Source organism: Streptomyces lacrimifluminis (assembly GCF_014646095.1).
Taxonomy (GTDB): Bacteria; Actinomycetota; Actinomycetes; order Streptomycetales; family Streptomycetaceae; genus Streptomyces; species Streptomyces lacrimifluminis.
This window is the reverse complement of record NZ_BMMU01000007.1, coordinates 186,965-301,056: the sequence shown is the minus strand read 5'-3', so window position 1 is coordinate 301,056 and position 114,092 is coordinate 186,965. Positions and strand designations below refer to the sequence as shown.

The 114,092-nt window shown below is 70.6% G+C and carries 97 protein-coding genes and 1 pseudogene (2 of these 98 running past the window's edge); 46 read left to right on the top strand and 52 right to left on the bottom strand.

What is annotated here, in order from left to right; translation table 11 throughout:
* The 7 genes from IEY89_RS14050 to IEY89_RS14020 all read left to right on the top strand — a co-directional run.
* On the top strand, positions 1-472 hold the 3' portion of the coding sequence (locus IEY89_RS14050) for an aminoacyl-tRNA hydrolase (protein ID WP_189147711.1). It extends 269 nt beyond the left edge of the window; 472 of the gene's 741 nt are visible here — the last part of the coding sequence; its start codon lies off the left edge, out of view; its stop codon occupies positions 470-472.
* Positions 473-557: 85 nt separating this feature from the next.
* Entirely contained in the window at positions 558-1,169 is a 612-nt protein-coding gene (locus IEY89_RS14045) for a DUF4142 domain-containing protein (RefSeq protein WP_189147710.1), read from the top strand.
* A 134-nt stretch (positions 1,170-1,303) separates the two neighbouring features.
* A complete protein-coding gene (locus IEY89_RS14040) occupies positions 1,304-2,101 on the top strand; it encodes a DUF4142 domain-containing protein (RefSeq protein WP_189147709.1) in 798 nt (265 codons plus the stop codon).
* 196 nt (positions 2,102-2,297) lie between these two features.
* Positions 2,298-3,638: an MbnB/TglH/ChrH family RiPP precursor modification enzyme gene (locus IEY89_RS14035; RefSeq protein ID WP_189147708.1), complete on the top strand. Its 1,341-nt coding sequence runs from the start codon at positions 2,298-2,300 to the stop codon at positions 3,636-3,638.
* A gap of 315 nt (positions 3,639-3,953) precedes the next feature.
* Positions 3,954-4,748, top strand: a complete 795-nt coding sequence (locus IEY89_RS14030; protein ID WP_189147707.1) for a DUF4142 domain-containing protein — start codon at positions 3,954-3,956, stop codon at positions 4,746-4,748.
* Positions 4,749-4,842: 94 nt separating this feature from the next.
* Positions 4,843-5,658 carry a TIGR04222 domain-containing membrane protein gene (locus IEY89_RS14025; protein WP_189147706.1) on the top strand — a complete coding sequence of 272 codons (816 nt, stop codon included), beginning with the start codon at positions 4,843-4,845 and terminating at the stop codon, positions 5,656-5,658.
* A 139-nt stretch (positions 5,659-5,797) separates the two neighbouring features.
* Positions 5,798-7,435 (top strand): alpha/beta hydrolase, encoded by a 1,638-nt coding sequence (locus IEY89_RS14020; RefSeq protein ID WP_189147705.1) that lies wholly within the window; start codon positions 5,798-5,800, stop codon positions 7,433-7,435.
* Positions 7,436-7,450: 15 nt separating this feature from the next.
* Here the strand turns inward: IEY89_RS14020 and hemQ are convergent, their stop codons facing one another.
* Both hemQ and hemG read right to left on the bottom strand, forming a co-directional pair.
* A complete protein-coding gene (gene hemQ, locus IEY89_RS14015) occupies positions 7,451-8,182 on the bottom strand; it encodes a hydrogen peroxide-dependent heme synthase (protein WP_189147704.1) in 732 nt (243 codons plus the stop codon).
* 4 nt (positions 8,183-8,186) lie between these two features.
* Positions 8,187-9,653 (bottom strand): protoporphyrinogen oxidase, encoded by a 1,467-nt coding sequence (gene hemG / locus IEY89_RS14010; protein WP_189147703.1) that lies wholly within the window; start codon positions 9,651-9,653, stop codon positions 8,187-8,189.
* Between the two features lie 196 nt (positions 9,654-9,849).
* Between hemG and IEY89_RS14005 the strand changes: the two genes are divergently transcribed.
* Together IEY89_RS14005 and IEY89_RS14000 are read left to right on the top strand one after the other, a co-directional pair.
* Positions 9,850-10,848 (top strand): DUF4349 domain-containing protein, encoded by a 999-nt coding sequence (locus tag IEY89_RS14005; protein ID WP_189147702.1) that lies wholly within the window; start codon positions 9,850-9,852, stop codon positions 10,846-10,848.
* Between the two features lie 57 nt (positions 10,849-10,905).
* Positions 10,906-12,324, top strand: coding sequence for an FAD-dependent oxidoreductase (locus IEY89_RS14000; RefSeq protein ID WP_189147701.1), 1,419 nt, complete (start codon positions 10,906-10,908; stop codon positions 12,322-12,324).
* 111 nt (positions 12,325-12,435) lie between these two features.
* Here IEY89_RS14000 and IEY89_RS13995 read toward each other — a convergent pair whose 3' ends face one another.
* A complete protein-coding gene (locus IEY89_RS13995) occupies positions 12,436-12,768 on the bottom strand; it encodes a hypothetical protein (protein WP_189147700.1) in 333 nt (110 codons plus the stop codon).
* Between the two features lie 123 nt (positions 12,769-12,891).
* Here IEY89_RS13995 and IEY89_RS13990 point away from each other — a divergent pair, with 123 nt between their 5' ends.
* A complete protein-coding gene (locus IEY89_RS13990) occupies positions 12,892-13,710 on the top strand; it encodes a rhomboid family intramembrane serine protease (RefSeq protein ID WP_189147699.1) in 819 nt (272 codons plus the stop codon).
* 18 nt (positions 13,711-13,728) lie between these two features.
* Here the strand turns inward: IEY89_RS13990 and hemE are convergent, their stop codons facing one another.
* Complete coding sequence (gene hemE, locus IEY89_RS13985; protein ID WP_189147698.1) at positions 13,729-14,823, bottom strand: uroporphyrinogen decarboxylase; 1,095 nt, start codon at positions 14,821-14,823, stop codon at positions 13,729-13,731.
* Between the two features lie 171 nt (positions 14,824-14,994).
* Between hemE and IEY89_RS13980 the strand changes: the two genes are divergently transcribed.
* From IEY89_RS13980 to IEY89_RS13970, 3 genes are all read left to right on the top strand, one after another.
* Complete coding sequence (locus IEY89_RS13980) at positions 14,995-15,621, top strand: DUF3000 domain-containing protein (RefSeq protein ID WP_189147736.1); 627 nt, start codon at positions 14,995-14,997, stop codon at positions 15,619-15,621.
* A gap of 364 nt (positions 15,622-15,985) precedes the next feature.
* Positions 15,986-16,645, top strand: coding sequence for a response regulator transcription factor (locus IEY89_RS13975; RefSeq protein WP_189147697.1), 660 nt, complete (start codon positions 15,986-15,988; stop codon positions 16,643-16,645).
* Between the two features lie 208 nt (positions 16,646-16,853).
* Positions 16,854-18,143, top strand: coding sequence for a ribonuclease D (locus tag IEY89_RS13970; RefSeq protein ID WP_189147696.1), 1,290 nt, complete (start codon positions 16,854-16,856; stop codon positions 18,141-18,143).
* 180 nt (positions 18,144-18,323) lie between these two features.
* On the opposite strand, the pseudogene IEY89_RS41910 reads toward IEY89_RS13970, so the two are convergent.
* Positions 18,324-18,407, bottom strand: a pseudogene (locus tag IEY89_RS41910) (carbohydrate ABC transporter permease); the annotation flags it as partial.
* 365 nt (positions 18,408-18,772) lie between these two features.
* On the opposite strand from IEY89_RS41910, the gene IEY89_RS13965 reads away from it, so the two are divergent.
* Complete coding sequence (locus tag IEY89_RS13965; RefSeq protein WP_189147695.1) at positions 18,773-19,999, top strand: thiolase family protein; 1,227 nt, start codon at positions 18,773-18,775, stop codon at positions 19,997-19,999.
* Positions 19,996-22,122 (top strand): 3-hydroxyacyl-CoA dehydrogenase NAD-binding domain-containing protein, encoded by a 2,127-nt coding sequence (locus IEY89_RS13960; RefSeq protein WP_189147694.1) that lies wholly within the window; start codon positions 19,996-19,998, stop codon positions 22,120-22,122. Before IEY89_RS13965 ends, IEY89_RS13960 begins: the two co-directional genes overlap by 4 nt.
* A 212-nt stretch (positions 22,123-22,334) precedes the next feature.
* On the opposite strand, the gene IEY89_RS13955 is transcribed toward IEY89_RS13960, so the two are convergent.
* Positions 22,335-23,384 carry a PLL family lectin gene (locus IEY89_RS13955; protein ID WP_229695214.1) on the bottom strand — a complete coding sequence of 350 codons (1,050 nt, stop codon included), beginning with the start codon at positions 23,382-23,384 and terminating at the stop codon, positions 22,335-22,337.
* Between the two features lie 114 nt (positions 23,385-23,498).
* Between IEY89_RS13955 and IEY89_RS13950 the strand changes: the two genes are divergently transcribed.
* Positions 23,499-23,876: an NTP pyrophosphohydrolase gene (locus IEY89_RS13950; protein ID WP_189147692.1), complete on the top strand. Its 378-nt coding sequence runs from the start codon at positions 23,499-23,501 to the stop codon at positions 23,874-23,876.
* A 49-nt stretch (positions 23,877-23,925) separates the two neighbouring features.
* Here IEY89_RS13950 and IEY89_RS13945 read toward each other — a convergent pair whose 3' ends face one another.
* The 9 genes from IEY89_RS13945 to ngcE all read right to left on the bottom strand — a co-directional run bounded on the left by IEY89_RS13945 (position 23,926) and on the right by ngcE (position 36,177).
* The gene (locus IEY89_RS13945) at positions 23,926-25,422 is read right to left on the bottom strand and encodes an amino acid permease (RefSeq protein ID WP_189147691.1); all 1,497 of its coding nucleotides are present in this window, start codon (positions 25,420-25,422) and stop codon (positions 23,926-23,928) included.
* Positions 25,423-25,602: 180 nt separating this feature from the next.
* Positions 25,603-27,528 carry a 1-deoxy-D-xylulose-5-phosphate synthase gene (gene dxs / locus IEY89_RS13940; protein ID WP_189147690.1) on the bottom strand — a complete coding sequence of 642 codons (1,926 nt, stop codon included), beginning with the start codon at positions 27,526-27,528 and terminating at the stop codon, positions 25,603-25,605.
* A gap of 261 nt (positions 27,529-27,789) precedes the next feature.
* A complete protein-coding gene (locus IEY89_RS13935; protein ID WP_189147689.1) occupies positions 27,790-29,112 on the bottom strand; it encodes a sugar ABC transporter permease in 1,323 nt (440 codons plus the stop codon).
* Positions 29,109-29,900: an ATP-binding cassette domain-containing protein gene (locus IEY89_RS13930; RefSeq protein ID WP_078507121.1), complete on the bottom strand. Its 792-nt coding sequence runs from the start codon at positions 29,898-29,900 to the stop codon at positions 29,109-29,111. The genes IEY89_RS13935 and IEY89_RS13930 overlap by 4 nt, the downstream gene beginning before the upstream one ends.
* A gap of 258 nt (positions 29,901-30,158) precedes the next feature.
* On the bottom strand, positions 30,159-31,247 hold the full coding sequence (locus tag IEY89_RS13925; protein ID WP_229695213.1) for a sugar ABC transporter substrate-binding protein: 1,089 nt from the start codon (positions 31,245-31,247) through the stop codon (positions 30,159-30,161).
* Positions 31,248-31,369: 122 nt separating this feature from the next.
* Positions 31,370-32,569: an ROK family transcriptional regulator gene (locus IEY89_RS13920; protein ID WP_189147688.1), complete on the bottom strand. Its 1,200-nt coding sequence runs from the start codon at positions 32,567-32,569 to the stop codon at positions 31,370-31,372.
* A 192-nt stretch (positions 32,570-32,761) separates the two neighbouring features.
* On the bottom strand, positions 32,762-33,688 hold the full coding sequence (locus IEY89_RS13915) for a carbohydrate ABC transporter permease (protein WP_189147687.1): 927 nt from the start codon (positions 33,686-33,688) through the stop codon (positions 32,762-32,764).
* Positions 33,689-33,693: 5 nt separating this feature from the next.
* Positions 33,694-34,620 (bottom strand): carbohydrate ABC transporter permease, encoded by a 927-nt coding sequence (locus tag IEY89_RS13910; protein ID WP_189147686.1) that lies wholly within the window; start codon positions 34,618-34,620, stop codon positions 33,694-33,696.
* Positions 34,621-34,680: 60 nt separating this feature from the next.
* Positions 34,681-36,177 (bottom strand): N-acetylglucosamine/diacetylchitobiose ABC transporter substrate-binding protein, encoded by a 1,497-nt coding sequence (ngcE, locus tag IEY89_RS13905; protein WP_189147685.1) that lies wholly within the window; start codon positions 36,175-36,177, stop codon positions 34,681-34,683.
* Positions 36,178-36,637: 460 nt separating this feature from the next.
* Here ngcE and IEY89_RS13900 point away from each other — a divergent pair, with 460 nt between their 5' ends.
* Complete coding sequence (locus IEY89_RS13900; RefSeq protein ID WP_229695212.1) at positions 36,638-40,480, top strand: GH92 family glycosyl hydrolase; 3,843 nt, start codon at positions 36,638-36,640, stop codon at positions 40,478-40,480.
* A gap of 814 nt (positions 40,481-41,294) precedes the next feature.
* Here the strand turns inward: IEY89_RS13900 and IEY89_RS13895 are convergent.
* The 4 genes from IEY89_RS13895 to acnA all read right to left on the bottom strand — a co-directional run bounded on the left by IEY89_RS13895 (position 41,295) and on the right by acnA (position 47,952).
* On the bottom strand, positions 41,295-42,395 hold the full coding sequence (locus tag IEY89_RS13895; protein ID WP_189147684.1) for a lytic polysaccharide monooxygenase auxiliary activity family 9 protein: 1,101 nt from the start codon (positions 42,393-42,395) through the stop codon (positions 41,295-41,297).
* A gap of 401 nt (positions 42,396-42,796) precedes the next feature.
* On the bottom strand, positions 42,797-44,302 hold the full coding sequence (locus tag IEY89_RS13890) for a sensor histidine kinase (protein WP_189147683.1): 1,506 nt from the start codon (positions 44,300-44,302) through the stop codon (positions 42,797-42,799).
* Positions 44,299-45,024, bottom strand: a complete 726-nt coding sequence (locus tag IEY89_RS13885) for a response regulator transcription factor (protein WP_189147682.1) — start codon at positions 45,022-45,024, stop codon at positions 44,299-44,301. The genes IEY89_RS13890 and IEY89_RS13885 overlap by 4 nt, the downstream gene beginning before the upstream one ends.
* A gap of 210 nt (positions 45,025-45,234) precedes the next feature.
* Positions 45,235-47,952 (bottom strand): aconitate hydratase AcnA, encoded by a 2,718-nt coding sequence (acnA, locus tag IEY89_RS13880; protein WP_308437434.1) that lies wholly within the window; start codon positions 47,950-47,952, stop codon positions 45,235-45,237.
* A gap of 244 nt (positions 47,953-48,196) precedes the next feature.
* Here acnA and IEY89_RS13875 point away from each other — a divergent pair, with 244 nt between their 5' ends.
* Together IEY89_RS13875 and IEY89_RS13870 are read left to right on the top strand one after the other, a co-directional pair.
* Entirely contained in the window at positions 48,197-48,394 is a 198-nt protein-coding gene (locus tag IEY89_RS13875) for a DUF4236 domain-containing protein (RefSeq protein WP_189147680.1), read from the top strand.
* 64 nt (positions 48,395-48,458) lie between these two features.
* Complete coding sequence (locus IEY89_RS13870; RefSeq protein WP_189147679.1) at positions 48,459-49,988, top strand: helix-turn-helix domain-containing protein; 1,530 nt, start codon at positions 48,459-48,461, stop codon at positions 49,986-49,988.
* Positions 49,989-50,000: 12 nt separating this feature from the next.
* Here the strand turns inward: IEY89_RS13870 and IEY89_RS13865 are convergent, their stop codons facing one another.
* Genes IEY89_RS13865 through IEY89_RS13835 form a run of 7 tightly spaced genes read right to left on the bottom strand, consistent with a single transcriptional unit; the run spans position 50,001 to position 57,320 of the window.
* Positions 50,001-51,218 (bottom strand): beta-ketoacyl-[acyl-carrier-protein] synthase family protein, encoded by a 1,218-nt coding sequence (locus IEY89_RS13865; protein ID WP_189147678.1) that lies wholly within the window; start codon positions 51,216-51,218, stop codon positions 50,001-50,003.
* Positions 51,218-51,484: an acyl carrier protein gene (locus IEY89_RS13860; RefSeq protein ID WP_189147677.1), complete on the bottom strand. Its 267-nt coding sequence runs from the start codon at positions 51,482-51,484 to the stop codon at positions 51,218-51,220. The genes IEY89_RS13865 and IEY89_RS13860 overlap by 1 nt, the downstream gene beginning before the upstream one ends.
* Positions 51,445-52,584 (bottom strand): beta-ketoacyl-ACP synthase III, encoded by a 1,140-nt coding sequence (locus IEY89_RS13855; protein WP_189147676.1) that lies wholly within the window; start codon positions 52,582-52,584, stop codon positions 51,445-51,447. Before IEY89_RS13855 ends, IEY89_RS13860 begins: the two co-directional genes overlap by 40 nt.
* A 13-nt stretch (positions 52,585-52,597) precedes the next feature.
* On the bottom strand, positions 52,598-53,440 hold the full coding sequence (locus tag IEY89_RS13850; RefSeq protein ID WP_189147675.1) for an SDR family NAD(P)-dependent oxidoreductase: 843 nt from the start codon (positions 53,438-53,440) through the stop codon (positions 52,598-52,600).
* Complete coding sequence (locus IEY89_RS13845; RefSeq protein ID WP_189147674.1) at positions 53,427-54,509, bottom strand: 3-oxoacyl-ACP synthase III family protein; 1,083 nt, start codon at positions 54,507-54,509, stop codon at positions 53,427-53,429. Before IEY89_RS13845 ends, IEY89_RS13850 begins: the two co-directional genes overlap by 14 nt.
* Positions 54,506-56,359, bottom strand: coding sequence for an acyl-CoA dehydrogenase (locus tag IEY89_RS13840; protein WP_189147673.1), 1,854 nt, complete (start codon positions 56,357-56,359; stop codon positions 54,506-54,508). Before IEY89_RS13840 ends, IEY89_RS13845 begins: the two co-directional genes overlap by 4 nt.
* A gap of 31 nt (positions 56,360-56,390) precedes the next feature.
* Complete coding sequence (locus tag IEY89_RS13835) at positions 56,391-57,320, bottom strand: acyltransferase domain-containing protein (RefSeq protein ID WP_229695211.1); 930 nt, start codon at positions 57,318-57,320, stop codon at positions 56,391-56,393.
* A 328-nt stretch (positions 57,321-57,648) separates the two neighbouring features.
* Here IEY89_RS13835 and IEY89_RS13830 point away from each other — a divergent pair, with 328 nt between their 5' ends.
* The 5 genes from IEY89_RS13830 (at position 57,649) to IEY89_RS13810 (ending at position 63,113) form a co-directional block, all read left to right on the top strand.
* Positions 57,649-59,031 (top strand): tetratricopeptide repeat protein, encoded by a 1,383-nt coding sequence (locus IEY89_RS13830; RefSeq protein WP_189147671.1) that lies wholly within the window; start codon positions 57,649-57,651, stop codon positions 59,029-59,031.
* Positions 59,032-59,197: 166 nt separating this feature from the next.
* Positions 59,198-60,349 (top strand): 4-hydroxy-3-methylbut-2-enyl diphosphate reductase, encoded by a 1,152-nt coding sequence (locus IEY89_RS13825; protein ID WP_189147670.1) that lies wholly within the window; start codon positions 59,198-59,200, stop codon positions 60,347-60,349.
* Positions 60,350-60,562: 213 nt separating this feature from the next.
* Positions 60,563-61,294 carry a hypothetical protein gene (locus IEY89_RS13820; protein ID WP_189147669.1) on the top strand — a complete coding sequence of 244 codons (732 nt, stop codon included), beginning with the start codon at positions 60,563-60,565 and terminating at the stop codon, positions 61,292-61,294.
* 212 nt (positions 61,295-61,506) lie between these two features.
* A complete protein-coding gene (locus tag IEY89_RS13815) occupies positions 61,507-62,145 on the top strand; it encodes a sigma-70 family RNA polymerase sigma factor (RefSeq protein ID WP_189147668.1) in 639 nt (212 codons plus the stop codon).
* 215 nt (positions 62,146-62,360) lie between these two features.
* Positions 62,361-63,113 carry an aspartyl/asparaginyl beta-hydroxylase domain-containing protein gene (locus IEY89_RS13810; RefSeq protein WP_189147667.1) on the top strand — a complete coding sequence of 251 codons (753 nt, stop codon included), beginning with the start codon at positions 62,361-62,363 and terminating at the stop codon, positions 63,111-63,113.
* Positions 63,114-63,130: 17 nt separating this feature from the next.
* On the opposite strand, the gene IEY89_RS13805 is transcribed toward IEY89_RS13810, so the two are convergent.
* Positions 63,131-63,661: a copper chaperone PCu(A)C gene (locus IEY89_RS13805; RefSeq protein ID WP_189147666.1), complete on the bottom strand. Its 531-nt coding sequence runs from the start codon at positions 63,659-63,661 to the stop codon at positions 63,131-63,133.
* A complete protein-coding gene (locus tag IEY89_RS13800) occupies positions 63,633-65,978 on the bottom strand; it encodes a heavy metal translocating P-type ATPase (protein ID WP_229695210.1) in 2,346 nt (781 codons plus the stop codon). The genes IEY89_RS13805 and IEY89_RS13800 overlap by 29 nt, the downstream gene beginning before the upstream one ends.
* A gap of 695 nt (positions 65,979-66,673) precedes the next feature.
* On the opposite strand from IEY89_RS13800, the gene IEY89_RS13795 reads away from it, so the two are divergent.
* The 11 genes from IEY89_RS13795 (at position 66,674) to IEY89_RS13745 (ending at position 80,193) form a co-directional block, all read left to right on the top strand.
* Positions 66,674-68,077: an MFS transporter gene (locus tag IEY89_RS13795; protein ID WP_189147665.1), complete on the top strand. Its 1,404-nt coding sequence runs from the start codon at positions 66,674-66,676 to the stop codon at positions 68,075-68,077.
* Between the two features lie 190 nt (positions 68,078-68,267).
* The gene (locus IEY89_RS13790; protein ID WP_268240732.1) at positions 68,268-69,287 is read left to right on the top strand and encodes a beta-ketoacyl-ACP synthase III; all 1,020 of its coding nucleotides are present in this window, start codon (positions 68,268-68,270) and stop codon (positions 69,285-69,287) included.
* Positions 69,284-69,520: an acyl carrier protein gene (locus IEY89_RS13785; RefSeq protein ID WP_189147663.1), complete on the top strand. Its 237-nt coding sequence runs from the start codon at positions 69,284-69,286 to the stop codon at positions 69,518-69,520. The genes IEY89_RS13790 and IEY89_RS13785 overlap by 4 nt, the downstream gene beginning before the upstream one ends.
* 26 nt (positions 69,521-69,546) lie before the next feature.
* Entirely contained in the window at positions 69,547-70,434 is an 888-nt protein-coding gene (gene scoE, locus IEY89_RS13780; protein WP_189147732.1) for a (3R)-3-[(carboxymethyl)amino]fatty acid oxygenase/decarboxylase, read from the top strand.
* The gene (scoD, locus tag IEY89_RS13775; protein WP_189147662.1) at positions 70,431-70,973 is read left to right on the top strand and encodes a (2E)-enoyl-ACP glycyltransferase; all 543 of its coding nucleotides are present in this window, start codon (positions 70,431-70,433) and stop codon (positions 70,971-70,973) included. The genes scoE and scoD overlap by 4 nt, the downstream gene beginning before the upstream one ends.
* 79 nt (positions 70,974-71,052) lie before the next feature.
* Complete coding sequence (gene scoC, locus IEY89_RS13770) at positions 71,053-72,645, top strand: fatty acid-ACP ligase ScoC (protein ID WP_189147661.1); 1,593 nt, start codon at positions 71,053-71,055, stop codon at positions 72,643-72,645.
* 63 nt (positions 72,646-72,708) lie between these two features.
* The gene (locus IEY89_RS13765; protein ID WP_189147660.1) at positions 72,709-72,966 is read left to right on the top strand and encodes a phosphopantetheine-binding protein; all 258 of its coding nucleotides are present in this window, start codon (positions 72,709-72,711) and stop codon (positions 72,964-72,966) included.
* Positions 72,953-77,263, top strand: a complete 4,311-nt coding sequence (locus IEY89_RS13760) for a non-ribosomal peptide synthetase (RefSeq protein ID WP_189147659.1) — start codon at positions 72,953-72,955, stop codon at positions 77,261-77,263. The genes IEY89_RS13765 and IEY89_RS13760 overlap by 14 nt, the downstream gene beginning before the upstream one ends.
* A 70-nt stretch (positions 77,264-77,333) precedes the next feature.
* Positions 77,334-78,359: an ABC transporter substrate-binding protein gene (locus tag IEY89_RS13755; RefSeq protein ID WP_189147658.1), complete on the top strand. Its 1,026-nt coding sequence runs from the start codon at positions 77,334-77,336 to the stop codon at positions 78,357-78,359.
* A 65-nt stretch (positions 78,360-78,424) separates the two neighbouring features.
* A complete protein-coding gene (locus IEY89_RS13750; protein ID WP_189147731.1) occupies positions 78,425-79,393 on the top strand; it encodes a FecCD family ABC transporter permease in 969 nt (322 codons plus the stop codon).
* Positions 79,390-80,193, top strand: a complete 804-nt coding sequence (locus IEY89_RS13745) for an ABC transporter ATP-binding protein (protein ID WP_189147657.1) — start codon at positions 79,390-79,392, stop codon at positions 80,191-80,193. The genes IEY89_RS13750 and IEY89_RS13745 overlap by 4 nt, the downstream gene beginning before the upstream one ends.
* Here the strand turns inward: IEY89_RS13745 and IEY89_RS13740 are convergent.
* The 8 genes from IEY89_RS13740 to IEY89_RS13705 form a co-directional block, all read right to left on the bottom strand.
* Complete coding sequence (locus tag IEY89_RS13740; RefSeq protein ID WP_189147656.1) at positions 80,135-80,779, bottom strand: DJ-1/PfpI family protein; 645 nt, start codon at positions 80,777-80,779, stop codon at positions 80,135-80,137. The two genes, IEY89_RS13745 and IEY89_RS13740, sit on opposite strands and share 59 nt — an antisense overlap.
* 117 nt (positions 80,780-80,896) lie before the next feature.
* Positions 80,897-81,559, bottom strand: a complete 663-nt coding sequence (locus IEY89_RS13735) for a sigma-70 family RNA polymerase sigma factor (protein ID WP_189147655.1) — start codon at positions 81,557-81,559, stop codon at positions 80,897-80,899.
* A 139-nt stretch (positions 81,560-81,698) separates the two neighbouring features.
* Positions 81,699-82,403 carry a hypothetical protein gene (locus IEY89_RS13730; protein ID WP_189147654.1) on the bottom strand — a complete coding sequence of 235 codons (705 nt, stop codon included), beginning with the start codon at positions 82,401-82,403 and terminating at the stop codon, positions 81,699-81,701.
* Positions 82,404-82,567: 164 nt separating this feature from the next.
* Complete coding sequence (locus tag IEY89_RS13725; protein ID WP_189147653.1) at positions 82,568-83,128, bottom strand: copper chaperone PCu(A)C; 561 nt, start codon at positions 83,126-83,128, stop codon at positions 82,568-82,570.
* A 296-nt stretch (positions 83,129-83,424) separates the two neighbouring features.
* Entirely contained in the window at positions 83,425-83,841 is a 417-nt protein-coding gene (locus IEY89_RS13720) for a nuclear transport factor 2 family protein (protein WP_229695207.1), read from the bottom strand.
* A 2-nt stretch (positions 83,842-83,843) separates the two neighbouring features.
* Positions 83,844-84,650: an MBL fold metallo-hydrolase gene (locus tag IEY89_RS13715; RefSeq protein WP_189147651.1), complete on the bottom strand. Its 807-nt coding sequence runs from the start codon at positions 84,648-84,650 to the stop codon at positions 83,844-83,846.
* An 81-nt stretch (positions 84,651-84,731) separates the two neighbouring features.
* A complete protein-coding gene (locus IEY89_RS13710) occupies positions 84,732-85,349 on the bottom strand; it encodes a DsbA family protein (protein ID WP_189147730.1) in 618 nt (205 codons plus the stop codon).
* A gap of 144 nt (positions 85,350-85,493) precedes the next feature.
* Positions 85,494-86,024, bottom strand: a complete 531-nt coding sequence (locus IEY89_RS13705) for a MarR family winged helix-turn-helix transcriptional regulator (protein WP_373287238.1) — start codon at positions 86,022-86,024, stop codon at positions 85,494-85,496.
* 118 nt (positions 86,025-86,142) lie between these two features.
* Here IEY89_RS13705 and IEY89_RS13700 point away from each other — a divergent pair, with 118 nt between their 5' ends.
* Entirely contained in the window at positions 86,143-86,901 is a 759-nt protein-coding gene (locus tag IEY89_RS13700; RefSeq protein WP_189147650.1) for a DUF4142 domain-containing protein, read from the top strand.
* Between the two features lie 38 nt (positions 86,902-86,939).
* Here the strand turns inward: IEY89_RS13700 and IEY89_RS13695 are convergent, their stop codons facing one another.
* From IEY89_RS13695 to IEY89_RS13660, 8 genes are all read right to left on the bottom strand, one after another.
* The gene (locus IEY89_RS13695) at positions 86,940-87,464 is read right to left on the bottom strand and encodes a MarR family winged helix-turn-helix transcriptional regulator (RefSeq protein ID WP_189147649.1); all 525 of its coding nucleotides are present in this window, start codon (positions 87,462-87,464) and stop codon (positions 86,940-86,942) included.
* A gap of 360 nt (positions 87,465-87,824) precedes the next feature.
* Complete coding sequence (locus IEY89_RS13690; protein ID WP_189147648.1) at positions 87,825-89,921, bottom strand: ATP-binding SpoIIE family protein phosphatase; 2,097 nt, start codon at positions 89,919-89,921, stop codon at positions 87,825-87,827.
* 110 nt (positions 89,922-90,031) lie between these two features.
* Positions 90,032-90,703, bottom strand: coding sequence for a GntR family transcriptional regulator (locus IEY89_RS13685; RefSeq protein WP_189147647.1), 672 nt, complete (start codon positions 90,701-90,703; stop codon positions 90,032-90,034).
* 42 nt (positions 90,704-90,745) lie between these two features.
* Positions 90,746-91,747, bottom strand: coding sequence for a proline racemase family protein (locus IEY89_RS13680; RefSeq protein ID WP_189147646.1), 1,002 nt, complete (start codon positions 91,745-91,747; stop codon positions 90,746-90,748).
* A gap of 55 nt (positions 91,748-91,802) precedes the next feature.
* Positions 91,803-92,696 carry a dihydrodipicolinate synthase family protein gene (locus IEY89_RS13675; RefSeq protein WP_189147645.1) on the bottom strand — a complete coding sequence of 298 codons (894 nt, stop codon included), beginning with the start codon at positions 92,694-92,696 and terminating at the stop codon, positions 91,803-91,805.
* Positions 92,697-92,795: 99 nt separating this feature from the next.
* Complete coding sequence (locus IEY89_RS13670; RefSeq protein WP_189147644.1) at positions 92,796-94,208, bottom strand: FAD-dependent oxidoreductase; 1,413 nt, start codon at positions 94,206-94,208, stop codon at positions 92,796-92,798.
* On the bottom strand, positions 94,192-94,497 hold the full coding sequence (locus tag IEY89_RS13665) for a (2Fe-2S)-binding protein (protein ID WP_189147728.1): 306 nt from the start codon (positions 94,495-94,497) through the stop codon (positions 94,192-94,194). Before IEY89_RS13665 ends, IEY89_RS13670 begins: the two co-directional genes overlap by 17 nt.
* A gap of 41 nt (positions 94,498-94,538) precedes the next feature.
* Entirely contained in the window at positions 94,539-95,711 is a 1,173-nt protein-coding gene (locus tag IEY89_RS13660) for an NAD(P)/FAD-dependent oxidoreductase (RefSeq protein ID WP_189147643.1), read from the bottom strand.
* Between the two features lie 139 nt (positions 95,712-95,850).
* Here IEY89_RS13660 and IEY89_RS13655 point away from each other — a divergent pair, with 139 nt between their 5' ends.
* From IEY89_RS13655 to IEY89_RS13645, 3 genes are all read left to right on the top strand, one after another.
* A complete protein-coding gene (locus tag IEY89_RS13655; RefSeq protein ID WP_189147642.1) occupies positions 95,851-96,333 on the top strand; it encodes a TniQ family protein in 483 nt (160 codons plus the stop codon).
* A 149-nt stretch (positions 96,334-96,482) separates the two neighbouring features.
* A complete protein-coding gene (locus IEY89_RS13650; protein WP_189147641.1) occupies positions 96,483-97,475 on the top strand; it encodes an alpha/beta hydrolase fold domain-containing protein in 993 nt (330 codons plus the stop codon).
* 160 nt (positions 97,476-97,635) lie between these two features.
* Complete coding sequence (locus IEY89_RS13645; RefSeq protein WP_373287237.1) at positions 97,636-98,190, top strand: pre-peptidase C-terminal domain-containing protein; 555 nt, start codon at positions 97,636-97,638, stop codon at positions 98,188-98,190.
* A gap of 627 nt (positions 98,191-98,817) precedes the next feature.
* Here IEY89_RS13645 and IEY89_RS13640 read toward each other — a convergent pair.
* Positions 98,818-99,282, bottom strand: a complete 465-nt coding sequence (locus IEY89_RS13640; protein ID WP_189147639.1) for a DUF6299 family protein — start codon at positions 99,280-99,282, stop codon at positions 98,818-98,820.
* A 267-nt stretch (positions 99,283-99,549) separates the two neighbouring features.
* Between IEY89_RS13640 and IEY89_RS13635 the strand changes: the two genes are divergently transcribed.
* Complete coding sequence (locus tag IEY89_RS13635) at positions 99,550-99,738, top strand: DUF5999 family protein (RefSeq protein ID WP_189147638.1); 189 nt, start codon at positions 99,550-99,552, stop codon at positions 99,736-99,738.
* 28 nt (positions 99,739-99,766) lie between these two features.
* On the opposite strand, the gene IEY89_RS13630 is transcribed toward IEY89_RS13635, so the two are convergent.
* Both IEY89_RS13630 and IEY89_RS13625 read right to left on the bottom strand, forming a co-directional pair.
* Positions 99,767-100,165, bottom strand: coding sequence for a RidA family protein (locus IEY89_RS13630; protein ID WP_189147637.1), 399 nt, complete (start codon positions 100,163-100,165; stop codon positions 99,767-99,769).
* A complete protein-coding gene (locus tag IEY89_RS13625; RefSeq protein ID WP_189147636.1) occupies positions 100,162-101,301 on the bottom strand; it encodes an acyl-CoA dehydrogenase family protein in 1,140 nt (379 codons plus the stop codon). The genes IEY89_RS13630 and IEY89_RS13625 overlap by 4 nt, the downstream gene beginning before the upstream one ends.
* Positions 101,302-101,438: 137 nt before the next feature.
* Here IEY89_RS13625 and IEY89_RS13620 point away from each other — a divergent pair, with 137 nt between their 5' ends.
* From IEY89_RS13620 to cysC, 3 genes are all read left to right on the top strand, one after another.
* Positions 101,439-103,121 carry an AMP-binding protein gene (locus tag IEY89_RS13620; RefSeq protein WP_229695206.1) on the top strand — a complete coding sequence of 561 codons (1,683 nt, stop codon included), beginning with the start codon at positions 101,439-101,441 and terminating at the stop codon, positions 103,119-103,121.
* A gap of 80 nt (positions 103,122-103,201) precedes the next feature.
* Positions 103,202-104,017, top strand: coding sequence for a PaaX family transcriptional regulator (locus tag IEY89_RS13615; RefSeq protein ID WP_189147635.1), 816 nt, complete (start codon positions 103,202-103,204; stop codon positions 104,015-104,017).
* A gap of 159 nt (positions 104,018-104,176) precedes the next feature.
* A complete protein-coding gene (cysC, locus tag IEY89_RS13610; RefSeq protein ID WP_189147634.1) occupies positions 104,177-104,746 on the top strand; it encodes an adenylyl-sulfate kinase in 570 nt (189 codons plus the stop codon).
* Positions 104,747-105,016: 270 nt separating this feature from the next.
* Here cysC and IEY89_RS13605 read toward each other — a convergent pair whose 3' ends face one another.
* Together IEY89_RS13605 and IEY89_RS13600 are read right to left on the bottom strand one after the other, a co-directional pair.
* Positions 105,017-107,422 (bottom strand): bifunctional salicylyl-CoA 5-hydroxylase/oxidoreductase, encoded by a 2,406-nt coding sequence (locus IEY89_RS13605; RefSeq protein WP_189147633.1) that lies wholly within the window; start codon positions 107,420-107,422, stop codon positions 105,017-105,019.
* Positions 107,419-108,249, bottom strand: coding sequence for an enoyl-CoA hydratase family protein (locus IEY89_RS13600; RefSeq protein ID WP_189147632.1), 831 nt, complete (start codon positions 108,247-108,249; stop codon positions 107,419-107,421). Before IEY89_RS13600 ends, IEY89_RS13605 begins: the two co-directional genes overlap by 4 nt.
* A gap of 289 nt (positions 108,250-108,538) precedes the next feature.
* On the opposite strand from IEY89_RS13600, the gene IEY89_RS13595 reads away from it, so the two are divergent.
* A complete protein-coding gene (locus IEY89_RS13595; protein WP_189147631.1) occupies positions 108,539-108,991 on the top strand; it encodes an ATP-binding protein in 453 nt (150 codons plus the stop codon).
* A gap of 192 nt (positions 108,992-109,183) precedes the next feature.
* Here the strand turns inward: IEY89_RS13595 and argF are convergent, their stop codons facing one another.
* Both argF and IEY89_RS13585 read right to left on the bottom strand, forming a co-directional pair.
* Entirely contained in the window at positions 109,184-110,191 is a 1,008-nt protein-coding gene (gene argF, locus IEY89_RS13590) for an ornithine carbamoyltransferase (protein ID WP_189147630.1), read from the bottom strand.
* A gap of 175 nt (positions 110,192-110,366) precedes the next feature.
* Positions 110,367-111,593, bottom strand: coding sequence for an arginine deiminase (locus tag IEY89_RS13585; protein ID WP_189147629.1), 1,227 nt, complete (start codon positions 111,591-111,593; stop codon positions 110,367-110,369).
* A gap of 199 nt (positions 111,594-111,792) precedes the next feature.
* On the opposite strand from IEY89_RS13585, the gene IEY89_RS13580 reads away from it, so the two are divergent.
* Together IEY89_RS13580 and IEY89_RS13575 are read left to right on the top strand one after the other, a co-directional pair.
* On the top strand, positions 111,793-112,794 hold the full coding sequence (locus IEY89_RS13580) for an SPFH domain-containing protein (RefSeq protein WP_189147628.1): 1,002 nt from the start codon (positions 111,793-111,795) through the stop codon (positions 112,792-112,794).
* Positions 112,791-113,690 (top strand): diacylglycerol kinase catalytic domain-containing protein, encoded by a 900-nt coding sequence (locus tag IEY89_RS13575; RefSeq protein ID WP_189147627.1) that lies wholly within the window; start codon positions 112,791-112,793, stop codon positions 113,688-113,690. Before IEY89_RS13580 ends, IEY89_RS13575 begins: the two co-directional genes overlap by 4 nt.
* Positions 113,691-113,865: 175 nt before the next feature.
* Here IEY89_RS13575 and IEY89_RS13570 read toward each other — a convergent pair whose 3' ends face one another.
* On the bottom strand, positions 113,866-114,092 hold the 3' end of the coding sequence (locus IEY89_RS13570; protein WP_189147626.1) for a polynucleotide kinase-phosphatase. It continues 2,368 nt past the right edge of the window; 227 of the gene's 2,595 nt are visible here — the last part of the coding sequence; its start codon lies beyond the right edge, outside the window; it ends in the stop codon at positions 113,866-113,868.

Here is a 114,092-nt window from a genome sequence, read left to right as displayed (position 1 = left end):
CGAGTGGCGGCGGGCCGAGGCGCTGCCCGGCATCACGGTCACCGGCAAGTCGGCCGAGGTACGGGTGTTCCCGCCCGTTCCGCTGGACGGCTGGCCCAAGGACCTGGCCCGGCTCCAGGTCTCCGGCACCGAGCTGGAGGATCCGGAGCCGCCGCTCGGCCCCGACCCGGCGGTGCCCGTCCTCTGGCTGAACCCCGAGCTGGACATGTCGGCGGGCAAGGCGATGGCCCAGACGGGACACGGTGCCCAGCTGGCGTGGTGGGAGCTGCCGGACGGGGCTCGCGCGCTCTGGCGCGACGCCGGCTTCCCGCTCGCCGTCCGCACGGCGGATCCGGACCACTGGCGCCACCTCACCTCCGGCGGACTCCCTCTGGTCCGTGATGCCGGTTTCACGGAGATCGCACCCGGTTCGGCGACGGTGGTGGCGGACCACCGTCCCCTGAAACACACAGGGTTCAAACATCTTCGTTGAACATCCCCGGGTTCCCGCCCGTATCTTCTGGCGCTGGCCACGTAACACCTGCCCAACGACCAGTTGGTTTCCCCGGGAGGCTCCTTTGCCGCGCTTCAACCACTCGGCCCTCGTCATCGCGGCCCTGACCACCACCATCGCCGCGCTCTCGTTCCCTGTGTGGTCGTATTCCGACCGCTCCGGCACCGGAGTGTCCAATGTGGCCTCCAGCACGGTGAACACGCAGTGGGGGCCGCTGACCGCCTCCGACCGTGATCTCATCGTGCGAGTACGGCTGGCCGGACTCTGGGAGCTGCCCGCGGCGGAGAAGGCGATGGCACGCTCCAAGAGCGCCACCGTCAAGGACGCGGCGGACCACCTGCTGGTGGGCCACTCCGACCTCGACGAGCGGGTGCGGACCGTCGCGGCCCAGCTCGGGGTGGAACTGCCCAACCAGCCGAACGAAGCGCAGCAGGGATTCCTGGCGCAGATGGACGCGGCGCCTGACGGGGAAGCCTTCGACCGGACCTGGACGAACCTCCTGCGGTCCGCGCACGGAAAGATCTTCAATCCCATCGCCCAGGTGCGGAACAACACCCGCAACACGCTCGTGCGTCAGCTGGCGACGGACACCAACCAGACCGTGCTCGACCACATCACGATGCTGGAGAAGACCGGCCAGGTCGACTTCGACGGCATCGCCAACGGCACGATCTGACACGTGTCGGCAAGCGGGCCCAGGCTTCGGCCCCCCAGCCCGCTCGCCGGAACGTCCCGATACGCTCGCGTATCTCCCTCACTGGCCACGTAACAGTCCCCAACGACCAGTTGGGTTCCTCCCGGGAGGCTCCTTTGCCCCGCTTGAACGGCTCGGTCCTCGTCGGCCTGGCAATCGCAGGCACGATCGGCGCGCTCGCGTACCCCGTCGTCTACTCCTACCCCCACCGTGACGACGCCGCGAAGGCGGCCGCGGTCACCGGAGAGACGGTGAACACGCAGTGGGGGCCGCTGACCGCGCTCGACCGCAGCCTGATCGTGCGCGTGCGCCTTGCCGGGCTGTGGGAGCTGCCTGCGGGGCAGCAGGCGATGCAGCGCTCCAGCAGCGCGGCCGTCAAGGAGGCGGCGAACCACCTGATCGTCGGCCACAACGACCTCGACATGCGGGTGCGGACCATGTCCGCGCAGCTCAACGTCCCGCTGCCCAGCCAGCCGAACGAACAGCAGCAGGGCTTCCTGGACCAGATGACGGCAGCCTCGGCCGGGGACTACGACAAGGTCTGGGCGAACCTCCTGCGGACCGCGCACGGCAAGATCCTGCCGGACATCGCGACGGTACGGAACAACACCCGCAACACCCTCGTGCGCCAGCTGGCCTCGGACGCCAACCAGACCGTGCTCGACCACATCACGATCCTGGAGAAGACCGGCCAGGTCGACTTCGAGGCCATCGCCGAGGCCGCCGCCGGGCCGAGCGCCAGCCCGACCGGTCCGCCGCCGCCGTCCCCAGGCGTGGTGCCGCCCGTCGCACCCGCGGTGGAGCCGACCGGCAACGTCGTCGGGAAGTCCAAGCCGTCACCGACGACACCGGGCGTGGTCAACACCAACCGGCCTGCGGCGAAGGACCCCGCCACCGTCGGTCTGGGCGGCTAGCCGACCGGTGGGCGGCAGACGGGCGGAAGCTCAAATGTTGCTCTGAACCTCCCCGGGGAAGGGTTCGGCCCCGGGGACCCGGGCCATCACTCCGTCACACCACGACACCGTGCGCGGCCCGCCGACGGAGACGGCGCGGCGGGTCCTGGTGAAAACCGTGGCGGACGGCCGAGAGGGTCGGAGAAGGGGACGGACGATGAAGCGACTGGGACGACTGGGTACGGGCATCGGGTGGCGGCCGGAGATCGCGGACGCGGTGGAGGCCATGCCGGGCATCGACTGGGTCGAGGCCGTTGCCGAAAACCTCTGCCCGGGGCATCTCCCCGCATCGCTGCTGCGGCTGCGCGAGCGCGGCGTGACGGTCGTCCCGCACGGGGTCTCCCTGGGCCTGGGCGGTGCCGACCGGCCCGCCGAGGACCGGCTCACGGCGCTCGCCGAGCGCGCCGAGGCGCTGGGCTCGCCGCTGGTCACCGAGCACATCGCGTTCGTCCGGGCCGGCGGTCCGCTGACCGCGTCCCCGCTGCTGGAGGCCGGGCACCTGCTGCCCGTCCCCCGCACCCGGGACGCGCTCGACGTGCTGTGCGAGAACGTCCGCATCGCACAGGCAGCACTGCCGGTGCCGCTCGCCGTCGAGAACATCGCCGCGCTCCTCGCCTGGCCCGGCGAGGAGCTGACCGAGGGCCAGTTCCTGTACGAGCTGGCGGACCGGACCGGCGTACGCCTCCTCATCGATGTCGCCAACCTGCACACGAACCACGTCAACCGGGGCGAGGACCCGGCGAAGGCCCTGGCCGACCTGCCCGTCGAGGCCATCGCGTACGTCCATGTCGCGGGAGGCTTCGAGCGGGACGGCGTCTGGCACGACAGCCACGCCCATCCGGTCCCGCCCCAGGTCCTCGGCATCCTCACGGACCTCGCCTCCCGGGTCACCCCGCCCGGCGTCCTGCTGGAGCGGGACGACAACTTCCCCGAGGCGGGTGAGCTGGAGCGGGAGCTGGACGCGATCCGCGGGGCGCTGGAGGCGGCTGCGCCCTCGGAGTCGGCCCCCGCGGGGGCGGCGGCTTCGGCACCGACAACCACACCCGTCGCCGAGGCCGAGGCCGACCGGACACCCGACTCCGCCCCCGCCCGCCAGCGCCTCGCCCTCGCGCAGGCCGCGTTGCTCTCCGCGCTCGTCGCGGGGACGCCCGTACCGGAGGGGTTCGACCGGGTCCGGCTCGGGGTGCAGTCGCGGGCGCTCGGGGCGAAGCGGGCCGATGTCGTGGCGAAGGTCGCGCCGGAGTTGCCCGAGATCCTCGGGGCCGGATACCGGCCCGCCTTCCTCGCGTACGCGCACGGGCACCCCATGTCCGACGGCTACCGGCACGACGCGCTGGACTTCGCCGCGCATCTGCTGCTCGGCGGGCAGCCCGAGAACACGGAGAGCCGACGGCGGCTGCGCGAGTGGTGGCTCGACCGCTCGGGTCCGGCCCCGCGCTCCCAGCGCCCCACGGCCCGGCTGGCCCGGGCCACCCGACGCGTACTCCTGCGCCGCTGACGCACGGGGGCTCCGAGCGACGAACGTCACTCCCCGCGCGTACGCCGTGCACCTCCCACCGCCGAACGGGCACCTACGCCTCAACCCGCGCAAACTGTGCGGGGGTTAACAGTGCCGCCCATTATCCGACACCTCACTGTCTGATTTGTCAGATTTCAACGCGATATGCGCAAGCGTCGTGCTCCCTCATTCGGCGTCCTCCTCCTCGCCAGGGAGCTGTCTCCTCGCGTACCGCAGCCGGCGTAGGGCCCGCAGTACGATGCGAACTCCGTGCCCGAAGCGCATTAGCGTGCGGTGCCGCAAGCAGGAGGCACCATGCGATCCATCCACCGTCCCGGCCCCGGCGGCACCGGGCTCGTCGTCGCGGGTCTGGCGGCGACCCTCGTCGCACTGCTCTTCCCGGTCTGGTCGTACACGGACCGTTCCGGAACCGGTGTGGACGTGCTCAACGCGCAGACCGTGTCGACACGGTTCGGTCCGCTGTCCGCGCTCGACCGCGAGTTCCTCACCAAGGTCCGGCTGGCCGGGCTGTGGGAACTGCCCGCCGGTCAGCAGGCCCAGGAACGCGGCACCACCGAGGCCGTACGGATCGCGGGCCGGCATCTGATCGAGGGGCACACGTTCCTCGACGAGCGGGTCCGGGACGTGGCGTCGCGGCTCGGGTTCGAACTGCCCAACCAGCCGAGTGAGCAGCAGCGCGGATGGCTCAGCACCATGGACGCGGCCCACGGCGCGGACTTCGACCGCCAGTTCGCCAACCTGCTGCGGATGGCGCACGGCAAGGTGTTCTCCGTCGTCGCGCAGGTCCGCGCGAGCACCCGCAACTCCCTGGTCCGCACCCTCGCCGACGACGCGAACAGGACCGTCCTCGACCACATCCAGGTCCTGGAGGCCACGGGGTACGTCGACTTCGACGCCCTCGCCCAGGACATGGCCGCCGCGAGCACCCCACCGCTCACCAACTCCCCGGCGCCGCCCGGTCCGACGACCGCCCCCGCGTCCGCCGTGCCGGTGACTCCCTCGGCGGTCGCGACGTATCCGCTGCCGCCTCCGGCGACCAGCCCGCCGTCGAAGCCCACGGAGCCCGCGAAGCCGTCCGCGAAGGCCTGAATCGGCCACCGCCCATACGTCACGTACCGGCCATACCTCGTCCATATCCTGAAAGCCCATGGCGTTCCAGGCACCCTTCGCATAGAACAACGGCATGTTCTGGTCCTTCCTCCTGCTGCTGGCCTGGATCGCCGCCGGTACGGCGTGCATCCGGCTGTGCCTGGCCGCCGTACACGCGACTGCCGTCGATCCGGACGCGGGCCCCGGCGGGCGCGGGCGTGACCTGACGCTGTACGAGGCCGCGTTCCTGTCCGGCGGACCCGCGCGGGTCGCCGATCTCACACTGGTGTCGATGGCCCGTCAGCGGCGGCTGCTGCTCGCCCACACCGGCTGGGCGACCGTCGTGGACCCGAGCGGGCGCGACGAGATGGAACGGTCGGTGATAGGCGCCATCGGCCCTGAGGGGCAGTCGCGCATCGCTCCGGTGCGAACGGCCGCGGCCGGCACGGAGGCCGTACGAGGGCTCGCGGACCGGCTCGTCGCGGCGGGCCTGGCCGTGCCCGACGGCGCCCGGCGCGGGCCGGCGTTCGCGGTCCGTCAGGTGCGGGCCGCCGCGCTGATCGTCGTCGCGCTGGGCGCGGTGGCCCTGCTGGCGCCCGGGCGGGGTGCCGTGCCGCGCGACCTGGTCGCCCTCTGGTTCGCGCTCCCCCTCGTCCTCACCCTGAGCTGCCTGGCCATCGCCCGGATCGAGATCCACCCGTACTCCCGCTGGGCGTCACCGGCCGGACAGCGGCTCCTCACCACCCTCGCCCGACGGAACAGGACCACCGCCCCGCACGCCACCGGCGACGAACGCACGTACCTCACCTCCGTCGCCGTGCTCGGGGTCCGCGCGGTCGACGAGCCGGACCTGCGCGCGGCCCTCGCGCACCGGGAGCCCCAGGACACCCTGCGCGAACGGCTGCGCTGACGGCTCCCGCACCGGCACCGGCGCCCCGGGGGTGTGCGGGGGCGCACAGGAGTGCTCGCGGCGACACCGGGCGGGTGGTGCTTGCCTTCGCCGACTGGCGCCCGAAACATCCCTTCTGTTGCCACCGAAGGGATACGCGATGCGAGCTGCCGCCCTCTACTCCGCTGCCGGGTCCTTGCTGTTGACCACCCTGGCCGCCGCCCCCGCGGACAGTGCGCCGGGCCGGTCCGGCCTGCCGGGCGGTCCCGGCTCGGCCGAGTTCCGGGGTTCCGTGCTGGCCGCAGCGCGCGCCGAGGCGGCCGGTATCCGCTTCGGGAAGTGCGCCGAGGAGGAGGAACTGCCGGACAGTGTGCGGTGCGGCACCGTCACCGTGCCGCTCGACTACGCACATCCCGACGGCAGGCAGATCAAGCTCACCGTCAGCCGGGCCGAGGCGACCGGCAGGAACCCGCGCGACCCCGAGCACCGGGTGGAGCACCAGGGCGCTCTCGTCTACAACCCGGGCGGCCCCGGTGCCTCCGGCATGTTCTTCCCGATGATCGGCGTCATCCCGGAGTGGAAGCGCATCGCGGGAGCCTACGACCTGGTCGGGTACGCCCCGCGCGGGGTGGGCCGGTCGGCGCCGCTGTCCTGCGAGGACCCCAAGCTCTTCTTCAAGGGGCCCACGCAGGCGCCGACGCATCCCTCGGAGTCGTACAAGAGGGAGCGTGTCGCCGAGGCGAAGGCGTACGCGCGCGGGTGCGCCGAGCGCTCGGGCGACGCGCTGCGGCACTACCACTCCCTCAACAACGCCCGTGACCTGGACGTCCTGCGCGCCGCGCTCGGCGAGGACCGGCTGACCTTCATGGGGGCCTCGTACGGCACCTACTTCGGGGCGCTGTACGCGACGCTGTTCCCCTCGCACGTACGGCGGATGGTGTTCGACTCGGCGGTCAACCCGGACCCGGGCGGGATCTGGTACCGCAACAACCTCGACCAGTCGGCCGCGTTCGAGAACCGCTGGGCGGACTTCCGGGCGTGGGTCGCCCGGCACGACGACGTGTACGGGCTCGGCGCCACGCCGGAGGCGGTGCTGCGGAGTTACGAGAAGGCGGCGGCCCGGCTCGCCGCCGAGCCGGCCAGCGGGAAGGTGGGGCCGGGGCAGTTGCAGGGCGCGTTCCTGCAGGCCGGGTACTACGACGACTACTGGCCGCACCGCGCCCACGCCCTGTCCGCCTATCTGAAGGGGGATCCGCAGCCGCTGATCGACCAGGCGGCACCGGTGACGGAGGCGGCCGTCGAGGCGGAGAACGGCAACACGGTGTACACCGCCGTCGAGTGCAACGACGCGCCCTGGCCGACGAGTTGGCGGGTCTGGGACCGGGACAACACACGGCTCGCGCGCACCGCGCCGTTCGAGACCTGGGACAACGCGTGGATGAACCTGCCGTGCGCCTACTGGCCGGCGCCCCGGCAGACGCCCCTCGACGTGGGGACCGGGCCGGGCGACCTGCCGCCGGTGCTGATCCTGGCTGCCGAACGGGACGCGGCGACGCCGTACGCGGGCGCGCTCGAACTGCGGCGCCGGCTGCCGGGCTCGGCCCTGGTGACGGAGCGGGGCGCGGGCACGCACGGCATCGCGGGCGGCCCGAACAAGTGCGTGAACAGCCACCTGGACGCGTATCTGCTGACGGGCCGTCTGCCCGGGCGGAGCGCGGAGTGCGCTCCGCACGCGGAGCCGCGGCCTGCGGCCCGGGCCGACCGTTCCCTGACGGGAAAGGCCGCCCAGGCATCCTGAGGCAGGCGGCAGCCCTCAGGCGAGACCGGCGATCAGCTCGCCGATCTCCTTGCGGCGCCCCGTGTAGAACGGGACCTCTTCGCGGACGTGCATACGGGCCTCGGAGGCGCGCAGGTGACGCATGAGGTCGACGATGCGGTACAGCTCGTCGGCCTCGAAGGCCAGTAGCCACTCGTAGTCGCCGAGGGAGAACGAGGCGACCGTGTTGGCGCGCACGTCCGGGTAACCGCGGGCCATCTTGCCGTGGTCGGCGAGCATCCGGCGACGGTCCTCGTCGGGCAGCAGGTACCAGTCGTACGAGCGCACGAACGGGTAGACGCTGATGTAGTTCCGGGGCGTCTCGTCGGCCAGGAACGCGGGGATGTGCGAGCGGTTGAACTCGGCGGGGCGGTGCAGCGCCATGTTCGACCACACCGGCTCCAGGGCGCGGCCCAGCTTCGTGCGGCGGAAGAGGTTGTACGCCTCCTGGAGCTGGTCGGCGGTCTCGGCGTGCCACCAGATCATCAGGTCGGCGTCGGCGCGCAGCCCGGAGACGTCGTACGTGCCGCGGACGGTCACGTCCTTCGCGGCGAGCTGGTCGAACAGCTCCTGGACCTCGTCGGCGAAGCCCGTGCGGTCCTCGGGCAGGACGTCCTTCAGCTTGAAGACGGACCACAGGGTGTAGCGGATGACCTCGTTGAGGTCCTTGGCCAGCTTGCCCTTGTTCGGGATGCGGGCCGCGTCGGTGGTGGGGGCGTCGTCACTCATGTGCCTATTCTCCCGCTCCGTCGGGCGCGCTTCGCACCGGGTGGCCATCGAGCGGCTCCAGCGGCTGAAGCGGTCCGAGCGCGTCCACGGCCGCGTACGCGCTCGCGATGCAGGCCGGGATGCCGACCCCGTCGTACGCCGCGCCGCACACCGCGAGGCCCGGGAGCTTGGCGACGTGCTCGCGGACTCGGTCCACGCGCGCGTGGTGGCCGACGGGGTACTGGGGCAGCCCGTCGTCCCAGCGGGTGACGCGGGTCTCGACGGGGGCCGCCGTCAGCCCGGTCGCCTCCTTGAGGTCGTGGCGTGAGACCTCGACCAGGTCGGTGTCGGGGCGCTGGAGGATCTCCGTCTCGGCGTACCGCCCCACGGAGGTCCGCAGGACCAGCAGGTCCGGGTTCTCGTCGGCGATCCAGCCCCACTTCTGGGAGGCGAACGTCGACGCCTTGATGGTGCGTCCGTCGACGGGCGGCACCAGGAAGCCGCTGCCCTCGGGGAGGCTGATGTCGGCGCGGCGGTAGGCCAGGGTGATCAGGGCCATCGAGGCGTACTCCACGCCCGCGAGTTCGGCGGCGGCGGCCGGCGCCTCGGCGCGGAGCAGTCCGGCGGCCACCGGGGCCGGTACCGCGACGACCACACCATCGGCGTCGAGCACCCGCTCCCCGGCGACGACCCGCCATGCCGCCGACGTCCCGGCCGTCCGGCGCAGCTCGGTCACCGGTGCACCGGTGACGATCTCGCCTCCCCGCGCGCGCACCGACTCCGCGACGGCGAGCGGCAGTTGGCCCACACCTCCCCGGATGCCCATGAAAACCGGCCCGCCCTGCTGGGGAGCGGCTGCCATCCGGGCCTGGATGCCACGCACCCCCTCCGTCAGGGACGCGTGCGTCCTGGCCACCTCGAAGAGCTGGGGCACGGCCGAGCGCATCGAGATGCGGTACGCGTCGCCCGCGTACACCCCTCCCAGCAGTGGTTCCACCAGCCTGTCGACGACCTCGCGGCCGAGGCGCGCGGCGACGAACTCCCCCACCGCCACGTCGTCCCCGACCTCCGTGCGCGGCAGGTCGGCGTCGCGCCCGATACGGGCCAGCCCCTCGTCCGAGAGGACGCCGGCCAGGGCCGAGGCGCTGCCGGGAACGCCCATGACGTGCCCCTTGGGCATGGGTCGCAGGGCGCCCCGGGTCCAGATCGAGGCCGTCGAGGTGGCGGGCGGCCGGAGACGGTCGTCGAGGCCGACCTCCCGGGCGAGCGCGATGGCTTCGGGTCTGCGCGCGAGCATCGACTCGGCACCGAGGTCGACCCGCGCGCCCGCGATCTCGCCGGGCAGCAGCTTGCCGCCGACCCGGTCCGACGCCTCCAGGACCGTGACCCGCACACCCCGCTGCAGCAGCCGGTGGGCGGCGGCCAGACCCGCGATCCCGCCTCCGATGACGACGACATGCCCGGCAGCCGCACGGGCCTCCACTGCGCTCATGCCACCACCTTCTCAGACCCCTCCGACACTCCCGGCGGCGCACGCCGCCCGCGTTGTCCGACGCGAGTCCCGACCGTGACCTCATCGGGACCCCAACCGGCCAACGTCCCGTCCCCTTCATGCGTCGAAGGAGCGTCAGTCGTGCACCACGACGGTCAAGACGTTCCATCGACAGCCCTCGGGGGGAATCCACAAGATGAACACGCTGCGCACAACCCGTACACGCCCGGTCCAGGCCCTGGCCGGGATCCTCCTGGCCTCGGCCCTCGCGCTCACCGGCTGCAGCGGCTTGGGTGCCGACGACAGCTCGGACAGCGGCGCGGGCGGCGGTGCGGCGAAGGCCGCCTCGGGCGCTCTGGACGAACAGGCCACGACCGAGAGCAAGCCGGACGGCGACAAGGGCAGCGGAACCCAGGCCAGTGCGGCGCCGCAGGCGGCCATTGGCGCGCACATCATCCGCACCGTGTCCGTCTCCGTGCAGGTCAAGGACGTACCCAAGGCCCTGGTCAAGGTTCGCACCACCGCGGTGAACGCGGGCGGCTACGTCGGCAGCGAGACGACGACCCTGGACGAGGAGGAGGGCAGCGAGAGCACGGACATCGTCCTGCGGGTGCCCGTCGGCGAGTACGAGCGGGTCCTCGCCGACCTGGAGGGCACCGGAAAACTTCTGCACCGGGAGGCGGAGGCGCAGGACGTCACCGAGCAGGTCGTCGACGTGGAGAGCCGCATCAGCACGCAGCGCGCGAGCGTGAACCGCATCCGTGAGCTGATGGAGCAGGCCACCAAACTCTCCGACGTCGTCACCCTGGAGGGCGAGTTGAGCCGACGTCAGGCCGACCTGGAGTCGCTGCTCGCCCGTCAGACCTCCCTGAAGGACCGCACGACCCTGGCCACGATCAACCTCTCCCTGACGGAGAACCCGGTCAGGGAGTCCGACGAGAACGACGACCCGGGCATCCTGGACGCCCTCGCGGGCGGCTGGAACGCGTTCGTGTCGATGCTGCGCTGGATCGTGGTGGCCCTCGCCACGGTACTGCCGTTCGCGGTCGTGGCGGCCCTGCTGGTGTTCGTCTGGCTGCGCCTCACCCGCACCCGCCGACAGCGCCCCACCCCGGCGACGGCCACGGGCCCCGCCCCGGCGACCTCCCTGCCTTCGGCTCCCCCGGTGCAGCCGAAGGGCCCGGACCAGGACTGATCAGGATTGATCAGTCCTGGCCGGGATCGACAGGCGGGGTCCCCGTAGCGTGTTCGTATGAGCATGAGCGATGGCCGTACGAGCGACACGAAGCGTGGGACCGAGCGTCTGGTGGTGATCGGCGGCGACGCGGCGGGCATGTCCGCCGCGTCGCAGGCGCGCCGGCTCAGGAAACCCGGCGAGCTGGAGATCGTCGCGTTCGAGCGCGGCAACTTCACCTCCTACTCGGCGTGCGGCATCCCCTACTGGGTGAGCGGCGACGTCCCTGACCGGGACCAGTTGATCGCCCGCTCGGCCGAGGAGCACCGGGCCCGCGACATCGATCTGCGCATGCGTACGGAGGTCACGGAGATCGACGTCCCGGGCGGCCGGGTACGCGCGCGTGACCTGGAAACGGGCGCCGAGTCATGGACGTCCTACGACAAACTGGTGATCGCCACGGGCGCCCGTCCGATCCGTCCCTCCCTCCCCGGCGTCGACGCACCCGGGGTACACGGCGTACAGACCCTGGACGACGGCCAGGCCCTTCTGGACACCCTGGCCACCACCGAGGGCCGCCGCGCGGTCGTGGTCGGCGCGGGCTACATCGGCGTGGAGATGGCGGAGGCCCTCATCAAGCGCGGCTACGAGGTGACGGTCGTCAACCGCAGCGAGGAACCGATGTCCACGCTCGACCCGGACATGGGCCGCCTGGTGCACGGGGCGATGGAGGGCCTGGGCATCACCATGGTGAACGACGCCGAGGTCACCAAGCTGCTCACCGGCGACGACGGCAGGGTGCGCGCGGTCGCCACGGAGGACGCGGAGTACCCGGCGGACGTGGTCGTGCTCGGTATCGGTGTCCGCCCCGAGGCGACGCTCGCCCGGGCGGCGGGACTCCCCGTGGGCGACCACGGCGGTCTCCTCACCGACCTGGCGATGCGGGTGCGCGGGCACGAGAACATCTGGGCCGGCGGCGACTGTGTCGAGGTCCTGGACCTCGTCTCCGGTCAGCACCGGCACATCGCCCTCGGCACGCACGCCAACAAGCACGGCCAGGTCATCGGCGCGAACGCGGGCGGCGGCTACGCCACCTTCCCCGGCGTCGTCGGCACCGCCGTGAGCAAGGTCTGCGACCTGGAGATCGCCCGCACCGGCCTGCTGGAGAAGGACGCGCACCGGGCGGGCCTCCGGTTCGTATCGGTCACCATCGAGTCGACGAACCGCGCGGGCTACTACCCCGGCGCGGCCCTGATGACGGTGAAAATGCTCGCCGAACAGCGCACGGGCCGCCTCCTCGGCGTCCAGATCGTCGGCCGCGAGGGCGCGGCGAAGCGGGTCGACATCGCGGCGGTGGCCCTCACGGCATCGATGACAGTCGAACAGATGACAGCCCTGGACCTGGGTTACGCGCCCCCGTTCTCCCCGGTCTGGGACCCCGTACTGGTAGCAGCCAGAAAGGCCGCCACGGCGATCCGCGAGGGTGCCTTCCGATGACGCACGGGGTGCCTTCCAAACAGGCGCACGGGGACCCACCCGGGGGCGCGGGGAACTGCGCGACAAGCCACAGTGGACCCGCGCCCGGCAACGCACAGCACCCCTACGTCGTTACGCGGTCCCGTTGATCCGATCAATCGCCTGGCGCGCCTGCTCCCCCGGCGGCCGGGACGGCAGCGCGGACACGGACGCCGACGCGGAGACCGACGGCGCCTGCTGCGCCTGTGCAGGCTTCGCGTGGGCACCGAGTCCACTGGACCGCAGCCGATGGCTCACCGCCTCGTCGAGCGACACCGGCCGCTGCATCTGCGTGGCCAGCCGCCCAGCCTCCTGGCCGAGCCGGGCCACGTCCTCCCATGGCAGGTGGACCACCAGCGCGAGTTCGGCCTCGCCGTTCGGCAGAGCCTGCACCGACTGCACCGGAGGAGTAACTCGGTCGTTCATCGCCTGTTCCTCACGTCGTCCCCGCGACCAGCCTTCGTCGTGCCGCGGACGTTGAGGACAGATACGGACACACGGACAGCCGCGTTCACCGATTCGCGAGACGCATCGCGGGCAGTATTCCTTGTGGTCATCCCCGTCCATGACGTGAACCCCGCGAGCCGCACACCTTGGGTCACGTACGCGCTGATCGCCGCCAACGTCCTCGTGTTCCTCTCCATGCCCGGCACAGCGGGTTCGGTGACGGGCGAGAGCGGTCTGGCACAGTTGTGCCGTCTCCAGGCCTTCCTGGGCCAGTACGCCGCCGTCCCCCAGGAGCTGATCCACCATCACCTCCCGCGCCTGGTACCGACGGGCGACGTCGGGATCGGCACCGGAGGACCGGGCTGCGTGATCGGCCCGCCGGGCTACGACAAGTCCCCCACGCTCTCCGTGTTCACGGCGCTGTTCCTGCACGGCGGCTGGCTGCATCTGCTGGGCAACATGCTGTTCCTGATGATCTTCGGCAACAACATCGAGGACCGCCTCGGACATGTGCGGTACGCGCTCTTCTACGTCGCCTGCGGCTACGCGGCGTCGTACGGCTTCGCGCTCGTCAACGCCGACTCGGGCGACCCCCTGATCGGCGCCTCCGGGGCGATCGCCGGCGTCCTGGGCGCCTATCTGGTCCTGTTCCCGAAGGCCAGGGTCTGGGTACTGGTGCCCTTCCTGGTCTTCCTGCCACTCCGCCTGCCCGCCTGGCTGGTGCTGGGCTTCTGGTTCGTGCTGCAGGCGGTGTACCCCTCCGGCGAGGGCGTCTCCGACGCGGGCACCGTGGCGTACGCCGCCCACGTCGTCGGCTTCCTCGCGGGCATGCTGCTCGCCTGGCCGCTCAGGGCCGGCACCCCGCCACCGCCCGAGCCGGGCCGCCTGCTCTGGGGCAGACAGGCACGGCATACGTGGTGACGGGCGCCGATCCGCGACTCAGCGGGCGGTGTTCGTGTGCACGTACTCCACGAGGCGGGTCAGGGCGTCCGGGGGCGTGTTCGGCATGACGCCGTGGCCGAGGTTGAAGATGTGGCCCTCCAGACCCTTCGCAGAGTCCAGGACCTCGCGGGTCTTGGACTCGACGGCCTCCGTGGAGGCGAACAGGACCGTCGGGTCGAGGTTGCCCTGCAGCGCCTTGCCGGGGCCGACGCGACGGGCGGCCTCGTCGAGCGGGACGCGCCAGTCGACGCCCATGACATCCACGCCGGCCTCGCTCATGGGGGTAAGGAGTTCTCCGGTGCCGACACCGAAGTGGATGCGCGGCACGCCGTACCCCTCGACTGCCTTGAAGACCTTCTCGGAGGCGGGGAGCACCGAGCGGCGGTAGTCGACCGGGGCGAGGGCACCGGCCCAGGAGTCGAACAGCTGGACGGCGCTGGCGCCCGCCTCGATCTGAACCTTGAGGAAGGCCGCCGTGATGTCGGCGAGGCGGTCGAGAAGGTCGGCCCAGAGCTGCGGATCGCCGTACATGATCGCCTTGGCGTTCTCGTACGTCCGGGACGGGCCGCCCTCGACGAGGTAGCTGGCGAGCGTGAAGGGCGCCCCCGCGAAGCCGATGAGCGGGGTGGCGCCGAGCTCGCGGGTGAGCAGGCCGACGGCCTCGGTGATGTACGGCACGTCCTCGGGGGTGAGGTCGCGGAGCTGGGCGAGGTCCGCGCGGGTGCGGATCGGCTTCTCGACGACCGGGCCGACGCCGGGCTTGATGTCGAGGTCGACGCCGATGGCCTTGAGCGGGACGACGATGTCGCTGAAGTAGATCGCCGCGTCCACGTTGTGCCGGCGCACCGGCTGGAGCGTGATCTCCGTGACCAGCTCGGGCCGGGTGCAGGACTCCAGCATGGGGATGCCCTCGCGGACCTTGCGGTACTCGGGCAGGGAGCGCCCGGCCTGGCGCATGAACCACACGGGCGTGTGCGGCACCGGCTCGCGTCGGCACGCCTTCAGGAAGGCGGAATCCCGCACGGAGTCGTTCTTGACGGCGGCGGACGTCGCTGTCGGCTGCTGGCCCGCAGGGCTCTCGTTGGCGCTCACGACCAGAAGTCTCGCATGCCCCACCGACAGCCCCGCGAACAGCCCTGCCGACGGCTCTCGTCGGACTGTGGCCCGTCCCACGGGTGTCCCTCCCCGCACGGAGGCCCTGTTCCCCTTAATCTTCCCCGCATGGCTGCGGCTCAGGGACGACTGTCGGACGGCGCTGGCGGAATGGACGAGGCGAAGGGGGGAGACCGGGATGCGGTGGAGACGGCTCCGTTGCCCTTCCGGGCTGCTGTCGACGCGTTGCGGACCGCGCGGCTGAGGCCGCAGATCGAGATCGAGCCGACGCGGGCGCCCCAGCGCCTGGCGCCGTTCGCGTACGCGCTGGAGGCGGCGGTCGTCGACGGCGAGGAGGATCTGGCCGACGGCCGGCTCGTCCTGCTGCACGACCCGGCCGGGCACGACGCCTGGCAGGGCTCCTTCCGGCTGGTGACGCTGGTGCGCGCCGAGTTGGAGCCGGAGATGGCGGCCGACCCGCTGCTGCCCGACGTGTGCTGGTCCTGGCTGACCGGGGCGCTCCAGACGCGCGGGCTGTCGTACGGCGAGGCCAGCGGCACGGTCACGCGCGCGAGTTCGCACTACTTCGGCGGGATGTCGGAGCGGCCGGCCGCCTCCCAGATCGAGATCCGCGCCTCCTGGACACCCCACGAGGGCCCCGGCGGCGTCCCGGACACCGCGTCCCACCTCGCCTCCTGGTGCGACCTGCTCGCCCAGATCGCGGGCCTGCCGCCGGCCGGCCCCGGGGACGCGTCTGTGGTGACGCTGCCGCAGCGGCGGGGGCCCCAGTCCCGCTGACCCCACCCTGAGTACCCGCCGCTGACCCGAACTCACTGAACGGCCTTGCGGTCCCCGTACGGGGACCGCAAGGCCGTTCTTTCGCGCCCCCTCCACGCGTCCCCCTTCTCCCGGTATCGGCACGCCGTCTTTAGTAGCTCTTTGTCGATACGGCCACTTTCGGCCGCGTATCGACGCAGAGCGAAACCGTTCGATCTTCGGATGATCGATCGCGTGTCCGAATTGCACGGATTGTTACTCACCAGATCGTGATCTTTCTCTAAAGGAGCACAGGTTTGATGCCGAAGACCTCTGTGACCTTGAAAGCACGGTCGATCCGGTTTCACCCCCAGGACCGGATCCGTTCCGCACTCCAGGAGGCCTGGTGTCCGTTCTTCTTGAGCAGCCCGCAAGCCTGGTCGCCTACCGCCCGAACAAGCCGACCGCCATGGTGGTCGTGGCCGACCCCCGCGTCCGCTCCACCGTCACCCGCCATCTGTGGGCGCTCGGTGTGCGCGATGTGATCGAGGCCTCGTCCATCGCGGAGGCTCGTCCCCGCATCGGCAACCCCCGCGACATCTGCGTCGCCGACGTCCACCTGCCCGACGGCAGCGGGCTCACCCTGCTGTCCGAGACCCGTGCCGCGGGCTGGCCCAACGGCCTGGCCCTGTCCGCCGCCGACGACATCGGAGCCGTGCGCAACGCCCTCGCGGGCGGCGTGAAGGGCTACGTCGTCACCGGCACCCGCAACAACATCGGGCTTCCCGGCCGACCGGGCGCCGCCCCCGTCGGTGCCGGTGCCCGTATGCACCGCCGCCCCCCGGGTGCCCCGAGCCACCCGGGCGGCTACCGCGAGCTGTCCGGCCGCGAGGTCGAGGTCCTGCGACTGGTCGCAGAGGGCCAGTCGAACAAGGCGATCGGCGTCTCCATGGGCCTGTCCGCGCTGACCGTCAAGAGCCACCTCGCCCGCATCGCCCGCAAGCTCGGCACGGGCGACCGCGCCGGGATGGTGGCGGTGGCCCTGCGGACCGGAATCATCCACTGACACCAGCCCGATCCTGATCCTGATCCTGATCACTGACGAACGACCATCGGCGGCCGACCACTGACGACCGCCCTGCCACCACTCCTGACCGAGATGACCGACAGAATTCACTGACACGTGTGACACGTGACCGGTTTACGACCCCAAGGCGCCCGTCGACGGAACGTTCCGTCGGCGGGCGCCTTCCATACACAGATACCCTTGACAGGTGACCGAAGCCCAAGAGACCGCAGCAGACAGCTCACTGCGAACCACCGGAGGCGCCCCTCCGGACGACAACGGATCTTCTGAGGCTCAGGCGCCGATCCCCCTCCTCGATCCCCGTGACGGGATTCCGCCCGTCGTCGCCGACGAGAACTCGCTCGCCGAGGTGATCGCCGCGTTCGCCGCGGGCACCGGCCCGGTCGCCGTCGACGCCGAACGGGCATCCGGTTACCGCTACGGACAGCGCGCCTATCTGGTGCAGATGCGCCGCCAGGGCGCCGGAACCGCGCTCATCGACCCCGTCGCCTGCCCCGACCTGTCGGGCCTCGGCGAGGCTCTCAGCGGCGTGGAATGGGTGTTGCACGCCGCCACCCAGGACCTGCCCTGTCTCCGTGAGATAGGTATGGTCCCCACCCACCTGTTCGACACCGAACTGGCCGGACGGCTGGCCGGGTTCCCCCGGGTCGGCCTGGGCGCGATGGTCGAGGGTGTCCTGGGCTTCGTACTGGAGAAGGGCCACTCCGCGGTCGACTGGTCGACCCGGCCGCTGCCCGAGCCCTGGCTGCGGTATGCGGCACTTGACGTCGAACTCCTGGTCGACCTGCGGGACGCGCTGGAGAAGGAGCTGGACCGGCAGGGCAAGCTGGAGTGGGCCCGCGAGGAGTTCGACGCCATCGCGTCGGCGCCGCCGCCGGAGCCCCGCAAGGACCCCTGGCGGCGCACGTCAGGCATGCACAAGGTGCGTCGGCGTCGGCAACTCGCCGTCGTACGGGAGTTGTGGGAGACCCGGGACCGGATCGCACAGCGCAGAGACGTCTCTCCGGGCAAGGTGCTGTCGGACGCGGCCATCGTCGAGGCCGCTCTCGCCGTGCCGGCCAACGTCCACGCCCTGGCCGCGCTGACCGGATTCGGGCATCGGATGGGACGGCGGCAGCTGGAGCAGTGGCAGGCGGCGGTGGACAGCGTGAAGGCGCTCACCGACTCGCAGTTGCCCCAGCCCGGTCAGCCCGTGATCGGGCCTCCGCCGCCGCGCGCCTGGGCCGACAAGGATCCGGTGGCCGCGGCCCGGTTGTCCGCCGCGCGAGCCGGGGTCTCCGCGCTGGCCGAACGGCTGAACATGCCTCAGGAGAATCTGATCACTCCGGACACGGTGAGAAGGGTTTGCTGGGAGCCGCCCACTCCTGTGGACGCCGGTTCCGTGGCCATTGCCCTTGCGGGGTACGGGGCTCGGAGCTGGCAGGTGGAGCAGGTGACGCCCGTTCTGGTGGAGGCACTTTCCGCCGAGGCGTCGTAAGGGTTCTGCTGGGTGGCGGGCGCGGGTCGCCTGCGGCTGCTCGCGCAGTTGCCCGCGCCCCCGACCAGCTCACCTCGGCGAAGAGGCCCTGCAAGCGGAACAGGGACGTCGAAATCAGGCCAAGATCTTCGAACGGAAGGTGGGGGCGTCGGTTCGGCACAACGCCCCTGCGCAGGAGGGCGCGACGGGTGCGCAGAGGGTTTCGAACACGCCGAAGCCGTTGACGATCCGGAACGTCGCCACCTGTGTCGTGACGCCGGGCACCGGAGGCGGGGGCGGGGGCGGGGCGGGGGCGCCGCATCCGGCGGGTACGCCCTTGTCACTCCTCGGGGGTCTCTTGCGCCGCCCCAGGGCCTGAGACCGCCTGTCTGATCGCGGAGGCGGGTTGGGGGGTTGCGAGCCGGATCCGGCAGATCGCGTCCCTCGCCGGAGGCGCGCACCGACTCAGTTCCGCGCCCTTCGGGCGGACACATGTAACCGGCGGTAACATGCGAAAGCCGTGTGACGTTCGCCGCTCCCCCGTTCAGGGGTGTGCAGCGCTGTTACTCGCAAGTAGCATGGGGCTGAGCGCCCGCTCAGCGGTTGCGTATCGCAGCAGTGCCGTCCCGCACCTCTGGAGGAAAGCCATCGTGCCTCGTACCGTCAGGGATGTCGTCTTCGTCGACGGCGTCCGCACCCCGTTCGGCAAGGCGGGCCCGAAGGGCATCTACCACGAGACCCGCGCCGACGACCTCGTCGTGAAGGCGATCCGGGAGCTGCTGCGCCGCAACCCGGGTCTCGACCCGAAGAAGATCGACGAGGTCGCCATCGCCGCGACCACGCAGATCGGTGACCAGGGTCTGACTCTGGGCCGCACGGCGGGCATCCTCGCCGGGCTGCCGCAGTCCGTCCCGGGTTACTCCATCGACCGGATGTGTGCGGGCGCCCTGACCGCCGTCACCGCCACCGCCGGTTCGATCGCCTTCGGCGCGTACGACGCCGTCATCGCCGGCGGCGTCGAGCACATGGGCCGTCACCCCATGGGTGAGGGCGTCGACCCGAACCCGCGGTTCGTGAGCGAGAAGCTCGTCGACGAGTCGGCCCTGTTCATGGGTATGACCGCCGAGAACCTGCACGACCGGTATCCGCACATCACCAAGCTGCGCGCCGACGAGTACGCCGTGCGCTCGCAGGAGAAGGCCGCCAAGGCGTACGCCAACGGCAAGATCCAGCAGGACCTGGTGCCCATCTCCGTACGGAACACCAACGCGGAGGTCGGCGAGACGGGCTTCGGCCTCGTCACCGCCGACGAGCCGATGCGGCCGGGGACCACCCTGGAGAACCTGAGCGGGCTGAAGACGCCGTTCCGTGTGCACGGGCGGGTCACCGCGGGTAACGCGGCCGGTCTGAACGACGGTGCCACCGCGTCGATCATCGCGTCCGAGGAGTTCGCGCGCGAGAACAACCTGCCCGTCAAGATGCGCCTCGTCTCGTACGCCTTCGTCGGCGTCGAGCCCGAGGTCATGGGCTACGGGCCGATCCCGGCGACCGAGAAGGCCCTCGCCAAGGCCGGCCTCGGCATCGGTGACATCGGCCTGTTCGAGGTCAACGAGGCCTTCGCCGTCCAGGTCCTGGCCTTCCTCGACCACTACGGCATCGCGGACGACGACGCGCGTGTGAACCAGTACGGCGGTGCCATCGCCTTCGGTCACCCGCTCGCCTCGTCGGGTGTGCGCCTGATGACGCAGCTCGCTCGCCAGTTCGAGGAGCAGCCGGAGGTCCGTTACGGCCTCACCACCATGTGCGTCGGCTTCGGCATGGGCGCCACCGTCATCTGGGAGAACCCGAACCACAAGGACGCCGGAGGCGACAAGTGAGCACCACCGAACTCCTCAAGGGCGCGGCCGAGCTGTTCCCCGACGAGGTCGTGACGTCCGCGCACGTACGCCACCTCGACCTGCCGTTCAACGCCGGCCGTTTCGCGCTGATCACCCTCGACAACGGCTTCGACCACACCAAGCCGACCACCTTCGGCCCTGCCTCGCTGGCGAACCTGAGCATCGCCATCGACCAGGTCGAGAAGGAGGCGTCGGCCGGCGAGATCGTCGGTGTCGGCATCACCGGCAAGCCGTTCATCTTCGCGGTCGGCGCGGACCTCAAGGGCGTGGAGCTCCTGAAGAACCACTCCGACGCGCTCGCCATCGGCAAGGGCGGCCACGAGGTCTTCAAGCGGCTGTCCGGGATCGCCGTCCCGACCTTCGCCTACTACAACGGTGCCGCCATGGGCGGTGGCGTCGAGGTCGGTCTGCACTGCTCGTACCGGACCGTTTCCGCGGCCCTGCCGGCCTTCTCGCTGCCCGAGGTCTTCCTCGGTCTGGTTCCCGGCTGGGGCGGCTGCACGATCCTGCCGAACCTGATCGGCGCGGACAACGCCGTCACGGTGATCATCGAGAACTCGCTCAACCAGAACAAGCAGCTCAAGGGCGGGCAGGTCTACGACCTCGGGATCGCCGACGCGCTCTTCGAGGGCGCGGACTTCCTGGAGCAGTCGCTGTCGTGGACGGCCGCCGTCCTCAAGGGCGAGATCGCCGTCGAGCGCCCGGCGATCGACCGTGGTGAGGCCTGGGACCAGGCCGTCGCGCGCGGCCGGTTCGTCGCCGACAGCAAGGTGCACGGGGCCGCCCCGGCCGCCTACCGCGCGCTGGACATCATCGCCGCGGCCAAGGACGGCGACCTGCAGAAGGGCTACGACGCCGAGGACGTGGCGCTCGCCGACCTGATCATGGGTGGCGAACTGCGCTCCGGCATCTACGCCTTCAACCTGGTCCAGAAGCGCGGCAAGCGTCCGGCGGGTGCGCCGGACAAGTCGCTCGCGCGTCCGGTCACCAAGGTCGGCGTCGTGGGCGCGGGCCTGATGGCCTCGCAGCTCGCGCTGCTCTTCCTGCGCCGCCTGGAGGTGCCGGTCGTGCTGACCGACATCGACCAGGAGCGCGTCGACAAGGGTGTGGGCTACGTCCACGCCGAGATCGACAAGCTGCTGCTCAAGGGCCGCGTCAACCAGGACAAGGCCAACCGTCTGAAGGCCCTGGTCACCGGTGTCCTGGACAAGGCGGAGGGCTTCTCCGACGCCGACTTCATCATCGAAGCCGTCTTCGAGGAGATCGGCGTCAAGCAGCAGGTGTTCGCGGAGGTCGAGGCGGTCGCCCCGGCGCACGCGATCCTGGCCACCAACACCTCCTCGCTGTCCGTCTCCGAGATGGCGTCGAAGCTCAAGAACCCCGAGCGGGTCGTGGGCTTCCACTTCTTCAACCCGGTCGCGATCCTGCCGCTCCTGGAGATCGTGCGCGGCGAGCAGACCGACGACGCCTCGCTGGCCACGGCGTTCGGTGTCGCCAAGAAGCTGAAGAAGACCGCGGTGCTGGTGAAGGACGCTCCGGCGTTCGTCGTGAACCGTATCCTCACGCGCTTCATGGGCGAGATCCAGAACGTGATCGACGAGGGTACGCCGGTCGAGGTCGCGGAGAAGGCGGTGGAGCCGCTGGGTCTGCCGATGTCGCCGCTGGTGCTGCTGGAGCTGGTCGGTCCGGCGATCGGCCTGCACGTCTCGGAGACCCTCAACCGGGCGTTCCCGGACCGCTTCACGGTCTCGCCGAACCTCGCCGCCGTCGTCAAGGCGGGCAAGCGCGGCTTCTACGTGTACGACAGCGGGAAGCCCGAGTTGGACCCCGAGGTCGCCGCGCTGCTGAAGCAGGGGGATGTCGTCCTGAGCGAGGAGCAGGTGCGGGACCGGGTGCTCGACGCGGTCGCCCAGGAGATCGGGCTCATGCTCGACGAGGGTGTCGTGGCCGAGGCCCAGGACATCGACCTGTGCCTGATCACGGGCGCGGGGTGGCCCTTCCACCTGGGCGGGATCACGCCGTACCTGGACCGTGAGGGTGTCTCCGAGCGGGTGAACGGGAAGCGGTTCCTGGAGGCCGGGGTGGCTTCCGTACCGGTGTAGCGGTCGGTTCGTCGTGGTTGCCGAGTGCCCTGTACGCCGTTATGGCGTGCGGGGCATTTGGTTTTCGCCCTCGCCGCCCCTACCCGTCCCGTCCACGGGGGCTCCGCCCCCGAACCCCCGCTCCTCAAACGCCGGAGAGGCTGTAACAACCAGCCCGTCCGGCGTTTGAGGACGAGGCCGTTCAGGCCGACAGCGGGGGCGAGGAGACCCCGTCAGACCACTCCCCATGCCTCCAGGGCCAGGCCCGCCTCCCGCTTGCGCCGCGCGACCCTCAGTTCTCCGCCCCCGGGGATCACCGTCGCCGCGACCACCCTGCCGCTCGCGTCCTCCGTCAGCGACACCCTTGCGTCCAGGGGGAGTTGGGGGCCCGACTCGGTCCACCACGCCCCCGCCGACTCCTGCTCCGTCGGATACGCGGCGAAGGCCACCCGCCCGCTCGCCGAGCGCTGCGCGAGCAACGTGCAGTCGACCTCGTCGAGGGTGCAGCGGATCACCGACACCGGGCCGGGACCCGCGCCCGGGAGCAGTTCGACCGGCTCGCCGCCCGGACGCCACGCGCACACCGTGTCCGTCTCGTCCGTGTAGAACAGCGTCACGTGTTCGTCGGACGTGACCAGCGCCCGCAGGCTTCCCTGGCGGGCCGTCACCTTCAGCGGGCTCGCGTCGAGTTCCGGGATCCAGCCGGGGCCGCCCTGCGTCCAGCGCAGGATGCCGTGGGGCGAGTTGCCGTACAGCTCGACGCGTCCGGACGCACGTGTGACCGCCGTCAGCCGCTCTTCCACGTCCTCGCCCTTGAGGTCGCGCCAGGGGCCCCACCCACCGCGCTCCTTCTGGCCGCGCATGCTGACCCCGCCCACGGCGTTCCGTACGAAGACATGGGCGCGTCCCTCCGCGTCGACGGCGACCGCCGGTACGCCGGTCCGGTCGCCCTTCTGGTTCGGGTGGCCGAGGGGCGTCCAGTCGAGGGCGGCGAGCGCGGGGCGGAAGTGTGTGGTGTGGACGAGGCCCGACTCACCCTTCACCGTGGGGCGCCACGTCGCCAAGTGGGCGTACTCGTCGGCGCCTTGGCCGACGCCCAGCATGGGGTGCACGCGCTGGTCACCGCCGATGCGCCGGGGCGCGAGCCAGGGCCCGCCGGGCCGGGACTCCGCGCGGCAGACGATCCCGTCTCCCACGGCGTCGTACGCGCTCAGCCGGCCGTCGCGACCCCGTATGAGCCAGTCACCGTTGACCGACTCGGGACGCCCCGCGGCCGTGGTCACGGAAGGAGGAACAATGGGCACTGGACCACTTTAGTGTGCTCTTACCTTTGCCGCGCCCCCCGGCCCCCTCATCCGGTATCCCTGATTCCGGTCCCGCGTGCGACCCTGATCCGCATGGATGCCCCTCTGCTCGTGATCGTCGACGCCGCGAATGTCGTCGGCTCGGTACCCGACGGCTGGTGGCGGGACCGGCGCGGGGCGGCGGAGCGCCTGCGGGACCGGCTGGTGGCGTACGCGGAGAGCGGATTGCCAGGTCGGGCGGGGCCGGTGGAGATCGTCCTGGTGGTCGAGGGCGCGGCCCGTGGGGTGCCCTCGGTGCCGGGTGTACGGGTCGATTCCGCGCCCGGCAGCGGCGACGACCGGATGGTCGAGCTGGTCGCCGAGGCCGGGGACCGGGAACGCCTTGTCGTCACTGCGGACCGTGAACTGCGGGGCAGGGTCGCGGAGTTGGGCGCCGAGGTCACCGGGCCCCGTACGGTACGGAACGACTAGCCCGCCGTACCGTACGGAATCCGATGAGCGACTCCGCCGACCGTGCGGGTCAGTTGGTGCCGGCCGTCGCCGACTCCTCGCGTCCGAGGCGGCTGCGGGTGCGGCCGTACACGAAGTACACGAGGCAGCCGATCGCCATCCAGACCCCGAACCGGAGCCAGGTCTCGGCGGGCAGGTTCAGCATCAGCCAGAGCGAGGCGAGCACCGACAGGATCGGGAGGAACGGCACCCACGGGGTCCGGAAGGCCCGGGGCAGGTCGGGGCGGGACCTGCGAAGGATGATCACACCGATCGCGACGACGATGAAGGCGAACAGCGTCCCGATGTTCACCAGTTCGGCCAGTTCGCTCAGCGGGGTGAAGCCGGCGACGATCGCGATGATCACGCCCAGCAGGATCGTCGGCCGGTGCGGTGTCCTGAACCGCGGATGAACGTGGGAGAAGAAGCGCGGCAGCAGACCGTCGCGGCTCATCGCGAAGAAGACGCGGGTCTGACCGAGGAGAAGGATCATGCAGACCGTCGTCAGGCCGACCGCGGCGCCGAAACTGATGAAGCCCGCGAACCACGGGTGCCCGGTGGCCTTGAAGGCGTCGGCGAGCGGCGCGGTCACCGACAGGTCGGTGTAGTGCTGCATGCCGGTCACCACGATCGACACCGCGACGTACAGGGTGGTGCAGATGACGAGGGAGCCGAGGATGCCCCGGGGCATGTCCCGTTGCGGGTTCTTCGTCTCCTCGGCGGCGGTGGCCACCACGTCGAAGCCGATGAAGGCGAAGAAGACGACCGAGGCGGCGGTGAAGACGCCCATCACGCCGAAGTTGGACGGCGCCCACCCGAACATCAGCTGGATGAGCGGTGATTGGAGGCCGTCGCCGGCCGGCACCGCCTGCGCCTCCGGGATGAACGGGTCGTAGTTGTCGCCCTTGACGAAGAAGGCGCCCGCGATGATCACGACGAGGACGACGGTCACCTTGATGGCGACGACGATCGAGGTGACGCGCGCGGAGAGCTTCGTGCCGAGCACGAGGATGCCGGTCAGCGCCAGGACCAGCGCGGCGGCGAGGATGTCGAAGCCGAAGCCGTCGGCCGCGTCTCGGCCGCTGAGCGCCTCCGGCAGGTGCCAGCCCGCGTTGGCGAGGAGCGAGGTGACGTACCCGGACCAGCCGACGGCCACCACCGCCGTACCGAGGGCGAACTCCAGTACCAGGTCCCAGCCGATGATCCAGGCGGGCAGTTCACCGAGCGAGGCGTACGCGAACGTGTACGCGGACCCGGCCACCGGGACCGTGGAGGCGAACTCGGCGTAGCAGAGCGCCGCGAGGGCACAGACGACCCCGGCGACCACGAAGGCCAGGGCGACGGCGGGGCCGGCGTTGTTCTTGGCGACCGTGCCGGTGAGGACGAAGATGCCGGTGCCGATGATGACACCGACGCCGAACACCGTCAGATCCAGCGCGGACAGGGATTTCTTGAGCGCGTGTTCCGGTTCCTCGGTGTCGCGGATGGACTGTTCGACCTTCTTCGTCCTGAAGAGGGTGCTGCTCATGGGCGTACCTCCCACGCTGTGTCGTCCCGGACATGATCGAGAGGGGGCGATGGGGGCCCCGGTCGAGTGAAACCGAGACTGGGGGAGCGCATGCCCCGGGCACGAGGGAATTCACGCTAATGGGCCGGTTTCCCCACCGTAAAGGGTGGGGAAACCGGCCCATGGGGGCTCATCCGTGGGTCAGTCGCGGGCGGGCTCCACCGAGTCCACCTCGGACTGCTCGAACCGTCCGTCGATCCTGGAGACAAGGCCGGTGACCTGGCGGGCGATGTCCGGTGCCGTCAGACCGATCTCCGCCATGACCTCGGCCCGGGAGGCGTGGTCGAGGAAGCGCGGCGGGATACCGAAGTCGCGCAGCGGTACGTCGACCCCCGCGTCCCGCAGTGCCTGCGCGACGGCCGAACCGACGCCGCCCACCCGGGAGTTGTCCTCGACGGTGACAACCACGCGGTGCCGCTCGGCGAGCGGTGCCATGGCCTCGTCGACGGGCTTGACCCAGCGCGGGTCGACGACGGTGGTCGAGATGCCCTGCTGGTCCAGCAGCCCGGCGATCTCCAGGCACATGGGTGCCAGGGCGCCCACGGAGACGAGGAGCACGTCCGGTGTGTCGGTGCCGGGCTCGCGCAGCACGTCCATGCCGCCGACGCGTCCCACGGCGGGTACGGCGGGGCCGACGGCGCCCTTCGAGAAGCGGACGACGGTCGGCGCGTCGTCGACCTCGACGGCCTCGCGGAGCTGGGCGCGGACCTGGTCGGCGTCGCGCGGCGCGGCGAGCCGGAGGCCCGGGACGACCTGGAGGATCGACATGTCCCACATACCGTTGTGAGAGGCCCCGTCGGTGCCGGTGACGCCGGCCCGGTCGAGCACGAACGTCACGCCGCACCTGTGCAGCGCCACGTCCATGAGGACCTGGTCGAAAGCCCGGTTCAGGAAGGTCGCGTACACCGCGAAGACGGGGTGCACTCCCCCGGTGGCGAGCCCGGCCGCCGAGACGGCGCCGTGCTGCTCCGCGATGCCGACGTCGTAGATGCGGTCCGGGAAGGCGTCCGCGAACTTCTTCAGGCCGACGGGCTGGAGCATCGCGGCCGTGATGGCGACGATGTCCTCGCGTTCCCTGCCGAGCCGGACCATCTCGTCGCCGAAGACGGAGGTCCAGTCGGCGCCCGAGACCTTGACCGGCAGGCCCGTGTCGGGGTGGATGGGGCCGATGCCGTGGAAGCGGTCGGCCTCGTCCTGGAGGGCGGGCTGGTAGCCGCGGCCCTTCTCGGTGAGGCAGTGCACGATGACCGGGCCGCCGAAGCGCTTGGCGCGGGCCAGCGCGGACTCCAGGGCCTCGATGTCGTGGCCGTCGATCGGGCCGACGTACTTGAGCCCCAGGTCCTCGAACATGCCCTGCGGGGCGATGAAGTCCTTGAGACCCTTCTTGGCACCGTGCAGGGTCCCGTACAGCGGTCTGCCGACGACCGGGGTCCGCTCCAGCAGGTCCTTGCCCTTGGCGAGGAACCGCTCGTAGCCGTCCGTCGTGCGCAGGGTGGCCAGGTGGTTGGCGAGGCCGCCGATGGTCGGCGCGTACGAACGCTCGTTGTCGTTGACGACGATGACCAGCGGGCGGTCCTTGGCGTCGGCGATGTTGTTCAGCGCCTCCCAGGCCATACCGCCGGTGAGCGCGCCGTCACCGATGACGGCGACCACGTGGTGGTCGTCGCGTTTCAGTACCTGGTTGGACTTCGCGAGGCCGTCGGCCCAGCCGAGGACCGTCGAGGCGTGCGAGTTCTCGATGACGTCGTGCTCAGACTCGGCCTGCGACGGGTAGCCCGACAGGCCGCCCTTCATCTTCAGGCGCGAGAAGTCCTGGCGGCCCGTGAGCAGTTTGTGCACGTAGGACTGGTGGCCCGTGTCCCACAGCACCTTGTCCTTCGGCGAGTCGAAGACCCGGTGCAGCGCGATGGTGAGCTCGACGACCCCGAGGTTGGGTCCGAGGTGGCCGCCGGTCTTGGAGACCGCGTCGACGAGGAAGGTCCGGATCTCCTCGGCCAGCTGGTCGAGCTGCTCCAGGCTGAGCCGGTCAAGATCGCGCGGTCCCTTGATGCGGGTCAGCAGCGGCACCCGTGCCTCCTTGCAGTAGAGCTGATCGAGCTTTCGCCGGGCGTGTCGAGTCTAGTGTTCCGCCTTCGCGACCGACGCCCGGCCTCTGCGTGATACGTCACGCGATCGGCCGTACCCAAGAAATGTGTTGTCTATGACACGCCTGTACCCGGCATCGTGTTCGACGCCGGGTACAGGCGCGCCCCAAAGGGGCGCGGGGAACTGCGCGACCAGCCACAACGGGCCGGCAGCAGAACAACCACCGCGACCCCTACAGCACCATCAGGCGCGCCCGGCGGCCTTCTGGCTCCGCCGGGACACCGAGTCGATCACAACGGCACCCAGCAGCACCGCACCCGTGATCATGTACTGGATCGACGTGTTCATGTTCAGCAGATCCAGACCCGTCTGGATGGACTGGATCACCAACATGCCCAGCAACGCCGACCACACCGTGCCCCGCCCACCGAACAGGCTGGTACCACCGATGACGGCCGCCGCGATGGCGAGCATCAGCGTGTTGCCGCCACCCGCGTTCAGCGTGGCACTGGCCGTCTGACCGGCGAAGAACATACCGCCGATCGCCGCGAACCCGCCGGAGATGGCGAACACGGTGATACGGATCATCGGCACGTTGATACCGGCCCTGCGGGCCGCCTCGATGCCGCCGCCGACCGCGAAGACCTTGCGGCCGTACGTCGTACGGCGGAGCACGAAGTCCACGATCACCAGTGCAGCGAGGAAGATCACCAGGGCGTTGGACACGCCGGCCGAGTTGTTGAGCACGGCCGCGGCGGCGAAGGCCGCCACGGCGAGCGCGCCGACCCGCAGGGCGATCTCGCTGGTGGGCCTGAACGGCACCCCGGCGGCCTTGCGCCGACGCTGTTCACCGAAGGAGCCGACGAGCATCGACAGGACACCGAGGCCGGCCAGCAGGTAGGCACCGATGACGGCCTGGTCCATGAAGAAGGAACTCTGGCCGAACAGCTTGACCGGGCCCTCGTCGGCCGGGATGTTGATGGTGCCGCTGGAGCCGAGCAGCCACAGCATCAGGCCGTTCCAGCCGAGGAAACCGGCCAGCGTCACGACGAACGCGGGTACGCCGATCTTGGCGAAGAACCAGCCGTGCAGTGCGCCGATGCCGATGCCGGTCACGATGGTCAGGATCAGCGCGAGCCAGCCGTTCATCCCGTGGGTGACCACGAAGACGGCGAAGAGCGTGGACGCGAAACCGCTGACCGAGCCGACGGAGAGGTCGATCTCACCGAGCAGCAGCACGAACACCAGGCCGATGGCGAGCATGCCGGTGGCCGAGAGGTAGTAGCTGATGTTGGAGAGGTTGTCGGCGCTGAGGAAGCGGTCGTTCTGGAGCTGGAAGATCGTCCAGATGACGATCAGACCGATGACAACCGGCAGCGAGCCCAGTTCACCGCCCTTCACCTTGCGCTTGAACTCGGTGACGTAGCCCTTGAGGCCCTCGTCGCGGACCAGCAGCCGCGGGTCGACGACGGACACCGGCGCCGCGGTCGGGTCGTCGGCGGGTGCCACCGTCTTCTGGTGCTCCGACCCTGGGTCGGGCTTCACGGTCTTGGACGTGTCGCTCACTTTGCCGCCTCCGTGTCGCGACGCCCCGCACGACGGGTCACGGCGTTGTCCGTGGCTCCGGTGATCGCGGCGATGATCTCTTCGTGGCTCGTGGTCTTCACGGGGAAGGAGCCGTTGTTCTTGCCGAGGCGCAGGACGTGGACGGTGTCCGCGACCGCCTTCACGTCGGCCATGTTGTGGCTGATGAGGATGACGCCGAGGTTGCGCTCGCGCAGCCGCTCGACCAGGTCGAGGACCTGGGCGGTCTGCTCGACGCCGAGGGCGGCGGTGGGCTCGTCGAGGATGACGACCTTGGGGTCGCCGATCAGGGCGCGCGCGATGGCGACGACCTGACGCTGGCCGCCGGAGAGGCTGGCGATCGGGATGCGCACACTCGGGATGCGGATGGAGAGGGTGCTCAGCAGTTCGCGGGCGTTCTTCTCCATCGACACCTCGTCGATGACGCCGCGGTGCAGCAGCTCACGTCCGAGGTAGAGGTTGCCGACCACATCGAGGTTGTCGCACAGGGCGAGGTCCTGATAGACGGTCGCGACGCCGAGTCCCTGGGCGTCGTGCGGCTTGTTGATGCTGACCGGGTTGCCTTCCCACTCGATGACGCCCTCATCGATGGGGTGAACGCCCGCGATCGTCTTGACCAGGGTCGACTTTCCTGCGCCGTTGTCGCCCACCAGGGCGACCACTTCTCCGGGGTGGACCTCCAGCTCTACGTCGGTGAGGGCCTGGACCGCACCGAACCGCTTGGAGACTCCGCGCAACGCCAACACGGGCGTAGCGGACACGTGAACCATCTCCTTCGCCGCCTGACCGGCGGGGATGCCGCGCTTGGGGTAGGCGCGGAGGGGTGTGCGCGATGGCACTGGTTTACAGGACGAACATGCGCGAACCCGCTGCCGGTGGCAACGGTTCCGTCCGACGCCCGGCCCGGCAGCGGGGTATGAAGGCCGGGTCGGGCGTCGGACAGGTCTCGCGGGACCGCCGGGCGGTCATGTCCGGGTGGGCGCCTGTGAGCGCCCGCCCGGTGCCGGCGGTCCTGGTGTGCCGACCGCCTACTGGAGACCGGCGGTCTTGCAGGCGGCGGCGAACTCGCCGGCGCAGATCTCGGCGACGGTGTAGAGCTTGTCCTTGACGACCGTGTCCGCGATGTTGGCCTTGGTGACCGACACCGGGGTCAGCAGCTGCGAGGGGACCTTGTCGCCGGAGCCGCTGGTCAGGGTCTCGGTGGCGAGCGAGTCGATGCTCTTGCCGTCGAGCAGGTTGACCGCGATCTGGGCGGCGGCGTCGGCCTCCGGCTTGAAGGCCTTGTAGACGGTGCTGGACTGGGTGCCGGCGACGATGCGCTGGATACCCGCGAGCTCCGCGTCCTGGCCGGTCAGCGGGATACCGCTGATGCCCGCGCCCTTCAGGGTGTTGGCGATGCCACCGGCCATGCCGTCGTTGGCGGCGTAGACGCCCGCGATGTTCTTGGCGCCGAGCTGCGTGATCGCGGCCGACATCTTCTGGGCGGCGACGGTGTCCTTCCACAGGCCGGACTGCTCGTAGGCGATGTCGACCTTGCCGTCGAGGGCCTTGTGCGCGCCCTCCTTGAACTGACCGGCGTTCGGGTCGGCGTCGTCACCGTTGATCATGACGACCTTGGACTTCGGGGTCGCCTTGGCACCGAGGGAGGCGAGCAGGGCCTCACCCTGGAGCTCACCGACCTTGACGTTGTCGAAGGAGACGTACGCGGAGACCGGGCCCTGGGCCAGACGGTCGTACGCGACGACCTTGATGCCCTTGTCGACCGCCGTCTTGATGGACGACTTGATCGCGGCGGAGTCCTGGGCGCTGACCACGATCACCTTGACACCCTTGGTGATCATGCTGCTGACCTGCTGGGCCTGCTTGGCCGCGTCACCGGCTGCGTTCGCGTACTCGACCTTGCAGTCGGAACACAGCTCCTTGACCTTCGCTACGAAGAACGGCTTGTCGAACTTCTCGTAGCGCGCGGTCACGCTGTCCGGGAGCAGCAGACCGATGGTCTTGTCGCCCGAGCCGCTGTCCTTGTCGTCGTCGCCGGCCTTGCCACAAGCGGCCACGGCGAGAGCCATGGAAACAGCCGTGGTACCGATCACGACTCTACGCATCATCGCGTTCATTTGGTGGTGCCTCCCTGACAGGGCCGCAACGCTGCGACCGAGGTGGCTGGAAGTCAACTCGGCCACACGTGCGACGTCAAGAAGTAAATCCTTAACGGGTTGGCAACGGCTTTGTTCGTTCTCTAGGTGAAGACAGGGGTCGCTGTGGTCAGCGTGCCGTCCAGAAGGGTCGAATCGCCCATTTCGCTCAACGCGAGAGCGAGCGCTCCGAGCACCTCCGCACGACCTCCAAGTGCCCCTGGAAGAACGGACAGTTGACGTGCCGCACTGGGGATCGCATAGCGGCCGACAGACTCTCTTATGGGACCGAGCACCAGCTCACCGGCCTCGGCGAGATCACCGCCGAGGACCACCCTGCTCGGGTTCAGCAGATTGCAAAGATTGGCGACTCCACTGCCGATATGACGGCCGACGTCGGCGATCACGCGACGGCAGCCCGGGTCACCGTCCCGCGCCAGCCGCACGACACCTTCCATGGTCAGGTCGGTTCCGTGGCTGGACTGGAGGAGCGGCAGCACGTAACGCGCCGCCGCGAAGGTCTCCAGGCAGCCCCGGTTGCCGCAACGACAGACGGGTCCGGATTCATCAAGAGTAATATGCCCGATTTCTCCCGCTGTGCCACCCGGACCCCGGTAGATCTTGCCCTCGATCACCAGTCCGGCCCCGACACCGCTCGCGACCTTGATGTACGCCAGGTCCCGGACCCCCCGGCCACTGCCCCAGACCAGCTCACCGAGGGCGCCGAGGTTGGCGTCGTTGTCCACGTGCACCGGCACGTTCAGGCGCCCGCGCAGCTCCTCACCGGGCCTGGTGCCGCTCCAGCCGGGCAGGATCGCGCTGGAGCCCAGGGTGCCCGACTCCACGTCGATCGGACCCGGTACACCCAGGCCCACACCGGCGATCTTGGAACGGTCGACGCCCGTTGCTGCGATCAGGCGATTGACCAGCTCTTCCGCCCGGTCGAAGCCCTGCGCGGCGGAGGCGTCCACGTCCAGCGGCTCGGCCTCCTCGGCCAGCACCTGGTGGGCGAGGTTGCCGACCGCGACCCGTAGGTGCGTGTGCCCGAAGTCGACGCCGATCACGATGCCCGCGTCCCCGCTCAGCGAGACGGCCCGGGCCCTTCGGCCACCCGCCGAGGTGGGCGTGACCTCGACCGTTCCGCCGTCCTTCAGCTCGCGGACGATGTTGGACACCGTGGCCGCCGACAGACCGGTGGTCCTGGCGATCTCGGCCTGCGTGAGCGACCCGGCGAGGCGCACCGCCCGTACGACCCGTTCCAGGTTGGCTCGGTGCAGTGACGACTGCGACCCCGGAGTCTCCACGACGACCTCCTGCGCGCGGGACCGCTTCGATGAGGCCCCGTCTATGTCCAACTAGTGAACTCTAAGCTGAGCCGTTCGGGTCACCTCCCGTCAAGAGGTTGAACTGCATCCGAGGTCTTGTACACATAGCTGCGCGCGTGCACGGTTTGCGGCATGCACGCGCGCGTACGGCGGCTGAACAGAAGGTTCCGGTTACTTGAGAGCGCCCGCCGTGAGGCCCGTCACCACCTGGCGCTGGAAGATGATGTACGCGGCGAGTACCGGGATCATCGCCATCACCAGGCCGGCGAAGAGACCCGACCAGTCGCCCTTGTAACCCTGGCTGGCGGCCAGCTGCACCAGACCCTGGGTGAGGACCCTTTTGTCCGGGTCGGTGTTGAGCACCGTCGGCAGCATGTACTGGTTCCACTGGCCGAGGAAGTTGAAGATGCCCACGCTGATCAGCCCGGGCTTGGCCATGGGCAGCATGATCTGGAGGAAGGTCCGGGAGTGCGAGGCGCCGTCGACGAAGGCCGCCTCCGCCACCGAGGTCGGCAGGGTCCGGAAGAACGCGGTCAGGAAGAAGACCGTGAACGGCAGTGAGTAGGCGATGTAGACCAGGATCAGCCCGTGGATCGTGTTCAGCAGGCCCATGTTGTTCACGACGTAGAACAGCGGGACCAGCGCCAGCATGATCGGGAAGCTCATGCCGCCGATGAAAAGGTAGTAGATGAACCCGTTGCCCGGGAACTCGAAGCGGGCCAGGACGTACGCCGCCATCGAGCCCAGCACCAGGGTGCCGACGAGCGAACCGCCCACCACCAGGATGGTGTTGAGGAAGTAGTCGCTCATGTTGGCGTCGGTCCAGGCCCGCGCCCAGTTGTCGAAGTGCAGCTTGTCCGGCAGGGCCCAGGGGGAGCTGAAGATCGCGTTGTCGTCCTTGAAGGACGTCATCACCGCCCACAGGAGCGGCATCACGACCATGAACGCCCACAGGACGAGCATGCCGTGCGAGAAGACGTTGAGGACGGTGCCTTCCTTCTTCTCGCGCTTCTGCGCACCGGACGCGTTCTCCTTGCGCACGGGCCCACCGGACTGCTGGGGGACCATGTCCGACGGTGTGCTGTCGGTCGTCTTCATGTGTGTCAGTACTCCAGCCGCTCGCGCCGGCCCAGCCGCATCACGAGGGCCGCGAAGGCCAGCGTGACGACGAGCAGGGCGACCCCGATGGTGGTTGCGTAGGCGGCCTGACCGTCACGGAAGGCCTTCTGGTACACGTACAGGACCATGACGGTCGTCGAGTAGTCCGGGCCGCCGGGCCCGGTCGTCATGATCTGGACGACCGCGAACGACTCGGCACCCAGCGCGAGGATGCCCATGTAGACCCAGCCGGACTGCACGGTGTCCCACAGCAGCGGCAGGGTGATCCGGAAGAACGTGCTGGCCCGGCCGGCGCCGTCCAGCAGCGCGGCCTCGTACAGGTCCGCCGGGATGGACGCCATGCCCGCCGAGAACAGCACCACGAAGAAGCCGACCGTCGACCAGACCAGCACCGCCATCACACACCACAGGGCGAGGCCCGGGTCGCCGAGCCAGAGCGGCTGGACGCTGTCGAGCCCGATACCGCGCAGCAGTGAGTTGATCGAGCCGCTGTCCGGGTTGTACGCGAAGGCGAACAGCAGCGCGACGATGGCGATCGACAGCACCTGCGGAAAGAAGTAGACGATTTTGTAGAACGAGGAACCGCGGACCCCGGAAATCACCGGTCCGCCGCGGCGCCGCTTCCCGCCGACATTGATCATGAAGGCGAAGAACAGCGCCAGACCGATCGTCACCAGCGGCAGCACCAACGCGAACAGGAGGCTGTGCTGCAACGACTTCCAGAAGATGTCGTCGTCGAACATCCTCTCGTAGTTGGCGAAGCCCACCATCTCGAATTCCGGGCTCAGTCCGGTCCAGTCGGTGAACGAGTAATAGATGGACTGGATGAACGGCCAGATGACGAAAAGTGCGTACAGCCCGAGCGGGACCGCCAAAAATCCCACGATGAAGCGGTACTTGCCGTGCTGCATTACCACAGACCCCGTTCCGTGCGCGGGTGCCGCCGCTGGTGACAGATCATCGGCTTCTGGTCACTGGTGCTTGTAGTGCTTGATCGACGTGTCCTTCGCGGTCTCGTCGGCGTAGCCCTGGATCTTCTTGATGGCCTCGGCCGGGGTGAGCCGTCCGGCCATCATCTCGCCGAGCCCCGACACCCCGATCTTCTCCTTCTGGAGCTGCACGTACCAGTCCTGGAGGCGCGGGTTCACCACGTTGTCGCCGGCCTTCTCCAGCGCCGCCACACCGGACTTGAGGCCCGGGGTGAGGGTGATGCCGTCGGTGCCGCCGTTGTACGCGGTCAGTGACTTGACCTTGGTGGTGAAGTTCTTCGAGGAGGCCTCGCTGAGCATGATGCGCAGCTGCTCCATGCCGCCCGCCGTGTTCTTCGCCTTCGCCGGGACGATGAACGGCTCACCGCCGGAGGCCCAGATCGTGCCGAACGGCAGCTTGTCGGAGCTGTCGATGCCGGTCGGCGCGGAGACTGCGAGGTCGAAGTCGGCGGGCATGACGTTCGCCGACTCGTTCTCCACCCAGGAGCCGTTCGGGATGAACAGGGCCTTGCCCTTGGCCCACGCGGTCTGCGACTGGATGTGGTCGAGACCGGGGGTGCCCTTGAGGACGTACCCCTTCTTGTAGAGCTCGTAGTACGCCTCGAAACAGGCCTTGACGGCCGGGTGCTTCCAGGCGTTGGGCTCCAGGTTGTCGATCGCGTCGAGGACCTCGACCCCGCCGACCTTGCCGATCATCGGGTAGAGCGAGAAGGGCAGGTAGTACGGGTACTTGCCGGCGTAGGTCCAGCCGGCCATGCCCTTTTTCTTGGCCTTCTCGCACACGGCGAGCATCTCGTCCCACGTCTCCGGGTAGGTGGCGTCGAGCGAGTCCAGGGCCTTCTGGGAGTACCAGACGCCGTACACCGTGTAGGCGTAGTACATGATCCAGACCGGGTCGCCGTCGAGCTGGCCCATCTCGACGATGCCCGGCCGCAGCGTGTCGCGGACCTTCTTGTTCGGGTCGTCGAAGGACGGTGCGTCCAGCAGCGGGGTGAGATCGGCGAGCTGACTCTTGCCGGCCAGGACGCCCATGTCCATCTGCTCGGCGCCGGAGTTGTCGATGAGGTCCGGCGGGGTGCCCTGGTTGAAGCGGGGCTGGAGCGTGGACTGGATCTTCTGGGTGGCGGAGAACTTGACCTTCGCCTTCGGGAAGTTCTGCTCGTAGATCTTGACCGCGTCCTCGGCGTACTCCTTGCCGAAGCCTCCGTCGAAGAGCACGAACTCCAGCTGGGCGCTGTCGTTGACGGCCAGGGGGTTCTTCGCGGTCTTCTCGCCCGCCTCGGCCTTGTCCTCGTCGCCTCCGCCGCTGCTCGCACAGGCGGACAGGAAGCTCATCGTGGGGACGGAGATCAGACCGAGCGCAGCGGACCGTTTGATCAGGTCGCGGCGGCCGGGGCCGGTGGCCGTGGTGCCAGTGCTGGTGCCGGTGGCACCGGTGGTGCGGTCGGGGGTGCGGCTCTCGTCGGAAGTGGATCCCATGCTCAAGTCCTCGCCTTCTCCAGGACTCAGGCGGTGAACCGGATCCTCCCGGCACCGCGATCGGGTCGAACTGGGTCGTGCAGGAAGTACTTAGTGCGTGATGTGCCCTGATCAGAGGGAATACCCGGCGGGGCCGCGCGTTCAGCACGTCAAACCACCCTTCCGGCTCCCCTCACACCTCTCGTTGACCGGTCGGACAGACCCTACGCAGACGCCGACAGGTATAGTCCACTTCCCGTCAAAGGGGCAAGATCGAATGCAGGGTTGGTCGCGGGTCTTTTCCGAGTTGAGACCTCGCGGAAATATGCGGACCGCGCGCATCCCTTTGCGCGAAATATTCGCGATATTGGGCCCGAATGCCACACCCAACGCCCTTGACACCACTGACCACTTGACTCCCTACTGGTTCCTGCGCAGCCAAGGTGACAACGTTGTCCGGCGGCAGGGAGGGTGCTCTCGCATGCGGCAGGGAGTTCGGTACAGGGCTCGGTACGGGTGGCGGTTCGGATGGCAGTTCGGATCAATTCCGGCCATCGCGGCGGTGTTCGCACTGGTGATCGGCGGGCAGGGCGCGGCGACCGCCCTGCCGGTCACCGCACCGGCCGCCGACCGGGAGTTCGTCACCTCGTTCGAGGCGGGTGAGCCGGCGCCGGACTGGCTGAACACCGTCGACACCGGGCCGGACGGCACCAAGCGGACCTCGGGTGTCGACGGCGGCTACAGCAGCGGCATCCCGGGCAATGTGACCGACCACGTGACGGACGTACGGGCGAGCGGCGAGAACACCGGCGGGGGCGAGGTGAAGGAGAACCTCGTCGACGGTGTGCCGGGGACCAAGTGGCTGACGTTCGCGTCGACCGGTTGGGTGGAGTTCGACCTGGACGAACCGGTCAGGGTGGTCACCTATGCGCTGACCTCGGCCAACGACCACGCCGAGCGCGACCCCGCCGACTGGACGCTCCAGGGCTCGGCGGACGGGGCGACGGGCTGGAAGACCCTCGACAGCCGAGCGGGCGAGTCGTTCGCCGAGCGGCTGCGGACCAGGTCGTACGACCTGTCGTCGCCTGCCGGGTTCCGGCACTTCCGGCTCGACATCGGGCGGAACAACGGGGGTGCCATCACCCAGCTCGCCGATGTCCAGTTCTCGACGGGCGACGGTGACACACCCGTGCCCCGGGACATGCTGTCGCTGGTCGACCGCGGCCCGAGCGGCTCCCCCACAGCGAAGGCCCGCGCCGGTTTCACGGGCAAACGGGCGCTGCGGTACGCCGGCACTCATCGGGCGGCCGGACGGGCGTACTCGTACAACAAGGTGTTCGACGTGAACGTGGCCGTCGACCGGGACACCGAGTTGTCGTACCGGGTCTTCCCGTCGTTGGCGGACGGCGATCTCGACTACGACGCCACGAACGTGTCGGTGGACCTGGTCTTCACGGACGGCACCCTTCTGAGTGAACTGTCGCCGGTCGACCAGCACGGCTTCGCGCTGACGCCGCAGGGCCAGGGCGCGGCCAAGGGGTTGTACGTCAACCAGTGGAACCATGTCGCCTCGCGGATCGGGTCGGTGGCCGCGGGGAGGACCGTGGACCGGGTGCTGATGGCGTACGACTCGCCGGCCGGGCCCGCGAGGTTCCGGGGCTGGATCGACGACGTGACGCTCCGGACCGTCGCCCCCGAGCCACCTCGGGAACACCTGTCCGACTACGCGGTGACGACGCGGGGCACCCACTCCAGCGGCGGTTTCTCCCGGGGCAACACCTTCCCGGCGACGGCCGTGCCGCACGGTTTCAACTTCTGGACGCCGGTGACCAACGCGGGCTCGCTGAGCTGGCTGTACGACTACGCGCGGGCCAACAACGCCGACAACCTGCCGACGATCCAGGCGTTCAGCGCGAGCCATGAGCCGAGCCCCTGGATGGGCGACCGGCAGACCTTCCAGGTGATGCCGTCGGCCGCAGCGGGCACCCCGGACACCGGTCGTACGGCACGGGCGCTGGCCTTCCGGCACGAGAACGAGACCGCGCGGCCCTATTACTACGGGGTGCGGTTCGAGAACGGCGTCAAGGCCGAGATGACGCCGACCGACCACGCGGCGGTCCTGCGCTTCACCTACCCCGGCGACGACGCGAGCGTCCTCTTCGACAACGTCACCGACCAGGCGGGCCTGACCCTCGACCGGGAGAACGGCACCTTCACCGGCTACTCGGACGTGAAGTCGGGGCTGTCGGCGGGGGCGACCCGGCTGTTCGTGTACGGGGTGTTCGACGACGACGCGGTGGTCACGGAGGGATCGTCGAGCGGGGTCAAGGGCTATCTCCGGTTCAGGGCGCCGACCGGGGTGGTCACGCTGCGGCTGGCGACCTCGCTCATCAGCGTCGAGCAGGCCAAGGCCAATCTGCGGCAGGAGATTCCGGACGGCACGTCCTTCGAGGCGGTGAAGGCCGGAGCGCAGCGGCAGTGGGACGGGCTGCTCGGGAAGGTCGAGGTCGAGGGGGCGACGCCGGACCAGCTGACCACGCTGTACTCCAGCCTGTACCGGCTCTATCTGTACCCCAACTCCGGCTTCGAGAAGGTCGGTTCGAAGTACCAGTACGCGTCTCCGTTCTCCCCCATGCCGGGCCCCGACACCCCGACGCACACCGGGGCGAAGATCGTGGACGGCAAGGTGTACGTCAACAACGGCTTCTGGGACACGTATCGGACGACCTGGCCCGCCTACTCGCTGCTGACGCCCCGTCAAGCGGGCGAGATGGTCGACGGGTTCGTGCAGCAGTACAAGGACGGCGGCTGGACCTCGCGCTGGTCCTCCCCCGGGTATGCCGACCTGATGACGGGCACCTCGTCGGACGTGGCGTTCGCGGACGCCTATGTGAAGGGCGTCGGTTTCGACGCGAAGTCGGCGTACGACGCCGCCGTGAAGAACGCGACCGTCGTGCCCCCGGCATCGGGCGTGGGCCGCAAGGGCATGGCGACCTCGCCCTTCCTCGGCTACACGAGCACCGAGACGCGCGAGGGCCTGTCATGGGCAATGGAGGGCTACCTCAACGACTACGGCATCGCCCGCATGGGGCAGGAGCTGTACCGGGAGACGGGGCAGCGACGGTACGAGGAGGAGTCCGCGTACTTCCTCAACCGCGCCCAGGAGTATGTGCGGTTGTTCGACAGGAGGGCCGGCTTCTTCCAGGGCCGGGACGCACGGGGCGACTGGCGGGTGGAGTCGTCGGCGTACGACCCGCGTGTCTGGGGCCACGACTACACGGAGACGAACGGCTGGGGTTACGCCTTCACCGTCCCGCAGGACAGCCGGGGCCTGGCCAACCTGTACGGCGGCCGGGCGGGCCTCGCGGACAAGCTCGACGACTACTTCGAGACCCCGGAGACGGCCTCCCCGGAATTCGTTGGCTCGTACAAGGGGGTCATCCACGAGATGACGGAGGCCAGGGACGTCCGGATGGGCATGTACGGCCACTCCAACCAGGTGGCCCACCACGTTAATTACATGTACGACGCGGCCGGCCGGCCCTGGAAGACTCAGAAGAACGTCCGCGAGGTCCTCTCCCGGCTCTACACGGGCAGCGAGATCGGCCAGGGTTACCACGGCGACGAGGACAACGGCGAGCAGTCGGCCTGGTATCTGTTCTCGGCGCTCGGCTTCTATCCGCTGGTCATGGGCAGCGGCGAATACGCCATCGGCTCCCCGCTGTTCACCAGGGCGACGGTCCATCTGGAGAACGGCCGGGACCTGGTGATCAAGGCCCCGGACAACAGCGCCCGGAACGTGTACGTGCAGGGACTGAAGGTCAACGGCCTTCCCTGGACGTCGACTTCACTCCCCCACTCGATCGTCTCCCGTGGCGGGACCCTGGAGTTCGACATGGGCCCGGAGCCCTCGGCCTGGGGAGCGGCAAGGAACGCGGCCCCGGTGTCGATCACCCAGGACGACGAGGTGCCGACGCCGCGGACGGATGTGGTGATCGGCGAGGGTGCCTTGTTCGACGACACGTCGGACACGAGCGCGACGGTGAGGTCCGTGGAGCTGCCGATCGCCGGTGACGCGAAGGCCGTTCAGTACACGCTGACCTCCTCGGACCGGGCCAAAGCCCCGACGGGCTGGGTGTTGCAGGGGTCCAGCTCCTCATCCGACGGCGCGAACTGGCGGACCCTGGACCGGCGTTCGGGTGAACCGTTCAGGTGGGACAGGCAGACCCGGGCGTTCTCCGTGGCGTCCGATGGCTCGTACACCCGGTACCGGCTGGTCCTGGACGGTGAGTCGACGCTGGCGGAGGTGGAGTTGCTGGGCTGACCGCTTCCCGCCCGCTTCGCCGGTCGGGGGTCGGTGGAGCGGGTGGGGAGGCGGGGCAGTAACCGGCTTGGGGCTTCGGCGCGTCGGTGGACGCGCTTGAGCATGGAGCGCCTGCTGTGGACTGGGCCGGGGACGGCCTGGGTGGGCCGACAGTCTGCAGCTGTGCGGACGTCCGCGAGCCACGCATCACGCGCCCGTCCGGAGCGACGGGCATCAGGCGCGTCGCGACCTCGGCCTCTCGGCCACCCGGGAACGGGACGACCGCGCCCGGGAAGACATCGCCGCCGTTCCTGCTGCCGATGAGCGGATCGACGTACGGAGTGGGGTCCTGGACCAGGGGGTTCGGGGGTGTTGCCCGCACGCCCGTCGCCGCGGGCGCCGGGGTGGGCGTGCCGAGGGCCAGGGCGGCGGCCGGCAGCAGGGACGTGGGGCGGACACGCATGACGCGGCCCCTCCTCCTTCGGGCGGATCGCGCACCACAGGTCGCACAAGCCGCGAGGACAGTGGCGTGCGCCGGCGTTACCACGAGAGGTCGAGTGGCCTCCGAGGGGACGCGCACGGCATTCGTGCCTGGGGGTACCGCGTCCACTCCGGTGGGGTACAGGTCCGGTTTGACGACGCCGTCCGTGGGGGCGATAGAGTGATGTTCAGACCACTGGACAACGTTGTCTCCTGGTGGTCACATCCCAGACGCACTCCACCCGGGCCTCATCCCCCGTGCCGGCCCGGCTCGCGGACCCGGTGGGTATCGACCACCGGGTCCGCCCTGAGCAGCCTTGAACGTGTTTACGCCCAGACGTGCAGCCCCGCGGGTCTAACCGACCCGGCAGGGCAGGGTAGTTGCCGTATCACCGCCGGAGCCCCGGACGACGTACCCGAACGTCGCGGTCCTGCCCGGATCGAGAGAGCCGTTCCAGTTGGCGTTGTGGACCATCACCGCCTGGCCGTTGTAGGTCGCGTTGCCGCTCCAGAGGCTGTCCACGGCCTGGCCCGTCGGGAGGGTCCAGTCGACCATCCAGCCGAGCATCGGCACGGTACCGGAGTTGGTGACGGTCACCTCGGCCTGGTAGCCGCCGTTCCAGGTGCCCGTCGTACGGCGGGTGGCGGTGCACGCGCCGGGCGGGGGCTCGGTGGACGGGTTGCCGGGGTCCTTGATGCCCGTCACCTCGCCGTTGCCGCCGTCGAAGACGACGTCGGAGCAGGAGTAGAAGGTCTCCGCACTGTCGGAACGCTGCCACACCATGTAGATGATGTGCCGCCCGGACTTGTTCGCCGGAAGTGTGCCGTTCCAGGAGTAGTTGGCCTCGACGTTGCCCGGGCTGCCGTTGAGCGGCGGGTGGTCGACGCTCAGGAACGGCTGGGGCTCGATCGCGTCCCAGGTGAGTGTCTTGGTCGGGTCGAAGCCGTCCTTGGTGACGTAGACGTAGAACCAACCCGGGTGTGCCGCCCACGCGTTGTACGAGAAGTCGACATTGGCGCCCGAGGTGAGATGGGTCAACGGCCAGTCGGCGCTGGGGGTGTTGAACCCGGTGAAGTTGGTGTTGCCGCCGCTGCACAGCTGACCGTCGGGGACGAAGCCCCGGGTGCGGCCGGCGCCGTCCGAGCGCAGCACCGAGAACCAGTTGTAGAACGGCGTTGTTCCGCTGACCTGTTGTGCCGTCTTGCAGGCCGGGTTGACCGCCTTGATCTCGCCGGTGTCCGTGAGGGCGTCCTGCCAGCAGAGGAAGGTGCGGCTGCCGGGTTTCATCGGGGTGCCGTGGGCCTCCGCGTCACCACCCGCCGTGACGACCAGGCCGAGGGCCGGGATCGCGGTGAGCAGCGCCAGGAGGACGAGGAGAAGGGCTCCGCCTCGGGTGGGGAGAGGTAATCGGCGTGGGGTGCGGGGGGAGGGTGGGGACGATGATGTCAGGGCCATGTCATGAACTCCTTCAGTCGTACGCGATGCGCCGTACGTCGTGCGGTACGTACGGAACGTGCGGGTGAAGGGGCGCGCCCGACTGAGGGGCGCGCGTGATGCGCGATGCGCACGGTGTGAGATGCGCACGGTGTGATGTGTGGGGGGTGGTGAGGTGGGAACGACTCCCGCTTACGGGTTCCGGTCCGCTCGGTGTGGGAGCGCTCCCACCTCACCCTTCTTCGAAGCTAGCGCCGCACGGTGCCGTTGTAAACGCCTGACGCAAGAGGACCGCACACGGATGGCTGCGGCCCGCGCGGAACCTGACACCGAAGGGGAGTTGGGGCGCCGCCTCACTGTCGGCCGCACCGGCCTCGCGAGGCCGCCCCGCCCGCGGTGAAGTTCCTCGGGTACGCCCCCGGTCACCGCCGCAGGGGCGTACGGAGTACAGGGCGCGATGCCGTCGGCGGCACCGCTCTCGCGGTGGGCAGTTCGATCGTGAACTCGGTGTGTCCTGGGGCGCTTTCGACGTCGATGCTGCCTCCGTGGGCGGCCACGATGGCCGACACGATGGCGAGGCCGAGGCCCGAACCCCCGGCCTGGGGGCCGTTGCGGGCGCGGGAGACGTCGGCTCGGGTGAAGCGTTCGAAGACGGACGGGAGCAGGTGCGGTGGGATGCCGGGGCCGTCGTCGCGTACGCGGATGACGCACCGCTCGTCCACGACCTCCGCAGAGGCCACCACCGTCGTACCGGCAGGGGTGTGAACCCGTGCGTTGGCCAGCAGGTTGCCCACCACCTGGTGGAGCCGCGCCTCGTCGCCGACGACCAGCGCCGGGGAGTCGAGGAGCAGCGCCAGCTGCCAGTGGTGGTTCTCGCCCGCGGCCCGCGCGTCCCACACCGACTCGGCGACCACCGACGCGAGGTCCACCTCGGCGGACTGCAACGGCCGCCCCTCGTCCAGGCGGGCGAGCAGCAGCAGGTCCTCCACCAGCCCCGTCATCCGCGCCGACTCCGCCGACACGCGCCGCCAGGCCAGCGCCGGTTCGATCCGCTGCGTACCCCGGTTCATGAGTTCCGCGTATCCGGCGATCGAGGCGAGCGGGGTACGGAGTTCATGGCTGGCGTCGGACAGGAAGCGCCGCATGCGTTCCTCGTCGGCCTGGCGTTCGGCGAGGGACGACTCGACGTGGTCGATCATCCGGTTGAGGGCGGCGCCGACCTGGCCGGCCTCGCTCTGCGGGTCGGTGTCGCGTTCCGGGACGCGGGTGAGACCGACGACCGCGCCCCGGCCCAGCGGTGCCCGCGAGACCTCGACCGCGGTCGCGGCGACCCGGCCCAGGGGCCGCAGTTGGCGTCGTATGACGACCGCGCAGACGCAGCCCGCGACCGTCAGTCCGGCCACGGCCACCGCGGCCTCGACCACGACCAGGCCGCGGATCATGTCCTGGACGTCGTCCATCGGCAGCCCGGTCAGCACCCGGACCCCGTTGTCGGCGGTGCCGCCGACCGCGCTGATCCGGTAGGTGCCCAGGCCCGGCACGGTACGGGTGTGCATCGAGCCGTCGGCCTCGATGCCGGCGAGTGCCGACCGCTGGGCGGGGGTCAGGTCCCGCGGCGCCGCGTCCTGGGCGACGACCTGCGCGGTGAGCAGCGTGCCGTCGGCGCCGAGACGGGCGGCCAGGGTCCCGGCGGGCTGGCCGTTCTCGTTGAGGAAGCCGAGGTCGGTGTCGAGTTCGGGGTGGAGCGCCGCGCCGCCCTGGCTGCGCTCGACGGCGCTTGCGACGCGGTCGTCCAGGCTGCCCAGCAGGTACTCGTGCTGGACGAGGACGGTGGTGACCGCCATGGCGGCGCACACCACGGCCAGGGTGACCCCGATGAAGAACAGCAGGCGGGTCCGCAGTGAGCGCCCGCGCGGACGTACGGTCATCTCCCGTCCTCCCCCGCCCGGATCGCGTACCCGAGTCCGCGCACGGTGTGGATCATCGGTGCCCGCCCCTTGTCGATCTTGCGGCGCAGGCTGGAGATGTACACCTCGACGAGGTTGTCGCCGCTGGAGAAGCAGCCGGTCCATACGTGATCGAGGATCTGCCCCTTGCTGAGCACCTGGCGCGGATGGCCCATCAGCACGCTGAGCAGGTCGAACTCCTTGGCTGTGAGCTGGACGGGGGTGCCGTCGCGGTGCACCTCGCGGGTCTCCTCGGTGACCACGAGGTCGCCGAGGACGCGTACGGAGTCGTCGGTGCGCGTCTGTTCGGCGCCGCACCGGCGCAGCAGTCCGCGCAGCCGCAGCACGACCTCCTCCAGGGAGAACGGCTTGGTGACGTAGTCGTCGGCGCCCGCTTCCAGTCCGTCGAGAGGGTGTTCGAGGGCGTCGCGGGCGGTGAGCATGAGGACGGGCAGCCGCGGGCTCTCGTACCGCAGCCTGCGGAGCACCTGGAGGCCGTCGAGGTCGGGCAGCATGCCGTCGAGGACGACCGTGTGCGGGGCCGAGGAGCGGGCGAGCCGCAGCGCGCTCTCGACGTCGAGGGCCGGGTAGGGCCGCCAGCCCGCCTCGGTGACGGCCACGCACAGCAGTTCGGTGAGCGCCGGTTCGTCGTCGACGATCAGCACACGGACATGAGCGCCGCGAACCCCAGAAGTGCCAGACATGTACGAATCGTGTCCCGGTTTCCTGGGGGAACCCTGTGGTCAGCCTGAGCCGGAGCCGTGGACGCGCCGGCCTGGTCCGCGACGGTCGGCCACGGTGCGGCGGTCGTCCGGCACTCGGCTCGCGCGGCGGGCTGGACGGAAAGCCGCGCGCACGCGAAGGGCCGCACCCCCCGGAGTGGGGAGTGCGGCCCAACCGCCCTACCTGATCGGCTAGTTGCGGATCAGGTTGCGCAGCACGTACTGCATGATGCCGCCGTTGCGGTAGTAGTCGGCCTCACCGGGGGTGTCGATGCGGACGACCGCGTCGAACTCGACGCCCGTGTCGGTGGTCACCTTGACCGTGCGCGGGGTGGTGCCGTTGTTCAGTTCCTCGACGCCGGTGAAGGAGAAGGTCTCCTCGCCGGTGAGGCCGAGGGACTCGGCGGTGGCGCCCTCCGGGTACTGGAGCGGGAGAACGCCCATGCCGATGAGGTTCGAGCGGTGGATGCGCTCGTACGACTCGGCGATGACGGCCTTGACACCGAGGAGCGCGGTGCCCTTGGCGGCCCAGTCGCGGGACGAGCCGGAGCCGTACTCCTTGCCGGACAGGATGACCAGCGGGATGCCCTGCTCGATGTAGTTGCGCGAGGCGTCGTAGATGAACGCCACGGGCGCGTCGGGCTGGGTGAAGTCGCGGGTGTAGCCGCCCTCGGTGCCCGGCGCGATCTGGTTGCGCAGGCGGATGTTGGCGAACGTACCGCGGATCATCACCTCGTGGTTGCCACGGCGGGAACCGTACGAGTTGAAGTCACGGCGTTCGACGCCGTGCTCCGTGAGGTACCTGCCACCGGGGGTGTCGGCCTTGATCGCGCCGGCCGGGGAGATGTGGTCGGTGGTGACCGAGTCGCCGAGCTTGGCGAGGACACGGGCGCCGGCGATGTCCGAGACCGGGGTGGTCTCCATCGTCATGCCCTCGAAGTACGGGGGCTTGCGGACGTACGTCGACTGCGGGTCCCACTCGAAGGTGTTGCCCTCGGGGATCGACAGGGCCTGCCACTGGGCGTCGCCCGCGAAGACGTCGGCGTAGGACTTGGCGAACATGTCCTCGCCGATGGCGTTCGCCACGACGTCGTTGACCTCGGCCTCGGAGGGCCAGATGTCGGCCAGGAAGACCGGCTTGCCCTCCTGGTCCACGCCGAGCGCGTCGCGCGTGATGTCCACCTTCATGGAACCGGCGAGGGCGTACGCGACGACCAGCGGCGGGGACGCCAGGTAGTTCATCTTGACGTCGGGGTTGATCCGGCCCTCGAAGTTACGGTTGCCGGAAAGCACCGACGTCACGGCCAGGTCGTGGTCGTTGACGGCCTTGGACACCTCGTCCGGCAGCGGGCCGGAGTTGCCGATGCAGGTGGTGCAGCCGTAGCCCACGAGGTTGAAGCCGACCTTGTCGAGGTAGGGGGTGAGCCCCGCCTTGTCGAAGTAGTCGGTGACGACCTTGGAGCCCGGGGCGAGGGTGGTCTTGACCCACGGCTTGCGGGTCAGGCCCTTCTCCACGGCCTTCTTCGCGACGAGCGCGGCGGCGACCATGACGTACGGGTTCGAGGTGTTGGTGCAGGAGGTGATGGCCGCGACCGTCACCGCACCGTGGTCGATCTCGTACGTCGAGCCGTCGGGGGCGGTCACGGTGACCGGGTTGGACGGGACGCCGTTCGGGGCGACGGCCGGGGAGTCGGAGGCCGGGAAGGACTCCTTGCCCGCCTCGTCCACGGCGTCGACGTAGTTGAGGACGTCCGCCTTGAACTGCTCGGCGGCGTTCGCGAGGACGATACGGTCCTGCGGGCGCTTCGGGCCGGCGATGGAGGGCACGACGGTCGAGAGGTCGAGCTCCAGCTTCTCGGAGAAGTCGGGCTCGGCGGCCGGGTCCAGCCAGAGTCCCTGCTCCTTGGCGTACGCCTCGACGAGCGCGAGCTGCTGCGCGGAGCGGCCGGTGAGCTTGAGGTACTTGATGGTCTCGCCGTCGATCGGGAAGACCGCGGCGGTGGAACCGAACTCCGGCGACATGTTGCCGATGGTCGCGCGGTTCGCGAGGGAGGTGGCGGCCACGCCCTCGCCGTAGAACTCGACGAACTTGCCGACGACACCGTGCTTGCGGAGCATCTCCGTGATGGTCAGCACAAGGTCGGTGGCGGTGGTGCCGGGTGTCAGCTCACCGGTGAGCTTGAAGCCGACGACACGCGGGATGAGCATCGAGACGGGCTGGCCCAGCATCGCGGCCTCGGCCTCGATACCGCCGACGCCCCAGCCGAGCACACCGAGGCCGTTGACCATGGTGGTGTGGGAGTCGGTGCCGACCAGGGTGTCGGGGTACGCCTGGCCGTTACGGACCATGACCGTACGGGCGAGGTGCTCGATGTTGACCTGGTGGACGATGCCGGTGCCGGGCGGGACGACCTTGAAGTCGTCGAAGGCGGTCTGGCCCCAGCGCAGGAACTGGTAGCGCTCCTTGTTCCGGCCGTACTCCAGCTCGACGTTCTGGCCGAAGGCCTCCGGCGTACCGAACTTGTCGGCGATGACGGAGTGGTCGATGACCATCTCGGCCGGGGAGAGCGGGTTGACCTTCGCCGGGTCACCGCCGAGCGCCTTCACGGCCTCACGCATGGTGGCGAGGTCCACGACACAGGGCACGCCCGTGAAGTCCTGCATGATCACGCGGGCCGGCGTGAACTGGATCTCCTGGCTGGGCTGCGCCTGCGAGTCCCAGCCGCCGATGGCCCGGATGTGGTCGGCGGTGATGTTCGCGCCGTCCTCGGTACGGAGCAGGTTCTCCAGCAGCACCTTCAGGCTGTACGGAAGGCGAGCCGAGCCTTCCACCTTGTCCAGCCGGAAGATCTCGTACGACTCGTCGCCCACGCTGAGCGTGCTACGGGCGTCGAAGCTGTTCGCCGACACGACAGTCTCCTTCATTGATGTGCGCGTTCCACCGCATCCTGCCGCCACGACGACTCGGCCGATCCGCTAAGGTAAGGCTAAGTAAGGTGACCCTTACCGCCGACTTATGTCGGCGTAGGGCTGCGGCGCGCCTGGGCAGATATCTCGATGTCGAGATAACTCTAGTGCATGGGTGGCGAATGGTCATGCCCTGCCGCCGTGTGATGTGGCCCATGACCGCGCCGATCCGGGGTAACGGGGTTCTATGCCTCTCACATTCCGCAAGAGCTTCCGGATACTTCCCGGCGTGCGCCTCAACATCAACAAGCGCTCCTGGTCGATCACGACCGGCGGCAGCCAAGGCCCGCGCCACACCCACAGCAGCACAGGGCGCCGTACGACGTCCATGGATCTGCCCGGACCCTTCGGGTGGCGTCGCACCCGTTCCACCAAGCGCCGCTGACGGTACGTCACCCGCACGGACTCCTCAGAGGGCACCATCTCATATCTGAGATAACCTCAACCCCATGGCAGACGACTACCTCGTACGTATCGGCAAGCTCATCCGTGACGCCAGACAGCACCGGGGCTGGACACAGACGCAGCTCGCCGAGGCGCTCGGCACCAGTCAGAGCGCGGTCAACCGCATCGAGCGTGGCAATCAAAACATCAGCCTTGAGATGATCGCCCGAATCGGTGAAGCACTCGACAGTGAGATCGTCTCTCTGGGGTACGCGGGGCCGATGCATCTGCGCGTGGTCGGCGGTCGTCGGCTCTCCGGCTCCATCGACGTCAAGACCAGCAAGAACGCGTGTGTCGCACTGCTGTGCGCCTCGCTCCTCAACAAGGGGCGCACAGTGCTGCGCCGCGTCGCCCGCATCGAAGAGGTGTACCGCCTGCTGGAGGTGCTCAACTCGATCGGCGTACGGGCGCGGTGGATCAACGACGGCGTCGACCTGGAGATCGTGCCGCCGACCGAGCTGAACATGGCGGCGATCGACGCCGAGGCAGCCCGCCGGACGCGCTCGATCATCATGTTCCTCGGCCCGCTGCTGCACCGCATGGACAGCTTCAGGCTGCCGTACGCGGGTGGCTGCGACCTCGGCACCCGGACCATCGAGCCGCACATGATCGCGCTGCGCCGGTTCGGGCTGGACATCGCGGCGACGGAGGGGCTCTACCACGCCCGGGTCGACCGCTCCGTCTCCCCCGGCCGTCCGATCGTGCTGACCGAGCGCGGGGACACCGTCACCGAGAACGCGCTGCTCGCCGCCGCCCGGCACGACGGGGTGACCGTCATCCGCAACGCGTCCTCCAACTACATGGTCCAGGACCTGTGCTTCTTCCTGGAGGCCCTGGGCGTGCGGGTCGAGGGCGTCGGCACGACGACGCTCACCGTGCACGGCGTACCGACCATCGACGCCGACGTGGACTACTCGCCCTCCGAGGACCCGGTCGAGGCGATGAGCCTGCTGACGGCGGCGGTCGTCACGGAGTCCGAACTGACCGTGCGCCGGGTGCCGATCGAGTTCCTGGAGATCGAGCTGGCGGTCCTGGAGGAGATGGGGCTCGATCACGACCGTACGCCCGAGTACTTCGCGGACAACGGCCGTACACGGCTGGTCGACCTGACGGTCCGGCCCTCCAAGCTGGAGGCGCCGATCGACAAGATCCACCCGATGCCCTTCCCGGGCCTGAACATCGACAACGTGCCGTTCTTCGCGGCCATCGCGGCCTCCGCCCAGGGCAAGACCCTCATCCACGACTGGGTCTACGACAACCGCGCGATCTACCTGACCGACCTCAACCGCCTCGGCGGACGCCTCCAGCTCCTCGACCCGCACCGGGTGCTGGTCGAGGGCCCGACCCGCTGGCGGGCCGCCGAGATGATGTGCCCGCCCGCACTGCGGCCGGCGGTGGTGGTCCTGCTGGCGATGATGTCGGCGGAGGGCACGTCCGTGCTGCGCAACGTCTACGTCATCAACCGCGGGTACGAGGATCTGGCGGAGCGGCTGAACTCGGTGGGGGCGCAGATCGAGATCTTCCGGGACATCTGAGCGCCCTGCGGTTCAGGCCGGGGTCAGCGCGAGCACCGTGTTGTGGCCTCCGAAGCCGAGGGAGTGGCTGAGGGCGAGTCCGGTCCGTTGGGTGCGAGGGGTCCCCGCGACGATGTCGAGGCCGGCGGTGGTGGCGTCGGGTGCCTCGAAGTTGGCGGTCGGCGGGATCGTGGCGCGGGCGATCGTCAGCACCGTGAGGGCCGCTTCGATGGCGCCCGCGGCACCCATGGTGTGCCCGAGGGCTCCCTTGGCCGAGGTGACCGGCGGGTGCCGGCCGGCGAAGAGGCCGCGGACGACCGCGGCTTCCGCGCTGTCGTTGAGCGGGGTGCTCGTGCCGTGGGCGTTGATGTGGTCGACGTCGTCGGTGTGCGCCCCGGCATCGGCGAGAGCGGCCTCGATCGCGGCCCGCAGCCCGGCTCCCTCCGGGTGCGGTGCCGTGGGGTGGTGGGCGTCGCTGGTACTGCCGTGACCGGCGAGGACGGCCAGGGGTCCGGCGCCCCGCGCCTCGGCGTGCCGGCGGCGTTCGAGGACCAGCAGGGCGCTGCCCTCACCGAGGACGAACCCGTCACGCTCCTTGTCGAACGGCCGTGAGGCCCGGCCGGGATCGTGCTCGCGCCGGGAGAGCGCCCCCATCTTGGCGAAGGCGGCGGCGCACAGCGGCGTGGCCATCGCGTCGGTCCCGCCCGCGACGGCGATGTCGCAGGCCCCCGCCCGCAGGAGCAGCAGAGCAGTGATGAGGGCGGTGGCCCCGGAGGCGCAGGCCGTCGAGGTCTGCAGGGAGGGGCCCCTGACGCCGAGTTCGAGTGCGAGATGGCCTGCGGCCATGTTCGGCAGGAAGGCGGGCAGGGTCATCGGGGACACGGTGGTGTGCCCGGTGGTGAGCAGCTTGCGGTGCTGCGTCTCCAGGGTGTCGATGCCGCCCGCGGCGGTGCCGACGACCACGGCGACCCGTGCGGGGTCCCAGTCCCGCCCCGCGAGCCCCGCCGAGGCGAGGGCTTCCTCGGCCGCGAGCAGGAGGAAACGGGTGGACCGGTCGTGGCGCCAGAGCCTGCCCGGGCGTTTCTCGGACGGTGGTACGCGACAGGAGAGGGTGACGGGCAGTCCCTGGAGGGCGGGGTCGGTGCGCGCCGCCGAGCGTCCGGCGCACACCGCTTCCCAGGTCGCCTCGGTGCCGACCCCGCCGGGCGTGACCAGACCGATGCCGGTGACGGCGATCTCCTGCGCGCGCATCACGCCGCTCCACGGTCGGGATCCCCGAGGAGCTCGGCCACCGCGCGGGTCACGTCCGCGACGGTGAGATCGCCGGAGGCCGTGGAGTCGTCGAGGGGTATCTGCCACTCCTCCTGCAGGGTGACGTACAGCTCCACCACGGCCAGTGAGTCCAGGTACAGCCCGTCGAGGGTGGCGGATGCGTCGATCCGGTCGGCGGGGACTTCGAACTTGTCGCTGAGTACGGTCACGAGGCGGGCGTGGATGTCGGCGTGGTCGTGGGCCATGGGTGGCTCCCTGAGAGGTCGGCGGTGGACAGCGGTGCGGTGGCCGGGCCTGCGGGCGGCGCCTGCGAACGGGGCACGGCGTTCGGCCAGTTGAGGGCGACGGATGCCCAGGTGAGGCCACCGCCGAAGGCCGTGAGCAGGGTTCGCTCGCCGGGCCGGACCGCCGCGTGCACCGTGCTGTCGGCCATGACGAGGGGGATCGACGCGGCGGCGGTGTTGCCGGTGTGGTGGATGGTGCCGAACCGGCGGGCCGCGGCGATTCCCAGGCGTTCGGCGACGGCGTCGAGGATGCGTTGGTTGGCCTGGTGGCCGATGAACGCCCCGAGGGTGTCGGGCGGCCAGCCGGTCCGGCCCAGGACTGCGCGGGAGGACTGCGTCATACGGCGTACGGCGTGGGCGTAGACCGTGCGTCCGCGCATGCGGAAGTAGTGCGAGTCGGGGTCGGGCGGGGGCAGCCCGCGGGGGTGGCGCGAGCCGCCGCCGGGCACGGTGATGAGGTCGCTGCCGCTGCCGTCGGCCCCGAGGTCGGTGGCGAGGACCGCTCCGGGGGCATCACGGCCACCGGGTCGGAGCAGGACCGCGGCGGCGCCGTCGCCGAAGATCGGCGCTGTCTCCCGGTCCCGTGGATCGACGATCGTCGTGTAGGTGTCGGCGCCGATCACCAGCGGCGTCGAGCAGGTTCCGGCGCGGACCAGGGCGGTCGCGGTGACGAGGGCGTACAGGAATCCCGAGCAGACCGCGGCGAGGTCGAACGCGGGGATCGTGCCGAGGCCCAGCCGGTGGGCGACGGCGGGGGCGGTCGCCGGGCAGGGGTGGTCGGGGGTGCTCGTGGCCAGCAGGAGCATGTCGGGCCGGTGGTCCCCGGCGGAGACGAGGGCCGCGCGGCCGGCGCCGACGGCGAGGTCGCCGGTGCTCGTGCCCGGCCCGGCGTGGCGGCGGCGCGCGATGCCGGTCCTGCTACGGATCCAGGCGTCGTCGGTGCGCAGCACGCCGCGCGCGATGACCGTGTCGTTGTCGACGACGTGTTCCGGGAGACAGGCGCCGATTCCCGTGATGACCGCGGTGGCGTCGCTCTCGGCGGGGGACACAGCAAGGGACATCACGAACGGCCCCTCACGCGGCGGCGAACGGGGAGGGCGGCTTGGGATATCCGGCCAGGCCCCCGTCGGGCACCGCCAGTCCGCCGTCGACGACCAGGGCGTGCCCGGTCACGAACGACGAGGCGGGTGAGGCGAGGAAGAGCGCGGCGCCGACCACCTCGTCGGCGGTGGCCCAGCGGCCCAGCGGGACGTGGCTGGTGAGCCAGTCGGACAGGGGCTGGGTGTTGGCGGCGAACGCGGTCATGTCGGTGCGGGTCCAGCCGGGGCACAGGGCGTTGACCCGGATGCCCTGACGTGCCCAGCCGACGGCCAGCGAGCGGGTCAGGGACAGCTGGGCGGCTTTGGTGGCCGCGTACGCCTCCATCATGGGAGTGCCGACGAGTCCGGCGACGGACGACATCAGGACGAGACTGGCCCGCCTTGAGTCGGCCAGGTGCGGGTGGGCGGCGCGGCACAGGGCCGCCGTGGCGTTGAGGTTGACCGATACGACGGCCTCCCAGTCCTCCTGCCGGGCTTGCTGCAGGGGCACCAGGAGCGGTGCCCCGTCCTCGGCGGTGGGCAGCGTGCCGGCGTTGTGGATGATCACGTCGAGGCCGCCCAGCGCGGCGGCGGCCCGGTCGACGAGGTCGGCCGCGGTGCCGGGTTCCGCCAGGTCACCGTCGAGGGCGACGGCCTTGCGTCCCCGGTCCTGGACCGAGCGCACGGTGTCGTCGAGGGCGGCCGGGGTGCGGGCCGTCAGGGCCAGGTCGCAGCCTGCGTCGGCCAGCCCCTGGGCGACGGCCCTGCCGATGCCCCGCGAGGCACCGGTCACCAGGGCACGGGCGCCGTCCAGGCGGAAGAGGTCAACAGCGTTCATCGGGGGCTCCTTCTGTCTCGTGGGGTTCGGGCGGGGAGGTCCGGGTGGGCGTGGTGCGGGCCGGTGCTCCGGTCCAGGTGAGCAGCCCGCTGCCCCAGGTCATGCCGGCGCCGAACACGGCGAGCAGGACCCGGTCGCCGACCCGCAGTCCGTCGCGCGCTGCGGCGGCGAGGGCGTACGGCGTGCTGGCGGCGCCGATGTTGCCCACTTCGTCGCCGACGACGACCAACCGGCCTTCGGGGATGCCCAGTTCGGCTCCCATACGGCGGAGCAGCACGGGGTTGGGCTGGTGGGCGACGACGCGGTCGATGTCCTGGAGGGAGAGGCCTGCGCGGTCGAGCGTGTCGGTGATCAGCCCCGGGAAGACGTCGGTGATGAAGCGGCTGATGGTCCGGCCGTCCATGCGGATGCGGTGGTCCCCCCGCGCGATCGTGTCCGCGTCGGCGGGCAGGCGGCTGCCGCCCGCCGGGATGAGCACCCGGTCGGCGAGGGTGCCGTCGGAGCCGAAGGCGAAGTGGGCGAAGCCCTGCGGAGCGGCCACCGGAGAGAGGATCGAGGCGGCGGCTCCGTCGGCGAACAGCACCGCCGTGCCCCGGTCGGTGGGGTCGAGGAACTTCGAGTACGCCTCGACGCCCACGACCGCCGCGTACCGGATCTCCGGGGAGGCGAGCAGCCAGTCGTGCGCCACCTTCGCCGCGAAGAGCCATCCGGAACAGGCGGCGCTGACGTCGAGGGCGACGGCCCGGGAGGCGCCCAGCACGGCCTGGATCCGGCAGGCGGTCGACGGGCCCAGTTCGTCGGGCGTGGAGGTCGCGCAGACCAGCAACCCGACGTCGCGCACGTCGATCCCGGCTGTGTCGGCCGCGGCACGCACCGCACGGGCGGCCAGGTCGGAGGCGGCCTCGCCGGCGGCGGCGACATGGCGTTGCCGTACGCCGGTGCGCTCGCTGATCCACTCAGGAGTGACCCCGGCGTCACGGGCCACGTCGGCGTTGGAACGCACCTGGGCCGGCAGATACGTGCCCATGCCGAGGACACCGATACGTCGGTGGCCGGCTGCGTCCGTCATGCCGTTCCTCCCGGCGTCCACGTCAGGCCCGCGTCCGTCGCCGCGTTGACGTCCGCGGCGGCGAGCGGGGCGGCCACGATGTCGTCCGGGAAGGCGAACGCCTCGGTCAGCAGCGGGAGGTGGGGCAGGATCTCGTCGCACAGCCGGTCGGCGGCAGCCGTGAGGGCGTCGACGTCCGCGGGCCGCAGCGCACCGCGGGTGAGCAGTGATCCGGCCCAGCGTCGGGCCGTGGTGACGCCGTGCAGTGCGGCGAGGGGTGCGATGGCCCGGGTGAGTGCGGGGTCCGTCGTCCGTGCGAGGGTGTGTGCCACGTCGTCGGCCATGAGCCGGGTCGCGTGCAGCTCGCCGAGCAGGCCGGCGTCCTCCAGGAGGGGGTTCCAGAGGTCGAAGGGGTCTGCCGCCTCCTGGGCACGGAGGTCGTGGAGCCGTCGCAGGTGCTCGGTCAGCAGGTGCTCGTGGCGCCGGGCGAGCGCCGGCCACCACAGCGGCGAGTCGGGGGACGGGGCGCCGGGCGCGGCCTGTGCCTGTGCCTGTGCGGGGACGTACTGTTCGACCAGCGTACGACCGACGTCGTACAGGATGAGCTGGCTGTCTCCGCCCGCGGTGTCGAAGGCGTGGTGGAAGCCGTGGTATCCGGCCAGGCCGTTGATGTCCAGATGGCCGGAGAAGCCGCAGTGGCGCTGGCAGTCGGCGGCGACACGGGCCGCCGTACGCACCGCGAGGGCCTTGTAGGCGGCCAGCGGGGCGCTGACCGCGGCCCAGGGCGAGAGCCCCATGGCGGTGTCGGCCCGCGGGGCGTCCGAGGCCTTGAGGGCGTCGGCCCACATGCCGCTCGTCCGGCGGGCGGCGCAGGTCAGGGCGAACGCGTCGGCGAGGGCGCCCAGCACGGCGCGCTGCTGGCTGCGGTAGCCGAGCAGCGGTGCGCCGGGGGCGAGCCGCCCCTGAGTACGTCGCTGCCGTGCGTAGTTGACGGCCTGGACGGCGGACTGACGGCAGGTCGCGGCTGCCACCGCGGGCATCGTCGCCCACAGCCCCTGGCCCACCCGCAGGGTGCGCTGGAGTCGGCGGTCGGGGGAGCCGGCCGGATCGTGGAAGGTGCCGTCACCGTCGATGCGGGCGCCGTCGCCGAGCCAGTGGGCGAACGGCAGGCGGACGGTGTGGAAGCGGAGGTGGACGTAGTCCAGTGGCAGGGCGCCGAGTTCGAGGCCCGAGGACATCTCGATGCCGGGCAGGGGCCCGTGCTCGTCGGTGATGTCGGCCACGAACGCGAAGACGCCCCGGTCGACTCCCCCGGCGTACAGCCGCGCGAGGACCACGCCGGTCTGCGGGACGGTGCGTGATCCGGCGCCGCAGAACTTGACGGCGCCGGGGTCGGGGGTGTGCAGGACGAACTCGCCGCTCGCCGGGTCGAATTCGGCGCGGGTGGCCGTGGCGAGGTGGCTGTTGGCCTGACCCACCTCGGTGATCAGGTACACGCCCTTGGTGCGTCCGGACTCCAGCGCCGCCATGCGGGTCTCCAACGCGGCGGGGTCGTCGGAGAGTTGGGCCATGGACCCGAGGCAGAGCAGGTAGTGGACCAGTGCCGTCATGCACAGGCCGGGATCCGCCACCGCCGTCCAGGCGTGCAGCGCGGCCAGCCGGGCCGGGTCCTCGAAGAGCCGGCGGGCGGGCGGCAGTTCCTCGCCGAGCGCCCTCAGCCGGCGCAGCAGACGCTCGCTGCGGACGCCGTGCGCCCCCGGGTCGGCGGCCAGCGCCTTGTGGAGGGCGGAGAGGAAGGAGGGGTCGCAGGGGCCGTCGACGAACTGCCGTAACGCCTCGTGCGCGGCTGCGGGAGGAGGTGCGGAGGACATCAGGGGACTCCAGGGAGATCGGCGGGGAAGGTCATCGGGAAGGTGAGCCGGGTTCCGCGAGCGGAGCGCGTACGAGCGTGGGGTGTCGGGACAGGACCGCGCGGGCGCTGGACGCGAGGGCGCTGCCGGTGCCGGCCTCGAAGACGACGTCCGGTTCGCACAGCGCCACCTGGCGCAGGACGTCGGGCACCCTGGCGGGCCGCACCAGGCAGTCGGCCAGCCGCCGGGGGAGGTCGTCGGCGGCGGTGTAGGCGCGGCCGGCCACGGCCGAGTGAACGGGAAAGCGTGCCTCGGCGCGGTCGTAGGCCCGCACCGCCCGGGCGAACGCCTCCGACTCGGCCTGGAGCGCGGGATGGTGGGAGGTGAACGGCAGACGGAGGCGCAGGGCGGTCACCTCCGTCAGCGCCGCCGCCTTCTCGACGCGGGCGAGTTCGGCGACGGACCCGGCGACCACGACGGACCGGTCGTCGTTGACCACGGCCACCACCACGTCCCGAGTGCCCGCACCGTCGATCAGGTCACGCGCGGCCCGTTCCGGACAGGCCAGGAGGGTCAGTCCGCCGGGGCAGGCGGAAAGGACGCGCGCGAGGTCGTGTGCGGCACGCGCGCCGTCGTCCAGGGTGAGAACACCGGCGGCGGTGAGCGCCGCGATCTCCCCGAAGCTCACCCCGACGACGGCCAACGGCGCGCCGTGGGACCGGCACAGAGCCTGATGCACCGTCATAGAAGCTCCGAACAGGGCGAGTTGTGCGGCTCCGACGGCGTCACCGGCCAGCTCGCGAGCGGTCGGCGGCGTCGGGCCCAGCAACCAGGGCCCCAGCGGCCGAAGTCCACGCTCCCCGGCGACGCCGTCGATCGCCTCGAAGACCTGCTCGGCGGCCGTGCGCATCGACGCGTCGGCCCGTACGGCGCGTACCAGAGCGCCGACGGAGAAGTCGCCCTGCCCGGGAAACAGGTGCACGGTTCTCCACCGGCCGGACGAATGACCGGGGAGCCGCGATTCGCCGGGGTGCCACGATTGACCGGGGAGCCGCGATGCGCTCGCGCCCATCTCCATCCTGCTCCGTCCTTCTCTGTCCGTCGCTCCAGGTACGGGTCACCGCACGAGGGGCGCACGGCTGCGGTGGATGCGCCGATCTTGCGCACTGCACATCGCCGCGACCGCGCTCCACACTGACCCTGCTCGCGCGAAAGCGCTTCCACCCCGGGCGCGGGCGACCAGGACGTTGAAGCTGTGCGGACGTTGAACGTCCGCATCCACCGACCGTCACGAAGGCGAGGGAAGGGCCGTGCGATCTGCCCGCACACCGAACCAGGACTTACGAAGCCTCCTGGACCAGGCCGGATGGAGCGGCGCCCGGCTGGCACGGGAGGTGAACGCGCTCGGCGGCGAGCAGGGAGCGGCACTGCACTACGACCGCACATCGGTGGCCCACTGGCTGGCCGGCAGCCGGCCCCGGCCGCCCGTCCCCGCTCTCGTCGCCGAGGCCCTCTCACGCCATCTGGGCAGGCCCGTCCGGCCGCAGGACACTGGGCTGACCGCACGCGGACAGGACCCGGGCGACCTGCCCGGCGCCCCGCCCGGCGAAGGGAGCGGAGTGGACCGCCTCGATCACCTGCTGCGCCTCACCGACCGACGGACCGCCTCCCTGCTGGGCGCCTATTCACTCGGGACGCTGACAGCCCCGCACCGGCCGACCGCGCCGGTCCGAGGGCCTGCCCCCCGGACCGGCGCGGGATCGGCCATCGGCATGGCGCACGTCGAATCGGCGCGTGAACTGCTCGACGTTCTCGCCCGCGGCGACGCCGTCTTCGGCGCCGGCCGGATACGGCAGCCACTGCGCCGGTACCTGGCCACGGCGGTGTTGCCCTGGCTCAGGGCGGACCTCAAACCCGTTGTGCGCGGGGAGCTGTTCAGCGTGGCCGCCCGCCTCACCTACCTGTGCGCGTTCGCCCACTTCGACACCAACCACCAGGCCGCGGCCCAGCACTTCTACCTCACGAGCGCCGAACTCGCCCGCGAGGCAGGAGACCGCGTCGGCTACGCCCTGGCCCTGCGGGGCCTGAGTGTCCAGGCTCACGCGCTCGAACACCATGCCGCCGCCCACCGTCTTGCCGAGCAGGCCGTGCTGGTCGGTGTCCGGCACACTCCACCACACCAACAGGCCTTCCTTCTCGGTCAGTTGGCGGTCACCGGCGCGGCCCTGGGTGACCGTGGTCATGTCCGCCATCTCGTACGGGCCGATAAGTGCCTGGAAAGCGCGTCGGGGAGTACCACCTCACCGGTCGGCTCCTTCCATCTGGGCTCGCTCGCACTCCAGCACGCGGCGGCGGCCCGCAGCCAGGGACGCCACCGGACCGCCGTGGAAGCGCTCGGCCGCGCCCTGCGCCACCGCCCCGCCGACGAGCGACGCTCCCACGCCGTCTGTCTCGCCGAACTGGCGGAGACCCAGCTCACCATCGGCCACCTCGACCAGGCTTGCCACACCTGGCACGCCTTCCTGGACCTCTACCCCCACATCTCCAGCGCCCGGGCCGACGACCGGCTCCGCGCCCTGACCGCGCGGCTGCGCCCACACGCCGGCAACCGGTCCGCCGCGATCCTGCTCGCCCGGGCGCGCGAGGCACGGAGGAGGCCGAGGACGGCCGGAGCCCTCCGCAGTGATCACTGATCCATTGGGGTGGTGCTCCCCGACAAGAGCGGCACCGGGGCCGGCCAGCCGTCTTGGATGACGCTGTCGCGTGTCCCCAACCTCCCCTTCAGGAACGATGAACCGAAGCGTGCTCTCCGAAGTGTTCCGCGCAACCGCCCCACTCCTCGCACCGGGAACACTGGAAGTGGCCACATCGTGGACGCACCCGGTGCGCGGCCCGATCGACTGCCCCGCCCACCGCCTTCTGACGGCCCACGCACGACGAGCCGGATACGAAGCCCGCTCCCGGGCGCTGCGCCAACCGGGCATTCACGCCGACGGCGCGCCGCGGACGGCCGTCTTCGCCGTCTCCTACGAGAATCCGGACGGCGGCCACAGCGGGCTGGCCATCGCCGTCCACGGTGCGGACACCGCCACGGCCTCCTTCGCCCGCGAACAGATCGCGGCCTGGTCCACCGCACTGCGCACCCGCCGGATGCTGTACGTACGCCTCGACGCGCCGCAGCCGCGCCTGGACACCGCGGGGCGGACCGGCACCCGGGTGCCGGGGCAACAGCCCTGCCACTCCCCCGGCCCGTGGCAGGCCTGCGGATGTCCCGGCGCGACCGCGTGCGGCGCGGTGGAGAACGCCGCACGGTCGTTGCGCCGCTTCCTGGACCGAGGCGACGACGTGCTCGTCGTGGGCGTACCGAACACCCCCGCCTCCCGAACGTGGTGGGACGGAATCCTCCCCGCGCGCGGACGCCCCGTCGCGACGCCGGAGCAGGCCGAATCCCTCACGGTCCCGGATCCGGATCGCCTCGCCTATGTCGTCGCCCCGGGCACCGTCGTGACCGAGGCGGCACGTGTGCTGACCGTGCTGCGCCGGCGTTTCCCCCGGCTGAAGGGACAGCATCCGCGCGAGTGGTGCTACACGATGGACGACCTGTACACCGCCGTCGGCTCGGTACTGGCCCAGTCCGACGTTCTGCTCGTGACCGGTCGCGGAGACAGCCCCGTCGTCAGGACCGCGCTGCCCCAGGCGGCCCGCCTGGACGTACGTGTCCGGCACGTCCCGGCCCTCGACCACCTGCGCCCGCAGGACACCGACGCCGCCACGATCGCCGTACTGGACGCCTCCGCCGACGAACGAGTCCGCCGACAGGTGACACAGGTCCTCGACGGCCTCGGACCGGCGAGCCACGTCCACCGACAGGTGCGCACCACCACACCGGCGCCCTCCGCGTTAGCCGCCGGCCCGGCCGATCCCGCCCTGGCGGAGGGCCGTGGCAGACCCGCCCAGGGCGTCCGGGACCCGGCGGGCATCGCCGCGCCCACCCGGTCTCTCGCACCGTGAGCGCGGAGCCCGGACGTGAGAAATCTCCCGCCGCGGCACGGGAACCAACTCGCCCCGCCGACCGACGTCTTGGGAAGGAAATGCTGTACGGACGCTCATTACGGCCTCTCCCCGTCGCCCACGGAACATCGCGGGGAGGGCATCGGCCTGTCCGTCCGTGCACGGTTGCCGGATACACCCTTTCGCCCAGCCGTCTGATGACACCATGTCGACATGACCACCGGGCCGGCATCTCGCGCCGTACGAGCCGCGTTCTTCGCGGTCGTCTGCGTGCTGACGGCGGCTCTGGGCCATGCCTGGGCATCCGGCATGTCTCCGTCCTGGCCGGTCCTGGGGAGCGCCACCGTCGGCACGGCGTCGGCCGCGTGGTGGGTCGCCGGGCGTGAGCGCGGCGCCCTGGTGGTGACCGGCTCCACGGTTGTCGCCCAACTCGTCCTGCACTCCCTGTTCGATCTGTTGCACCCGGGGCCGACGGCTTCCGTGCCGAGCGCGGAGCACGTCGAGCTCATGAAGGGCATGAGCCACGCACAGCTCGTGGACCACATGGATCACATGGATCACATGGATCACATGGATCACATGGATCACCTGGGCATGGGCATGGGCTCGATGGACATGAGCTCCATGGAGATGGGCCCCATGAGCATGCTGGTGCCCAGTGACGACGCCTCCGCCGTCATGCTCGGCGCGCACTCGCTCGCCGCCCTGGTGTGCGGGCTGTGGCTGTGGCGCGGTGAGGTCGCGGCGTTCCGGCTCGGCCGCACACTCGCCGCCGCGCTGTTCGTGCCGTTGCGGCTGGCGCTGCGGATCACGGGTGCACTGGCCAGGCCGCAGCTGCCCGACCGTCCGGTAGTCCCACGCCGCCCCGTCCGCAGGCTGCGTGGGGTGCTGCTGCACCACGTCGTCTCGCGCAGGGGTCCTCCGGGGTACGTCGCCCACCGCTGACCGTCTGTCATCGACAGGCGGAGTACCGGCGTGCCCGTCGGCCGTACACACCGTGAGGCGGCACCGCGGCGCCGCACGCCGGCCCTCGGCCCATGGCGCTCCGGCGTGTCCGCCCGCCGTGGACGCGGCGTGTCGTGAGTGCCCCCGACCTGCCGGGCCGCGCCCCGCCGTTCCCTGGTGCGCGCCCGCAGTATCCCGAAGGACGCTTTGCGATGATCCCTGCCCTTGCCAGGCTTGCCCCGAGGCCATCCGGTCCGGGAACCGACGAAGAGGAAGTGACCGACTGGGCGCTGGCCGCACGGAACGGCGACCCCGTCGCCGTCGAGCGTTTCGTTCGGGCGACCTACAGCGACGTCTGGCGGTTCGTGGCCCACCTCAGTGGCGACACGCACGGCGCCGACGACCTGGCCCAGGACGCCTTCCTGCGCGCCCTGAACAGCCTGCCGCAGTTCGCCGGCCGTTCGGGCGTCCGCACCTGGCTCATGGCGATCGCCCGCCGGTCGGTCATCGACCGCTACCGGTACGCCTCCGCCCGCCCCCAGGTCGCCGAGACCGCCGACTGGCGAACCGCGGCCGAAGGCACCCAGCCGTCCGGGTTACCGGGCTTCGAGGAGGGCGTGGCACTGCTCGACCTGCTCGACGGCCTGGACGCGTCACGCCGTGAGGCGTTCGTACTGACCCAGCTCCTCGGACTGTCCTACGCCGACGCCGCCTCCGCCGTGGGCTGTCCGATCGGCACCGTCCGCTCCCGGGTGGCGCGGGCCCGTGAGGAGCTGAACACCCTGCTGTGGGCCGCCGAGTTGTGCGGAGAGCCGGAACTGCGGGAGCGGGAATTCAACCGTCCCCACTGAATAGTCGTAGTCGTGCCGCGACTGCTTCTGGTTCCCGGCTCCGGTCGGGAATCGGAGGCACTGGGAGCACAGGGAGTGCGCGGAGGCATTTTCCGCTCCCCTCACGCCTCCACAGCCACGGCGACGATCGCTTTCCGCCCGGACGGCAGGGGTACTCCCCCTGCTGTCCGGGCGGAGGCCCTGACCTATTCGACCTCGGAATCCTGGAGACACCCATGACACCGGAGATAGAGAACGCCTTCGCCGCGATTCGGGACAGGTACGGACCGGAATCGATCGAGCGGGTCGAGGAGATGCTGGAGGCGAGGACCCGGCAACGGCATCACCTGCAGAAGGGCGCCAAATGGGTCATGCCCGGAATTTCTCAGCAGCCCTGGCACGATCCGTACGAACATCCTGAACTGAGCCCGGTGGTGCAGGCGTTGGAGGCGAATCACGCCTCGATCAAGGCAGAACTGGAAACCGCCTGGACGGCCCGCCGGAACGCCTTCTCGGACTACGAGCACTACCTCACACGCCAGCAGGACTGGCAGGCCCTGTACCTGTTCCGCAAGGGGGCACTGGTCGAGGAGTCGGCCGAGACCGTTCCCACCGCGTTCAAGGTGCTGAGGGAGCACGCCGTCGACACGGAGAAGATCTGCCCCCTCCTGGAGTGTCACTTCTCGACCCTCCTGCCCGGTGCGGCGATCGATCCTCACTGCGACCTGTGGAACTTCAGCATCAACCTGCATCTCGCCGTCGACATCCCGGACGGGTGCGGCATCACGGTCGCCGGTGAGACCCGGTCCTGGGACGAGGGCAAGTGCCTGCTCTTCGACTACTCGTTCGAGCATGAGGCGTGGAACCACGGGGCCCGCCCGCGTACCTGCCTGCTCGTCGACCTCTGGCACCCGGACACCACCCTTCCCGAGCGGGCGGCGCTCGTCGCGCTCGTCACCGAGATCCGCACACTGATGGGCGAGGTCTGAGCGAGCGCCGTCCGTCGTCACAAGGGGCCGGGGCTCACCGTCACCGCGGTGGCCTTGACCTGGCCGGAGTTCCGGAACCACAGGTCGAAGCGGATCTCTTTCCCGAGTTCCAGCGTCGGCGGGTCGAGGACCGCCACCTTGATGGTGGACGGCTCCATACGCAGGCTGCCCCCGGCCGGAACGGTGACGGGACCGATGGGCTTCGTGTCGTTCTCGCCGTTCTCCGTGACCGTGCGGGCGAGCACGGTGACTCCGAGGTCCAGGGAGGAGACGGACACCAGGACGTCCTTGGTGCCACCGGTGTTGCGGATGGAGAAGAAGGCCGAGGTGAGGGCGGAGTCGGTCGGCCGGAAGATACGGCCGTCGCTGACAGTGATGTTCTGCGGTGGCTCGCCGGCCGCCCCGCTCGCCGTGTAGAGGGAGAGCAGTACGAGAACCGCCGCGCACGTGCCCGTCGGCACCAGCGCGGCGCGCACGCCACCGGATACGGCCAGACGGCGCCACAGCGGGGCGGGGCGTTCAGCGGATGCTGCTGACGCTGAGGTCATCGGTGTCCTTCCGGGTACGGGTGTCGTCGGCGCCCTCCGCGGGAGCGGAGACCGGTGGAGCGGCCCGGTGGGCCCGTAGCCGCAGGCTGTTGGTGACCACGAGGACGGAGCTGGCGGACATCGCCACCGCGGCGAACATCGGGTTCAGCCAGCCGGTGGCCGCCAGCGGGACGGTGACCACGTTGTAGCCGAAGGCCCAGATCAGGTTGGCCCGGATGGTGGTCAGGGTTCTGCGGGTGAGGCGTACCGCCTCCACGACCGCCTGCATGTCCTCACGTACGAGGGTGATGTCGGCGGCGCCGATCGCCGCGTCGGTTCCGCCGCCCATGGCGATGCCCAGGTCGGCCGAGGCCAGGGCGGCGGCGTCGTTGACCCCGTCGCCGATGACCGCCACGCGTCGTCCCTCGGCCTGGAGCCGCGCGACGATGTCCGCCTTGCCCTCCGGGGTGATCCCGGCGTGCACCTCCTCGATACCCACCTGCTCGGCCACGGCGTGGGCGGCCGTCGGACTGTCGCCGGTCACCAGGATCGGCTCGATGCCGAGTACCTGCAGCTGGAGTACGGCGTGGTCGCTGGAGGGCCGCAGGCTGTCGCCGACGGCGAGGACGGCGACGGGGCGGCCGTCGATTTCGACGAGGACGGCGGTGTGCGCTGCGGCTTCGGCGCGGTCCAGTGCCTCCCGCAGCTTGTCGGGCAGGACGGTGTCGGGCCGCGGGCGCCCCACGGAGACCTCCCGGCCGTCCACCAGGCCGTGCACCCCGGACCCTGCCACGGCCCGGAAACCGGTCACCGGTGGCAGCCGCGCACCGTCGGCGGCACGGCGCGCGGCGGCGACGACGGCCCGGCCGATGGGGTGTTCGGAGCCGTACTCGACCGCTCCGGCCAGCCGCAGCACCTGCGCCGCGTCCTCGGCGGCGGCGCTTACGGTCGTCTCCAGAAGCGTCATGTGACCGGTGGTGAGGGTGCCCGTCTTGTCGAAGACCACGGTGTCGACGCGCTGCAACCGCTCCAGCGCCTCGGGCCCCCGGATGAGCACGCCGAGTTGTGCCCCGCGTCCGGTGGCCGCCAGGAAGGCGGTGGGTGTGGCCAGGCCGAGTGCGCAGGGGCAGGCGACGACGAGTACGGCCACCGCCGCCGTGACGGCGGACTCCCCGTCCGCCCCGGCGCCGAGCCAGAAGCCGAGCACCGTGCACGCCACCGCGATGATGGCGGGCACGAAGACACCGGCGACGGAGTCGGCGAGCCGCTGGATGCGGGCCTTGCCCGCCTGGGCGTCGGTCACCAGCCGGGTGATCCGGGCGAGTTGGGTGTCGGCGCCGACCGCGGTGGCGCGGACCACGAGCAGCCCGCCGGCGTTGACGGCGGCGCCCACCACCGCGGATCCCGGGCCCACCTCCACAGGGGCGCTCTCGCCGGTGACCAGGGACAGGTCCAGGGCGGAGCTGCCCTCGGCCACGACCCCGTCCGTGGCGACCTTCTCCCCGGGGCGCACCACGAACTCCTGCCCCACCCGGAGTTCGGAGATCGGGATCCGGCGGTTGCCGCCGTCCTCCGTCAGCTCGACGTCCTTGGCCCCGAGTTCGGCGAGCGCGCGCAGGGCCGATCCCGTGCCGTGCTTGGCCCGGGCCTCCAGGTACCGCCCGGCGAGCACGAAGAGCGGCACGCTCACCGCCGCCTCCAGGTACAGATGGGCGCTACCGGCTTCGGCGCCGGGCAGCAGGTTGAACGGCATGCGCATGCCCGGTTCACCCGCGCCCCCGAAGTACAGCGCGTATCCGGACCACAGGAAGGAGGCGATCACGCCGAGGGAGACCAGGGTGTCCATGGTCGCCGCGGCGTGGCGCAGCCCCTTGAACGCCCGCTGGTGGAACGGCCACGCGCTCCACAGCACGACCACCGTGGTCAGGTTGAAGCACACCCACTGCCAGTAGTCGAACTGCAGGGCCGGGACCATGGACAGCACCAGAACGGGCACCGACAGCGCCGTCGTGATCCAGAGCCTGTTCCGTTCGTTCCCGGCGGCTGCCTCCCGCCGCTCGCCCGGAGCCGCTTCGTCGTCCGGGGCGGGTGGCGGCGGCAGTTCGGCGGTGTAGCCCGCCTTCTCGACCGTCGAGATCAGTTCCTGCGGGGTCACCGCCACGGGATGGGAGATCCGGGCCCGGCCCGTGGCCAGGTTGACCGTCGCCGTCACGCCCTCGACCCGGCCCAGCTTCTTCTCCACCCGCCCCACGCAGGCGGCACATGTCATCCCGCCGACCACCAGATCGGTGGTCACCAGGGATCCGTCCTGTGCCGGACGGTGGTCGGCGGGCGTCATCGGCCCTCCCGCGCGGTGCGGTCCACGGCGCCCATGCCATGCGTGTCCGGCATTCCCGGCCCGCCGGTACTTCCAGGGCTGTCCCCGGTCCGGTGCATTCCGGGAGCCACAGGACCCGCCTCGCGACCGACGGCGTACGACACAGCCGTCAGCGCGCACAGGAGGAAGACGAACCCCAGCAGAACGGGGGGTACGACGAAACTTCGCTTTTCGTTATCGGTGGACGACATCCTCATGCCGCATACCGTACGGGGGTATCCAGGAGAATCGCCACCCGGACGATGTGATGAAGAATATCGACACCGCCGGGAACCAGGACGACTTCCCGTCCGACTACTTTAAAAGGCCTCTGCGGTACGGCCTCAATTCAATGTGAATCAGCAGGGGAACTGGTCATCTATTCAACGTGCAGCCAACCCTCGAATGGCCGAAAAGAACAGGTTTACTGGCGATTATCGACACCACAGGGGATAAAAGCCCGGGGGAATCGCCACCCCAAGGACTCCGTCGCACACACGAGCGATTCCAGCAATCCGAATCTGCGCCAGTCCGGAAACGGAGGGAGATGGCTTGTCACAGCGCAGGGAGTGAGCCACGATCCAGAACGAGCCGCGCTCCGCACAAATGATTCACAGTTCGAAGCCGGCGAATTCACAACACAGCACTTGCTCAGCGTCGTGGGGGATTGTTCGTAAATGTCTGCCTTGAAGTCGTCACCCGCTCCGCCGCGCCGGCGTCTCGGACTGCCCCTGTTCGTCCTTGCCACGGCGCAGTTGGTCATCTCCCTCGACTTCAACATCGTCTACGTCGCCCTCCCCAGCATCGGCAGCGGGCTGGGGTTCTCCGGCCAGGATCTCCAATGGGTGGTCAGCGCCTATGTCGTGGCCACCGGAGGGTTCCTCCTCCTCGGAGGGCGGGCCACGGACCTGCTCGGACGACGCCGGATCTTCGTCCTTGCCGCACTGCTGTACGCCCTCTCGTCCCTGGTGGGTGGGCTGTCCGGCTCCGCGGGTGTCCTCGTCGCGGTCCGCGCCGTCCAGGGCATCGGCGGCGCCCTCCTGTTTCCCGCCACCCTCTCCCTGATCAACACGCTCTACGACGAGGGCCCGAGCCGTAACCGGGCGCTGGCCGTCTGGGGAGCCGCCGGCGCGGGCGGCCTGTGCTTCGGCTCACTGCTGGGCGGGGTACTCGTGGACGCCTTCGGCTGGCAGTCGGTGTTCCTCGTCAACATTCCCCTGGCCGGAGGAATCGCGCTGGCCGGTGCGCTTCTCTTCCCCGCCGACGGACCACTGTCCCGGCGACGGGATTTCGACCTCCTGGGCGCCCTGACGGCCACCTCGGGGATCACCCTGCTGGTGTTCGTCCTCGTCCGCGCACCCGAGGCGGGCTGGAGCAGCGGCGGCGTCCTCATCTGCGCGGCCCTCTCCGTCGCCCTGTTGTCGCTCTTCGCCCTCGTCGAGGCGCGCACCGTCGATCCCCTCACCCCGGCACGCATGTTCGCCCACCGTGGTCTGGTCGGCGCCATGGCCCTGACCGCGCTCTTCAGCGCCACGTTCAGCTCCGTCCCCTACTTCCTGACCCTGTATTTCCAGACGGTGCACGGCTACAGCGCGTTGAACACCGGCCTCGCCTTCCTCGTCCCCGCCGTCGTCGTCGCCGTCGGAACACAGGCGGGTGTGAAGGCCGTGTCCACCCTCGGGGTGCGCACCACCATGCTGGGCGGCATGGCCGTGGGAGCCGTCGGCGCGTTGCTCCTGGCCGTCGCGCTCTCCGACGACGGCTCGTATCCGCGCCTGCTGCCCGGCATCGTGCTGCTGAGCCTCGGTCAGGGCGCCACCTGGACCGGAATGTGGATCGCGGCGGCCTCCGGTGTCGCCCCCGGCGACCAGGGCATCGCCTCCGGTATGGCATCGACCACGCTCCAGGTGGGCGGCGCCGTGGGCCTGGCCGTCCTGGTCGCCGTCGCCGACACCGGGGGCCACGACCTCTCCGGCGCCGACCTGCTCGACGGGGTCCGTGACGCCGTGTACGTCATCGCCGCCGGCGTCTGTCTCGGCGCGGTGGCCGTCCTCGCCCTCCGCAGGCCCGCCGGGCGATAGAGGCCACCGCGCAGCACGCGGCCGGCCCGGCTCCGCCCTGTCGTGCAGCCCCCTCCCTCCTGCTTCCGAGCACCCGCATCCGTACCCCGGAGCACGACCACGAGGAGACACTGCTGTGCCCAGCACGCCCGCACACCCGCCGAGTCCCCACGATCCGCCGCCCGCCGCACCGCCTGAACGGTCAGCCGTCCTGTGCGGGCTGGCCGGCTGGGTCCCCCCTCTCGTCGTGACCAACGAGGACCTGTCCCGGCGGCTCGACACCAGCGACGACTGGATCCGCACCCGGACCGGGATCGGCCGACGCCACTTCGCCGAGCCCGGCCAGGCGACGTCGGACCTGGCCGTGGAGGCCGGGCGCCGCGCGCTGCGGTCGGCGGGCACGGAAACCGCGGACGCGGTCATCGTCGCCACCACGACCCCGGACCGCTCCTGCCCGGCCACCGCCCCGCTCGTCGCCGCCCGACTGGGCCTGACGGGTGTGGCGGCATTCGACATCAGCGCCGTGTGCACCGGCTTCGTGTACGGGCTGGCCTCGGCCACCGGTCTGATCGCGGCCGGGGTCGCCGAGCGCGTCCTGCTCATCGGCGCGGACACCTACTCCACGATCATCGACCCGCAGGACCGGGCCAACGCGATCATCTTCGGGGACGGGGCCGGAGCTGTCGTCCTGCGGGCCGGACACCCCGACGAGCCGGGTGCGGTCGGCCACTTCGACCTCGGCAGTGACGGCACCGGGGAAGAGCTGATCATGGTGGCCGCGGGCGGCTCCCGGCAGCGCTCGACGCCGGGCGGAGCGAGCCCGCAGGACCGGCATTTCTCCATGCGGGGGAGGGAGGTCTACCGGCATGCCGTCACGCGGATGACGGCCTCGGCGCGCACCACCCTCACCCTGGCCGGCCACAAGGCCGACGACATCGACCACTTCGTTCCCCACCAGGCGAATCTGCGCATCCTGCGTTCGGTGGCGGAAGAACTCGGACTGCCCCCGGAACGCTGTGTGTCCAACGTCGAGTCGGTGGGCAACACAGGCGCCGCGTCCATCCCTCTCGCCCTGGCCGACGCGGCCTCCCACCGGACCATCCAGCAGGGGGAGCGCGTCCTGCTCACCGCGTTCGGAGGCGGTCTCACCTGGGGCTCCTGCCTCCTGAGCTGGCCCGCGCTCGCCCGGATCAGTCACCCGTACGACCGAGGAGGAGTACCCGCATCATGAGCACCACCTACGACCAACTGGTCACGATCCTCGCGAAGTTGCACGATGCGCCGCCCGACCGGATCAGCCCGGATGTCACCTTCGCCGGACTGGACGTCGACTCGCTGACCATGGTCGAGATCAGCATGCGCATCGAGCGCGATCTCGGCGTCACCGTCGAGGACAACGAACTCCAGGAGGACCTCACCCTGGACGCGACCGCCAGGCTGATCGACTCGAAACTCGCCCAGTGACCGTCACCAACGGAAAGCGGACAACCATGAAGATCAAGGCCCAGGCCGGCACGGAAATCGGCGCCACCGTCGAGGGATTCGACCCTGCCACCGCCTCACCGGCGGACCTCGGCATCCTCAAGGAAACGGTCTACTCGAAGAAGATCGCGATCCTCAAGAACCAGGACCTGACACCGCGGCAGTTCCTGGAACTCGGCAAGCTGCTGGGCCGTCCGGAGACCTACTACGAACCCATGTACAAGCACCCCGAGGTCGAGGAGATATTCGTCTCCTCCAATGTCCCGAAGGACGGGAAGCAGATAGGCGTGCCGAAGACCGGCAAATTCTGGCACGCCGACTACCAGTTCATGCCGGACCCGTTCGGACTCACCCTCATCTACCCGCAGGTGATACCCGAGAAGAACCGGGGCACCTACTTCATCGACATGGGCAAGGCGTACGAGAGGCTCCCCGAGGGTCTCAGGAAGGAACTCGCGGGAACCTTCTGCCGGCACTCGGTGCGCAAGTACTTCAAGATCCGTCCGCATGACGTGTACCGGCCGATCTCCGAGATCATCGACGAGGTCGAGGAGAAGACCCCGGCCGTCGTCAAACCGACCGCCTTCACCCACCCCATGACCGGTGAAACGGTTCTCTACATCAGCGAGGGCTTCACCGTCGGCATCGAGGACGAGGACGGCAAACCGCTGGAGTCGGACCTGCTCCACCAGCTCTTCGAGGCCACCGGCCAGCTCGACGACACCTTCACCCACAGCAACATCCACCTGCAGAGCTTCCAGAAGGGCGACCTGCTGGTCTGGGACAACCGCAGCCTCGTCCACCGGGCCCGGCACACCACCACCCCCGAGCCGACCGTCTCCTTCCGGCTGACCGTCCACGACGAGCGCAAGCTCTACGACGAGGCAGCGGCATGAGCGCGGAGGCCGCCGTACACCTGGATTCCCCGCCCCGGGAGTTCGAGAGCGACGACGAACTCCTGGTACAGGTACTGAGGCCGTACAAGGCGAACTGCACGTACCTGAAATCCGCCGCGGTCAGTTCACGGTCCGGCTGTGTGACGGCGCAGTGCGAATTCTCCATCCCGGAATCCTGCTATATCGACGACACCGGGCATCTCAACGCGGTCGAGGTCAACATCAGCTACAACCAGATGATGTACTACGCCCTCGCCAAGTCGGTAAAAGAGGGTCTGCTGAAGGACTTCACGTCATGGACTCTCGACGACTACTGGCGGCATCAGCTCCCGGACATCCTCATCGCCCGGTTCGGCGGTAACTTCCGGCGCCCCATAAACGCTCGTTCCTTCTCCGGGGAGATCGAGTTCCTTTCGGTGGAACGGCGGTCACCCGGCGGAAATCCGTTGATCGTCGCGGACACCTCCTACCGGTACTGGGACAGCGCGGGCGGCCGATGCGACGGCGACGTGAAGCTCGCCATCGTGAACGGACCGTAGGCAGGAACCGATCCCCTGGCGCGCCGCCGCCACCCGGCGGCGCGCTGTCGGACGACGACCGAGAGCGGAGATCCCCAGCATGGCCGAATTGACGGCGCCGCAGAAAACCGGCGTCAGACTGCACCACCCAGAGCTGAAGACCCTTGTCGACACAGCCCGCTTCCACGCCGCCCACCGACCGTCGGCCACCGCCGTTCTCTGCGAGGGCCGCAGCCTCACCTACCTGGAGCTGCACCAGGAGAGCAACCGCATCGCCCACTCCATCCGCGCCTCGGGAGCGGCGCCGGGCGCCCGGATCGCGTATCTGGGCAAGGAGTCGGAGCACTACTACGAGATCCTCTTCGGGTGCGCCAAGAGCGGGACCGTCCTGGTGCCCATCAACTGGCGGCTGACCGCCCCCGAGGTCAGCCACATCCTCCGGGACTCCGGCAGCGAACTGCTCTTCCTGGAGGAGGACTTCGCGCCGGTCCTGGAACGGCTGCCGGCCGCGCCCCCGAAGACGGTCGTCCGGCTCGGCTCCGCCGACGGCTTCCCGGCCTGGAAGGCCGCCCACCCCACCACCGACCTCGCACCGCCCGTCCACCCCGACACCCCGGTCGCCCAGCTCTACACCAGCGGCACCACCGGCCTGCCCAAGGGTGTCGTCCTGGCCCATCGCAGCTTCTTCGCCGTCCGTGACGCCCTCGCGAGCGAAGGGCTGGACTGGATCGACTGGCGCACCGGCGACACGGCCCTGATCGGCATCCCCGGATTCCATGTCGGCGGTCTGTGGTGGGCCGCCCAGAACCTCAACGCCGGCGTGACCGTCGTGGCGATGCGCGCCTTCGCGGCCCGCGACGCGATCGACCTCATCCGCGACCTGGGCATCACCACCGCCTGTGTCGTCCCCGCGATGCTGCGCATGATGCTGGGCGAACCCGGAGCCGTACCGGACGACTTCACAACGCTCCGCAAGATCGTGTACGGCGGGTCACCGATCTCGGAGGCACTGCTCGAAGAGAGCCTGGCCATGTTCGGGGCCGAGTTCGCGCAGATCTACGGACTCACCGAGACCGGCAACACGGCCGTGTGCCTGCCGCCTGCCGACCACGTCCCCGGCCACCCCCGGATGCAGGCCGCGGGACACCCGTACCCCGGTGTCCGCAGCAAGGTGATCGACGACGACGGCCGCGAACTGCCGCCCGGCGCGATCGGCGAGGTCTGCCTGGCCACCCCGGCCCACATGGTCGAGTACTGGGGCCTGCCGGAGAAGACCGCCGAGACCCTGGTCGGCGGGTGGATCCACACCGGGGACGCCGGATACGTCGACGAGGACGGCTACGTCTTCATCCGCGACCGCATCAAGGACACGATCCTCGTCGCCGGCGAGAACGTGTATCCCGCCGAGATCGAGAACGCGCTGGAGCACCACCCCGGCGTGGCCGAGGCGGTGATCGTGGGAGCCCCCGACGAGCAGTGGGGAGAGACCGTCCACGCGTTCGTCGTGGCGGTTCCCGGCCAGCAGCCCGCCCCCCGGGACCTGCACCGTTTCCTCATCGACCGGCTCGCCGCCTTCAAGCTGCCGGCCCGGTACGAGTTCATCGACCATGTCCCGCGCAACCCGAGCGGGAAGATCCTCCGCCGGGAGCTGCGCGACCGCTTCTGGAGCGACTCCGAACGCAAGGTCAACTGACCGGCCCACAGCCACAGCCACAACCCACCAGCTACCAGCTACCAGCTACAAAGAGAGAGCGACATGCCTGAGCCCCTGACGCTGGCGGGCTTCCGTGCGGACCTGGCGGAGTTCCTGCACCAGCGGCCCGACGAAGTCGACCTGGACGAAAACCCCCTCTACGCCGGCCTGGACTCGCTGCGCATCACCACTCTGGCCGCCCGGTGGCGGGACGCCGGCGCGGACGTGAGCTTCCTGGAACTCGCCGAGCGCACCTCGTTCGCCCAGTGGTGGCAGCTGTTGTCCGAACGCCAGGCGGGAGCGGCCCATGCCGACGCCTGACGCGCACGGTGAGCGGCACCCCCTGCTGGCCGCCCAGGAAGGCATCTGGACCGGCCAGCAGCTCGATCTGGACAGCCCCGCCTACAACACGGCCGAGTACGTGTCGATCCACGGCCCGGTGGACCCGGCGGCCTTCGCCGAGGCGCTCCGGCACACGGTGGGCGAAGTCGAGGCCCTGAACGTCCGCTTCGTCGTGGACGGCCGGGGGCGGCCCTGGCAGCTGAGCGTCGACAGCGCCGACCGGCGGCCGTACATCGCCGACCTCACCACCGACCCGGACCCCCACCGTGCCGCCCTCGGCTGGATGGCACAGGACATGGCCCGCCCGGTCGATCTCGCGCGTGACCCCGTCTTCGGCCACGCTCTGCTGCGCACGGGTCCCGACCGGTTCCTCTGGTATCACCGCGTCCACCACATCGCCCTCGACGGCTTCGGCCTCTCCCTGGTCGCCCAGCGCGTGGCGCAGGTCTACACCGCCCTGGTGGAGGGCGCTCCCCTGGGCGACAGCGGCTTCGGAACCCTGGAGTCGGTGCGGCAGGAGGAGCGGGCCTACCGGGCGTCGAAACGCTTCGCGGTGGACCGTACGTACTGGACACAGCGCTTCGCGGACCGTCCGGCGGTGGCGGGGCTCACCGAGGAACAGGCGCTCCCGGCGCGGGACTTCCTGCGTCGCACGGCGGACCTCGATCCGGGTGATGTGGAGGCGTTGCACTCCGTCGCCCGTGACCTCTCGGTGTCCTGGTCCGATGTCGTGCTGGCCGCGACCGCGGCGTACATCCAGCGGACCACGGGAGCGCCCGAGATCGTCCTCAGCCTGCCCGCCATGGGCCGCCTCGGCTCCGTTTCGCTGCGGGTTCCGAGCATGGTGCGGAACATCCTGCCGCTGCGCATCGCCGTCGACGAGCGGGACAGCCTGCGGGACCTGGCGGTGCGGGTGTCCGGCGAGATGCGGGCGGGGCTGCCGCACCAGCGGTACCGCTACGAGCAGTTGCGGCGTGATCTCAAGCTGGTCGGCGGAAAGCGACGGCTGTCCGGCCCCGGGGTCAACATCATGCCGTTCGAGTACGACCTGCGCTTCGCCGGCCATCGCAGCACCGTCCACAACGTGTCCGCGGGACCCGTCGACGACCTGGCGGTCAATGTGTACGACCGCGCGGAGGGCTCGAGCCTGAGGATCGCTGTCGACGCCAACCCGGATCTCTACGACGAGGCCGAACTGGCCGCGCACCAGCAGGGGTTGCTGGAGCTGTTGCGTGGGGCGGTCGCCGCTCCGGCTCAGGTGGTCGGCGGACATCGGCCCGTCACCGTACTCGACGGCGGGCCGCTCCCCCGGCCGGCCCGTCCGGTGCTGGACCTGATCGCCGACCACGCCGCCCGGCGCGGCGGGGCCACCGCCGTCGAGCACGACGGCCGGAGCGTCACCTACGCGGAGCTGTCCGGCTCCGCACGGCAGCTCGCCCGGCGGCTCGCGGCCCGGAACGTCGGACCGGGCGCGCTCGTCGCCGTCGTCCTGCCACGCGGCATCGACGCCGTGACCGCGATCCTCGGCGTCCTGCTCTCCGGCGCCGCGTACTGCCCGCTCGACCCCGGCGCCCCGGATTCCCGTACGTCGGCGCTCCTGGAGGACGCGGAACCGGTCCTCGTTCTGACGACCGGCGCATACGCCGCCCGGTTCCGGGACCGTCCCGTGCTGCTGCTCGACGCTGCGGACACCGACGCCCAGGAACCTGCCCCGGCCGCAGGCGCCCCGGACGATCCGGCGTACGTCATCCACACCTCGGGATCCACCGGCCGGCCCAAGGGCGTGGAGATCGGCCACGGCGCGCTGGCCACGTTCGTCGCCGGGGCCACGCACCGCTACGGTCTGCGCCGCGAGGACCGTGTCCTGCAGTTCGCGCCCCTGCACTTCGACGCCAGCGTGGAGGAAATCTTCCTCACCCTGTGCGCCGGAGCGACACTCGTCGTCCGCACCGACGACATGACCGAGTCCGTCCCCCGGCTCCTGGAGGCGTGCGACCGCCTGCGGATCAGTGTGCTCGACCTTCCCACGGCCTACTGGCACGAACTGGCCTACGCCGTCTCGACCGGTGCCGCGGTCCTTCCCGGCGCGGTGCGGACCGTCGTCATCGGGGGCGAGGCGGCGCTGCCCGAACGCGTCGGCCGCTGGCGGGAGTCGGTCGGCCCGTCCGTGCGGCTGTTCAACACCTACGGGCCGACCGAGGCGACCGTGGTCGCCACCGTCGCCGCGCTCCACGACCCCGCTCTGTCCCCCGGCGACGTGCCGATCGGGGTCCCGCTGCCGGGTATGCGGGCCGTCGTCCTCGGCGGTGAGCTGTACCTCGTCGGTGCCGCGCTGGCCCTCGGTTACCGGGGCGGCCCGCACCGGGACGACGCCCGGTTCGCCCCGGTCCCCCAGCTGCCCGGCAGCCCGCGCGGTTACCGCACCGGCGATCTGGTACGGCTCGGCGACGACGGACAGCTGCGGTTCGTCGGACGGGCCGACGACGAGTTCAAGATCAGTGGCCATCGGGTGCAGCCGGCCGAGGTCGAGACCGTCCTGCTCACGCACCCACGCATCCGCGAGGCCGCCGTCGTGGGCCGGTTGCTGGCGGACGGCACCCGGAGGCTGGCGGCGCACGTCGTCGCCGTGGACCCCGCGCCGACGGCCGCGGAGGTCCGGGAGCATCTGCGGGCGACACTGCCGGCGGCGATGGTCCCCTCCGCCGTGGAGTTCACGGACCGGTTGCCCCGCACCGGCTCGGGAAAGATCGACAGGAACGCGCTCAGCACGGCCACCGGAGCCGTGGACAGCGTCAGGAGCGGGGCCAACACGGCTCCGCCGAGCGGCAGTTCGCTGGAACAGACCATCACGGGCATGTGGGAGCAGATTCTGGGGGCCGAGAACATCTCGCCCCACGACGACTTCTTCGACCTCGGAGCCCAGTCGCTCCAGGCCATCCAGGTCGCCAACCGGCTCGGCGTGGAGCTGGCACGGGACGTACGCGTGGCCTGGCTCTTCCAGCATCCGACGGCCGCCGAACTCGCCCGTCATCTGGAAGGCCGCCGGGGAGACCACCGGGACGCGCCGGCGTCGGCCCCCGGCCTTCCGAAGACCGTCCTCGCCGACGCCGTGCTCGACCAGGACATCGCACTCGCGGCCCCGGTCGGTGCGCGGAGCGTGCCGCGCAGGATCCTGCTCACCGGCGCCACCGGGTTCGTCGGCTCCCATCTGCTGGCCGAACTCCTGACCGCCACCGACGCCGAGATCATCTGCCCGGTCCGCGCGGCGGGCCCTGCCGAAGCCGCCGACCGCATCCGCCGGGCCCTCACCGGCCGGCAACTCCCGTTCCCCGCCGACCCGCAGCGCGTCACCGCCGTCCCCGCCGATCTCGCCCGGCCTCGACTCGGTCTCGGGCAGGCCCTGTTCACGGAGCTGGCCGCGACCTGCGACGCGATCTTCCACAACGCCGCGACGGTCAGCATCATGCGGGACTACAGCAGCCTGCGCGGCGCCAACACCGAGTCGACCCGCCAACTGCTGCGCCTGGCATCGGCGCGTTCGGTCCCGCTCCACCTCGTCTCGACCCTGTCCGTGGCCCCACCCCGCAGCGCCGTCCCCGAAGTACCCGAAGCGTTCCTCCCGCCGCACCCAGGGCTCGTCTACGGCTACCAGCAGTCCAAGTGGGCCTCCGAACGACTGCTGGAGCAGGCCGCCGAGCGCGGGTTCCCGGTCACCGTGCACCGGCTGGGCCGGGTCGTCGGAGCGCCGGACACCGGCTATGTGAACGAGCGGGACTTCCTGTGGAGCGTGCTCCGGTCGGGCATTCCCGCCGGCATCCTGCCCGATCTGTTCGAGGCGGAGGTCTGGACGCCTGTGGACTATGTCGCCCGGGCGGTCGTGCGGCTGTCCCTGACGGATCCCCCGCCCGGCACGGTCTACAACCACGCCCCCGTGCCCCAGATCCGGCTGGCCGACCTCTACGACTGGGTGCAGGAGTACGGATACCCGGCAAAGCGGCTCTCCCTGGCCCAGTGGCGTACGGAACTGCCCCGTTCGGCCGATGTGGCCGCGACGACCGGCGCGTTCTTCGACTCCTGGGCCGACAGCGGTGACGCCGTAAGCGGCGACGCCGATCCCGACCTCGGGCTGGGACACGTCCGGGCCGACAACGTCCTGCGCGGTCTCGAAGGCAGCGGCATCTCGTGTCCCCGGGCCGACCGCGCCCTGGTGTTCCGCTACCTCGACCACTGCGTCAGGACGGGAGCGCTGCCGGCCCCGGTCACCAGAGAGAGCTGACTCCCGGGAACCCGGGCGGACTTCGCCCCGACTACTTGAGCGGAGTCCGCCCTACCCCCTAGGAGCCTGCATGCTGACGACACGGCCCGTTGCCGCGGTCCTGGCCGGAGCACTCTGCCTGGTCACCGCGGCCTGCGGAACCTCGCCCTCCCCCATGGCGGAAGCGGCCGGAGCGAACGCTCCCGGTTACCCGGTGAGCATCGAGAACTGCGGGCAGACCACCACGTACAGCAAGGCGCCCAGCAGGGTCGTCGTCATGAACGGTGCCTCGGTCGCCGAGGTCTCCTCGCTGCTGGCGCTCGGCCTCGGCGACCGTATCGTCGCCAACGGGCAGTCGTACGGGATGTCCGAGGTCCCCGGCCGTGCCAAGGCCATCAAGGCGCTGCCCACCGGGGACATCCAGCTCAACGACGCCTACGACATCCCGCGCGAGGCGATGCTGGGCCTGAGCCCCGACCTCGTCCTGTCCACCACCTCCTACGGCTTCGACGCGAAGAACGGTTTCGCGACCCGCGACGACCTCAAGGCGGTCAGCGCCAACAGCTACATCTCCCCTCAGGGCTGTGACCAGGACACCTCCCGCATGACCGTCGCCGACAGCTACCAGCTGCTGCGCGACCTGGGAAGGATCTTCCACGTCAGCGACCGCGCCGAGAAGCTGATCGCGGCCTCGCAGAAGAAGACCAGCGGCGTATCGGCCGCGGTCAAGGGCGAGAAGGCGCCCAACGTCATGGTGGTGTTCTCCAACATGTCGATGGGCGGCAACGACTTCAGCTCCGTCGCGGCCAACGGCATCTGGAACGACGTCCTGGCCAAGGCCGGCGGCGCCAACGCCTTCTCGGCCGCCTCCACGACCTCCTTCGCCGACCTCAGCAAGGAGAAGGTCGCCGCCGAGCCCGTCGACGCCCTCGTGGTCATCAGCTACAACGACCCCAACCCCGCGGCGTACGCCCGCAAACTGCTCAAGGAGTTCCCCCAGTGGCCGGCCGCGAAGAACAAGCGTTACACCGTTCTGTCCGACTCGATCTACCTCGGCCCCAGCAACGACCTGGCCGTGGACAGGATCGCCAGGATGCTGCACCCGGACGCGTTCTGAGGCGTCCGAAGCGGCTGAACCCCTCGCTGGTGCTGGTGGCACTGGTGATCGTGCTCGCCGCCGTCATGATGGTGGCGATCAGCATCGGTGCGGTCACCATCCCCCTGGGCGATGTGTGGCGGATCGTTCTCCACCATCTGCGGGGCGGCGGCGCGACCGGTGATCCCGCACTGGACCAGATCGTCTGGAGCTTCCGCACTCCGCGTGTCGTCATGGCCGCCGTGGTCGGCGCGGGCCTGGCGGTCTCCGGCGCGGTTCTGCAGTCCGTGGTGGCCAATCCCCTCGCCGACCCCGTCGTCCTGGGTTTCTCCTACGGAGCCTCGCTCGGCGCCGTCATCGTCATCACCCTGGCCACCGGTGCGTCGCTCGGCGGGCTCGGGGTGTCGTCCGCGGCGTTCCTCGGTGCCCTCGCGGCGGGCGCCCTGGTGTTCGTCCTCGGACAGCGCAAAGGACGCCTGGCCCCGACCCGGCTGGTGCTGTCCGGCGTCGCCATCGGCTACGTGTTCCTCTCCGCTACCAGCTTTCTGCAGCTCCAGGCGACCCCCACCGAACTGCGCACCGTCATGTTCTGGATGCTCGGCAGCGTCTCGGGCGCGAAGTGGGACCAACTGCCCCTCGTCAGCACCGTCGTTCTCACCACCACCGTGCTCCTCTCGCTCTTCGGCAGACGGCTCAACGCCCTGCTGGCCGGTGACGAGTCCGCCACCGCCCTCGGCGTCGACGTCCACCGGCTGCGGGCCCTGATGCTCGTGCTGTCCTCGCTCCTCACCGGCGCGGTCACCGCCGTCGCGGGCGGCATCGGCTTCGTCGGCCTGATGATTCCCCACCTGGTCCGCCTCACCACCGGCGCCGACCACCGTCGGCTGATACCTCAGTCCGCTCTGGTCGGCGCCATCTACCTGGTCGTCGTCGACCTGCTCTCCCGGACCGTCAACCGCCCCAACGAGCTGCCCCTCGGCATCCTCACCGCCCTGTTCGGCGCGCCCTTCTTCCTCTGGCTGCTCCGCCGCAACAAGAGCCTGGACAGCGTATGAAACTCACCGTGGAACAGCTCCACATCACCCTCGACCGGCGCCCGATCCTCCAGGACGTGGCTCTGGAGGCCCAGCCGGGGGACATCGTCGGCCTCGTCGGACCCAACGGCAGCGGCAAGTCCACGCTGCTGCGGACCATCTACCGCTCGCTGCGCCCGGAGCGGGGTGTGGTGCGCGTCGACGGCGACGACGTGTGGGCCCTGTCCGCCCGCAACGCCGCCCGTCGTACCGCCGCCGTTCTCCAGGAGTCGGGCGGCAGTCCGACCGGCCTGTGCGTCACCGAGATCGTCGCGCTCGGCCGTACGCCGCACCACGGTCTCCTCGGCCGCGACGGCGCCGACGACCACGAAGCCGTCGAGGAGGCCCTCGACCAGTGCGGTGCCCGCCCGCTGGCCGAGCGTGACTTCACCTCGCTGTCCGGCGGCGAACGTCAGCGCGTACTGCTCGCCCGCGCCCTCGCCCAGCGCCCCAGGCTCCTCGTCCTCGACGAGCTCACCAACCACCTCGACATCCGCGCCCGCTTCGAACTGCTCGACCTGATCCGCTCCACCGGCATCACCACCCTCGCGGTCCTCCACGACCTCGATCTGGCGGCCCGCCTGTGCGACCACCTCGTCGCGCTCCACCATGGCGAGGTGGTCGCGGCGGGCCCCGTCCTGGACGTCCTGACTCCCGACCTGCTGCGTGACGTCTTCGGCGTGACCGCCACGGCCGACCGCCATCCCGACGGTGTCGTGCGCGTCACCTACGGCGCCAAGCCCCTTGCCCTGGACCTGCTGCCGGAGGAAATGACCAGCTGACCGGCCGGTCGTACTGGATGCCCTTACGGACCTGGGCCGCCGCCTCCGGGCTGTCGAGACGCCCCACCAGATGGAGGGCCATGTCGATACCGGCGGACACACCGGCGCTGGTGACGATGTCCCCGTCGTCGACGTACCGATCGTCCGCGCGCACGTCGACCGTGCCGTCGATCTTCGCGAGCCTCTCCACGTGGTTCCCGTGCGTGGTGGCCGGCCGCCCCTCGAGAAGGCCCGTTGCCGCCAGGACCAGGGAACCGGTGCACACGCTCGCCAACACGGTCCCCCGGCGGTGCAGTTCCCGCACCCGGTCCAGGTGCGCCCTGTCCTTGGCCAGGGGACGCGTCCCGTCCCCGCCGGGGTGCACCAGCAGATCGAGAGCGGGCGCCGTGGCGAGACTCCGGTCGACGACGAGACGGAGCCCCTTGGAACAGCGCACCACTCCTTCCTCCCGGCCGACCGCAAGCAGGCGGACGGGAAACTCCGCCACGTGCCCGGCCCGGAACCCCAGGACCTCCCACGGGCCCACGACATCGAGCTCCTCGGCGTCCTCGAACACGTAGACGCCGATGGTCAGCGAAGAAGTCATACTGCCGGGATCACCAACTCTCTCTGCTGCGGCATCGGTTCGCGGCCGGGCGGCGGGGCGGTAGAGCAGGCGATGGGCCGGTATGGCGGCCGTACGGCCGTCACCCGGTCCCTCGGCTCAGGCGACCATGGCAGCCGTCCTCGTCGTCGAGGGCCCTCGGCCTGCGTCCCCTGCCGCTCCCTGGTCCGGGCGGGGCTCCTCGGCCTCGGCAAGCTGCCCCATGAGCGTCGCCCGGGCGCGGGCCACCCGGGAGCGGACCGTCCCGACGGGGCAGTCGCTCACCACGGCCGCCTCCGCGTACGGCAGACCGACCAGTTGGGTGAGGGTGAATGCCTCACGGCGTTCTTCGGGCAGTGCGGCCAGCAGATCGAGGAGGGCGATGCCCTCGTCGAAGCCGGGCAGGTCGCGCGGCTGGGCGTGCTCGACCGCCAGCTGCCAGTCCTGTACGTCGGACAGGCGCGGGCGGGCGGCGGCGTACCGGAAGCTGTCGATCACCGCGCGACGCGCGATGGACAGCAGCCACGTACGGGCCGAGCACCTGCCCTCGAACCGGTGGAGGCTGCCGAGCGCCCGCAGGAACGTGTCCTGGGCCAGGTCGTCTGCCGCCTGGGGGTCGGCGGAGAGGTGGGCGACATAGCGCACGACATCACGGTGCAGGGCTCCCACGAAGCGTTCGACGGCCTCCGGGTCACCGGCTCGGGCGGCCAGCGCCCAGGCGGTTATCGACTCGTCGGGCGACGTCGTCTTCTCACGAGAGGCGGGCAGGGCGGGAAGGGTCACCTGGTGTCCTTCTCAGGTCGTCCCGGCTCCGGGCGCGCCCAAGAGCGGGCCGGTCCGGGGAAGTGGGGCTGCTCGGCCGTACAGGGCGTACGGCCGAGGCCCGAGGCGCACACGGGCTGCCTCGGGACACCGGCTGTCGTCAGACGACAGCGGTCCCCACGGGCGGCCCCCGAGAAGTGATCGCGTGGACGAGCAGGCGACCCCGCGGCACTCGGTCCGAGCGGAGGCGTACGCGGATGCGTGGACGGTGCGGTGGCGTGGGCAGGGCGAGCAGCAGCCGCAGCGGCGCGGTCAGCCTGCCGCCCACGGCCCGGAGAACGCGGAACGCGGCGCGCTCCCCGTGTCCTAGCCACAGGCCGCACAGCAGGGCGGCCAGCAGGTGCGCGGAGAGCATGCCGAACGACGACGTGTCACCGATGGCGTGCCCGAAGTGATCCATGTGCGCCATGTCCATGGAGTCCATGTGCGCCACGTCCATGTGCGCGGAGTTCATCGGCAGGGAGCCCATGTCGTGGCCCATCGAGCTCATGTCCATGGAGCTCATGTCCATCGAGGCCATGCCCCCAGGTGCCGAGACCGCCGGGTGCGTGCCGGACTGCGCCAGGGAGAAGGCCGAGTGAAGGGCCGTCTGCGCGACGACCACCACGGACACGATCAGCGGAACTCCCCGCTCGCGGCCGGTCAGGCACCAGCCCGCGGCGCCGGTCACCGCCGCGCCGGCGACCAGGGTCCACCAGGGCACCCGGCTGCCGGACATCATCACGTGCCCCAGCGCGGCGAGCAGCACGCAGACGGCCGCGAACACCGCGGCCCGAAGCGTGCGAGAGCACCACCCAGCAGTCATGACGGGCCTCATCCTTGCATTCGGGGTTCGGTCGTCATGACGGGGTACGGAAACTGCCCCCGCCCCGGGCTCAATCGGGGACGCATGATCCAGAACACGGCAACGGGCCGGAACCAAACGGAGGTTCGGGCCGACCAATAAAAGGGACTACCGAGGCCGCAGGCTCACAACGAGCCCTCGCCGGGGCGGACCACGATCGCCAGGACCTCGATCCGCCCACCGCGCTGGAAGTGCAGGGTGAACGGCACGAGATCCCCCGCGCGCCACCCCTCCTCGGCCCGCACCGTCACGTCCAGGCCGTGCGGCGACATGGTGAGGCTGTCGTTCGCCGGCACGACGGCCGATCCCACCGTTTCCCGGTACGCCACCGTGCCGTCCCTGGTCCGATGACGGGAGAGTGTGATGTCGCCCCCCAGGACGGACGAGGTGATGCCGACCAACCGGTCCTCTCCGTCTCCCGAGTTGGAGATCCGGAAGAACGCCGCGGTGTCCCGGGTGTCGCCGTACGGCAGGAACACGCGTCCGGCGGTCACCTCGATCCGCGCCGGGCTGCCCGCGTTGCCGGAGCCGACCCAGGTCGTCAGACCGCCCAGAGCGACACCGCACGCCGCCACGGGCGCGAGCCCGGCGAGCAGGGTGTCGGTGAGCCGGCGCCGCGTCGGCCGCCACAGGCGCTGATCGGTCGTCGGACAGGCGTCCGAGGAGGGTTGTGGGGACTCTTCCATCACCGGTCTCCTGGATCGCGTCGTACGACGCGAGTCGGTTCGAGCCGTACCGGTTCAGGAGTCGGGTGTGCGCGGGGCGGGGTTCCGGATCGGACGTGTGGCGCACGTCACTCGGAGCATCAGAGGGCCGCTCGTACGCGGCCCGTGCGCGGAGGCGACGCCCCTTGACGGTCCGGTTGTCCGGCTGTCCGGATTTCCGGCCATGGGCTGGAGGAGCCGGGACGTGGACGTGCCGGTCGGCGTCGAAGCGCTGACCGGCACGTCCACGTCCACGAGGTGTCGCGATGACGGCCGGGTCAGTGGGCCATGGCGTCGCGGACGAGGGCGGTGTCGACGAACTGTTCGAAGCGGACGATGAGTCCACCGCGTACGACGAAGTGGTGGGCGACCCGGACGTCGATCGCCTTGCCGGTGGCCTTGTTGGCCGCGGTGTAGCGGGCCAGCACGACGACGTTCTCCCCGTCCACGACATAGGTGTCGTCGTGAGCGGTCCAGCCCTCCCACTCCTTGCCCAGCTGCTCCATCACGTTCGACGTGACGCCCTCGGGAGTGCGGTAGGTGCCGGCCAGCGGGAAGCCCGCCATCTCGGTCCACTCCACATCCGGGGCGAGGGTGGCCCGCAGGGCGTCCAGGTCACCGGCGGCGGAGGCCAGGTACTGGCGGCGTACGACGTCGGCGGGCGCCGTCGAGGTCGCGAGGTCGGTGTCGGTCATGGTCAGCCCCACTTCATCTCGCCCTTGGCGACCTTCGCACCGATCTGCGCGGCGATCAGCATGCCGTTGTCCGGGTAACGCTTGACGAGCGCCTCCGTCAGCGTCGCACCATCGGCGGCGTTGGCGAGTTCCTCCTCGAAGGCGACCAGGTAGTCACGGGTGGCGGTGATCGCGGAGGCGTCGGCCGCCGTCCCCGGCAGCCGGTGACCCGGCACGACCAGCTCCGGCCGCAGCGCCGCCATCTCGTCGAGCAGGACGATCCAGGCCGCGCGGTCACCCGGGGTGGCGGTGTCCGCGACCCAGACGTGCTCCTGCTGGAAGAGCAGCACACCGCCCAGGAGGGCGCGGGACTCGGCCTGCCACAGGTAGTGGCGGTCGGGCAGCGCGGCCGGGCCGCCCTTCAGCTCGAAGCGGTGGCCCTCCAGGGTGAGGTCACCGGTCAGCGGCCGAAGGTCCACCAGGCGGGTGGGCAGGTTCGGGCCGAGCGCAGCCCATGCCTTGAGCTTGCCCTCGTAGGAGTCCCGGATGTGCTCGATCACCAGCGGTGTCGCCACGAACACCGCCTCGGGGAAGGCGTCGGCGATCACTTCGGCGCCGAAGTAGAAGTCGGGGTCGGCATGGCTGACGAAGACCGTGGTCAGCGTCTTGCCCGAGTCGAGGATCTCGGCGGCCAGGCGGTGACCGTCGGCGCGGGTGAACGCGGCGTCGACCAGCAGCGCCTCGTTCTCGCCGGTGACGAGGGTGGCGGTCTTGTTCCTGCTGCCGGCCGGGAAGTCCAGGTCCAGGACCTTGAAGGACAGGGCACTCATCGAAAGCTCCTTGCGGGAAAGGGGAGTCGAGCGGGGCAAATGAGGAGGGTGGAGACGGGACGGGGACGCGGACGGGGAGGCTCAGGGGGTGCGAAGGGCCGCGAGCCGTTGGTCCACCTCGTCGGCGGTGGCGTGCCCCCGGGCCAGGACGGTGACCCGGTCGCCGTCGACGGCCAGGAGGGTCGGGAAGCCGGTGACGCCCAGCGAGGCGGCCCGGTGGAAGTCGGCTCCGGCCGCGACCCGTACCCTCGGCCCTCCGAAGGCGGCCACCACCGCGTCGGCGTCCAGGCCGGCCTCCTCGGCGACCTTCCGGCAGGTCGCCGGGTCGGAGAGGCTCAGACCGTCGACGTAGAAGGCACGCTGCAGCGCGCCGGCGAGCTCCGCCGCACGGGCAGGGGCGGCCTGGCGCAGAGCGGCGACCCCGCGCGCGGCGACCTCCGAGTCCATCACGAACGAACCGTCGGCGATCAGCCCCTCGTACGCCTCACCGAACTCGGCACCGGTCAGCTCGGCGATCTGCGCGTTCGCCCCCTGGACGTGACCGAACTCCCGGACCGGCACCCGGCGCGACCCGGTGAACAGACCACCGGACACCACCTCGACCGGAACGTCCGGGTGACGGGCGACGACCTCGCTCAGCGTTCCGGAGAAGCCGTGCGACCAGCCGCAGTAGGCGTCGAAGACGTAGACGAGCTTCATGGGGGACCTCGGCAGTGGTGTGGCGTCCGCCGGATGCGGACGCTTCACCTGAGAGAACAGTAACTGACTAGTCAGATATTTCCTCGCACCTGTCGCGCACACGTGGCGCCCGACACACCCGCTCCCGCGCCCGCACCCGCGGCCTCAGGGCAGGCGGGGCAGCTCGTCCCGTGCGGATCGGCTGAGGATGCGCAGGTCCTCGGCGAACCGCTCCCAGTCCTCGGGCGGCAGTGGCGCCACAAAATAGCGGCGTATGTTCTCCACGTGCAGCCGGGACGCGCGCACGGTGGTCTCCTCCCCCAACCGGGTCAGACGCACCAGCCGGCCGCGCCGGTCGTCCGGGTCCTCGGCGCGCTCGACCAGCCCGGCCGCCGCCATCCGGTCCACCAGACGCGTCACACCGCCCGTGGTCAGCACCTGCTCCTGGGCGACGACCCGCATGGACAGCCCGGGTCCCCCCGCCCGTCCCAGGATGAGCAGCACCTCGAACATGAGGTGGCTGATGCCGCACTCCCGCTCCAGCGACCGGCCGAGGATGTACTCCAGCCGGTTCGCCGCACCCTGCAACCGCCCGAACGCCAGCACCAGCGCGTCGTTCGCGGCCTCCCGCGGCGACGAGATCTCCGCCCGCCCCGCCACGTCGCCTCCACCACTCTCGCCCTCTACAGCTGCCATCCACCGATCATGCCGTGCTCCAGATTTAGCAGAGTGCAAAATTTACCCTGAGCAATGATTGAAATCCTGCTCGCTCCCGTATCTCCTGGCGTACGAGCCGCTCACACCAGGAGGCACCATGCCCATCTCGGCCAGAAACGCGGGAAACGTGCTCGTGTTCGGCGCTCTGGGTCTGACCCTCGCCGCGCTGGCCTACCCCGCCATGCTCGGGGTGGAGAACACGACGAGTTCACCGGACCGCGTCATCGCCAACACCCGCTACGGACCGCTGACCGAGGCCGACCGGGACTTCGTGGTCAAGGTGCGCGCGGCGGGGCTGTGGGAGTACCCGTTGGGCGAGATGGCCATGGAGCGGGGCACCACCGTGGAGATGAGGGAGGCCGGCAAGCACCTGATCGTCGGTCACGCCGGACTCGACGTCATGTGCCGCAAGATCGCCCCCGAGCTCGGGGTCGTCCTGCCCAACGTGGCGTCGCCGCAACAGCAGCAGTTCGTGGCCACCGCGGACGCGGCCGGTGGCAAGGAGTTCGACTCCACGGCGGTCACCATCATGCGGGTGACCCACGGCCAGATCTTCCCGGTCATCGCCAAGATCCGTGCCACCACCAGGAACGTCATGGTCCGCGCCCTGGCCGACCTGGCCAACGACACCGTCCTCGACCACATCACCGTGCTGGAGAACACCGGTCTGGTCAACATCGACCAGGTCAACTTCCAGCAGAGCACGCCGCCGAAGCTGCCCAAGGACGAGACGACCCCGCCGCCGCCCCTTCAGGGCGCACCGATGGTCGCGCTCACCCCCCGCCCGGACCTGAACATCCGCACGGCCGCCCCGGCGCCCACGGGCCCTTCCGGTACCTCGACGTCAGCGGGCTGAGCGAGACCGGACCGGGATCGCGCGTACCGAGAAGGACGTCACACGATCGCGGTGTCCGCCCAGCCGAGCGGGTGCGGCTCCGTGTCGCCCGCCGCCGGGACGGGGGGTTCCCCGCCCGCCTCGCTGAAGGCGGTGAGCGCTTCGACGAGCGCTGCCCTCTGTGCCGGGGCGAGGCGTGCCACGATCCCGGAGATCTCGGTCCGCCGGCGGGCCGTGACGTCCTCGACCGTCCGACGCCCCTCCTCGGTGAGGCCGAGCTGCGTCTCCCGGCGGTTGTCGGGGTTGAGGTGCCGTTCGGCGAGGCCGGCCGCGATCAGCCGGTCGATCATGCGCATCGCGGTGGACGGGGCCACCTGGAGCAGGTCGGCGAGCGTGACCAGCTTGGTGTCCCCGCGCGTGGACAGGACGACCAGCATCCGGAACTGCGGGAGCGTCACGCGTTCCTCGACCTCGGCGAGGGACCGGGCGGAGACCGCCACGAGCAGCCGCGACGCGGTCAGCACCGCTCGGGTCACCGCGTCAACATCGTCCATGTCCCCTGCGGGGGTCTCGCGCTCCGCCATGGGTCCTTTCTACCGTGCCGAAGTGAACCTTCCCGCCCGCGATGGGAACAGATTGTCCTTACCCATGACCAGGGCGACGGCACAGGAGCATCGCGGCACCGCAGGTGAGCGCCTCGTGACGACGACGGCCCGTGGCTGCCGGAGACGGTGCCGGAGCCGGGGTCCCGGAATCGCCGGCCCGGCCCCGTGCCTGCCGGGATCGCCCGTCGGCGTGAACCGACCGGCCCGGAGCGGTCGTTGGCGACCGGGAGCGTGGCCGCGGTGGTGGACCGGCCGGACCAGTGGCGATCGGCGCCGGAGCGGCTGCGCGCCCCGGGCTGTACGGCCGGCTCCCGATCCTCCTCGGGACCCCGGAAACCGTCAGGTCAGCGCCTGCTCCGCCCAGATCGTCTTGCCGTTCCTGGTGTGCCGGGTGCCCCAGCTGGTGGTGAGCTGGGCGACCAGGAGGAGTCCCCGGCCGCCCTCGTCGAAGATCCTGGCCCGGCGCAGATGCGGTGAGGTCGAACTGCCGTCCGAGACCTCGCAGATGAGCGTGCGGTCGTGGATCAGCCGGAGCTGGATGGGGTCGGCGCCGTAGCGGATCGCGTTGGTGACGAGTTCGCTGACGACCAGTTCGGTGACGAAGGCGACATCCTCCAGGCCCCACTGCTCCAACTGGGCGACGGCACGTCTGCGGGCATCGGCGACCACCTCGAAATCGGCGGGCAGGTCCCAGACGCGGACGTGGTCGGCGTCCAGGGCGCGGGTGCGGGCCAGCACCAGGGCGACGTCGTCGCCGGGGTTCTTCGGCAGCAGGGCGGACAGGACCCGGTCGCAGCGGTCCTCCAGCGAGGCCTGCGCACTGTGCCCCTCCGCGAGGGTCCGGGCCAGCAGGGCGATGCCGAGGTCCGGGTCGCCCTCGGTGGGCTCGACCAGCCCGTCCGTGAACAGGGTGACGAGGCTGCCCTCCGGCAGCTGGATCTCGGTGGTCTCGAAGGGCAGACCGCCCACCCCCAGCACCGGCCCGACACTGACGTCCACGACCCGGGTCCCGCCGTCCGGCAGGACCAGCACGGGCGGTGGGTGGCCGGCGCTGGCGACGGCCAGCTCCCGGGAGACCGGGTCGTAGACCGCGTACAGACAGGTCGCCCCGGTGGCACCGACGGCCACCCGGTCGCCGCCGGCGCTGTCGTCGTCAGCGGCGAGACGCAGGACCAGGTCGTCGAGGTGGGCCAGCAGCTCGTCGGGCGGCAGGTCGACGTCGGCGAGCGTCTGGACCGCCGTACGCAGCCTGCCCATGGTCGCCGACGCCTGGATGCCGTGGCCGACCACGTCGCCGACGACGAGGCCGACGCGCGCGCCCGAGAGGGGGATGACGTCGAACCAGTCGCCGCCGACACCGGCCCGTGAGCCGGCGGGCAGATAGCGGGAGGCGACGTCCACCGCCGACTGCCTGGAGGGACCGCGCGGCAGCAGGCTCTCCTGGAGGGCGAGGGCGGTGCTGCGCTCGCGGGTGTAGCGGCGGGCGTTGTCGACACAGAGGGCGGCGCGGCTCGCCAGCTCCCTGGCCAGGACGAAGTCGTCCTCGTTGAAGACGTCGGGCCGGGTGCGCAGCAGGACGGCGACCCCGAGTGTCGTACCGCGCGCGATGAGCGGCACCGCCACCAGCGAGGTGACGACGACTCCGCGCAGGCTCTGGGCCCGTTCGGGCGCGGTCGCCATCCAGTGGTCGAAGTCGGGGGCGCCGCTGCGGCTGAGCACCGGCTGTCCGGTGCTCAGTGCCCGGGCGGGCGGGGAGTAGGGCGGGTACGTGTCAGTGGTCCCCGGGCCGAGCAGCGCCCCGGGGGCCCCGATCCTCCCGGCCGCGTGGGCGAGGCGGCGCAGCACCACCACGTCGTCCGGGCCGGCCTCGGCGGGCTCGTCGCCGCGCATGACCGCCTCCAGCAGGTCCACGCTGGCGAAGTCGGCGAACCGGGGTACGACCAGGTCGGCGAGTTCCTGGGCGGTGCGGTCGAGATCCAGGCTGGTGCCGATGGAGACGGCCGCCTCGTCGAGGACCGCCAGCCGCTGCCGCGCCCAGTGCTGCTCACTGCTGTCGTACGCGGCCAGCCCGACCGCGCTCACCTCGCCCGAGGCGTCCCGGACGGGCCACAGCTCCATGTTCCAGGCGTGCTCGCGGATCCCGGAGGGCGCCCGTGAGAAGGCCTCGTAGTGTGTGGGCTCGCCCGTGGCGGCCACGTCCCGCAGTGCCTTGAGCAGGCCGCGTTGCGCGACGTCCTCCGGCACGCCGTAGGGGAAGACCCGGCCGAGCAGCGCGTCCTCCTCCTCGACGCCCATCACCTGGCAGGCGACGTCGTTGAGCCGCCGGTACCGCTGCTCGACGTCGAAGACGGACATCGAGAACGACGCCTGCCTGAACGCCTCTTCCACCAGGTCAGGTCCGTCCTGATGATCGTCGTCAGCGCTCGCGGAGGCCATGGGTTCAGTGTCCTCCCCCGCCCGGACGGCAACAACCGAACACGTCCGAACGCGCACACGGAGTTCGTGTACGCCATTCGTGGAAGTGGTGGGGCAGGGGTGGGCGCGGTTCAGTGGGCCCAGTCGCCCCGGACATGGCCCAGGTGCCGGGTCATCACGGTCCGTACACGCTCCTCGTCCCGGGCGAGGAGCGCGTCGAGGATCTCCAGGTGCTCCTCGGCGGTCGACTTCAGCAGTCCGCGCTCGGCCAGTGCGGTGAGGCCGTACAGCCGCGACCGTTTGCGCAGGTCGCCGACGACCTCGACCAGATGCTGGTTGCCGGCCAGGGCGAGCAGGCCGAGGTGGAAGCGGCGGTCGGCCTCGACGTGGGCGATGAGATCGCCGCTGTCCGCCGCCGCGACGCTCTCCTCCGCGTGTGTGCGCAGCGCCTCCAGCGCGCCCGGGTCGGCGGTCGCGGCGAGGCCGACGGTGGTCGGGATCTCGATCAGCGACCGGATGTGGGTGTACTCGTCGAGCTGCCGCTCGGAGACCGTGGTGACCCGGAAACCCTTGTTGGGTACGGGATCGACCATGCCCTCCTTCACCAGATCGAGCATGGCCTCGCGCACCGGGGTCGCCGAGACGCCGAAACGGGCGGCGAGCGAGGGCGCCGAGTAGACCTCGCCCGGCCGCAGTTCACCGGCGACGAGCGCGGCCCGCAGCGCGTCGGCGACGCTCGCCCGGTAACTGGGCCGCGGACCGCCGATGCTGGGCAGAGCGGGGCCGGTGCGCTGAGCGGCCATGGGTTCTCCTGGTGGATCCGGTGGATCTCGGGTCGGGCGGTGTCAGAGTACGAAGCCGGCCGGGAACGGGTCGTCCGGGTCCAGCAGATACTGGGCGGTGCCGGTGATCCAGGCGCGGCCGGTGATCGTGGGCACCACGGCGGGGCGTCCGGCGACCTCCGTGCTCTCGACGAGCCGCCCGGTGAACGACGTACCGATGAAGGACTCGTTCAGGAAGTCCTGGTGCAGCGGCAGTTCACCGCGCGCGTGCAGCTGCGCCATACGGGCGGAGGTGCCTGTGCCGCAGGGCGAGCGGTCGAACCAGCCGGGATGGATGGCCATCGCGTGCCGGGAGCGTACGGCGGTCGAGCCGGGAGCCGCCAGATAGACGTGGTGGACGCCGTTGATGGTCGGGTTCTCCGGGTGCACGGGCGGGCTGTCGGCGTTGATCGCGTCCATCAGGGCGAGTCCGGCGGCGAGGATGTCGTCCTTCCGCTCACGCTCGAAGGGCAGGCCGAACTCGTCAAGGGGCAGGATGGCGTAGAAGTTGCCGCCGAAGGCGAGGTCGTAGGTCACCGTGCGACCGTCGGCGAGGGTCGCTTTTCGGTCCAACTCCACGGCGAACGAAGGCACGTTGCGGATCGTGACCGCCTTCGCCGCGCCGTCCTCCACCGCCACCTCGGCGACGACGAGCCCGGCCGGGGTGTCCAGCCGGATGGTGGTGACCGGCTCGACGACAGGGACCATGCCGGTCTCGACGAGCACGGTCGCCACACCGATCGTGCCGTGGCCGCACATCGGCAGATAGCCGGAGACCTCAATGTAGAGGACGCCGTAGTCGCAGTCGGGCCGGGTCGGCGGCTGGAGGACCGCCCCGCTCATGGCGGGGTGCCCGCGTGGCTCGTTCATCAGGAAGTTCCGTACGTCGTCCCGGTGTTCGCGGAACCACAGCCGGCGTTCGTTCATCGTGTCGCCGGGGATCGTGCCGATTCCGCCGGTGACGACCCGGGTCGGCATGCCCTCGGTGTGCGAGTCGACGGCGTGCAGGACGAGCTTGCTGCGCATGATCGCGATCCTCTCAGGTCAACTCGGGCCGACGCAGGTCGGCGTGCTGTCCGGCTCAGGCGAGGCCGAGGGCGACGGCCTTCTCGGTGGCCTCGCGGACCGACTTCTCCTGCTCCGGCAGCAGCGGCATGCGCGGCGGGCGGACGGGACCGCCGTGCCGGCCGACGATGTCCATCGACAGCTTGATCGCCTGCACGAACTCGACCTTGGAGTCCCAGCGGTGGAGTGCGTGCAGCTGCCGGTAGAGCGGCAGGGCGGTGGCCAGGTCACCCGCCACCGCCGCGCGGTACAGCTCGACGGTCGCCCGGGGCAGGGCGTTGGGGTAACCGGCGACCCAGCCCACCGCTCCGGCCGTGGCCAGCTCCAGCAGGACGTCGTCGGCGCCGATCAACACGTCGAGTTCCGGGGCGAGTTCCTGGATCTGGTAGATGCGCCGGGTGTCCCCGGAGAACTCCTTCACACCCTTGATGTGTCCGGCCGCGTGCAGCTGGGCGAGCAGCTCGGGGGTGAGGTCGATCTTGGTGTCGATCGGGTTGTTGTACGCCACGATGTCGATGCCGACCTCGGCGACGGCGGCGTAGTGCGCGAGCACCGAACGCCCGTCACCGCGGTAGGCGTTGGGCGGCAGCAGCATGACGGCAGCGCAGCCGGCGTCCTTGGCCTGCGCGGCCCAGCGGGCGGACTCGGCACAGCCGTAGGCGGCCACGCCGGGCATCACCCGGTCCCCGCCGATCGCTGCGACCGCGGTCTCGACGACCTTCACCCGCTCCTCGGCGGTGAGCACCTGGTACTCGCCGAGGGAGCCGTTCGGTACGACGCCGTCGCAACCGTTCTCGACGAGCCAGCGGCAATGATCGGCGTAGGCCTCGTAGTTGACACTCAGATCGTCATTGAGCGGCAACGCGGTGGCGACAAGAACACCGCGCCAGACGGGAGCGGGGATACTCATAGGGACCTCACCTTTCGGCATGCAGAAGTAGAGCGCCCCGACAGGGGCGCGGGAAACTGCGCGACAAGCCACGACGAACCCGCAGACAAGACACAGCCATCAGCGCTCAGGCTCCTCCGCCAACACCCCCAACGGCACAGGCCGAGAAAACGGCCGCTTGCCCAAACCCACCGGACACCCCGCAACCCCGGCGACACCAGTTGCACAGACCCGCCCCTGGCACCACCCCATACCCGCCCGGGTGAGCAACTTGACGGTTCGCGAATCAGTCGCGCCCAACTCCTCGACCGCCTCGCGGACTTCCGCCGCCGTCACCTCCTCGCAGCGGCAGACGACGGTGTCGTCGGCGACCTGTTCCGCCCAGTGGGCGGGCGGGGCGTAGGCGGTGTCGAGGGCGGCGAAGAGCTTGCGCAGCCGGGTACGGGTCCGGGCGGCCGTCGCCCGGTCGGCGGCGCGTGGCTCGGCTCCCTTCAGCCGGGCGGCGATCGACTGCCCGGCGATCTCGCCCTCGGCCAGCGCGAGCACCGCTCCCCCGATGCCGGTGGCCTCGCCCGCCGCCCAGACACCGTGGACGTCGGTGCGCTGCTCGGCGTCGGTGACGACGAAGGCGTCGCCGGTGACGTCGATCGCGCACCCCAGGATCTCGGCCAGATCGGTGTGCGCGAGCATGCCGTGCCCGACGGCCAGGGTGTCGCAGGCGATCCGCCGCATGGTGGCCGGCCGTACCCGGCCTCGGGTGTCCAGGGCGGCGACGGTGACGGCCTCGACGCGGTCGGTTCCATGCGCCGCGACCACGGTGTGACGTACCGTCACCGGCACTTTGTGGCGCAGCAGTTGGACCGCGTACCGGGCGGCCTCGGCGATCTTCGCCGGGTTGGCGGCGAGTGTCGCCGTGTGCCGGACGAAGTCGGTGGGGTGCGTGGACTCGACGTACGCCGCGACTTCGGCGCCCGCCGCCGCGAGCCCGGCCGCGACCGGCATCAGCAACGGCCCGGTTCCGGCGACGACCACCGTACGGCCCGGCAGGACGAGGCCGCCCTTGAGCATCGCCTGCGCGCCGCCCGCGGTGACCACACCGGGCAGGGTCCAGCCGGGGAAGGGCAGCACCTTCTCGTAGCCGCCGGTGGCGAGGAGGACGGCGTCGGCGGTGACGGTCTGCGACCCGGCCTGCCCTGGGCCGGTCAGGGCATGCACACCGAAGCCGCCGCCTCCCGCGAACTCCCTTTCCACGAACCACACATGACGATCCACCAGGTGGATGATCTGACCCGCCGCGACATGCGCCGCCAGCCGGTCCCGCAGCTTCTTCCAGGTGCCCCAGGCGTGGTGCAGGGCCTGCGGCCTGCGTGCCTTCAGCGCCACCGCGGGCTGCCGGTAGAACTGCCCGCCCGCCTGCGCGCCGGCATCGAGCAGCACGACCCGTACGCCCCGGTCGGCGGCCGTCAGTGCGGCGGCGAGGCCCGCCGGACCGGCGCCGACCACCGCGAGAGAGGCTCTACCCGAGTTCGTCATGGCCGGTGCCTTCCTGGGTGCGGATCGCGTCTCCGGGCGTGACCGGGACCAGGCAAGCACGTTGGTTGGGGCGGTCGTTGACGGTGACGAGGCAGTCGAAGCAGATCCCGATGCCGCAGAAGATCCCGCGTGGCGCACCGCTGCCCCGGGTGCTGCGCCAGGAGGTGACGCCCGCCGACCAGAGCACGGCGGCGACGGTCTGACCGGGCAGCGCGTCGGTCTCGTCCCCGTCGACGGTGACGGTGAACGGGGGCCCGGGCCGGGCCCGGGCCAGCTCCAGCGGAGTCACTTTCTTCACCTGCTTCACCTGGATCGTTTTCCTCACGCTCCTCACCTCTCCTCTCCCGCGAACCTGTCCGGGCGGAACGGCGTCAGATCGAGGTCGGGTGTCCGGCCCGTCAACGACTGGGCGATCAGGTGCCCGGTGCCGACCGCGAGCCCGATCCCCGCCCCCTCGTGACCGCACGCGTGGTAGAGCCCCGGCGCCCGGGGATCCGCCCCGATGGCCGGCAGATGGTCCGGCAGATAGGGGCGGAAGCCCAGGTAAGCGCGCATCGCGTGGACCGTGCCGAGGGCCGGGAAGAGCGCCGTCGCCTGGGCGGCCAGTCGGCGCACGACAGGGAGGGAGAAGGTCCGGTCGAAGCCGACCCGTTCACGGCTGGCCCCGATCAGCACCGGGCCCGCGGCCGTGCTCTCGACGACCGCCGAGGACTGGAGCCCGGCGTCACCGCTGGCGACATCGGCGACGTAGTCGGCGGCGTACACCTTGTGCCGGACGGTGCCGGGCGGCAGTGGTTCGGTCACCAGGACGAAGCCGCGGCGCGGCAGCACGGGCAGGCGCACCCCGGCCAGCGCGGCGACCTCGCCGCCCCAGGTGCCGGCCGCGTTGACGACGACCGGGGCGTGGATGTCGCCGTGCGCCACCGTCCGTACGCCGTGCACGGAGCCGTCCTGCGCGCGCAGAATGTCCATGACGGCCGTGCCGGTGCGCAGTTCGGCCCCGGCCCGGCGGGCTGCCCGGACGACCTGGGCGGCGGCGAGGGAGGGCATCACCTGGCAGTCCTGCGGGTACCGGACGCCGCCCGCGAGGTCGGGGGCCAAGTGCGGTTCCAGCTCGGCGAGTTGGCGGGCTCCGACCACTTCGGCCTCGACGCCAGCCGCCCGCTGTCCGGCGGCGAAGCCGGCCAGTGCGGCCATGCCTTCGGCGTCGGAGGCGACGACGAGCCCGCCCTTCGCCTCGAACTCGACGGCGCCGCCGATCCCCGGCTCGGCCGCGAGGTCCTGCCAGAGACGGGCGGAGAGCAGCGCGAGGTCCAGCTCGGGCCCCGGCTCCTTGTCGGAGACGAGCAGGTTGCCCTCACCGGCGCCGGTGGTACCACCGGCCACCGGTCCCCGGTCGAGGACGAGGGTCACGAGACCCGCCCGGGCGAGATACAGGGCACAGGCGGCGCCCACCATTCCGGCACCGATGACCACAACATCGCAGGTCAGTCGCTTGCTCACGCCAGTACAATGTCACATGTCTCCCATCGCGCCAAGGGTGCCTGGGCTTGCGCGCCGCCGCCGCTGAGGGCGGACGCTGGAAATGAGGGTGCGGAGCCCAACGCGATGGTGACCTAGATCACCTTCTAGGGGTGCATGTATGCCTCCACGAGGATTAGCGCTGGTCACGGTCCCGCAAACGAACGAGGCGTTCGCGTCGTGGGTGGATCGGAGGGCTCGCGTGAACCGATGCCCGTCAACTGAGGTCGCCGACCTGATGGGGCTGCGCCTTCGGGGGGTTTATGCGGATGCCCGGCCCCCTGTGCTCGGAGTGCGATGCGATGAGGCGGTCCGGCAGACCGTGTACGCAGCGACGGGTGTCCCTGGCGGCACGGTGGACAGGATGCACCTGCCGGTTTTCGAGGGTGGGTCGCTGAGCGTGGCGGCGCTCTCCGCGGGCGAGGCGCACTGGCCGTCGGCGCGCCGGGAGTGGGTAGAGGTGTACGGCAGCCGGGCCTGTCCGTGCTGTCTGCTGGCGTCGGGTGGGGTGTGGCAGCTGTGGTGGAAGCTGTCGTGCGCGGCGGTCCGCCCGGAGCATCAGGTGACGCTGCGAATGCGTGGATGCGGCACTGGCCCGCGTTGACGACCGATGCCGAACCGGCGGTCCGTGCGCTGATGACGGTCCGTCCGCGCTCTGGTTCCGGTTGAACGGGCCACCGGGTCGTCAGCGCGCGAACCCGCTCGCGACCGGTCGGCGAGCCATTGTCAGCATTGTCAAAGGGAGATTGCGTGATGACCATCAACCAGACGGACGCGGGGGTGGCGCCGTCGCGCTTCCGGGTGCCGGAGACCGTATCGCCCGAAGCCTCCGCGATACTCAAGGTGATGTATGAGGCCGGCGAGCAGCAGCCCGCGCCGACCAGGCCGGAAACGACCGCTGACTTCGACAACGCGAACAAGCTGATGGAGGCGGCGTTCGCGCCCTGGAACCAGCAGCTTGCCGCCACGCTGGGGACCACGATCCGCCGCGAGACGATCGGCGACGTGCCCGTGGTGCGGATCACACCGCGGGAGCACAGGTCGAGCGGACGGGCGCTGCTCTACGTCCACGGCGGTGCCTATGTCTATTTCTCGTCCGCGACGTTGGTCGGCCTGCCGGCGCTCATCGCCACCGCGACGGGCGACGAAGTCATATCGATCGACTACACGCTGGCGCCGCGCGGGCGCTGGCAAGCGGTGACCGATCAGGTCCTGGCGGTCTGGAAGACGTTGCTGGCGAGCGTGCTCGACGCCCGCTCGATCGGACTTTTCGGCGATTCCGCCGACGGCGGGCTCGCAGCCGGCGCCGTCCTGAAGATGCGCGACCAGCACCTGCCGCTGCCTGCGGCGCTGTGGCTTGTCTCGCCGTGGTCGGACATCACCGGGCTCGGCGACACCTACGAGACGCTGAAGGACGCGGATCCCATCCTGACTCCGGAATCGCTCGCATGGGCCGCGGACGCCTACGCCGATGTGGCCGATCAGAAGCATCCCTATGTCAGTCCGGTGTACGGCGACTACGCGAAGCCGTTCCCACCGACCCTGATCCAGGGTGGGACGCGCGAGATCTTCCTCAGCAACTTCGTCCGTCAATATCAGGTGATCCGCGACGGACGACATGAAGCGGTGCTCGACCTGTACGAAGGCATGCCGCACGTCTTCCACAGCCTCGTGCCCGACGCCCCTGAGTCGAAAACCGCGGTTGCGCGCGCCGCGACCTTCTTCGACGGCTATCTGGATCGCTGACGCCGGCGCGGGCGTGTGCTTCGGATCCGGCCGACCGTCAGGCAGTTGGACTTCGACAGCGCTGTCCGCGCGGACGCCTCGGTCATGCGGGCCGGCCTCTCCGGTAGCAGCGTGAACGCGAACACAACACCTCGCTGGGCCTGTGGCGGTCTCCTGGCAGGTGACGAATAGCCACGCGCCGGTCGACAGCACGGTGGAGGGCGGCCCGCTCGGCTCTGCCAGGACCACGCGGCCGACCATCACCAAGGGCGCCACACAGAGCACCAGCGTCGAGGTGCCCGAGGGTGCCACGTCGCTGGACGTCGTCATCGGCGGTGCCTCCGATACGGGCGCAGACCTGGACCTGACGGTCTACGACAAGGACGGCAACCTGGTCGGGCAGGACGCGGACGCCGACTCCGAGGAGACGGCCTCCGTCATCGACCCGGCCGTCGGCGAGTACACCATCGAGGTCTACGGCTTCGCGGTTCCGGGCGGCTCCACCGCGCATGACTACCGCGACACGTACTTCTCCGCCACGCTCGGCACCGTCGCGGTCGACGACTCGGCTCCGGTGAACCTCGGAACAGGCGACCCGGCGACGGTGTCCGCCGACGTCACCGCCACGGGTACCGGACCCGACGGACGCGACCTCTTCGGACAGGTACGGCTGCTGAACACGCGCGGTACGGTCGCGGGCGCCGGCACCGTTCTGATCGAGAAGGTCACGCCATAGCCGTCGGCTGCTGACGAGGGCGGGTGTCCGGGGTACCGGGCGTCTGCCCTTTCGCTGCTCCACCTGGCCGCCCCCGTCCGTCTGTGCTGAACTCCGCCCCGGGGCCGAGCGTTCCAGCCTGGCCCCGGGGCACCCGCGGGTCGGGCTCAGCGCCAGTCGAGCAGGTAGTAAGGCTGGCCGTTGAATGAACCTGGGCACTCCATATCCGCGAGATCGATCGACTGCCGCCCGGGCCATCTGTATCGACGTGATGCGCCGTCAGCTCTGACCGCAGGGGCGATCACGGCGGTAGCGTTGCGCCGAGGCGCCGCCGCTCGATAAGAGCTGGTCAGACCCACTCTCATTCACAACTCCACAAACCGAAGCTACTTCGATGACCGTGAAAAGTGATAGTGCCCAGGTCAGAGGCCTTGTCAACTCTCTTTTCCAGCGGGTCCTCAGCCGCTGAGAGCGGACGCCGCCGCCGGAGGACGGACAGCCACGAGAATCCGCCGACCGGTCTCCCCCGTACGCCCGACGAGGCCGAGGCATGGATGTGGGGGCCGGCCGGCGCACAGCACTGGGCGGCCCCGTCTGCCCCCGTCGGTCCCGTGAGTCCCGTGAGTCCCGTGGGTCCGGGCGTGCGGATCAGACCCCGGTGAGGACGATTGCCTGGACCTGCTCCGCGTGGACGGTCGGCATCGGGATGAAGCCCGAGCGGCGGAACTCCACCAGGCTGGTCTTCACCCGCACCGGGCCGGGCTTGTAGGCGCCCGGCTCGGTGGCCTTGGTGTTCGACCACTGGTGCCAGGAGCCGTCGCAGCTGGCGGGGATGCTGTCCATGCCGTACCAGACGTTCTCGCCCCGCTCGATCGAGGCCGCGACACGGACGGAGTGGCCGGTGCTGAGACAGCGGTAGCTGCCGGAAAGCGTGAGCTCGCCGTCGGACGAGATGCTGCCGGATTCGACCGTCACCTGGTCGAATCCCTCGTCCGCGGCCTGGACCGCCGTCGCGGCCGGGGCCACCGCCAGCAGTACGGCGCCGACGACGACGGCTGCGGCACGGGAGAGGGACGAGAGGGCGGGGAAGGACGGCGAGAAGGACAGTGACATGGGGAAACCTCCTTGTGGGGGCTCCACAGGTACTGGTCCCCCACCCCCGCGCGCGTGATCATCACCCCTTCGTCGGCGAGTCGCGCGCTCCGAGTGCCACGCTTTTCGGATCATTTCCGAATGTCAGGGTGGTGTCACAGCACGTCCGCGTGGTGTCACGCTTCCCCGACACGACTTGGCGCCGGGCCCCCGGCGCGGGCATCGTCAGATGTGGCAAGGAAGCATCGCATCGCACCCGAGCACCAGCATCCGATCCAGAGGCACATCATGTGTTCACACCAGCCCCCGTGCCCTTCGGCCGACCGTCCCGACCGGGACGCCGCGCACATCGTCGCCTTCCATCCCGAGCAGGGCTGGAACCTCCTGTGCAACGGTGCGATCGTCTTCGACGACACCGGCGAGCTGCTGCCCGACGGCAGCGTGATCACCCCGCAGCGCCTGACAGCCGCCGCCTGATCGGCCCGGGGCCCGGCTCCCCGACCCGCTACGGCAGCACCGCGAAGCCGTCGAGTTCGACCAGGGCCCGTTCGTCCCAGAGCCGGACGATGCCGACGACCGCCATCGCCGGATAGTCACGCCCCGCCAACCTCCCCCAGACAGCTCCGAGTTGAGGAGCCTGGGCGCGGTATTCGGCGACGTCCATGACGTACACGGTGACCCGGACCAGGTCGGCGGGGGCACCGCCGGCCGCGTGCAGCGCGGCGAGCAGGTTCCCGAGGGCCCGCTCGAACTGTTCGGGCAGTGTGTCCCCCACGACCTTCCCGTCGGCGTCGAGCGCGGTCTGCCCCGCGAGGAACACCAGCCGGGAGCCGGTGGCGACGACGGCGTGCGAGAAGCCGGAGGGCGGCGAGAGACCGGCCGGATTGACCCGCTCGACACTCATCCGACGTCCGCCTCCCCGTCCAAGCGCTTGTACAACTCCTTTGCGATGACCGTCCGTTGGACTTCGCTCGCCCCCTCGTAGATACGCGGTGCCCGCACCTCCCGGTAGAGGTGTTCGAGGAGATGGCCGCGCCGCAGGGCCCGCGCGCCGTGCAGTTGGACGGCGGCGTCGACGACGTACTGCGCGTTCTCGGTGGCCAGCAGCTTCGCCATCGCGGCGCGCTCCGGGACCCCTTGGGCGCCGTCGTCGTACGCCGCCGCTGCCGCGTAGACCATCAGCCGGGCCGCCTCCGTGCGCAGGGCCATTTCGGCGACCTGGTGGGCGACGGCCTGGAGGTCCTTCAACTTGCCGCCGAACGCGTCCCGTTGGCCGGTGTGGGCGAGGGTCGCGTCCAGGGCCGCCTGGGCCATGCCGACCGCGAAAGCGCCGACGCTCGGGCGGAACAGGTTCAACGTGCCCATGGCGACCCGGAATCCGCGGTCCGGTTCGCCGATGACGTCGTCGGCGGTCACCGGTACGGCGTCGAGGGCGAGGGCGCCGATGGGGTGCGGGGAGAGCATGTCGAGAGCGGTGCCGGTGAGGCCGGGCCGGTCGGCGGGGAGCAGGAAGGCCGTAACTCCACGGGCCCCCGCCCCCGCTGTCGTACGGGCGAAGACGGTGTAGAAGTCGGCCTCGGGAGCGTTGGAGATCCAGCACTTCTCGCCGGTGAGGCGCCAGCCGGAGGAGCCGTCGGGGGCGGCCGTGAGCGACAGGGCCGCCGCGTCCGAGCCCGCGCCCGGCTCGCTCAGCGCGAACGCGGCCACCGCGCTGCCCTCACTCACCCGGGGCAGCCAGCGTTCGCGCTGGGCCGGGGTGCCGTGGGCGTGGACCGGGTGGGCGCCGAGACCCTGGAGGGCGAGGGCCGTCTCCGCCTCGGTGCAGGAGTGGGCGAGGGACTCCCGCATCAGGCACAGGTCGAGCGCGCCGGAGGTGAACAGCCGGGAGAGCAGGCCCAGTCGGCCGAGTTCGGCGACGAGGGGACGGTTGACGCGGCCGGGTTCGCCCTTCTCGGCGAGCGGGCGCAGCCGGTCGGCGGCCAGCGAGCGCAGCTCGGCACACCAGGCGACCTGTGCCGGTTCGAGCGAGAATGCGGGCATCGCCGGTCCTCTCTCCGAGGCCACCGGTCGCGACCCCTCCTCAACGGTATCGCGCACCGTTGACTGTCGTCACCAACACGATACGCTCGTTCTGCCTGCCCACCAGTACGCCCACCACGACAAGGGGGCGAACCGCCATGGACCCCACGCATCCCAGGCAGCCCGGGTACGGCAGGGCTGCCGAGGAGCGCACCGAGGCCGCCAGGCGGATCCCCTCGGCCCACGTGGACACCTTCGCGCGCGACCGTCTGCCGCCCCCGGGCCAGTGGCCCGACCTCCGCCTCGATCTGCCCGAGTTGCGCTACCCCGACCGGCTGAACTGCGCGGCCGAGCTGCTGGGCGGTCCCGCGGCCGATCGCCCCGCGTTCCGCACCGCCGCCGGTGAGGTGTGGACGTACGGGGAGCTGCGCACCCGCGTCGACCGGGTCGCGCATGTCCTGACCCGGGACCTGGGGGTCGTACCCGGCAACCGCGTCCTCCTGCGCGGCCCCACCTCGCCGTGGCTCGCGGCCTGCTGGCTGGCGGTGCTGAAGGCGGGCGCGGTCGCGGTCACCGTGCTGGCCCAGCAGCGTCCGCACGAGCTGAGCACGATGTGCGAGATCGCCCAGGTGCGGCACGCGCTGTGCGACATCCGGGCCCTCGACGACCTCGCCAGGGCGGGGATACCGGGGCTGCGGATCACGGCGTACGGCGGCGACGGCCTCGACGACCTGCTGAACCGTCCGGTGCCCGGCACTCCGTATCCCGCCGTGGCCACCGCGGCCGACGACGTGGCGCTGATCGCGTTCACGTCCGGCACCACCGGCCGCCCGAAAGGGTGCATGCACTTCCACCGGGATGTGCTCGCCGTCGCGGACACCTTCTCGCGGCACGTGTTGAAGCCCCGCGCGGACGACGTGTTCGCGGGCAGTCCGCCGCTCGGTTTCACCTTCGGGCTCGGCGGTCTGGTGGTCTTCCCGATGCGGGCCGGGGCCAGTGCGCTCCTCCTCGAACAGGCGGGCCCCAGACAGCTGTTGCCGGCCATCGCCGAGCACCGCGTCTCGGTGCTGTTCACGGCGCCGACGGCGTACCGCGCGATGCTCGACGAACTGGGCTCGTACGACCTCGGTTCGCTGCGCCGCTGTGTCTCGGCGGGTGAGAACCTGCCCGAGGCCACCTGGCGGGCCTGGTACGAGCGCACCGGCCTGCGGCTGATCAACGGCATCGGCGCGACCGAGCTGCTGCACATCTTCATCTCGGCGGCCGACCAGGACATCAGGCCCGGCACGACCGGGGTCCCGGTGCCGGGGTGGCACGCGCGCGTGCAGGACGAGAACGGCGAGCCGGTGCCGGACGGCACGCCCGGGCTGCTCGCGGTGCGCGGTCCGGTCGGGTGCCGGTATCTCGCCGATCCGCGCCAGGAGGCGTACGTGCGGAACGGCTGGAACATCACCGGGGACACGTACGTCCGGGAGAGCGACGGCTACTTCCGGTACGTGGCCCGGGCCGACGACATGATCGTCTCGGCCGGGTACAACATCGCCGGCCCGGAGGTCGAGGAGGCCCTGCTGCGCCATCCGGACGTCGTGGAGACCGCCGTGGTGGGGCGGGGTGACGAGGCGCGCGGGCAGGTCGTGGTGGCGTACGCCGTACTCAGGGAGGGCGTACGGCGGGACGCGGAGGCGCTGCGCACGTTCGTCCGGGGAGAGCTGGCACCGTACAAGTGTCCGCGCGAGATCGTCTTCCTGGACGCCCTGCCCCGGACGGCGACGGGCAAGCTCCAACGCTTCCGGCTGCGCACCGACCCGACGTCGACTGACGCCGACCTGACCCCACCCTGAAGTGATCTCGACCAAAAGTCATCCCCCAGGGGTAGTTGACCAGCGGAAATGGCGAACAGCAGGGATTCCGGCGGCCTAAAATGATCAACGTGTCCGAACAGCACGCCCCGCGGTCTCTCATCGTCACGCTCTACGGCGCGTACGGCCGTTTCATGCCCGGCCCGGTACCCGTCGCCGAGCTGATCCGGCTCCTCGCCGCGGTCGGCGTCGACGCACCCTCCGTCCGGTCGTCCGTCTCCCGCCTCAAGCGCCGCGGCCTGCTCCTGCCGGCCCGTACGGCACAGGGTGCGGCCGGGTACGAACTCTCGCCCGACGCACGCCAGTTGCTCGACGACGGCGACCGGCGCGTGTATGCCGCCGCGCCGCCCCCGCACGACGAGGGCTGGATCCTCGCCGTGTTCTCCGTCCCCGAGTCGGAACGCCAGAAGCGCCACGTCCTCCGCTCCCGGCTGGCCGGACTCGGCTTCGGCACGGCGGCCCCGGGCGTGTGGGTGGCCCCGGCGCGCCTCTACCAGGAGACCCGTCACACGCTGGAGCGGCTGCGTCTCGACCCGTACGTCGACTTCTTCCGCGGTGAGCACCTGGGCTTCGCGGCGACGGTCAAGGCGGTCTCCCGCTGGTGGGACCTGGCCGCGATCGCCAAGGAACACGAGGCGTTTCTCGACCGCCACGCGCGCGTGCTGCACGACTGGGAGAAGCGCGCGGACACCCCTCCCGAGGAGGCGTACCGCGACTACCTGGTGGCCCTGGACTCCTGGCGCCACCTGCCGTACACCGACCCCGGCCTGCCCACCCACCTGCTCCCGGCGGACTGGCCGGGCGTCCGCTCGGCTGCCGTCTTCCAGGGACTGCACGCACGACTGCGGGACGCGGGTGCGGGGTTCGCGGGACTGTGACGTGCGGTGTCGTGACACGCGGGACACATGGCTCCTGATGTGACCTCAGCCATATCAGGAGTCACTAACGGAACCCTCAGGTTCCTCTTCGCCTCTTCTCAAGTTTCTTACCTAACGTCCGGGGGGCCGCACGCCGGGAGAGAAGCGAGGACTGTTGCGATGACCACCACGGCCGGGCCCGCGGGACCCACCAGGGCTCGGGGAGCCACCATATGGCTCACCGGACTGCCGAGCGCGGGTAAGACGACGATCGCCCAGGTGCTCGGTGACCGGCTGCGAGCCGAGGGACGCCGGGTGGAGATCCTCGACGGTGACGAGGTCCGCCGCTTCCTCTCCGCGGGCCTCGGTTTCTCCCGCGAGGACCGCAACACCAACGTCCAGCGCATCGGACTCGTCTCCGAGGTGCTCGCCCGCAACGGCGTCCTGTCCCTCGTCCCGGTGATCGCCCCGTACGCCGACAGCCGCGAGGCGGTGCGCGAACGGCACGCCGCGAGCGGGACGCCGTACATCGAGGTGCATGTCGCGACCCCGGTCGAGGTGTGCGGCGAGCGGGACGTGAAGGGCCTGTACGCCCGGCAGGCGGCGGGCCGGCTGACCGGTCTGACCGGCGTCGACGACCCGTACGAGCCGCCCGCCGACCCGGCGTTGACCCTGCCCACACAGGAGCAGACCCCGGCGGAGTCGGCGGACGCGGTGTACTCGGTGCTGGCCGAGCGGGGGCTCGTGTGAGCGTCTTCCGCCTGTCGCATCCGGACGCGCCGGAGTCCGAGGCCGTGCACCTCTCCCGTCGTGAGGTGCGGGTGGGTTCGAGCGGCCGGTGATCCTCCTCTCCGGCGGCAGGACTCCATCGTCGTGCTGCACCTGGCGCTGACGTCCCGGTGGGCGGCGATTTCGCCGATACCCCGGCCGTTTTCCCGTCCGGTACGTGACCCGTCACGGCGAAGTCCGTTGTCACGTCGGGCAGTTGGTGTCCACCTCCCTACGATGTCCGCATCGAGGTCAACTCCCGAGGCTGAGCCGGGGTTTGGGGGCGTCCGTGCGTCCGGTGCGTGGGCGTCGGGCGCCCGCCCGGTACGGCGCCGGCCAGACGACGCCCGGCCCCTCGTACCCCTGCTCTGCCGCCGCGTGCAGGGTCCAGTTCGGGTCGTAGAGATGGGGGCGGGCCAGTGCGCACAGGTCCGTCCGTCCCGCCAGGATCAGGGAGTTGACGTCGTCCCAGGACGAGATCGCGCCGACGGCGATCACCGGGACGCCCGCCTCCTGACGGATGCGGTCCGCGAACGGGGTCTGGTACGAACGGCCGTACTCCGGACGTTCGCCGGTCACCACCTGGCCGGTCGACACGTCGATCGCGTCGGCGCCGTGGGCGACGAAGGCGCGCGCGATCGCGACGGCGTCCTCGGCCGTCGTACCTCCCTCGGCCCAGTCCGTGGCCGAGATCCGGACGGTCATCGGGCGTTCCTCCGGCCACACCTCCCGTACGGCGTCGAAGACTTCGAGAGGGAAGCGGAGACGGGCGGTGAGCGGGCCGCCGTACGCGTCCGTGCGGAGATTGGTGAGCGGGGAGAGGAAGCCGGAGAGCAAGTAGCCGTGCGCGCAGTGGAGTTCGAGGAGGTCGAAGTCGGCGGCGGTGGCTCTGCGCGCGGCTGCCGCGAACTGTGAGCGGATCGTCGCGAGTTGCGTGTGCGTCAGTTCGCGCGGGGTCTGGCTGCCCGGCCCGTACGCGATCGGGGACGCGGCGACCAGCGGCCAGTTGCCCTCCTTCAGCGGCTCGTCGATCCCCTCCCACATCAGCTGTGTCGAGCCCTTGCGGCCGGAGTGGCCGAGCTGGATGCCGAGTGCGGTGCCGGGGGCCCGGGAGTGCACGAAGGCCGTGATGCGCTGCCAGGCCTCGGCCTGTCGGTCCGTGTAGAGGCCGGCGCAGCCCGGGGTGATGCGCCCTTCTGCGCTGACGCACACCATCTCGGACATCACCAGGCCGGCGCCGCCCAGTGCCCTGGCGCCCAGGTGGACGAGGTGGAAGTCGCCGGGCACGCCGTCCGTGGCCGAGTACATGTCCATGGGAGAGACGACCACGCGGTTGCGGAGGGTCAGTCCGCGCAGCCGGAAGGGCGTGAACATCGGCGGGGTGGCGGTGGGGCAGCCGAACTCCCGCTCGACGGTGGCGGTGAAGTGCGGGTCGCGCAGCCTCAGGTTGTCGTGGGTGACGCGGCGGCTGCGGGTGAGGAGGTTGAACGCGAACTGGCGGGGCGGCTGATCGAGGTAGAGGGGCAGGTTCTCGAACCACTCCAGGCTGGCGCGAGCCGCCCGCTGGGTGGACGCGACAACGGGCCGCCGCTCCCCCTCGTACGCCGCCAGCGCTTCGGCCAGGGTCGGCCGCTCCTCCAGACAGGCGGCGAGCGCGAGGGCGTCCTCGACGGCGAGCTTGGTGCCGGAGCCGATGGAGAAGTGGGCGGTGTGGGCGGCGTCCCCGAGCAGAACGACGTTGCCGTGCGACCAGCGGTCGTTGACGACCGTACGGAAGGTGGTCCACGCCGACCTGTTCGCGCGCAGCGGCCGTCCGCCGAGGGCGTCCGTGAAGATCTTGGCGCAGCGGTCGACGGAGGCCGGCACCTCGGTCTCGTCGAAGCCCGCCGCCCGCCACACCTCCTCCCGCATCTCGACGATCACGGTCGAGGCGTCGGCGGAGTACGGGTATCCGTGGAGCTGCATCACGCCGTGCTCGGTCTCCGCGATCTCGAAGCGGAAGGCGTCGAAGGCGAAGTCCGCGGCGAGCCAGAGGTAGCGGCAGCGGTGGGCGGTCAGCCGGGGGCGGAACTCCTGGGCGTAGGCCTCGCGGGTGGTGCTGTGCACGCCGTCGGCGGCGATGACCAGGTCGTACGTCTCCGCCAGCCACGCCGGGTACGGCGCCTCCGTGCGGAAACGCAGCTCGACGCCGAGGGAGCGGCAGCGGGCGTGCAGGACCTCCAGGAGCCGGCGTCTGCCGAGGGCGGCGAAGCCGTGTCCGCCGGAGGTGTGGCGGGTGTCGCGGTGGACGATGTCGATGTCGTCCCAGCGGGTGAAGTGTTGTCGCAGCGCCTCGTGGACCACGGGGTCGGCGTGTTCTATGCCGCCGAGGGTTTCGTCGGAGAGGACGACTCCGAAGCCGAAGGTGTCGTCCGGGGCGTTGCGTTCCCAGAGGGTGATCTCCCGATCGGGTCGGAGGCGTTTGAGGAGGGCGGCGGCGTAGAGGCCGCCGGGGCCTCCGCCGATGATCGCGATGCGTTGGGAGTGGCTGGTCGTCGTTGGCGGCTGCGGGTTGTCGGTGGCTGGTCGCGCCCCGCGGCGGAGCCGCAGATCGATACCGCCCCGCGCCCCTGGGTCCGCTGCCCCTGAGGTCGGCGTGACAGGCAAGGCATCCGTCATCGGCCTTGCCATTTCGGGGGGCGCTTCTCCGTGAACGCGGCGTGGAATTCCGTGTAGTCCTCGCCGGTCATGAGGAGGGCCTGGGTGGCGGCGTCCAGTTCCACGGCTGCCGCCAGCGGCATGTCCAGTTCGGCGGTGAGCAGCGCCTTCGTCTGCGCGTACGCCAGTGCCGGGCCCTCCGCGAGGTGGTGGGCCAGCGCCTGGGCGGCCTCGTCGGCGCTGCCTTCGTCGGTCAGCCGGCTGATCAGGCCGATGCGCTCGGCCTCGGGCGCCCGCACCGGCTCGCCGAGCATCAGCAGGCGGGTCGCGTGGCCGAGTCCGACGACCCGGGGCAGCAGGTAGGCGGCGCCCATGTCGCCACCGGAGAGGCCGACCCGGGTGAAGAGGAACGCGAAGCGCGCGGACGGGTCGGCGACGCGGAAGTCGGCGGCCAGCGCGAGAACCGCGCCGGCACCCGCCGCCACCCCGTGCACCGCCGCGATCACCGGGAACGGGCACTCCCGTACGGCCCGCACGACCTGGCCGGTCATCCGGTTGAAGTCGAGCAGCTGGGCGGTGTCCATGGACAGGGTGGCGCCGATGATCTCGTCGACATCGCCCCCGGAACAGAAGCCGCGGCCCTCACCGGCCAGCACCAGTGCCCGCACGGACCGCTCCCGGGACAGCTCGGCGAGCAGGTCGCGCAGGTCGGCGTAGGCACCGAAGGTGAGGGCGTTGAGTTTCTCGGGACGGGCGAGGGTGACGGTGGCCACGCCGGTGGGGGCGAGGTCGAGGCGGATGTGGTGCCAGGTGGAGGTGCGGGGGGTCGAGCCGGTGAAGGGACTCATGCGCGGCCTCCTCGTCGCGCGGGGGGACGGCTACGTCGAAGTTATCACCGATCTGTGACTGTCGTCATGAGTACGCGATACACCGGACCGCGGCGGCCTGTTTCGGTGATCCGGTCCCGTCACAAGGCGCCAATAGCGCGGTAACAGTGGGAGTGGTTGGGGGAGGCGGGCCGTTGGTCTGGGTAAGCCGAACGGTGAGCGGGCCGAAAGTTCCGCTCGGCGCCCGGCCAGTGCCTCTGCCGGACCTCGCCGTACCATTCCTCTTGTTGAAAGCAGGACAGCCTGCTCCATGAACGGAACCGCCGTGCAAGAACCCCCCGCCCCCGCCTCCTGGCGTATCGCCCTGCCGCACACCGCTGCGGCGGTGCCTGTCGCCCGCGCGCTGGTCCGCACGGCCCTGACCGAGCTGGAGCATGCGGCGGCGGACTGCGACACGGCGGAACTTCTCACCGCGGAGCTGGTGGCGAACGCGGTGGAACACACGGCCGGGGACGCGCCGATAGAGCTGGTGGTGGAACTGCTGCCGACCAGTTGCCAGGTCGAGGTACACGATCCCGACCCGGCGCCGCCGGGGAATCTGACGCGGCCGTTGCCGGAGGAGCCGGATCCCTGGCAGGAACATGGCCGGGGACTGCTGCTGATCCGCACACTCAGCTCGTCCTGCGGCCACCGCACGACGGACTCGGGCAAGGCGGTGTGGTTCAGGGTGCCGGTGGTGCCGGCGCAGTGGCACCGGGGGTAGGAGCTTCGCCCGCCGCCCCTCAAACACCGGAGAGGCTGACATGCCAGCGCTGGCCGGCATTTCCAGCCCGTCTGGGGGTCCCCCCTCTGGGGGAGTTTGAGGACGAGCGCGTTCAGCGCGAAAGGGGGGTCTGGGGGCGCAGCCCCCAGGAACGGGATGGGACGGGCAGGGGCGGCGGGGGCGAGAAACCCCTCACGCCAGCGAAGCGACCAGCACAGCCTTGATCGTGTGCAGCCGATTCTCCGCCTCGTCGAACACCACCGAGTGCGAGGACTCGAACACCTCGTCCGTGACCTCCAGCGACTCCAGCCCGTACGTCTCGTATATCTCGCGTCCCACCTTCGTCCCGAGATCATGAAACGCCGGCAGACAGTGCAGGAACTTCACGTCCGCGTTCCCCGTCGCCCGCAGGACATCCATCGTCACGGCGTACGGAGCCAGCGCCGCGATCCGCTCGGCCCACACCGCCTTCGGCTCCCCCATCGACACCCACACGTCGGTGGCGACGAAGTCGACTCCCCGCACACCCTCCGGCACCTCCTCGGTCAGCGTCACCCGCGCACCACTCACCTCCGCCAGCTTCCGCGCACCGGCGACGACGTCCTCGGCGGGCCAGTAGGCCCGCGGCGCGACGATCCGTACGTCCATGCCGAGCAGCGCACCGGTGACCAGATACGAGTTGCCCATGTTGAAGCGCGCGTCACCGAGGTAGGCGAAGGCGATCTCCGGCAACGGCTTGTCGCTGTGCTCGGTCATCGTCAGCACGTCGGCCAGCATCTGGGTGGGGTGCCAGTCGTCGGTCAGACCGTTGAACACCGGCACCCCCGCATACGCGGCCAGCTCCTCCACGGCCGCCTGACTGTCACCCCGGAACTCGATCCCGTCGTACATGCGACCGAGCACCCGCGCGGTGTCCTTCACGGCCTCCTTGTGCCCCATCTGGGAGCCCGACGGGTCGAGATACGTCGTCGAGGCACCCTGATCCGCCGCCGCGACCTCGAACGCGCAGCGCGTACGCGTCGAGGTCTTCTCGAAGATCAGCGCGATGTTCTTCCCCACCAGGTACCGCGTCTCGGCCCCGGCCTTCTTCGCCGCCTTCAGCTCGGCGGCGAGGTCGAGCAGCCTGCGGAACTCCTCCCCGGTGAAGTCCAGCTCCTTGAGGAAGTGGCGCCCGGCGAGGGCGGTGGGGACAGTCGCCATGGGGGCGCTCCAGGTGATCCGGCAGGACATACAGAACATGGACGAATGGAAGTCTATACGACTCATTACATTTCTATGCGGGCAGGTTTTCGAGCCCGCCAAGGCGACCGACCGGGAGACTCCAGCACGGACACGGACACGGAGGGCGGAGACAGAGGCGGACAGGCCACGCCCCCTACGTCACCGCGTCCCGCTGCACCGGACAGCTCATACAGCGCGGACCACCCCTCCCACGCCCCAGCTCGCTGCCCGGGATCTCTATCACCTCAAGGCCCTGCTTGCGCAGATGCGTGTTCGTGGTCGCGTTGCGCTCGTACGCGACGACCACACCCGGCTCGACGGCGAGGACGTTGCAGCCGTCGTCCCACTGTTCGCGCTCGGCCGCGTGCACGTCCTGGGTCGCGGTCAGGACGCGGATCGCGCTCAGCCCGAGCGCGGCGGCGATCGCCCGGTGCATGTGCTCCGGTGGATGGTCGGTGACCTTCAACTCCTTGTCTCCGACGCCCGGTTCGATGGTGTACGAGCGGAGCATGCCGAGTCCGGCGTACTGGGTGAAGGTGTTTCCGTCGACCATCGTCATCACGGTGTCGAGGTGCATGAACGCGCGCCGCTTGGGCATGTCGAGCGCCACGATCGTCTCGGCCGACCCGGCGGCGAACAGCTTGTGCGCGAGCATCTCGACCGCCTGGGGCGTGGTGCGCTCGCTCATCCCGATGAGTACGGCGCCGTTGCCGATGACGAGGACGTCCCCGCCCTCGATGGTGGAGGGGTAGTCCGCCTGGCCCTCCGACCAGAGGTGGAAGGTTTCGTCACGGAAGAGCGGGTGGTGCCGGTAGATCGCCTCGAAGTGCACGGTCTCCCGCTGGCGCGCCGGCCAGCGCATCGCGTTGATGGAGACGCCGTCGTAGATCCAGGCCGAGGTGTCACGGGTGAAGAGGTGGTTGGGGAGGGGACCGAGAAGGAAGTCGTCCAGGTCCATGACATGGAAGCGGACCGAGGCCGGTTCCGCGTGCGCGGCCAGGAACTCCCGCTTGGTGATGCCACCGATGAGCAGTTCGGCCAGCTCGGCGGCGGGCAGGGTCTCGAAGGCGGCCCGGAGATGGTCGGTGGCCAGCGGCCCGTACTCCTTCTCGTCGAAGACGCGGTCGAGTACGAGCGTGCGGGCCGCCGGGATCGCCAGGGCCTCGGTGAGCAGGTCGCCGAAGAGGTGGACGGCGACGCCTCGGTCACGCAGGACGTCCGCGAAGCCGTCGTGCTCGGCGCGTGCTCGGCGCACCCACAGGACGTCGTCGAAGAGAAGGGCGTCCTTGTTGCTGGGGGTGAGCCTTTTGAGCTCTATATCCGGCCGGTGCAGGATGACGCGGCGCAGCCGCCCGGCCTCGGAGTCGACATGGAATCCCATGCCTCCATCCTGACCACTTCGCACCCTGTTCACCCGCTGGTCGGCGGTATATGTGCGATGACCCTCGCCACCCCACTCCCTCCATCTCGTCCCCTTGACGATAAGCGGTGGACCGAATATCGTCTACATGACGACAAGTGGTGCGGGAGTGCCTGCGAGCAGAGACTCCCGCACCGGACGAGGGATGGACGACAGGCACATGGCCGACATCACCCGGCGCCTCGGCTGGCGCCACCTGCGCGGCGCACCCACCGCCCACATCCGCCACCACCGCTCCGGCCGACTGGCGCACGACGGTCCCGGGCTCAGCTTCTGGTTCCGCGCCCTGACCGCCACGCTCTCCGAAGTCCCGGTCGACGACCGGGAGTTGGCGATGACTTTCCACGCACGCACCTCCGACTTCCAGGACGTGGCGGTCCAGGCGACCGTCACCTATCGCATCAGCGACCCCGCCCTGGCCGCCGCCCGCCTCGACTTCTCCGTCGACCCGGACACCGGCGTCTGGCGCGGCGCGCCCCTGGAGCAGTTGGCGACACTGCTGACGGAGACGGCCCAGCAGCACGCCCTTGACGTCCTGGCCCGTACGGCACTGGCGTCCGCCCTGGTCGACGGGGTGACGTCGGTGCGGCAGCGGGTCGCGGCGGGTCTGGCCGCCGAGCCACGCCTGCCGGCCACGGGCATCGAGGTCGTGGCCGTACGGGTGGTGGCGTTGCGGCCGGAGCCCGAGGTGGAGCGGGCGCTGCGGACTCCCGCCCGCGAACAGATCCAGCAGGAGGCCGACCGGGCGACGTACGAACGCCGCGCGGTGGCCGTCGAACGCGAGCGGGTCATCGCCGAGAACGAACTGGCCAGCCAGATCGAACTCGCCCGAAGGGAGGAGCAGTTGGTCGACCAGCGGGGTACTAACGCCCGCCGGGAAGCCGAGGAGTACGCGGCGGCCGACGCGGTACGGGCGGACGCGGAGGCGGCGCGGGTGGTACGGCTGGCCGAGGCGGAGGCCACGAGCGTGCGCGGAGTGGGTGAGGCTCGGGCCGAGGCCCAGACGGCGTGGCTGCGCGCCCACGCCGATGCGGATGTGGCGATGCTGCACGCCCTGACGGGCACTCGGCTCGCCGAGAACCTGCCCCGGATCGACAGCGTGACGGTGTCGCCCGACGTACTGACCGGCCTGCTCGCCAGGCTGGGAGGAGCGCGGGAGTGAGCCTCGCCCCGCGGGCCGTCCTGGTCCACCGCACCACGGAGTATGAGGAGTTGGTGGCCCGGCACGGCACGCACGGCCAGGCGGCCTTCTTTCTGCGCTCCCGGGGAGGGGACATCGAGGAGGTCGCCGAACGTCACCGCCGCTCCCGCCGGTCCATGGCGGAGGTGACGGCGGCCATTCCTCTGACGTGGCGTCAGACACAGGTCGAGCGGGCCGACTTGGACCGTTTCCTCTTCGCGCCCGAGGACGTTGTCGTCGTGGTCGGGCAGGACGGGCTGGTGGCGAATGTCGCCAAGTACCTCACGGGACAGCCGGTGCTGGGCGTCGACACCGATCCCGGACGCAATCCCGGTGTGCTGGTGCGGCACCGGCCGGGGGACATGGCGGGACTACTGCCCGCGGTGCTGTCGCGGGGCACCGGCGCCGACGAACTCACCATGGTCGAGGCGGTCGCCGACGACACGCAGCGGCTGGTCGCCCTCAACGAGATCTACCTGGGGGCACCCGGCCACCAGACGGTCCGGTACCGCCTGGGCCTCGACGACGACAGGGGTGCCGTCGAGGCCCAGGCCTCGTCCGGGGTGCTGGTGGGAACGGGGACCGGGGCGAGTGGCTGGCTGCGGTCGGTGTGGCAGGAGCGAGGCGGCACCCTGCCCCTGCCCCGCCCCACCGACGACCGCCTGCTGTGGTTCGTACGGGAGGCGTGGCCCTCGCCGGTCACCGGGACGACGTTGGTGGCGGGCGAGCTGGCTGTGGGCTCGGGGCTCCGGCTCACGGTGGAGTCGGAACGGCTGGTGGCGTTCGGGGACGGGATGGAACGGGACGCGCTCCAGTTGACGTGGGGGCAGACGGTCCGGGTGGGGGTGTGCGACCAGCGCCTGCGACTGGCGGGCTGACACCCCCGACCCTGTTTCTAACCCACCCGCCCGTTCACCGTCTGAATCCAGCCCAGGCCCGGGCCCACCCAGACCGTCCGGCGTTTGAGGACGAGGCCGTTCAGGCCGACAGTGGGGGTCTGGGGGCGCAGCCCCCAGGGACGGGACGGGTAGGGGCGGCGGGGGCGAACCCCCCCTACAGCCGCGGATCCACCGGCTCCGACTCCAGCGCCAGCACCCCGAACACCGCCTCATGCACCCGCCACAACGGCTCCCCCTCCGCCAGTCGATCCAGCGCCTCCAGCCCCAGCGCGTACTCCCTGATCGCCAGCGACCGCTTGTGGTTCAGGAACCGCCCCCGCAGCCGCGCGAGGTTCTCCGGCCGCGTGTACTCCGGACCGTAGATGATCCGCAGGTACTCAC

What these genes read in the sequence shown, in the direction of transcription:
- IEY89_RS14020 (WP_189147705.1), top strand. Translation starts at nt 5,798, where the DNA reads ATGCGAGCTGCCGCCCTCTACTCCGCTGCCGGGTCCTTGCTGTTGACC.
- IEY89_RS13995 (WP_189147700.1), bottom strand. Translation starts at nt 12,768, where the DNA reads ATGAACGACCGAGTTACTCCTCCGGTGCAGTCGGTGCAGGCTCTGCCG.
- IEY89_RS13710 (WP_189147730.1), bottom strand. Translation starts at nt 85,349, where the DNA reads ATGAAGCTCGTCTACGTCTTCGACGCCTACTGCGGCTGGTCGCACGGC.
- IEY89_RS13715 (WP_189147651.1), bottom strand. Translation starts at nt 84,650, where the DNA reads ATGAGTGCCCTGTCCTTCAAGGTCCTGGACCTGGACTTCCCGGCCGGC.
- IEY89_RS13900 (WP_229695212.1), top strand. Translation starts at nt 36,638, where the DNA reads ATGCGGCAGGGAGTTCGGTACAGGGCTCGGTACGGGTGGCGGTTCGGA.
- cysC (WP_189147634.1), top strand. Translation starts at nt 104,177, where the DNA reads ATGACCACCACGGCCGGGCCCGCGGGACCCACCAGGGCTCGGGGAGCC.
- IEY89_RS14035 (WP_189147708.1), top strand. Translation starts at nt 2,298, where the DNA reads ATGAAGCGACTGGGACGACTGGGTACGGGCATCGGGTGGCGGCCGGAG.
- IEY89_RS13755 (WP_189147658.1), top strand. Translation starts at nt 77,334, where the DNA reads ATGCTGACGACACGGCCCGTTGCCGCGGTCCTGGCCGGAGCACTCTGC.
- IEY89_RS13930 (WP_078507121.1), bottom strand. Translation starts at nt 29,900, where the DNA reads ATGGTTCACGTGTCCGCTACGCCCGTGTTGGCGTTGCGCGGAGTCTCC.
- IEY89_RS13910 (WP_189147686.1), bottom strand. Translation starts at nt 34,620, where the DNA reads ATGCAGCACGGCAAGTACCGCTTCATCGTGGGATTTTTGGCGGTCCCG.
- IEY89_RS13655 (WP_189147642.1), top strand. Translation starts at nt 95,851, where the DNA reads ATGCCTCCACGAGGATTAGCGCTGGTCACGGTCCCGCAAACGAACGAG.
- IEY89_RS13820 (WP_189147669.1), top strand. Translation starts at nt 60,563, where the DNA reads ATGACCACCGGGCCGGCATCTCGCGCCGTACGAGCCGCGTTCTTCGCG.
- IEY89_RS13695 (WP_189147649.1), bottom strand. Translation starts at nt 87,464, where the DNA reads ATGGCGGAGCGCGAGACCCCCGCAGGGGACATGGACGATGTTGACGCG.
- IEY89_RS13730 (WP_189147654.1), bottom strand. Translation starts at nt 82,403, where the DNA reads ATGACTGCTGGGTGGTGCTCTCGCACGCTTCGGGCCGCGGTGTTCGCG.
- IEY89_RS13980 (WP_189147736.1), top strand. Translation starts at nt 14,995, where the DNA reads ATGGACGAGGCGAAGGGGGGAGACCGGGATGCGGTGGAGACGGCTCCG.
- IEY89_RS13705 (WP_373287238.1), bottom strand. Translation starts at nt 86,024, where the DNA reads ATGGCAGCTGTAGAGGGCGAGAGTGGTGGAGGCGACGTGGCGGGGCGG.
- IEY89_RS13840 (WP_189147673.1), bottom strand. Translation starts at nt 56,359, where the DNA reads ATGTCCTCCGCACCTCCTCCCGCAGCCGCGCACGAGGCGTTACGGCAG.
- IEY89_RS13680 (WP_189147646.1), bottom strand. Translation starts at nt 91,747, where the DNA reads ATGCGCAGCAAGCTCGTCCTGCACGCCGTCGACTCGCACACCGAGGGC.
- IEY89_RS13745 (WP_189147657.1), top strand. Translation starts at nt 79,390, where the DNA reads ATGAAACTCACCGTGGAACAGCTCCACATCACCCTCGACCGGCGCCCG.
- IEY89_RS13600 (WP_189147632.1), bottom strand. Translation starts at nt 108,249, where the DNA reads ATGAGTCCCTTCACCGGCTCGACCCCCCGCACCTCCACCTGGCACCAC.
- scoE (WP_189147732.1), top strand. Translation starts at nt 69,547, where the DNA reads ATGAAGATCAAGGCCCAGGCCGGCACGGAAATCGGCGCCACCGTCGAG.
- IEY89_RS13605 (WP_189147633.1), bottom strand. Translation starts at nt 107,422, where the DNA reads ATGACGGATGCCTTGCCTGTCACGCCGACCTCAGGGGCAGCGGACCCA.
- IEY89_RS13690 (WP_189147648.1), bottom strand. Translation starts at nt 89,921, where the DNA reads ATGGCCTCCGCGAGCGCTGACGACGATCATCAGGACGGACCTGACCTG.
- IEY89_RS14005 (WP_189147702.1), top strand. Translation starts at nt 9,850, where the DNA reads ATGAACACGCTGCGCACAACCCGTACACGCCCGGTCCAGGCCCTGGCC.
- IEY89_RS13925 (WP_229695213.1), bottom strand. Translation starts at nt 31,247, where the DNA reads ATGAACGCGATGATGCGTAGAGTCGTGATCGGTACCACGGCTGTTTCC.
- ngcE (WP_189147685.1), bottom strand. Translation starts at nt 36,177, where the DNA reads ATGGGATCCACTTCCGACGAGAGCCGCACCCCCGACCGCACCACCGGT.
- IEY89_RS13615 (WP_189147635.1), top strand. Translation starts at nt 103,202, where the DNA reads ATGATCAACGTGTCCGAACAGCACGCCCCGCGGTCTCTCATCGTCACG.
- IEY89_RS13945 (WP_189147691.1), bottom strand. Translation starts at nt 25,422, where the DNA reads ATGAGCAGCACCCTCTTCAGGACGAAGAAGGTCGAACAGTCCATCCGC.
- IEY89_RS13725 (WP_189147653.1), bottom strand. Translation starts at nt 83,128, where the DNA reads ATGGAAGAGTCCCCACAACCCTCCTCGGACGCCTGTCCGACGACCGAT.
- hemQ (WP_189147704.1), bottom strand. Translation starts at nt 8,182, where the DNA reads ATGAGTGACGACGCCCCCACCACCGACGCGGCCCGCATCCCGAACAAG.
- IEY89_RS13720 (WP_229695207.1), bottom strand. Translation starts at nt 83,841, where the DNA reads ATGACCGACACCGACCTCGCGACCTCGACGGCGCCCGCCGACGTCGTA.
- IEY89_RS13950 (WP_189147692.1), top strand. Translation starts at nt 23,499, where the DNA reads ATGGATGCCCCTCTGCTCGTGATCGTCGACGCCGCGAATGTCGTCGGC.
- hemG (WP_189147703.1), bottom strand. Translation starts at nt 9,653, where the DNA reads ATGAGCGCAGTGGAGGCCCGTGCGGCTGCCGGGCATGTCGTCGTCATC.
- IEY89_RS13815 (WP_189147668.1), top strand. Translation starts at nt 61,507, where the DNA reads ATGATCCCTGCCCTTGCCAGGCTTGCCCCGAGGCCATCCGGTCCGGGA.
- IEY89_RS13885 (WP_189147682.1), bottom strand. Translation starts at nt 45,024, where the DNA reads ATGTCTGGCACTTCTGGGGTTCGCGGCGCTCATGTCCGTGTGCTGATC.
- IEY89_RS13845 (WP_189147674.1), bottom strand. Translation starts at nt 54,509, where the DNA reads ATGACGGACGCAGCCGGCCACCGACGTATCGGTGTCCTCGGCATGGGC.
- IEY89_RS13625 (WP_189147636.1), bottom strand. Translation starts at nt 101,301, where the DNA reads ATGCCCGCATTCTCGCTCGAACCGGCACAGGTCGCCTGGTGTGCCGAG.
- argF (WP_189147630.1), bottom strand. Translation starts at nt 110,191, where the DNA reads ATGGCGACTGTCCCCACCGCCCTCGCCGGGCGCCACTTCCTCAAGGAG.
- IEY89_RS13890 (WP_189147683.1), bottom strand. Translation starts at nt 44,302, where the DNA reads ATGACCGTACGTCCGCGCGGGCGCTCACTGCGGACCCGCCTGCTGTTC.
- IEY89_RS13795 (WP_189147665.1), top strand. Translation starts at nt 66,674, where the DNA reads ATGTCTGCCTTGAAGTCGTCACCCGCTCCGCCGCGCCGGCGTCTCGGA.
- IEY89_RS13650 (WP_189147641.1), top strand. Translation starts at nt 96,483, where the DNA reads ATGACCATCAACCAGACGGACGCGGGGGTGGCGCCGTCGCGCTTCCGG.
- IEY89_RS13915 (WP_189147687.1), bottom strand. Translation starts at nt 33,688, where the DNA reads ATGAAGACGACCGACAGCACACCGTCGGACATGGTCCCCCAGCAGTCC.
- IEY89_RS14000 (WP_189147701.1), top strand. Translation starts at nt 10,906, where the DNA reads ATGAGCATGAGCGATGGCCGTACGAGCGACACGAAGCGTGGGACCGAG.
- IEY89_RS13750 (WP_189147731.1), top strand. Translation starts at nt 78,425, where the DNA reads ATGATGGTGGCGATCAGCATCGGTGCGGTCACCATCCCCCTGGGCGAT.
- IEY89_RS13675 (WP_189147645.1), bottom strand. Translation starts at nt 92,696, where the DNA reads ATGAGTATCCCCGCTCCCGTCTGGCGCGGTGTTCTTGTCGCCACCGCG.
- IEY89_RS13865 (WP_189147678.1), bottom strand. Translation starts at nt 51,218, where the DNA reads ATGCGCGCGCAGGAGATCGCCGTCACCGGCATCGGTCTGGTCACGCCC.
- IEY89_RS13785 (WP_189147663.1), top strand. Translation starts at nt 69,284, where the DNA reads ATGAGCACCACCTACGACCAACTGGTCACGATCCTCGCGAAGTTGCAC.
- IEY89_RS13620 (WP_229695206.1), top strand. Translation starts at nt 101,439, where the DNA reads ATGGACCCCACGCATCCCAGGCAGCCCGGGTACGGCAGGGCTGCCGAG.
- IEY89_RS13685 (WP_189147647.1), bottom strand. Translation starts at nt 90,703, where the DNA reads ATGGCCGCTCAGCGCACCGGCCCCGCTCTGCCCAGCATCGGCGGTCCG.
- IEY89_RS13855 (WP_189147676.1), bottom strand. Translation starts at nt 52,584, where the DNA reads ATGTCCCTTGCTGTGTCCCCCGCCGAGAGCGACGCCACCGCGGTCATC.
- IEY89_RS13585 (WP_189147629.1), bottom strand. Translation starts at nt 111,593, where the DNA reads ATGGGATTCCATGTCGACTCCGAGGCCGGGCGGCTGCGCCGCGTCATC.
- IEY89_RS13765 (WP_189147660.1), top strand. Translation starts at nt 72,709, where the DNA reads ATGCCTGAGCCCCTGACGCTGGCGGGCTTCCGTGCGGACCTGGCGGAG.
- IEY89_RS14025 (WP_189147706.1), top strand. Translation starts at nt 4,843, where the DNA reads ATGTTCTGGTCCTTCCTCCTGCTGCTGGCCTGGATCGCCGCCGGTACG.
- IEY89_RS13670 (WP_189147644.1), bottom strand. Translation starts at nt 94,208, where the DNA reads ATGACGAACTCGGGTAGAGCCTCTCTCGCGGTGGTCGGCGCCGGTCCG.
- IEY89_RS14030 (WP_189147707.1), top strand. Translation starts at nt 3,954, where the DNA reads ATGCGATCCATCCACCGTCCCGGCCCCGGCGGCACCGGGCTCGTCGTC.
- IEY89_RS13635 (WP_189147638.1), top strand. Translation starts at nt 99,550, where the DNA reads ATGTGTTCACACCAGCCCCCGTGCCCTTCGGCCGACCGTCCCGACCGG.
- scoD (WP_189147662.1), top strand. Translation starts at nt 70,431, where the DNA reads ATGAGCGCGGAGGCCGCCGTACACCTGGATTCCCCGCCCCGGGAGTTC.
- IEY89_RS13860 (WP_189147677.1), bottom strand. Translation starts at nt 51,484, where the DNA reads ATGGCCCACGACCACGCCGACATCCACGCCCGCCTCGTGACCGTACTC.
- IEY89_RS13640 (WP_189147639.1), bottom strand. Translation starts at nt 99,282, where the DNA reads ATGTCACTGTCCTTCTCGCCGTCCTTCCCCGCCCTCTCGTCCCTCTCC.
- IEY89_RS13870 (WP_189147679.1), top strand. Translation starts at nt 48,459, where the DNA reads ATGGCAGACGACTACCTCGTACGTATCGGCAAGCTCATCCGTGACGCC.
- IEY89_RS13810 (WP_189147667.1), top strand. Translation starts at nt 62,361, where the DNA reads ATGACACCGGAGATAGAGAACGCCTTCGCCGCGATTCGGGACAGGTAC.
- IEY89_RS13895 (WP_189147684.1), bottom strand. Translation starts at nt 42,395, where the DNA reads ATGGCCCTGACATCATCGTCCCCACCCTCCCCCCGCACCCCACGCCGA.
- IEY89_RS13805 (WP_189147666.1), bottom strand. Translation starts at nt 63,661, where the DNA reads ATGACCTCAGCGTCAGCAGCATCCGCTGAACGCCCCGCCCCGCTGTGG.
- IEY89_RS13700 (WP_189147650.1), top strand. Translation starts at nt 86,143, where the DNA reads ATGCCCATCTCGGCCAGAAACGCGGGAAACGTGCTCGTGTTCGGCGCT.
- IEY89_RS13875 (WP_189147680.1), top strand. Translation starts at nt 48,197, where the DNA reads ATGCCTCTCACATTCCGCAAGAGCTTCCGGATACTTCCCGGCGTGCGC.
- scoC (WP_189147661.1), top strand. Translation starts at nt 71,053, where the DNA reads ATGGCCGAATTGACGGCGCCGCAGAAAACCGGCGTCAGACTGCACCAC.
- IEY89_RS13800 (WP_229695210.1), bottom strand. Translation starts at nt 65,978, where the DNA reads ATGACGCCCGCCGACCACCGTCCGGCACAGGACGGATCCCTGGTGACC.
- IEY89_RS13630 (WP_189147637.1), bottom strand. Translation starts at nt 100,165, where the DNA reads ATGAGTGTCGAGCGGGTCAATCCGGCCGGTCTCTCGCCGCCCTCCGGC.
- IEY89_RS13580 (WP_189147628.1), top strand. Translation starts at nt 111,793, where the DNA reads ATGGCCGACATCACCCGGCGCCTCGGCTGGCGCCACCTGCGCGGCGCA.
- IEY89_RS13595 (WP_189147631.1), top strand. Translation starts at nt 108,539, where the DNA reads ATGAACGGAACCGCCGTGCAAGAACCCCCCGCCCCCGCCTCCTGGCGT.
- IEY89_RS13850 (WP_189147675.1), bottom strand. Translation starts at nt 53,440, where the DNA reads ATGAACGCTGTTGACCTCTTCCGCCTGGACGGCGCCCGTGCCCTGGTG.
- IEY89_RS13740 (WP_189147656.1), bottom strand. Translation starts at nt 80,779, where the DNA reads ATGACTTCTTCGCTGACCATCGGCGTCTACGTGTTCGAGGACGCCGAG.
- IEY89_RS13760 (WP_189147659.1), top strand. Translation starts at nt 72,953, where the DNA reads ATGCCGACGCCTGACGCGCACGGTGAGCGGCACCCCCTGCTGGCCGCC.